At 72.1% G+C, this 115343-nt stretch carries 82 protein-coding genes and 3 tRNA genes (2 of these 85 only partly in view); 41 read left to right on the top strand and 44 right to left on the bottom strand.

Features of this window, described 5'->3' with window-relative positions:
- The 5 genes from ACFWPQ_RS23210 to ACFWPQ_RS23190 form a co-directional block, all read left to right on the top strand.
- Positions 1-525, top strand: the end of a protein-coding gene (locus tag ACFWPQ_RS23210; RefSeq protein WP_384037824.1) for a MerR family transcriptional regulator. It extends 555 nt beyond the left edge of the window; only the last 525 of its 1080 coding nucleotides appear in the window; its start codon lies beyond the left edge, outside the window; it ends in the stop codon at positions 523-525.
- Positions 526-975: 450 nt separating this feature from the next.
- Positions 976-2457, top strand: coding sequence for an acyl-CoA synthetase (locus ACFWPQ_RS23205; protein ID WP_384037821.1), 1482 nt, complete (start codon positions 976-978; stop codon positions 2455-2457).
- On the top strand, positions 2450-3817 hold the full coding sequence (locus ACFWPQ_RS23200) for a carboxyl transferase domain-containing protein (protein ID WP_384037818.1): 1368 nt from the start codon (positions 2450-2452) through the stop codon (positions 3815-3817). Before ACFWPQ_RS23205 ends, ACFWPQ_RS23200 begins: the two co-directional genes overlap by 8 nt.
- Positions 3818-3974: 157 nt before the next feature.
- Complete coding sequence (locus tag ACFWPQ_RS23195) at positions 3975-5012, top strand: rod shape-determining protein (protein WP_361303101.1); 1038 nt, start codon at positions 3975-3977, stop codon at positions 5010-5012.
- A gap of 112 nt (positions 5013-5124) precedes the next feature.
- A complete protein-coding gene (locus tag ACFWPQ_RS23190; RefSeq protein ID WP_384037814.1) occupies positions 5125-5661 on the top strand; it encodes a hypothetical protein in 537 nt (178 codons plus the stop codon).
- A gap of 29 nt (positions 5662-5690) precedes the next feature.
- On the opposite strand, the gene ACFWPQ_RS23185 is transcribed toward ACFWPQ_RS23190, so the two are convergent.
- Positions 5691-6572, bottom strand: coding sequence for a DUF4231 domain-containing protein (locus ACFWPQ_RS23185; protein ID WP_361303095.1), 882 nt, complete (start codon positions 6570-6572; stop codon positions 5691-5693).
- 222 nt (positions 6573-6794) lie between these two features.
- On the opposite strand from ACFWPQ_RS23185, the gene fxsA reads away from it, so the two are divergent.
- From fxsA to fxsT (ACFWPQ_RS23160), 5 genes are all read left to right on the top strand, one after another.
- On the top strand, positions 6795-6959 hold the full coding sequence (fxsA, locus tag ACFWPQ_RS23180) for an FxSxx-COOH cyclophane-containing RiPP peptide (protein WP_361303092.1): 165 nt from the start codon (positions 6795-6797) through the stop codon (positions 6957-6959).
- Positions 6960-7107: 148 nt separating this feature from the next.
- A complete protein-coding gene (gene fxsBH, locus ACFWPQ_RS23175; protein WP_384037809.1) occupies positions 7108-9285 on the top strand; it encodes a radical SAM/SPASM protein FxsBH, inactivated beta-hydroxylase extension form in 2178 nt (725 codons plus the stop codon).
- On the top strand, positions 9282-10145 hold the full coding sequence (locus ACFWPQ_RS23170; protein WP_384037806.1) for an aminoglycoside N(3)-acetyltransferase: 864 nt from the start codon (positions 9282-9284) through the stop codon (positions 10143-10145). The genes fxsBH and ACFWPQ_RS23170 overlap by 4 nt, the downstream gene beginning before the upstream one ends.
- Positions 10146-10258: 113 nt before the next feature.
- Positions 10259-11560 carry a TIR-like protein FxsC gene (locus ACFWPQ_RS23165; RefSeq protein WP_361303083.1) on the top strand — a complete coding sequence of 434 codons (1302 nt, stop codon included), beginning with the start codon at positions 10259-10261 and terminating at the stop codon, positions 11558-11560.
- Positions 11557-15501 (top strand): FxSxx-COOH system tetratricopeptide repeat protein, encoded by a 3945-nt coding sequence (gene fxsT, locus ACFWPQ_RS23160; RefSeq protein WP_384037802.1) that lies wholly within the window; start codon positions 11557-11559, stop codon positions 15499-15501. Before ACFWPQ_RS23165 ends, fxsT (ACFWPQ_RS23160) begins: the two co-directional genes overlap by 4 nt.
- Before the next feature lie 91 nt (positions 15502-15592).
- Here the strand turns inward: fxsT (ACFWPQ_RS23160) and ACFWPQ_RS23155 are convergent, their stop codons facing one another.
- Positions 15593-16471, bottom strand: a complete 879-nt coding sequence (locus tag ACFWPQ_RS23155) for an alpha/beta fold hydrolase (protein WP_384037799.1) — start codon at positions 16469-16471, stop codon at positions 15593-15595.
- Positions 16472-17150: 679 nt separating this feature from the next.
- Here ACFWPQ_RS23155 and ACFWPQ_RS23150 point away from each other — a divergent pair.
- Positions 17151-18314, top strand: a complete 1164-nt coding sequence (locus ACFWPQ_RS23150) for an FG-GAP repeat domain-containing protein (RefSeq protein ID WP_384037796.1) — start codon at positions 17151-17153, stop codon at positions 18312-18314.
- A 4-nt stretch (positions 18315-18318) separates the two neighbouring features.
- On the opposite strand, the gene ACFWPQ_RS23145 is transcribed toward ACFWPQ_RS23150, so the two are convergent.
- The 5 genes from ACFWPQ_RS23145 to ACFWPQ_RS23125 all read right to left on the bottom strand — a co-directional run bounded on the left by ACFWPQ_RS23145 (position 18319) and on the right by ACFWPQ_RS23125 (position 24711).
- Positions 18319-20241 (bottom strand): hypothetical protein, encoded by a 1923-nt coding sequence (locus ACFWPQ_RS23145; RefSeq protein WP_384037793.1) that lies wholly within the window; start codon positions 20239-20241, stop codon positions 18319-18321.
- Between the two features lie 182 nt (positions 20242-20423).
- Positions 20424-22244 (bottom strand): HEXXH motif domain-containing protein, encoded by a 1821-nt coding sequence (locus ACFWPQ_RS23140; RefSeq protein WP_384037790.1) that lies wholly within the window; start codon positions 22242-22244, stop codon positions 20424-20426.
- 22 nt (positions 22245-22266) lie between these two features.
- Positions 22267-22443, bottom strand: a complete 177-nt coding sequence (locus ACFWPQ_RS23135) for a hypothetical protein (protein ID WP_361303059.1) — start codon at positions 22441-22443, stop codon at positions 22267-22269.
- An 82-nt stretch (positions 22444-22525) separates the two neighbouring features.
- Positions 22526-23656, bottom strand: a complete 1131-nt coding sequence (locus ACFWPQ_RS23130) for a caspase family protein (RefSeq protein WP_384037787.1) — start codon at positions 23654-23656, stop codon at positions 22526-22528.
- Positions 23653-24711, bottom strand: a complete 1059-nt coding sequence (locus ACFWPQ_RS23125; protein WP_384037784.1) for a hypothetical protein — start codon at positions 24709-24711, stop codon at positions 23653-23655. The genes ACFWPQ_RS23130 and ACFWPQ_RS23125 overlap by 4 nt, the downstream gene beginning before the upstream one ends.
- Positions 24712-25005: 294 nt before the next feature.
- Between ACFWPQ_RS23125 and ACFWPQ_RS23120 the strand changes: the two genes are divergently transcribed.
- Complete coding sequence (locus ACFWPQ_RS23120; RefSeq protein ID WP_384037780.1) at positions 25006-26364, top strand: cation:proton antiporter; 1359 nt, start codon at positions 25006-25008, stop codon at positions 26362-26364.
- A gap of 138 nt (positions 26365-26502) precedes the next feature.
- Here ACFWPQ_RS23120 and fxsT (ACFWPQ_RS23115) read toward each other — a convergent pair whose 3' ends face one another.
- The 3 genes from fxsT (ACFWPQ_RS23115) to ACFWPQ_RS23105 are packed head-to-tail and all read right to left on the bottom strand — an operon-like array spanning position 26503 to position 33694.
- Positions 26503-31113 (bottom strand): FxSxx-COOH system tetratricopeptide repeat protein, encoded by a 4611-nt coding sequence (gene fxsT / locus ACFWPQ_RS23115; protein ID WP_384037777.1) that lies wholly within the window; start codon positions 31111-31113, stop codon positions 26503-26505.
- Entirely contained in the window at positions 31113-32243 is a 1131-nt protein-coding gene (locus ACFWPQ_RS23110) for a MoxR family ATPase (protein ID WP_384037774.1), read from the bottom strand. Before ACFWPQ_RS23110 ends, fxsT (ACFWPQ_RS23115) begins: the two co-directional genes overlap by 1 nt.
- Positions 32240-33694, bottom strand: coding sequence for a hypothetical protein (locus ACFWPQ_RS23105; RefSeq protein WP_384037963.1), 1455 nt, complete (start codon positions 33692-33694; stop codon positions 32240-32242). Before ACFWPQ_RS23105 ends, ACFWPQ_RS23110 begins: the two co-directional genes overlap by 4 nt.
- A gap of 287 nt (positions 33695-33981) precedes the next feature.
- On the opposite strand from ACFWPQ_RS23105, the gene ACFWPQ_RS23100 reads away from it, so the two are divergent.
- A complete protein-coding gene (locus ACFWPQ_RS23100; protein WP_384037771.1) occupies positions 33982-35706 on the top strand; it encodes a dolichyl-phosphate-mannose--protein mannosyltransferase in 1725 nt (574 codons plus the stop codon).
- Positions 35707-35748: 42 nt separating this feature from the next.
- Here ACFWPQ_RS23100 and ACFWPQ_RS23095 read toward each other — a convergent pair whose 3' ends face one another.
- Both ACFWPQ_RS23095 and ACFWPQ_RS23090 read right to left on the bottom strand, forming a co-directional pair.
- The gene (locus ACFWPQ_RS23095; protein ID WP_384037768.1) at positions 35749-35964 is read right to left on the bottom strand and encodes a hypothetical protein; all 216 of its coding nucleotides are present in this window, start codon (positions 35962-35964) and stop codon (positions 35749-35751) included.
- Between the two features lie 103 nt (positions 35965-36067).
- Positions 36068-37393: an alpha/beta hydrolase gene (locus ACFWPQ_RS23090; protein WP_384037765.1), complete on the bottom strand. Its 1326-nt coding sequence runs from the start codon at positions 37391-37393 to the stop codon at positions 36068-36070.
- Between the two features lie 196 nt (positions 37394-37589).
- Between ACFWPQ_RS23090 and ACFWPQ_RS23085 the strand changes: the two genes are divergently transcribed.
- Both ACFWPQ_RS23085 and ACFWPQ_RS23080 read left to right on the top strand, forming a co-directional pair.
- Positions 37590-40592 carry an AAA family ATPase gene (locus tag ACFWPQ_RS23085; protein ID WP_384037763.1) on the top strand — a complete coding sequence of 1001 codons (3003 nt, stop codon included), beginning with the start codon at positions 37590-37592 and terminating at the stop codon, positions 40590-40592.
- A gap of 136 nt (positions 40593-40728) precedes the next feature.
- A complete protein-coding gene (locus tag ACFWPQ_RS23080; RefSeq protein ID WP_384037760.1) occupies positions 40729-42354 on the top strand; it encodes a protease pro-enzyme activation domain-containing protein in 1626 nt (541 codons plus the stop codon).
- A gap of 90 nt (positions 42355-42444) precedes the next feature.
- Here the strand turns inward: ACFWPQ_RS23080 and ACFWPQ_RS23075 are convergent, their stop codons facing one another.
- Both ACFWPQ_RS23075 and ACFWPQ_RS23070 read right to left on the bottom strand, forming a co-directional pair.
- Positions 42445-43245 carry a hypothetical protein gene (locus ACFWPQ_RS23075; RefSeq protein ID WP_384037757.1) on the bottom strand — a complete coding sequence of 267 codons (801 nt, stop codon included), beginning with the start codon at positions 43243-43245 and terminating at the stop codon, positions 42445-42447.
- A 198-nt stretch (positions 43246-43443) separates the two neighbouring features.
- A complete protein-coding gene (locus ACFWPQ_RS23070; protein ID WP_384037754.1) occupies positions 43444-45348 on the bottom strand; it encodes a hypothetical protein in 1905 nt (634 codons plus the stop codon).
- Between the two features lie 364 nt (positions 45349-45712).
- On the opposite strand from ACFWPQ_RS23070, the gene ACFWPQ_RS23065 reads away from it, so the two are divergent.
- A complete protein-coding gene (locus tag ACFWPQ_RS23065) occupies positions 45713-46168 on the top strand; it encodes a hypothetical protein (protein WP_384037751.1) in 456 nt (151 codons plus the stop codon).
- Positions 46155-48956: a tetratricopeptide repeat protein gene (locus tag ACFWPQ_RS23060; protein ID WP_384037748.1), complete on the top strand. Its 2802-nt coding sequence runs from the start codon at positions 46155-46157 to the stop codon at positions 48954-48956. The genes ACFWPQ_RS23065 and ACFWPQ_RS23060 overlap by 14 nt, the downstream gene beginning before the upstream one ends.
- Before the next feature lie 75 nt (positions 48957-49031).
- Here the strand turns inward: ACFWPQ_RS23060 and ACFWPQ_RS23055 are convergent, their stop codons facing one another.
- Positions 49032-49754 carry a hypothetical protein gene (locus ACFWPQ_RS23055; protein WP_384037745.1) on the bottom strand — a complete coding sequence of 241 codons (723 nt, stop codon included), beginning with the start codon at positions 49752-49754 and terminating at the stop codon, positions 49032-49034.
- Between the two features lie 25 nt (positions 49755-49779).
- Positions 49780-56967, bottom strand: coding sequence for a ricin-type beta-trefoil lectin domain protein (locus tag ACFWPQ_RS23050; protein WP_384037742.1), 7188 nt, complete (start codon positions 56965-56967; stop codon positions 49780-49782).
- 293 nt (positions 56968-57260) lie between these two features.
- On the opposite strand from ACFWPQ_RS23050, the gene ACFWPQ_RS23045 reads away from it, so the two are divergent.
- The 4 genes from ACFWPQ_RS23045 to ACFWPQ_RS23030 all read left to right on the top strand — a co-directional run bounded on the left by ACFWPQ_RS23045 (position 57261) and on the right by ACFWPQ_RS23030 (position 63934).
- Positions 57261-60728 (top strand): DNRLRE domain-containing protein, encoded by a 3468-nt coding sequence (locus tag ACFWPQ_RS23045; RefSeq protein WP_384037739.1) that lies wholly within the window; start codon positions 57261-57263, stop codon positions 60726-60728.
- Positions 60729-61017: 289 nt separating this feature from the next.
- Positions 61018-62706: a GH25 family lysozyme gene (locus ACFWPQ_RS23040; RefSeq protein WP_384037736.1), complete on the top strand. Its 1689-nt coding sequence runs from the start codon at positions 61018-61020 to the stop codon at positions 62704-62706.
- A gap of 25 nt (positions 62707-62731) precedes the next feature.
- The gene (locus ACFWPQ_RS23035) at positions 62732-63157 is read left to right on the top strand and encodes a hypothetical protein (RefSeq protein ID WP_384037733.1); all 426 of its coding nucleotides are present in this window, start codon (positions 62732-62734) and stop codon (positions 63155-63157) included.
- A gap of 27 nt (positions 63158-63184) precedes the next feature.
- Positions 63185-63934 (top strand): D-Ala-D-Ala carboxypeptidase family metallohydrolase, encoded by a 750-nt coding sequence (locus ACFWPQ_RS23030; protein WP_384037730.1) that lies wholly within the window; start codon positions 63185-63187, stop codon positions 63932-63934.
- A gap of 60 nt (positions 63935-63994) precedes the next feature.
- Here ACFWPQ_RS23030 and ACFWPQ_RS23025 read toward each other — a convergent pair whose 3' ends face one another.
- The 3 genes from ACFWPQ_RS23025 to ACFWPQ_RS23015 form a co-directional block, all read right to left on the bottom strand.
- Positions 63995-65140: a helix-turn-helix domain-containing protein gene (locus ACFWPQ_RS23025; protein WP_384037727.1), complete on the bottom strand. Its 1146-nt coding sequence runs from the start codon at positions 65138-65140 to the stop codon at positions 63995-63997.
- 168 nt (positions 65141-65308) lie between these two features.
- Positions 65309-66316 (bottom strand): alpha/beta hydrolase family protein, encoded by a 1008-nt coding sequence (locus ACFWPQ_RS23020; protein WP_384037723.1) that lies wholly within the window; start codon positions 66314-66316, stop codon positions 65309-65311.
- A 160-nt stretch (positions 66317-66476) separates the two neighbouring features.
- Positions 66477-67199: a hypothetical protein gene (locus ACFWPQ_RS23015; protein WP_384037720.1), complete on the bottom strand. Its 723-nt coding sequence runs from the start codon at positions 67197-67199 to the stop codon at positions 66477-66479.
- Between the two features lie 551 nt (positions 67200-67750).
- Here ACFWPQ_RS23015 and ACFWPQ_RS23010 point away from each other — a divergent pair.
- Complete coding sequence (locus tag ACFWPQ_RS23010; RefSeq protein WP_384037717.1) at positions 67751-70708, top strand: BTAD domain-containing putative transcriptional regulator; 2958 nt, start codon at positions 67751-67753, stop codon at positions 70706-70708.
- Here ACFWPQ_RS23010 and ACFWPQ_RS23005 read toward each other — a convergent pair.
- From ACFWPQ_RS23005 to ACFWPQ_RS22995, 3 genes are all read right to left on the bottom strand, one after another.
- A complete protein-coding gene (locus tag ACFWPQ_RS23005) occupies positions 70693-71094 on the bottom strand; it encodes an SH3 domain-containing protein (RefSeq protein WP_384037714.1) in 402 nt (133 codons plus the stop codon). The genes ACFWPQ_RS23010 and ACFWPQ_RS23005 overlap by 16 nt on opposite strands.
- Before the next feature lie 175 nt (positions 71095-71269).
- Positions 71270-71824, bottom strand: a complete 555-nt coding sequence (locus ACFWPQ_RS23000; RefSeq protein WP_384037711.1) for a hypothetical protein — start codon at positions 71822-71824, stop codon at positions 71270-71272.
- A gap of 74 nt (positions 71825-71898) precedes the next feature.
- Entirely contained in the window at positions 71899-72615 is a 717-nt protein-coding gene (locus tag ACFWPQ_RS22995) for a TetR/AcrR family transcriptional regulator (protein WP_384037708.1), read from the bottom strand.
- A 110-nt stretch (positions 72616-72725) separates the two neighbouring features.
- Here ACFWPQ_RS22995 and ACFWPQ_RS22990 point away from each other — a divergent pair, with 110 nt between their 5' ends.
- Positions 72726-74474 (top strand): CocE/NonD family hydrolase, encoded by a 1749-nt coding sequence (locus tag ACFWPQ_RS22990; protein WP_384037705.1) that lies wholly within the window; start codon positions 72726-72728, stop codon positions 74472-74474.
- Positions 74475-74591: 117 nt separating this feature from the next.
- Here the strand turns inward: ACFWPQ_RS22990 and ACFWPQ_RS22985 are convergent, their stop codons facing one another.
- Both ACFWPQ_RS22985 and ACFWPQ_RS22980 read right to left on the bottom strand, forming a co-directional pair.
- Positions 74592-75017: a hypothetical protein gene (locus ACFWPQ_RS22985; RefSeq protein WP_384037702.1), complete on the bottom strand. Its 426-nt coding sequence runs from the start codon at positions 75015-75017 to the stop codon at positions 74592-74594.
- Between the two features lie 20 nt (positions 75018-75037).
- Positions 75038-75478, bottom strand: a complete 441-nt coding sequence (locus tag ACFWPQ_RS22980; RefSeq protein WP_384037699.1) for a LysR family transcriptional regulator — start codon at positions 75476-75478, stop codon at positions 75038-75040.
- 108 nt (positions 75479-75586) lie between these two features.
- Here ACFWPQ_RS22980 and ACFWPQ_RS22975 point away from each other — a divergent pair, with 108 nt between their 5' ends.
- Together ACFWPQ_RS22975 and ACFWPQ_RS22970 are read left to right on the top strand one after the other, a co-directional pair.
- A complete protein-coding gene (locus tag ACFWPQ_RS22975; RefSeq protein ID WP_384037695.1) occupies positions 75587-76795 on the top strand; it encodes a cysteine desulfurase-like protein in 1209 nt (402 codons plus the stop codon).
- A 170-nt stretch (positions 76796-76965) separates the two neighbouring features.
- Positions 76966-77292: a hypothetical protein gene (locus ACFWPQ_RS22970; RefSeq protein WP_384037692.1), complete on the top strand. Its 327-nt coding sequence runs from the start codon at positions 76966-76968 to the stop codon at positions 77290-77292.
- A gap of 42 nt (positions 77293-77334) precedes the next feature.
- Here ACFWPQ_RS22970 and ACFWPQ_RS22965 read toward each other — a convergent pair whose 3' ends face one another.
- The 3 genes from ACFWPQ_RS22965 to ACFWPQ_RS22955 form a co-directional block, all read right to left on the bottom strand.
- Positions 77335-78186 (bottom strand): helix-hairpin-helix domain-containing protein, encoded by an 852-nt coding sequence (locus ACFWPQ_RS22965; RefSeq protein ID WP_384037689.1) that lies wholly within the window; start codon positions 78184-78186, stop codon positions 77335-77337.
- Between the two features lie 2 nt (positions 78187-78188).
- Entirely contained in the window at positions 78189-78617 is a 429-nt protein-coding gene (locus tag ACFWPQ_RS22960) for a hypothetical protein (RefSeq protein WP_384037686.1), read from the bottom strand.
- Positions 78618-78765: 148 nt separating this feature from the next.
- Complete coding sequence (locus tag ACFWPQ_RS22955; protein ID WP_384037683.1) at positions 78766-79998, bottom strand: BTAD domain-containing putative transcriptional regulator; 1233 nt, start codon at positions 79996-79998, stop codon at positions 78766-78768.
- A 144-nt stretch (positions 79999-80142) separates the two neighbouring features.
- Here ACFWPQ_RS22955 and ACFWPQ_RS22950 point away from each other — a divergent pair, with 144 nt between their 5' ends.
- Positions 80143-80685, top strand: a complete 543-nt coding sequence (locus tag ACFWPQ_RS22950) for an NUDIX domain-containing protein (RefSeq protein ID WP_384037680.1) — start codon at positions 80143-80145, stop codon at positions 80683-80685.
- Positions 80686-81199: 514 nt separating this feature from the next.
- Here the strand turns inward: ACFWPQ_RS22950 and ACFWPQ_RS22945 are convergent.
- On the bottom strand, positions 81200-81766 hold the full coding sequence (locus ACFWPQ_RS22945) for a class I SAM-dependent methyltransferase (protein ID WP_384037676.1): 567 nt from the start codon (positions 81764-81766) through the stop codon (positions 81200-81202).
- A 132-nt stretch (positions 81767-81898) separates the two neighbouring features.
- On the opposite strand from ACFWPQ_RS22945, the gene ACFWPQ_RS22940 reads away from it, so the two are divergent.
- Both ACFWPQ_RS22940 and ACFWPQ_RS22935 read left to right on the top strand, forming a co-directional pair.
- On the top strand, positions 81899-83227 hold the full coding sequence (locus ACFWPQ_RS22940; RefSeq protein WP_384037673.1) for a sensor histidine kinase: 1329 nt from the start codon (positions 81899-81901) through the stop codon (positions 83225-83227).
- A complete protein-coding gene (locus ACFWPQ_RS22935; RefSeq protein WP_384037670.1) occupies positions 83224-83904 on the top strand; it encodes a response regulator in 681 nt (226 codons plus the stop codon). Before ACFWPQ_RS22940 ends, ACFWPQ_RS22935 begins: the two co-directional genes overlap by 4 nt.
- A 79-nt stretch (positions 83905-83983) precedes the next feature.
- Here the strand turns inward: ACFWPQ_RS22935 and ACFWPQ_RS22930 are convergent, their stop codons facing one another.
- The gene (locus ACFWPQ_RS22930) at positions 83984-84457 is read right to left on the bottom strand and encodes a hypothetical protein (protein WP_384037666.1); all 474 of its coding nucleotides are present in this window, start codon (positions 84455-84457) and stop codon (positions 83984-83986) included.
- A 679-nt stretch (positions 84458-85136) separates the two neighbouring features.
- A complete protein-coding gene (locus ACFWPQ_RS22925) occupies positions 85137-86087 on the bottom strand; it encodes an NAD(P)-dependent alcohol dehydrogenase (protein WP_384037663.1) in 951 nt (316 codons plus the stop codon).
- Positions 86088-86482: 395 nt separating this feature from the next.
- Here ACFWPQ_RS22925 and ACFWPQ_RS22920 point away from each other — a divergent pair, with 395 nt between their 5' ends.
- The 4 genes from ACFWPQ_RS22920 to ACFWPQ_RS22905 all read left to right on the top strand — a co-directional run bounded on the left by ACFWPQ_RS22920 (position 86483) and on the right by ACFWPQ_RS22905 (position 90863).
- Positions 86483-87376, top strand: coding sequence for an NAD(P)H-binding protein (locus ACFWPQ_RS22920; protein ID WP_384037660.1), 894 nt, complete (start codon positions 86483-86485; stop codon positions 87374-87376).
- 211 nt (positions 87377-87587) lie between these two features.
- Entirely contained in the window at positions 87588-87962 is a 375-nt protein-coding gene (locus tag ACFWPQ_RS22915) for a nuclear transport factor 2 family protein (protein ID WP_384037657.1), read from the top strand.
- A gap of 343 nt (positions 87963-88305) precedes the next feature.
- Entirely contained in the window at positions 88306-88683 is a 378-nt protein-coding gene (locus ACFWPQ_RS22910; RefSeq protein ID WP_384037654.1) for a DUF952 domain-containing protein, read from the top strand.
- A 650-nt stretch (positions 88684-89333) separates the two neighbouring features.
- Positions 89334-90863, top strand: a complete 1530-nt coding sequence (locus ACFWPQ_RS22905) for an MFS transporter (protein ID WP_384037651.1) — start codon at positions 89334-89336, stop codon at positions 90861-90863.
- Positions 90864-91241: 378 nt separating this feature from the next.
- Here ACFWPQ_RS22905 and ACFWPQ_RS22900 read toward each other — a convergent pair whose 3' ends face one another.
- The 10 genes from ACFWPQ_RS22900 to ACFWPQ_RS22855 all read right to left on the bottom strand — a co-directional run bounded on the left by ACFWPQ_RS22900 (position 91242) and on the right by ACFWPQ_RS22855 (position 99995).
- Positions 91242-92021: a DNA/RNA nuclease SfsA gene (locus ACFWPQ_RS22900; protein ID WP_384037648.1), complete on the bottom strand. Its 780-nt coding sequence runs from the start codon at positions 92019-92021 to the stop codon at positions 91242-91244.
- A gap of 83 nt (positions 92022-92104) precedes the next feature.
- Entirely contained in the window at positions 92105-92479 is a 375-nt protein-coding gene (locus ACFWPQ_RS22895) for a nuclear transport factor 2 family protein (RefSeq protein WP_384037645.1), read from the bottom strand.
- Positions 92480-92691: 212 nt separating this feature from the next.
- Positions 92692-93690 (bottom strand): helix-turn-helix transcriptional regulator, encoded by a 999-nt coding sequence (locus ACFWPQ_RS22890; RefSeq protein ID WP_384037642.1) that lies wholly within the window; start codon positions 93688-93690, stop codon positions 92692-92694.
- Positions 93691-93960: 270 nt separating this feature from the next.
- Entirely contained in the window at positions 93961-94272 is a 312-nt protein-coding gene (locus ACFWPQ_RS22885; protein WP_384037639.1) for a hypothetical protein, read from the bottom strand.
- 340 nt (positions 94273-94612) lie between these two features.
- Positions 94613-95362, bottom strand: a complete 750-nt coding sequence (locus ACFWPQ_RS22880; RefSeq protein WP_384037636.1) for an SDR family oxidoreductase — start codon at positions 95360-95362, stop codon at positions 94613-94615.
- A complete protein-coding gene (locus tag ACFWPQ_RS22875) occupies positions 95353-95907 on the bottom strand; it encodes an HdeD family acid-resistance protein (RefSeq protein ID WP_384037632.1) in 555 nt (184 codons plus the stop codon). The genes ACFWPQ_RS22880 and ACFWPQ_RS22875 overlap by 10 nt, the downstream gene beginning before the upstream one ends.
- Positions 95908-95960: 53 nt before the next feature.
- Positions 95961-97292, bottom strand: a complete 1332-nt coding sequence (locus ACFWPQ_RS22870; RefSeq protein ID WP_384037629.1) for a Dyp-type peroxidase — start codon at positions 97290-97292, stop codon at positions 95961-95963.
- Complete coding sequence (locus ACFWPQ_RS22865) at positions 97279-97797, bottom strand: hypothetical protein (protein WP_383543913.1); 519 nt, start codon at positions 97795-97797, stop codon at positions 97279-97281. Before ACFWPQ_RS22865 ends, ACFWPQ_RS22870 begins: the two co-directional genes overlap by 14 nt.
- Before the next feature lie 73 nt (positions 97798-97870).
- The gene (locus tag ACFWPQ_RS22860) at positions 97871-98833 is read right to left on the bottom strand and encodes a catalase (protein ID WP_384037626.1); all 963 of its coding nucleotides are present in this window, start codon (positions 98831-98833) and stop codon (positions 97871-97873) included.
- A gap of 202 nt (positions 98834-99035) precedes the next feature.
- The gene (locus tag ACFWPQ_RS22855; RefSeq protein WP_384037623.1) at positions 99036-99995 is read right to left on the bottom strand and encodes a helix-turn-helix domain-containing protein; all 960 of its coding nucleotides are present in this window, start codon (positions 99993-99995) and stop codon (positions 99036-99038) included.
- A gap of 196 nt (positions 99996-100191) precedes the next feature.
- Here ACFWPQ_RS22855 and ACFWPQ_RS22850 point away from each other — a divergent pair, with 196 nt between their 5' ends.
- The gene (locus ACFWPQ_RS22850; RefSeq protein ID WP_384037620.1) at positions 100192-101169 is read left to right on the top strand and encodes a helix-turn-helix domain-containing protein; all 978 of its coding nucleotides are present in this window, start codon (positions 100192-100194) and stop codon (positions 101167-101169) included.
- Between the two features lie 26 nt (positions 101170-101195).
- A complete protein-coding gene (locus tag ACFWPQ_RS22845; RefSeq protein ID WP_384037617.1) occupies positions 101196-104045 on the top strand; it encodes an AAA family ATPase in 2850 nt (949 codons plus the stop codon).
- A 130-nt stretch (positions 104046-104175) separates the two neighbouring features.
- Here ACFWPQ_RS22845 and ACFWPQ_RS22840 read toward each other — a convergent pair whose 3' ends face one another.
- Positions 104176-104604, bottom strand: a complete 429-nt coding sequence (locus tag ACFWPQ_RS22840) for an ester cyclase (protein WP_384037615.1) — start codon at positions 104602-104604, stop codon at positions 104176-104178.
- Between the two features lie 157 nt (positions 104605-104761).
- Between ACFWPQ_RS22840 and ACFWPQ_RS22835 the strand changes: the two genes are divergently transcribed.
- The 3 genes from ACFWPQ_RS22835 to ACFWPQ_RS22825 all read left to right on the top strand — a co-directional run bounded on the left by ACFWPQ_RS22835 (position 104762) and on the right by ACFWPQ_RS22825 (position 109704).
- Positions 104762-107647 carry an AAA family ATPase gene (locus ACFWPQ_RS22835; protein WP_384037612.1) on the top strand — a complete coding sequence of 962 codons (2886 nt, stop codon included), beginning with the start codon at positions 104762-104764 and terminating at the stop codon, positions 107645-107647.
- 39 nt (positions 107648-107686) lie between these two features.
- Positions 107687-108520: an alpha/beta hydrolase gene (locus tag ACFWPQ_RS22830; RefSeq protein ID WP_384037609.1), complete on the top strand. Its 834-nt coding sequence runs from the start codon at positions 107687-107689 to the stop codon at positions 108518-108520.
- An 86-nt stretch (positions 108521-108606) separates the two neighbouring features.
- Positions 108607-109704, top strand: coding sequence for an AI-2E family transporter (locus ACFWPQ_RS22825; protein ID WP_384037606.1), 1098 nt, complete (start codon positions 108607-108609; stop codon positions 109702-109704).
- Between the two features lie 619 nt (positions 109705-110323).
- Here ACFWPQ_RS22825 and ACFWPQ_RS22820 read toward each other — a convergent pair.
- The 3 genes from ACFWPQ_RS22820 to ACFWPQ_RS22810 form a co-directional block, all read right to left on the bottom strand.
- A tRNA-Ile gene (locus ACFWPQ_RS22820) sits at positions 110324-110397 on the bottom strand.
- 189 nt (positions 110398-110586) lie between these two features.
- Positions 110587-110659 (bottom strand) — tRNA-Asn (locus ACFWPQ_RS22815).
- A gap of 5 nt (positions 110660-110664) precedes the next feature.
- Positions 110665-110737, bottom strand: a tRNA-Asn gene (locus ACFWPQ_RS22810).
- A gap of 144 nt (positions 110738-110881) precedes the next feature.
- Here ACFWPQ_RS22810 and ACFWPQ_RS22805 point away from each other — a divergent pair.
- From ACFWPQ_RS22805 to ACFWPQ_RS22790, 4 genes are all read left to right on the top strand, one after another.
- Positions 110882-111187: a YtxH domain-containing protein gene (locus ACFWPQ_RS22805; RefSeq protein WP_384037603.1), complete on the top strand. Its 306-nt coding sequence runs from the start codon at positions 110882-110884 to the stop codon at positions 111185-111187.
- Between the two features lie 174 nt (positions 111188-111361).
- Positions 111362-112816 carry an FGGY family carbohydrate kinase gene (locus tag ACFWPQ_RS22800; RefSeq protein ID WP_384037600.1) on the top strand — a complete coding sequence of 485 codons (1455 nt, stop codon included), beginning with the start codon at positions 111362-111364 and terminating at the stop codon, positions 112814-112816.
- A 164-nt stretch (positions 112817-112980) separates the two neighbouring features.
- Entirely contained in the window at positions 112981-114714 is a 1734-nt protein-coding gene (locus ACFWPQ_RS22795) for an ABC transporter ATP-binding protein (RefSeq protein WP_384037597.1), read from the top strand.
- On the top strand, positions 114714-115343 hold the beginning of the coding sequence (locus tag ACFWPQ_RS22790; RefSeq protein WP_384037592.1) for an ABC transporter ATP-binding protein. 1299 nt of this gene lie beyond the right edge of the window; only the first 630 of its 1929 coding nucleotides appear in the window; it begins with the start codon at positions 114714-114716; its stop codon lies off the right edge, out of view. The genes ACFWPQ_RS22795 and ACFWPQ_RS22790 overlap by 1 nt, the downstream gene beginning before the upstream one ends.

Here is a 115343-nt window from a genome sequence, read left to right as displayed (position 1 = left end):
GAGGACGCGGTGCGTTCGGCGGACGAGGCGGTGCGGGAGGCGGCGGCGGGAAGCGCGGAGGTCGGCACCACGCTCACCGCGCTGCTGTGGACCGGGTCCCGGCTGGCCCTGGTGCACATCGGGGACTCGCGGGCGTATCTGCTGCGGGACGGGGAGCTGTTCCGGATCACGCACGACCACAGCGTGGTGCAGTCGCTGATCGACGAGGGCCGGCTGACGCCGGAAGAGGCCGAGAGCCATCCGGACCGGATGCTGCTGGCGAAAGCGCTGCCGGGCGGCACCGCCGACACCCCCGACCTGAAGCTCCACGAGGCCCGGGCCGGCGACCGGTACCTGCTGTGCTCGGACGGCCTGACCAGGGCGGTCTCCGAGGAACGGATCCGGGAGCTGCTGAGCGGGGGCGAGCCGGGGAGTGCGGTGCGGGTACTGACCGAGGCGGCCAACGCGGCGGGCGGCACCGACAACGTGAGCGCGGTGGTGGCCGACGTCGTCCCGACCACCCGCCCACCCGTCCAGGTCGGCTGAGAGGCTGGGGAAGAGCGGAAGAGCTGGATCCGATCAGGGCCGAGGACATGACGGGGAGGCGCCGGTCCCGGTCGGCCGCGAGGCCCGGGACGGGACGGGTCGGGTCGGGGCGGGTCGCGACAAAGCCAGAGCGGGCCGGGACAAGGCCCCCGGGCGACAGGAAAGGAGAACACCACCTCCGGGCTCGCCCCACCTCCGGCCCGCGGCCCCCGCTCCGCCCGGCAGAACGTCCGCCGCGACGCTCCACGGCACCGCCCCACGCCCACACCGGTCTCCACGACACCACCCCGGCCTCGCCCCCGCCTCACCCGCCCCCACCACGGCCACACCCGACCCCACCCCTGCGATGTGATCAAGGTCGTGGTGCGGAGCGCGAGTGGGGTGTCCTTGGGGTACCGCGCCTGGTGTAGGAAGGTGCTGTCGAGGTTCCGACCGGTGAGGAGTCGTCGCGTGTCCCTTCTGTTTCCGGCCCTGGTGGACGGTCCGGGCGAGCGCAGCGAGATGGGGGTCCCCCCGGACGGAGTCCGGGGGAAAGTGGCCCTGCGGTTCGGTGCGCGGGCGCTGACGTACGGGCAGCTCGCCGCCGCGGCCGGTGCCGTCGCGGGCCGGGTCGGGGACGCCGACCGGGTCGCGGTGTGGGCGACGCCGGAGCTGGAGACGGCCGTCGCCGTCGTCGGCACGCTGCTCGCCGGCCGGGCGGCCGTACCGCTGAACCCCAAGTCGGGCGAGAAGGAACTCGCGCACATCCTCTCCGACAGCGCGCCGAGCGCCGTCCTGGCCGCACCCGGCGCCCAACTCCCCGCCGCGCTGGCGGGCCTGGAGCGGATCGACGTCGACGCGCAGGGCGTGGGCCCGGTGCCCGAGGACCGCACCGCCGATGCCGACCCGGCCCTCGTCGTCTACACCTCCGGCACCACCGGCCCGCCCAAGGGCGCCGTCATCCCGCGCCGGGCGCTCGCCGCCACCCTGGACGCGCTCGCCGACGCCTGGCAGTGGACCGGGGAGGACGTCCTCGTCCACGGCCTGCCGCTGTTCCATGTGCACGGACTCGTGCTGGGGATCCTCGGGCCGCTGCGCCGCGGCGGCTCCGTCCGCCACCTCGGGCGGTTCGACACCGACGGGGTCACGCGGGAGCTGAACGACGGCGCGACCATGCTCTTCGGTGTGCCGACCATGTACCACCGGATCGCCGAAGCCCTGCCCGCCGACCCCGAGTTGGCGAAGGCGCTCGGCCGGGCCCGGCTGCTGGTCTCCGGCTCGGCCGCGCTGCCGGTCCACGACCACGAGCGGATCGCGGCGGCGACGGGGCGTCGGGTCGTCGAGCGGTACGGCATGACGGAGACCCTGATGAACACCAGCGTCAGGGCCGACGGCGAGGCCCGGGCGGGGACCGTGGGGGTGCCGCTGCCGGGGGTGGAGCTGCGGCTGGTGGAGGAGGACGGGACGGCGATCGCCGCGTTCGACGGGGAGACCGTCGGGGAGATCCAGGTGCGCGGCCCGAACCTGTTCACCGAGTACCTCAACCGGCCCGACGCCACCGCCGCCGCCTTCACCGCCGACGGCTGGTTCCGCACCGGCGACATGGCGGTGCGGGAGCCGGACGGCTATGTGCGGATCGTCGGGCGCAAGGCCACCGACCTGATCAAGAGCGGGGGTTACAAGATCGGGGCCGGTGAGATCGAGAACGCGCTGCTCGAACATCCGGGGGTGCGGGAGGCGGCGGTCACCGGGGAGCCGGACGCGGACCTGGGCGAGCGGATCGTCGCCTGGATCGTCCCGGCCGACCCGCAGGCACCGCCGTCCGCCGAGGAGTTGGCGAACCACGTCGCCGCGCGGCTCGCCCCGCACAAGCGGCCCCGCGTCGTCCACTACCTGGACGCCCTCCCCCGCAACGACATGGGGAAGATCATGAAGCGGGCCCTCGGTGCCTGAGCCGACCCCCGGGCGGCTCTCGGCCCGCCGCGTCCTCGCCCTCGTCACCGACCCCGGAACCTTCGCCGAACTCCCGCACCCGGCACGGCAGTCGCCGCCCGACGGCCCGCTCGGCTGGCAGGGGTACGACGCCTCGCGCGCCCGCGCCGCCGAGCGCACCGGCGAGGAGGAGTCCGTCGTCGTCGGCACCGCGCGGGTCGAGGGCACGGCGGCCGTGCTGATCGCCTTCGAGTTCGGCTTCCTCGGCGGCTCGCTCGGCGAGCACACCGGGGACCGGCTGGAGGCCGCGTACGTCCATGCCCGCGCCCACCGGCTCCCGGTGGTGCCGCTGGTCGCCACCGGCGGCAGCCGGATGCAGGAGGGCATGCTCGCCCTCTCCCAACTCCAGCGCGTGGCACGCCAGTCGGCGCTCACCCGGGAGGCGGGGCTGCCGCAGATCGCGGTCCTGCGCGACCCGACGACCGGCGGCGGCTGGGCCACCCTGGGCGCCGGTGCCGACGTGATCCTGGCGCTGCCCGGCGCCCAGGTGGGCTTCGCCGGCTCCCGGGTCCGCCCGCCGGACGCCGATCCGGCCGCGTACACGGCCGAGGCGCAGTTCGCGGCCGGGGCGGCCGACGCCGTGGTACCGCCGGAGGAGCTGAAGGCATCGCTCGGGCTGTGGCTGCGGCTGCTGACCGCCCCCGCCCCGATACCCGCCGACCCGCCGCTCGCCCTCGGCTCCACCGCGCTGCCGGCCACCGGCTGGGAGGCCGTCCGGCGCGCCCGCGCCCCGCACCGCCCGCGGGCCGAGGCCTACCTGGACGCGTACTTCACCCGCCGGGTCGCCCTCGTCGGCGACCGGTGCGGCGGGGCGGACCCGGACGGGATGCTCTGCGGCTTCGGCGAGCGGGACGGCCGTACGGTCGCCTTCGCCGCGCAGACCGGGACGGCGACCAGGCCCGCCGGCTACCGCACCGCCGCCCGTCTGATACGGCTCGCGGACCGGCTGGGGATCCCGGTGCTGACCCTCGTCGACACCCCGGGCGCCGCGAACGACGCCGCGGCCGAACGGCAGGGCGCCGGGGCCGCGATCGCGGAGCTGTTCGGCGAGGTCGCCGCGGCCCGGACACCGATCACCACCCTCGTCATCGGCGAGGGCGGCTCGGGCGGGGCGCTGGCGCTGGCCGCCCCCGGCAGCACCTGGGCCACCCCGGACAGCTACTTCTCCGTCATCGCACCGGAACTGGCGGCGGCGATCCTGAAGCGCCCCCCGGAGCAGACCGAGACCACCGCCGGCCACCTGCGCATCCGGCCCCAGGACCTGGTGGAGCTGGGGGTGGTCCGGGGCATCGTGGGCCCTTCCCGGGGCGGACCCGCCTGAGGCGGCCCGCTCCCCCGGACCGGCGAAACCCCCATTCAGCCGCACCCCGCCCGGCCCCTCCCCGCAGGCGCGCCGCTCCGATCCCCCGGAGGATGCGAAGCAGGCCGCCGACCGGCGGTGCCAACCCCCACGGCCCGCGCACTCGGGAGGATCTGCCGTGACCGTCAGTCTGGAGCAGTTGCGCCGCTGCCATTTCGCCGTCGATCTGGGGGCCTCCCGCACCCGCGTGTACGTGAAGGGCATCGGTCTGGTCGTGGACCAGCCCTCGGTCGCCGCCGTGAACACCCGGACCGGCGCCCTGATCGCGGTCGGCGAGTTCGCGGAGAAGATGACGGGCCGTACCCCCGACTACATCCGCGTGGTGCGGCCCATCTCCGGCGGGACCATCGTCGACATCGAGATCGCCCAGCGCATGCTGCGCCACCTGCTCGGCGACAAGATCCGGCGCTCGCTGCGGCGCAAGGCCCGGCTGCGGGCGGCGGCCTGCGCCCCGCACGACGCCGACCCGCTGGCCCAGCGGGCGATCATCGAGACGCTGGTGGGGCTGGGCGCGCGGCGGGTGGAGCTGGTCGACACGCTGATCGCGGCGGCGGTGGGGTGCGGGCTGCCGGTGGAGCGGCCCGAGGCCAGCATGATCCTGGTCTGCGGGGCGGCCGCCACGCAGGTCGCGGTGCTGTCGCTGGGGTCGATCGTGTGCGCCGAGCGGCTGCCCGTCGGCGGTGAGGCCGTGGACCGCGCGATCGTGCAGCACCTGCGGCACGAGCACGAGCTGATGCTGCCGAACCAGTCGGTACGGCCCCTGGAGCTGGCGCTGGACGGCAACGGCCTCACCCCGCACGGCCCGGCCTCCACCGAGATCCACGGGCGGGACGTGACCACCGGGCTGGCCCGCAGCGTGCGGGTCGACACCGCCGCCGTACGGGACGCCATCCAGACGCCCCTCATGTCCGTCCTGGACGGGATCGGCAAGGTGCTCCGGGACTGCCCGCCGGACCTGGTCGCCGATCTCGCCGACCGCGGGATCGTGATGGTCGGCGGGTCGGCGCTGCTGCCCGGCTTCGACCAGCTGCTGCGGGAGGCCACCGGGATGCCGGTGCACATCGCGGAGCGGCCGGACGTGTGCGCCGTCCAGGGCATCGGGGCGATGCTGGAGGGCCGGATCGAGCCGCTGGTGCTGGATCCGCTGGCCGCCTGAACACCCGTTCGTTCCCCCGACGCCCGGTCCATGTGAGCCGATGCGCCCCCTGCGCTCCTTGTCACCCCTGGATTAGGCTGGACTCACTGTTGGTGACGGGAGGGGACGTTCCGTGACAACCGATATCACCGAGTACCTCGCCGAGGCGGCAGCGGTCCCCCGCCTCGCCGTCTCCCGTGTCGGAGTGACCGGACACCGTTCGATCCCGGCGTCCGTCCTGCCCTTCGTCCGCTCCGCCCTGCGGCGCCAGTTCAGCCGTACCGACGTGGAGCTGGAGGCCCTCAGCTGCCTCGCGGCCGGCGCCGACCAGCTGTTCGCGGACATCGCCCTGGCCCACGGCGTCCCGGTGACGGCCGTGATCCCCGGCATGGACTACGAGGCCCACCTGGACGACGCGGAGGCCCAGGCCGCCTATCGCAGGATCCTGCGGTCCTGTACGGCCCGCGTCGACCTGCCCCGCCAGCCGACGCACGAGCAGGCGTACTTCGCGGCGGGCCGCTGGGTCGTGGACCACTGCGACCACCTGATCGCCGTCTGGGACGGCCGGCCGGCACGCGGCCCGGGCGGCACCGGCGACGTGGTGGCCTACGCACGGCGCAGGGGGGTGCCGGTGACGGTGCTGTGGCAGACAGGGGTGCGGCGGGACTGACGCCGGGCCGGTGCGCCATGGGGGGGACGTCAGGTGCCGAAGCGCACCAGCCATTCCGTGTGCGCCGGGGACATCAGGCGCTCCGCCTCCTCCACCGCCTCGGCCCAGCCCGCCTCGGTCACCGTCGTGCCCATGGCGATCCGGGCGGTCTCCAGATCCTGTTCGATGAGGGAGTGCGCCTGCGTCAGCGGGCCGTGCCGTCGCACCTCCTGCCAGGCGACACCGGCCGCGGCGGCCGCGCTGAGGAGCCCCGCGAGGTCGGCGCCGCCGAGCAGGCCGACGGTCCGCAGCAGGGCGGCCGCGAGGGCGAACAGGGTCAGTCCCGCGGTGACGGAGGACCAGCGGGCGGCGGCGCGGTGCGCGCGGACGGACCGGTTCTTGTACCAGACGGCCTGCTCCAGGAGCCGGTCGCGCAGGTAGAGGTCCCGGCGGGCCGCGTAGGACTTGGCCCGTTCGGCGCGCATCCGGGGTGTGATCTGCCCTCCGCCCCGTTCCCCGGGGTCGCTGCGGGAGTCCTCCCAGCCGCATTTGCGCAGCTCGCGCAGGCGTTCCTCGACACGCTCCGCGAAGACCGCGTCCGGGTCGGCGACATGGGAGTGGAAGGGCCCGCCGTGCACCATGTACTGCCAGGCCAGCGACTTCAGCAGCTCGGCGGCCGCCCGGTGCGCCTGCCAGTGGGCGCGGGAGCGGCGGCGCGAGGTGCTCAGGCCGAGGGCGATCGTCAGCCCGTACAGCACGGCGGCGAGCAGCGTCATGACGTGCCCCGACGCCTGTTCGGTCAGGACGGCGGCCGTGGTGGCCAGCAGAAGCAGCAGCAGATGCGTCCGCACCGCCCGGAACGAGTCACTCTGATGGCGCAACGCCCACTGGTCGCTCACCCGGAACAGCGGCGGCAGGTCCTGTTCGCCCATCGTGGTGCCCGGTATTGGAGTGATAGCGGCCCCCATGACGCCCCCCGAATTCACCGCGCGCCCCCGAAGGCTTGCGCGCGCCCCCGAACAAACGGCCTAAGAGAACAGTGAGTGGGTAAGGCAGGCTCGCGCACAAGAGGTTCGCCGGGCATTCCTGGTATAGGGTCCGCACCATCGGAACAAGACTGGGTTCCGCGGACCCGAACCGGAGCGACGAACATCATGCCCAACGCGACGCAGTCCCCCACCTCCGCGCCGGCCGTCCGGCACACTCCCCTGGAGGACATCGACCCGGACGCGGCCTCCGCGGCGCGCGCCATGCGTCGCGTGACCGACGTTCCCGACCGCCGCGCGAACCGGTTGGTCACCTTCAACTCGGCCGCCTGAGCGGAGACGACGCCGCGGGAACAGCACCCGGACGTGGGTGCGCCGGCAGCCGTGCGCGCCGTACGTACCCACGTCAATGCGTCAACATCTCTCGCAGTAATACGGTTTAGGACGCCCCGGGGGCGGGAAGTCTGCCAGACTCGCTCCAGTGACGAGCCAGTCGCCCGACAGCCCACCCCTGAGACAGCTGGTCCTCAAGATCCACAGTAGGTGTGATCTGCTCTGTGACCACTGTTACGTGTACCAGCACGCCGACCAGAGCTGGCAGTCACGCCCGACCTTCATCCGCCCGGACACCGTGCGTTCCGTCGCCGCCCGGCTGGCCGAGTACGTCGGCTCCCGAACCCTTGACTCCGTCTCGGTGATCCTGCACGGCGGTGAGCCACTGCTGGTCGGCCCGGCCCGGCTGCGGGACATCTGCGCGGAACTCACCCGCACCCTCTCCCCGCTGACCGCGCTCGATCTGCGCATGCACACCAACGCGGTCACCCTGAACCGGCGGCACCTGGACGTCTGCCGGGAGTTCGGGGTCCGGGTCAGTGTCTCGCTCGACGGCGACCGTGCGGCGAACGACCGGCACCGGCTCGACCGAAGGGGCCGCAGCAGTCACGACCGCGTGGTCCGCGGCATCCGGCTGCTCCAGGAGCCCGAGTACCGCCACCTGTTCAGCGGAGTGCTGTGCACGGTGGACGTCCTGAACGACCCCGTCGCCGTGCACGACGCCCTCACCGAACTGGCCCCGCCCCGGATCGACTACCTGCTTCCGCACTCCACCTGGGACAGCCCGCCGCCCAACCCAGCCCAGGCCGCCACGCCGTACGCCGACTGGCTGCTCGCGGTCTTCGACCGCTGGGAGGAGCAGGGCCGCCCGATGCCGGTGCGGACCTTCGAGTCGGTGCTCAGCACGCTGTACGGCGGGCCGCCCCTGACCGAGGCGCTCGGGCTGGCGCCCAGCGACCTGGCCGTGATCGAGACGGACGGCGCCTTCGAGCAGGCCGACTGGCTCAAGACCGCCTACGCGGGCGCTCCCGAGACGGGGTACGACGTCTTCCGGCACGGCTTCGCGGAGTTCGCCGCGCACCCCGGCGTCCAGGCCCGGCAGACGGGCGTCGACGGGCTCAGCGACACCTGCCGCCGGTGCCCGGTGGTGCGGTCCTGCGGCGGCGGCCTGTACGGGCACCGGTACAGCTCGGGGAACGGCTTCGACAACCCCAGTGTCTTCTGCGCCGATCTGCGCTCCCTGGTCGAGGGCATCGCCGACCGGTCGACCGACCGCTCCTTCTCGCCCGCGGTGCTGGGCTCCGACCAACTCTCCTGGGCCCAGCTGGAGTTGGCCCGGGTGCTGCTGCGCCGGGCGCAGGAGCGACTGGCGGCCGAACCGGACTGGGCCGACGCCTGGCGGCTCCTGCTGGCCCTGGACGCCGACCCCGGCACCGCCGGGCACCTGGACGAGGTGCTGGCACACCCCTATGTGCGCACCGGCCTCCAGCGCTCCCTGCACGGCCCCGTCGACACGGCCCGGTTCATGGCACTGGCCGCCGCGGCGGCCCTGCGGGCAGGGGCGGCGGCCACGCTGTCCTGGGACCAGCCCGACACCTGGCTGCACCTGCCCACCCGGGGCAGCTACCGTCTGGACGCCCCCGGCCGCATCGAGGTCACCGTGGCCCCGGACGCCTTCCGGGTGCGCGGTGAGCACGAGGCCGAGGGGAGCTGGGTACGCCTCGACGAGGTCCCCGTCTCGACGCGCTGGCGTCCCGTCGACCGGCTGCCGGTCCGGGACGGCCCGCTGGTCGACGACGCCGACCCCTACCGCGACTGCTATCCCGTCCCGGCCGCCCCGCCGCTTGAGTGCGGCGAGTTCGCCGAACGGATGGCCCGGGCCTACGAGTTGCTGGCGAAGGACGCACCGGCCCGGCACACCGACCCGGACGCGTTCCGTCCCACCGTCCTCACCCCGCTGGAGGCGGGCAGCGGTCTGGTGCTGGGCACCCACGGGTTCGGGGCGCTGGGCGTGGCGGTGGACGTGACACCGGAGCAGTTCGCCCGGGAACTCCCGCGCATCGGCCGGCGGGCCCGCCTCACCGCCCTGCGCGAGACGGCCGACCTGCACCCGCCGGGCAGCCCCGCGGGCGCCCTGCTGGACCGGGCGGACGAAGAGCTGGGCCGCCGGGCGCACGAGGAGGCGGCACGTGCGCTCACCGCGCTCACCCTGCTTCCGGAGTCCGAACTGACGCCCACCGGTGCGGTGCTGGCGGTCCGCATGTGGTCGCAGTGGGCGGACGTCCACGAGGCACCGGGCCCGCGGAACACCTGCGGGGCACCATGACCGGGGAACACCGGCGGGACACCTTGGCCGAGGGACACCTGCGGGACGCCATGGCCGGGGAACACCTGCGGGACGCCATGGCCGAAGGGCCGCGGTCGGCCGAACTGGACGACGTGCTGCGCTCGTTGGGCATCCGGCGGGGCGGGGTGCTGATGGTGCACGCCTCGCTGAGCGGCACCGACCTCGCCCCGGAGCTGGTCCGGGACGCGTTGCTGAACGCGCTCGGCCCCGAGGGCACCCTGATCGTGCCCACGTTCACGCCCGAGAACTCCGACACCTCCCGGGCCTATCGGGCGGCCGTCGCGGACATGAGCGAGGCGGAGGCCGCCGAGTACCGCAGGACGATGCCGCCGTTCGACCCGGACGCCACCGGATGCCCGACGATGGGGGCGCTCGCCGAGTGCGTGTGGTCGACGCGCGGGGCGGTGCGCAGCCCGCATCCGCAGACCTCCCTCGCCGGACTCGGGCCCCGGGCGGGGAAGTTGCTGCGCCGGCACCCGCTGCGCAGCCACCTGGGCCGGCTCTCCCCGATGGCGGGGCTGTACGCCGCCGACGCCCAGATCCTGCTGCTGCGGGTCGGGTTCGAGGTGTGCAGCGCGTTCCACTACGCCGAGTACCTGATGCGGCCGAGGCCGCCCCGGCGCACGTACCGGTGCGTGGTGGGCACCAAGGGGAACTGGGTCGAGTACCGGGATCTCTCCCTGGACGACAGCGACTTCGGGAAGATCGGCGCGCAGCTGCCGCCCCGCATGCTCGCCGAGGCCGCATGGGCCTCGCGGACGGTCGTGCTCTGTGCCATGCGGGACGTGGTGGGCCACGCCAAGGGGCAGATGTCTGGATATCGCCGGGCTTTGGCCTGAAAACAGTGAACCGGATACGGCATCCGTCGGGCACATTGTTGAGTCCGACGGAGGCACGCGCCGGCGACGGGGGCGCTCCAGCGGCCTGCCGGCGGGCAGGGGGACGTGCGGACATGGGGGAACGGGTGCAGGACTGGGTTCCGGACAACCGGCCCTATTTCTTCCTGTCGTACGCCCACACCCCGCGGTGGGGTCCGGACAGCGGGGACCCCGATCACTGGGTGCGGGTGCTGTTCAACGACCTGTGCAGCCACATCATGGCGCTGACCGACCTGCCCGGGGGTTCACCGGCCGGTTTCATGGACCGGGAGATGCGTTCGGGGGTGGGCTGGCCCGAGAAGCTGAGCGAGAACCTCGCCGCCTGCCGGGTGTTCGTGCCGCTGTTCTCGCCGCGCTACTTCTCCAGCGAGATGTGCGGCCGCGAGTGGTACGCGTTCCACGAGCGGATGCTGAACGCCAGGACCACCGGCACGGCCACCGCCTCGGCCATCGTGCCCGCCCTGTGGACGCACGTCGACATGCATGAACTCCCGGACTCCGTACGGCACATCCACGTCGAGGACGCCTCGTCGGGCGGGCGGTACCTCAACAACGGGATCTACGGTCTGATCAAGCTCAGCCGGCTGCGCGACGAGTACGACGAGACCGTGTTCGGCCTCGCCGAGCGCATCGTGCAGGCGGCCCGCGAGGCCCGGCTGCCGCCCGGCCGCCCCCGGGACTACGAGAGCACCCCGAGCGCCTTCAAACCGCGCGGGACCAGCCCCCGGCACATCCGGCTGACCGTGGCCGCCCCCACCGAGGACTCCGTCCCGGAGCACCGCGACGCCCGCCCGTACGGCGACGACGCGCGGGACTGGAACCCGTACCACACCGAGTCGACGCGCGCACTGTCCACGCACGCCGAGGAGCTGATCCGCTCGCTGGACTACCGGGTGACCGTCGCCGCCTTCGACGACGAGAACCCCGCCGAGGAGCCGCACGGATCCGGGGAGCGGCAGCCCGGCATCCTGCTCGTGGACCAGTGGGCGCTGAGCGACGAGGAACGCCGGAGCAGGCTGAAGACGTTCGACGCGTACGCCCGCCCGTGGGTGAGCGCGATCGTGCCGCGCTGCCGGGCCGATCTGCAGAACCACGGACAGGAGGGGCGGCGGCTCGCCGAGGAGCTGGAGCGGGTGATGCCGACCATCCTGGAGCGGGCCCGGCGCGGCGACACCCGGACCGCCGTCAACGGCGTACCCACGCTCAAGTCCTTCACCAGGGTGCTGCCCGAGGTCGTGGCGTACACGACCCGGCAGTTCCTGAAGAACGCGGAGGTCCGACTGCCGCCGGGCCCGCACATCCCCAGACCCCGTCTGGCGGACCCGTATCCGCCGTCCGACCCGGACGCGGGAGACGACCCCGGAGGAGAGGCATGACGGCCGCAAGGGACGGACGCATCATCACCTTCTACTCGTACAAGGGCGGCACCGGACGGACGATGGCGCTGGCCAACACGGCATGGATCCTCGCCGCCAACGGCAAACGGGTCCTCGCCGTCGACTGGGACCTGGAAGCCCCTGGGCTGGATCGTTTCTTCCATCCGTTCCTGGACCCGAACGTGCTCGCCTCCACCGCGGGCATCTTCAACATCCTCCAGGACTACGCCTGGGCCGCGACGGACGGCATCAGCCGCACCGGGCTCTGGCACCTGGAGTTCGCGGACGTGGAACAGCACGCCGTCTCGCTCTCCCCCGAACGGCAGGGGCTCGCCTTCGAGAAGGGCGGCTCGCTCGACTTCCTCTCCGCGGGCCGCCAGTTCCGCGCCTACTCGGGCACGGCCTCGTCCCTGGAGTGGGACAACTTCTACGACCGCCTCAACGGCGGCATGTTCCTGGAGGCGCTGCGCGACAGCATGAAACGGTCGTACGACTACGTCCTGATCGACTCGCGCACCGGGCTGTCGGACACCGCGGACATCTGCACCCTCCAGATGCCCGACCTCCTCGTGGACTGCTTCACCCTCAGCGACCAGTCCATCGACGGGGCCGCCGAGGTCGCGCACAGCGTCGCCGACGAGCACCGCAAGCGGCGGATCCGGGTGCTGCCCGTGCCGATGCGCGTCGACGACGGCGAGAAGGACAAGGTCGAGGCGGGCCGCGCGGTGGCCCGGCTGAAGTTCGCCGGACTGCCGAAGGGGCCGGGCGGTGAGCTGCTGAGCGCCGACGACGTCACCGCCTACTGGGGCAGCGTCGAAATACCGTACAAGCCGTACTACGCGTACGAGGAGACCCTCGCCGTCGTCGGGGACAAGAAGGGCGACCCCAAGTCGCTGCTGTCCGCCTTCGAACGGCTCACCGCGGCCGTGTCCGACAACCAGGTCGTCGCGCTGCCGCAGATCCCGGAAGCGGTGCGGCTGCGCAGCCGGGACGCGTTCATCCGGCGGCGGCCGCAGGCCACCGGGGCGCGGGTGGCGATCGTGTACGCGGCGGAGAACCGGATGTGGGCCGACTGGATCGAGTCGCTGCTGAAGCGGGCGGGCTGCACCGTCACCCTGCACGACCTGGCCGCCGGACCGCCCGAGCGGACCGCCCCGGGCGCGCGCACCCTGGTGGTGCTGTCCAGGGCGCTGCGCGACTCCCGGCCCGTCGAGAGCGTCCTCGGCCAGGCGGCAGGCGGTGACGGGCAGCCGGGGAGCCTGGTGCCCGTGCAGGTCGAGGAGGTCGGGCTGCCGGAGTCGTACCTGGATCCGGCCGGCCTCGTCGACCTGCACGGACTCGACGAGGCGGGCTGCGAGGGCGCGCTGCTCGGCGCGCTAGAACTGCCCGGGCATCCGCCGAAGGGCGGACCTGCGGCGCCCCGGTTCCCCGGCCATGTACCGGACCACTGGAGCGTGCCGCAGCGCAACAGCACCTTCACCGGCCGGGGTTACATCCTCGAGAAGGTACGGGAGCAGCTGCGCAGCGGCATGACCGCGGTGCTGCCCCAGCACCAGGCGCTGTTCGGGATGGGCGGGGTCGGCAAGACGCAGATCGCCCTGGAGTACGTGCACCGTTTCAGCGCCGACTACGACCTGGTGTGGTGGGTGTCGGCCGAGAACATCGACAACGTGGTGGCCTCGCTCGCCGAGCTCGGTTCCCGCATCGGTGCGCCCGGCGGCGAGGACATGGCGCTGGCCAGCAAGGAAACCGTGCGCATGCTCTCCCGGGGCAATCCCACCAAGCGGTGGATCCTGGTCTTCGACAACGCCGACGATCCGGAGGACCTCGCCGACTACATGCCCGCCACCGGAGGCGGGCACATCCTGGTCACCTCACGGAACCAGGCGTGGTCGGACAAGGGGGAGACGCTGCCGGTCGACGTCTTCCAGCGGCAGGAGAGCGTCGAGCACCTGTCCCGGCGCGCCCCGGGCCTGACCCTGGCGGAGGCCGACCAGGTCGCGGTGGCCGTGGGCGACCTGCCGCTCGCGGTGGAGCAGGCCGGCGCCTGGCTGGCCGCGACCGCGATGCCGACGGCCGAGTACCTGCGCCGCCTCGCCGAGGAGACCACCGCGGTGATGGGCCTCAACCAGCCGGCCGACTACCCCGAGACGGTGGCCGCCACCTGGAACATCTCCATCGAGCGGCTGAAGGAACGTTCGCCCGCCTCGGTACGGCTGCTGCAGCTGTGCGCGTTCCTCGCCCCCGAGCCGATCTCCGCCAAACTGCTCTACGAGAACGACGAGATGCTCAAGGCCCTCCACCGCTTCGACAGCACCCTCAAGGAGAGCCTGCTGATCGGCAAGCTGGTGCGGGAGATCGCCCAGCTCGCGCTCGCCAAGGTCGACCAGATCTCCGGCTCGATCCAGGTGCACCGCCTCGTCCAGGCGGTGATCCGCTCCCGGATGTCGACGGCGGAGCAGCGGCAGGCCCGGCACATCGTGCACCAGATCCTCAGGGAGGCCCGCCCCAAGGGGGACGAGCCCACCGACAACCGGGAGAACTGGCCGCAGTTCGACATCATCTGGCCGCATCTCTCCGCCTCCGACATCCGCAACTGCACCGAGGCGGAACCGCGCCGGCTGCTCATCGACCGCGTCCGCTACCTGTGGAAGCGCGGCGAGTTCCCGCGTGCGCAGCGGCTCGCCGAGGAGCTCCTCGTCCACTGGAAGGAACCCATCGGCGAGGACGACGAGCAGTACCTGTACGTGCGCTGCCAGCTCGCCAACGTACTGCGCTCCCAAGGGCTGTACGTCGAGGCACGGGAGATGGACGACGACGTGCTCGGGCGGCAGCGCCGGCTGCTCGGCAGCCGGCACCCGCACACGTTCATCACCACCTCCAGCCTCTCCAGCGACCTCGCGGCACTGGGCGAGTACACCAAGGCGGTGGAGCTGGCGCGGGAGGCGCACAACGGCTTCAGCGACATCTTCAACGAGGCCCACCCGCGCACCATGAACGCGGCCAACAACCTCGCCCTGGCGCTGCGCATGGTCGGCAGGTACACCGACGCCCGGCAGATCGACGAACTCACCCTCGCCCGCCGCACCCAGGTCCACGGCGTCGATCACATCTACACCCTGTCGTCCGCGGAGAACCTCGGCCGCGACCTGCGCGAGGTCGGCCGGTACACCGAGTCCGTGACCGTGCTGTCCCGGGCGTACGACCAGCACAAGCGCGTGCTCGGCAAGGACTTCCCGGGCACGCTGCGGTGCGCCAAGTCGCTCGCGGTGTCCCTGCGCAGGGCGGGCGAGCTGGAGGACGCCCGGCGGCTGACCTCCGCGACCCTGGACCAGTACCGGGCGCAGTACACGGCCTCCACCCCGGACTTCCTCGCCTGCGAGCTGAACCGCGCGGCGGACCTGTTCGCGGCCGAGGACCGGGAGGGCGCGCGCGACGTCGCCCAGAAGGTGCTCGCCGAGTACGTGAAGAAGCCGGGCGAGGCCCACCCCTACACCCAGGCCGCGATGAACAACCTCGGTGTCTTCCACTGGGGCTGCGGCGACAAGGAGCAGGCCGAGGAGGTGTTCCTGAAGGTGCTGGACCGCATGACCGACGTACTGGGCGCCCATCACCCGCACACCCAGTTCTGCTCCGCCAACTACGCGATCGTGCTCGCCGAGACCGGCCGGCCGGAGGAGGCCTGGGAGCGGGAGCAGCGCAGCGCCGAGGCGCTGCGCGCCGACCTCGGCGCCCAGCATCCCGAAGCCCTCGCCGTCGTCAGCAACAGCGCCCTCACCCTGACCTCCCTCGGCCGCCTGGACGAGGCCCGGGCGGTGCGCGAGGAAGCGGTCAGGAGGCTGAAGGGGCTGCGCCTGCAGCTCGGCGAGAACAACGGCATCACCCGCTTCGCGCTGGAGGAACGCCGGGTCTACCGGGACCTGGAGCCGCTCGCCGTGTGAGCACACGCGGCGGGCGGACACGGCGGGCGAACTCGGCGGGCGAGCGCGGCAGGCGAACTCCGTCGGCCCGGGCGCCGTCAGCCGGGTGCCGTCAGCCCCTCGGCGTACCCGCCAGCAGCCAGTCCAGTACGTCGGGCAGGGCGCGCAGCGACGCGAAGTGCGCCGCCTTCGGCTCCAGCACGGCCTTGGCGCGCGGAATGCGCGCGGCCAGCCAGGAGAAGTGGGAGGCGGGCGAGAACACGTCCTTGGCGCCGTGCCACAGCAGCACCGGTACCCCGATGTGCGCCGGATCGAAGCCCCACGGGCTGGTCAGCGCGAACGCGTCGTCGATCCAGCCGTACGGCGAGGTGCGCAGCGCCTCGTGATAGGTGCGCAGCAGCATCGACCGGATGCTGGTGTCGGAGACGATCAGCCGGTCCTCCTCGGTCAGGTCCGCGCGCAGGTCCTCCAGCATCCGTGCCGGGTTGCTGCGGATGACCGCCGAGCGCGGGATGATCCGGGCCGCGTACCGCTCCGGGTCGGTGAAGGCGGTATGGAACTCCAGGACGTTGAACGGTGCCATCCCGGCGAACCAGTCGAGCCCTTCGGCGTCCCGCGGCGCGAGCCCCACCAGGGCGGCCGCCCGGGTCACCCGGCCCGGCAGCAGCGCCGCGCAGGCGAGGGCGTGCGGTCCGCCGCCGGAACGGCCGGCCACCGCGAAGCGGTCCAGCCCGAGCGCGTCCGCCACGGCCGCCACGTCCTCGACGACGTCCACGACCCGGCGCCCCGGCCGGCGGTCCGAGCCCCCGTACCCCGGCCGGTCGAAGCTGATGAGCCGGGCGCCGTGCTGGTACAGGAACATCGGCCGGGGCCGCGGCCCCACCCGGCTGCCGGGCATGCCGTGCAGCAGGAACACCGGCCGCCCCCGGGGGTCCCCCGACACCTCCACCCGCAGCAGCCGCCCACCCGTCGTCCGCACCAGATCAGGCACCGCCGTGTCCCCCTCCCGCGGCCATGGCCGGGACCACGTTGCCCGACAATTGCCCGCAGGACCAGGGCACGAAACGAACGTGCAGGTCAACCGGCATGAATCCGGGCCGACTCGGGAGCAGGCGGCGGGTGACCCGTGGCCGCCGGTCCGAACCGGTCCGTGTGGCCGCGGGTGCGGGCCGCGGCCGGTGCGTACCGTCCGCGCGCCCGTGCTCCGCGCGGCGATCCGGGTTCCCTAGTACGGCAGGATGCGCCCGGAAGGCGTCCTGCGGTCGATCTCCTGCCCGCGGGGAGCGGGCCGACGAACAACGCGTACGCGGATCCGACCGTCCATGACGCCCTCCTCTTGCCGAGCCCTGACCGGTGCCTGCTGTCCGGTAGGAGGGCTCTGCCCCGCACATGGCTGGTCCAAGCCTGGTGCGGGCCAGCAAAGTTGACGGACGCCTGCTCAGTGGGGGCCGGGCCGTGGCCCGCGCAGCAACAGGATGCCGGTGGGGGTGCCGACGAGGGTGAGGCCGAGGACCACGGCCGGCCGTCCGGGCGTGACGCCGAGGGCGCCGGGCACCCCGACCCGGCGAAACCACGGTCCCGTAACACGTGAATCACAGGAGGTGCCCGTAGGTTCCGGTGCCCATGACAGACACCTTCTCCACGTCTCACGGAAGGACAGCCCTCCGGTCATGAGCAAACACAGGAACCGCCGGGCCGCGCGCATCGTGGCCTTCGGAGCCGCCGGTGCCCTGACGGTCGCCGCGGGCGTCACCGCGGTGGCGTCGGCGAGCCAGCCGGCCACGGCGACCGCGACCACCTGCTCCTTCACCCGGTCCGACACCTCGGCGAGCACCGGGGACAACCCCCGGCACGTGGTGACCGGTGACCTCGACGGCGACGGGAACGCCGACGTGGTCGCCGCGGACAACTCCGCCGACTCGGTGTCCGTGCTGCTCGGCAACGGCGACGGCACGTTCGGCGCGGCCACGGACTACTCCGTGGGCGACGCGCCGTACCAGACCGTCATCGCCGACTTCGACGCCGACGGCAACCCGGACCTCGCCACCGCGGACTTCGACGGCGGCACGGTGAGCGTGCTGCTGGGCACCGGGGACGGCGCCTTCGGGACGGCCACGCAGTACACGGTCGGCTCGGGCGCCCGCGCGCTGGTCGCCGGCGACGTCGACGGGGACGGCGACCTGGACGTCGCGGTGGCCGAGGAGTCCGCCGGGCGCGTCAACCTGCTGCTGGGCGACGGTGAAGGTGCGTTCACCGTCTCCTCGCAGACGGTGACCGTGACCCGGCCGCACGGGCTGGTGCTCAGCGACTTCGACGGCGACGGCAACCTGGACGTCGCCACCGCCAGCGTCGCCACCGCCGGGGGCGTGAGCGTGGCCCTCGGCAACGGCGACGGGACCTTCGGCGACGTCACCGCGTACAGCAGCGTGCAGCGGCTCTACTCGCTCACCGAGGGCGACTTCGACGGGGACGGCACGACCGACCTGGCCGCCGTCAGCAACGGCTCCGACACCCTGGAGATCTACGCCGGGAACGGCGACGGCACCTTCCAGGACCCCGTCGACCACACCACCTCCGCCCTGCCGGTCGCCGTCAACGCGGCCGACGTCAACGGCGACGACATCCCCGACGTCCTGGTGTCCTCCCTCAACGGCAGCTCGGTCGACGTCTACACCGGCACCGCGGGCGGCTCGTTGAGCGAGCTGACCGAGCTGTCGGCGGACGGCGCCTACGAGGCGGCCGCCGCCGACGTGACGTCCGACGGCACCACGGACCTGCTGGTCGCGAGCAGCAGCGACGACGCGGTGGACGTCTTCACCGGCTCGTGCGAGTGACCGGTCAGCCCACGCCGACGGCGATCGCACCGCTGTAGTCCCCGCCCGGCTCGATGGCGGTCGGCTCCCCGTCGACCGTCATCGTGACCGTGCTCCCGGCGGGCGCGGTCACGGAGGAGTCCGCCGAGAGGGTCAGGCGGCTGAGGTACGACGTCCCGGTGACCGTCCACCGCGAGCCGCCGGTGAGCGTGACGAGCACCCCGTTGTTGACGACCGGTTGCGCGGTGTTGGTGACATGGCCGAGCTGCGCGTACTCGGCGGAGGTGATGGTGGCGAGGGCGTGCCGGGACTCGGAGGCCGACAGGACGCCCGTGACGCTCGACGCGTCGAAGGTCAGCACCATGTTCCGGCCGGTGCGCATCGCGTTGTAGAAGTCGCCGGTGAGGGCGATGTCGGTGAAGGCGGCCGAGGTGTCGGTGTCGTGCGCCGCGGAGACGTCCCAGGTGCCGTCCTTCACCGGGTCGTCGGTGGGCTCGGTGTAGACGCCGTCGTTGGACCCGGGGTTGTCGGTCTCCATCACCTGGAGGACGACGCCGTTGCCGGGGTCGAGCGCTGCGCCTTCCGAGCCGTCCACGGTGATGGTGGCCCGCACCGCCTTGTCGAGGAAGGTGGTCGCGGCGGTGGTGACGACGGTCCCGCCGGTGATGTGCAGGGTCCCGGCCCCGTGCCACATCACTCCGAACTCCTTGGAGTCGACGGTGGTGCTGCGCACCGGTAACGCGGCCAGCTCCTCTTCGGTCAGCCCCAGTTCGAGGTCGGTGTTGAGCTGGGCCACGTCCTCACGGGTGCTGTCTCCGTAGTACAGCGTGCTGTTGGAGGCGCCGATGATGGTGGCGTACGTGCCGACGTCGAGGGTGCAGCCGAGGATCCGCTCCGTCACGTCGCCGTCGGCGAAGGAGCCGTAGCCCTCGTCGCCGAGGTTGCTGATGGTGCAGTTGATCGCGGTGGCCCGGGCGTTGCTGACGGAGTCGGTGGAGAAGGCACCCCAGGTCTCGGAGGCGATGGTGGAGTTGATGTACGTGGCCCTGGTGTCGGTGCCGATGAGGGTGGTGGTCCGGACGTTGCCGGAGATGCCGAGCCGCCAGGGCACGACGAGCATGTCGGCACCGCCGGCGGGCACGTAGTCGGAGGGCAGGACGCCGTTCAGGCACTGGATGGACGAGTTCTTGACGACGACATCGGCCCCGCCCTCGGCGACGAGACCGCTGCGCTCCACGCCCTTGTTCGAGACGGTGACCCCGTCGACGACCAGCCGGGTGCCCGACCCGGTCGCGACGATCGCGGCCCCGTCCCCGACGAAGTCGCACCGCCCGTTGCCGGTGAAGCCGATCGTGGTGTCCGTGATCGTGTAGGTGCCGCCCGCGACGTAGAAGCCGTCGAAGGCCTCGCCGGTGGAGGTGACGCGCACGCCCTGCGCCGCCGAGCCGGTCACCGTGCCGCCCACCAGCGCCGGGGTGACGGACCTGGCGGTGACGACACCGTCCGCGTCGGCGTACAGCGCCTGGCGGAGGGGGAAGGTGACGCCGGCGAAGGTGGCCGGGTTCTGCTCGGCGACCGTGAGCACCAGGTCGCCGGTGTACGACCCCGGGGCGATCGTCGTGTCCGTGGCGAGCGTGGCGGTCAGCACGGAGCCGGTCTCCACGCCGTCCACGGTCAGGGTGAGGCCGTAGCCGTCGGGCGCGGCGAGGGTGCCGCCCTCGGCCAGGATCAGGGAGCCGAGGGCGGTCGTCGTCGCGACCACGTACGTCTCCCCGGCCCCCACGCTGAGCGTGTCCCCCGCGTCCCCCGCGTCCCCCGTGTCCGCCGCGTCCGCCGCTTGGGCGGTACCGGTGAGCGCCACCTGCCCGACCCCCGTGGTCGCCAGCGCCACCAGGGCCCGCACCCGGTCCCTCATCGACGGCTCGTACGCACTGCTGCCTGCTGTCATGAACGACTCCTCCGCGGTCACGGACATGCCGGTGGACGGTTCCGGATAGCGGTGCAGTCTGCCCCAACCGCCGTTCTACTGTCGACAGTTGAGCGAGACTCTCAGGAACTGACGCCAAAAACAGGCTCAGTGTCGACACTCCGGGTGCGGTGGGCGCGGTTGTCGACCCGGCTGCCGTGCCCTCAGGCGGCCGGGCCGGCGGCCAGCCAGAGCGCGACGTCGCGCGGGTCGGCGGCCGTGCCGGTCATGCGGAGTTCGCGGTGCACCGCGCGGGGCAGTTCGGGGCGATGCAGCAGCGGGCGGGCGGCGAGGGCGAGGACGAGGCCGGTCCACGCGTCGGCGTCCTCGGGGTCGCCTGCCAGCAGGCGGGCGTAGGCGTCGGCGGCGTCGGGGGCCCCGGCGACCAGGGCGCGGTCGGCGGCGGACGGTACGGGCCAGTCGCCGGCGGACAGCGCGTGCCGGTCGCCGGCGTCCGGCGCGGCGAGGCGCTGCCGGACCAGTCCGAAGCGGGCGTGGGACCAGGGCGCGGCGAGGTCGGGGACGACGGTGGACGGGGCGACCCGCGCGTCCGCCGCGGCACCGGCGGCGAAGGCCCGGGCCAGGGCGCGGACGTCGTCCGGGGCGGGGGCCAGATGCCGGACCCGCCAGCCGGTGCGGTGGTCGGTGGCCACGAACTCGGCGAGGGCGGCGGTGTCCGGCCGGACCCGGCCGTCCGACCCCCAGGCCGGCAGCCGTGCGGCCATGCCGCGCAGGAACCGGCGGCCGTGCGCGGTCAGCCCCGGGTCGGCGCGCAGGGCGTGGATCGCCTCCTGGGTCTGCCGCCGGCGCAGGGCGAACTCGAACTCCGCCAACGGCCGCCCGGCCGGCGGCGCGTGGTCCAGGTACCTGCTCCAGAAGTCGGTGATGCCGAGGAAGGCGTAGGCGCCCTGGAGCAGGCCGCTCAGCGGGCGCGGGTCGTTGCGCCAGGGGGCGTAGTGCCGTTCGGTTCCGCCGTCCCGCTCCAGGGTCAGCAGATGGAGCAGCGCGCCCAGTTTGGTGTGCTGGAACTCGTGGACCAGGGTGACCGCGAAGCTGACCGGATCGGGGGGCAGCGAGGTGAGCAGGCCGCCGAAGGCGTCGCCGGAGGAGGCGCTGAGGATCATCCAGGCCGGCGCCCCCCGCACCTCCGCGATGGTGCGCAGCCCCTCGGCCATGGCGGCGGCCGTGCCCGGGTCGCTGCCCGCCAGCAGGTCCAGGGCGCGGCCGAACCGCTCCCGCCAGCGGGCCAGTTCGTCCTTGCCGAGGCGCTGCGGGGGCAGCGGTTCGCTCAGGTCCCGGTAGGGGTCGATGTCGTCCAGCCAGACGGACACCGCCCGGCCGGCCACGTCGGCCCGCAGGGCGCGCAGCCCCTGCCACCCGGGGGCGTCGCCGTCTGGGGTCCCGGGCGGCTCGGGCGGGCCCACGCCGATGCCGTACGGGTCGACCTGCAGCCGCCCCGCCTCCACCACCACCTCCGCCGTCCCCCACCGCGGCCGGTCCGGGAGGCGGGCCAGCCCGAGGCCCGGGAACATCGCGGTACCGTCCCGCAGCGGCACGGTGGTGCGCAGCGGGAGCCCGGCGCGCAGCGCGGCGACCGCGCACACCGCGTGCAGGTGACCGAGGTCGGTCCACAGCGGTCCGTCGCCCCAGGCCCGGTGCCTGAGCCGGCGCAGGCTGTGCCCCAGCCAGATGCCGATCTGCGGGTGCAGCAGCAACTTCCCGAAGTCCTCCGGGGCGCGCTGCTGAGCCGCCGTCAGGGTGTCCCACGCGGTGTCCACGGGCGGCAGCGGACCGAGCGCGCCGGAGGTCGCGGCGATGGTGTCGAGCAGGGCCCGCAGCAGCAGGAGCCGCCTGCTGTACTCGGTGGTCCACAGGAAACGAACCGCCTCCGGACCGCCCCGGCCCGCCGCCAGATCGTCGAAGTACGCCGAGGGAATCACGTGGTGATCGGCATGGGCGGATGCGGAGCCTCCGTCGGCCTGCACGTGTCTCCTTCCGTAGGGACCGTCAGTCAGCCCGTCCAGGTGCTCCGTCTCCGAAGTTGATCCGCAGCCGTTCGACCTGGCGCAGCAACCGGTCCAGTGCACGCGCGTAGACGTCCGGATGTCGCGACCGAAGCTCGACAAGCGCGGTGTCGCTGAGATCGGGCAGTTCGGATCGCACGAAGTCCGCGGACGTGTTCATGCGCCATCCCCCTGAGTACGTCCTCCCGTTGGTTTCATGATGACGCATGGGCCAGGTACCGGGAAGGCCGTGATCAGGCCGGTCACCCCGCTGATCCGGGCGGCAGCCTGCGGGCTGCCCAGTCCGTCAGCTCGCCCTGGGCCAGCGAGCCCGGGTCGAGCACCCCGAGCGCCGCCACGAGGGCGGCCAGGCCGCCCGGGTGCAGACGGCAGGTGCGCACGATGCTGATGATGTCCGCCCGGGCCGCGCCCAGCCGGGGGATGGCACCGGCCAGGTCGACCGGCAGCATGCCGATGACGAGCTGCCGCTGGTCACGGTCGGCCAGGGCGGGCCAGCCGGCCAGCAGTGCGATCAGCTCCGACAGGGCCGAGTCGGGCACCGGTTCCTCCCGGCGCCGGGTGGCGGGGAAGTCGTAGTGGCGTACGTCGCCGGCCCCGGACCGGTACCAGAGCGAGGTGGGCCGCTGCCCCCCGTCGGTGAACCGTCCGATCACCGTGTTCGCCAGTGCACCCATGTCCGGTGGCCAGTTCTCGTCGTCCGAGGACTCCAGCGCGGCCAGCACCGCCCGGGAGAACGCCCCGGTGCGCCGCACGGGGTCGTTGGCCGCCCGCTGCCCCGGCCCCGAGGCCAGCAGCACGAACTGCTCCCGGCCCGGCAACCGGTCGCCGCGGGACGGGAGTTCCCCGGGCAGCGACCGTGCGAAGCCCAGGTCCTCGACGAAGGTCTGGCAGGAGTCCACCAGCCAGATCTGGCGCCGGAAACCGGGCAGCGCGTCGGTGGTGAGGGTGGTCAGCCAGGCGTCCAGGTCGAGGTTGCGTTTGTCCTCGGCCGTGGCGTCGGCGTAGAAGAGCCTGCGGTGCCCTTGTGGGTCGGTGACGCCGTGGCCGCCCCAGACGACGAACAGCAGATCGCCCTCCAGCGCGGGCAGCCGGCGCGTCAGCACCTCCTGCACGGCCTCCCGCCCGGCGGGACCGGCGGTCACGTCCGTCCCGGGTCCGCCCGTCCCGGGTCCGCCCGTCCCGGGTCCGCCCGTGCCGGGCAGGGCGTCCAGCAGCAGGGAGATGTGGGCCGCGGGCACACCGCGGCCGCGCAACCAGGCGGTGAAGCGGCGGGCGTCGGCGGCCGGGCCCGGCAGGTCCCAGGACGGGCCGACGTCATAGCGTTCCACGCCGACCACGACGGCGTGGGTCCGGTCCGGGCGCGCGGCGGTCACGGCAGCTCCCCGGCCAGGACGCGGTACAGCTCCGGGTTGCTCCAGTAGGCGCTGTGGGAGAGCGGGAAGGGCTGGCGGCTGTCGAGGGCGATGTCCGCGACCCGGCCGGGGAAGACACCGGCGCCGAGGTAGCTGAGCAGGTCCCGCCGGTCGTAGACGTTCAGCCAGCGCGGGACGTGGTCGGGCAGCGGGGCGCCGGGCTCCAGGCTGGGCAGGGCCCCCAGTTCGTACAGGAACGGGGCCTGCGAGCCGACCGTCACCAGCAGTGCGACCTGCGGCAGCGGCCGCAGCACCAGCAGGTCCAGCGCGGCGATGCCGCCGAGGCTGTGGGCGAGCAGGACGACCGGCGGCTCGGCGGCGAGCACCGCCTGCGCGACGGCCTCGCGGACCGGGCCGCCGCGGGCCAGGTAGAGCAGCACGTCCCCGGCGGCCGGATGGGCCGCGTCGGTGAGCGCCGAACGCCGTTTCACCGCCTGCGCGGAGGCCAGGCCGAGGGCCAGCCGCCCGGTCAGCCGCTTGATCCGCCGGGTGACCGGGCCGCGATGGGTGCCGGGCTCGTCCCCGCTGCCAAAGGGCCCGGGAAGCAGGGCGGTGATCCGGGCGACCGCCTCGTCGCGGGCGGTGCCGTCGAGGGTCGCCGCCGGTCCCTGCCGTCCGGCCCGGCGGCGCACCGCCTCGGCCACGAAGGCCCGGGCCAGTTCGGCGGTTCCGGCGCCCTCGGCGGGGGCGCGGAGGAAGCGGCGGCAGTCGTCGGCGGTCAGTACGGCGGCCACGGCGGCGGCGAAGTCGTCCGCGATGCCCGCCGCGTCCAGCAGCGGGCGCAGCCGGTCGTCCGCGGTGAGCGCCGGGGCCGCCGCGGAGAGGGCCTCGCCCGGCGGCCGGGCGCCGGGTGCCAACTCGGTTCTCGCCGTGGTCTCCGCCGTGAGCAGGCGCAGTTCGAGCAGCGGGTCCAGATAGAGAAGTCCCCAGAATTCGACGTCCTCGTCGGCATCCCCCTGCAGCGCATCGGGGGCGCCCGCGTGCGGTACTTCACGCCCGGTCCCGTACCCCGGCACGGAAATACCGTTCGAATGCAGTACCGATCCGGCAGTTCCCCCCCAATAACAGGAAGACATATGGACTTCGGGCCGTAACGGCCGCAATCCTTCCCGTACGACTTCCACGGTCGCGCTGAATCCCGGCTCGCGCACGCCGGTGCCGTGTACGAATAAGACCGTCGTCACGGTCGTCCCCCCGCCCCAGAACGGCATGTTTCAAGCGCACGCAACAATAGGTCAGTTGCCGCCGCACCGGCTACACTGCGTGTGGACAACGCCACAGGGTGCGGCACTTGCCGAAGGGGGATGCCGGTGAGCATCGACTCCACTGTCACTCATGTCGTCGCAGCTCTCGCGCTGGTGATCGCGGCCTCCACGGTCCTGGGAGCGGCCGCCCGCAGGTTACGCCAGCCTTCCGTCATCGGGCAGTTATTCGCCGGCATCGCGCTCGGCCCCAGTCTGCTGGGCCTGCTCCCCGGAGGGGTGTATCAAACCCTCTTCCCGGAGCAGATCAAGCCAGTTCTCACTTCCCTGGCGCAAGTCGCGCTGGTGCTCTTCCTGTTCGCGGTCGGTTATGAACTCGACCTCGGCCAGCTGCGTAATCGCGGCGCGGTGACCGCCGTCTCGCTGAGCGGGTTCGCGATTCCCATGCTGGTCGGAGCCGGCATCGTTCTGCTGTATTCCGGAGGATTCCGCTCCGCGAACGGCGGTCATCCGATCGACGCGACATTCACCCTCTATATGGCGGTCGCCCTGTCCATCACGGCGGTTCCCGTGCTGGCGAGCATCATCCGGGACCAGGGACTGGCCGGCACCCGCCCCGCCACCATCGCGATGGCCGCCGCCGGTGTCATCGACGCGCTGAGCTGGCCGGTGCTGGCCGTCGCCCTGATCGGCGGCGAGGACGGCTCGCTGCGGGCGTGGACCGTCAAGGTGGCGCTGCTGGCGGCGTACGTGCTGGTGATGTTCGTCGTCGTGCGGCCGGCGCTGAAGTGGTGGATGCACCGGCCCGGCGCCCTGATGACCAATCACGTCCCCGTCGCCGCCGCGCTGGCGCTGGCCTCGGCCTGGGCCACCAGCGCGCTCGGACTGCACGTGATCTTCGGTGCGCTGCTGGCCGGGATCATCATGCCCCGCCAGCCCGACGGGGCTCCCGACAGCCAGGTGCTGCGCCCGCTCCAGGAGACCGGCGGCCTGCTGCTGCCGGTGTTCTTCACGATCTCCGGGATGTCGGTCCAGCTCAACGGACTGCACGCCTCCGACCTGGTGCTCCTGCTGGTGATATGCGCCGCCGCGGTGGTGGGCAAGGTGACCGCCGGTGCCCTGGCGGCCCGGGGCGGTGCCCGGCTGCCCTGGCGTGACTCGCTGCTGATCGGGGTGCTGCTCAACACCCGGGGGCTCACCGAACTCATCGTGCTGAACGTGGGGTTGCAGGCCGGAGTGATCGGCCCCCGGCTCTACGCGCTGCTCGTCGTGATGGCGCTCTTCACCACGGCGGCCACCGGGCCGCTGATCCGCCCGCTGTACCGTCCGGCCGGCGCGGCGCCGGCCGGACGCGTCGACCCCGGCTCCAGCTCCAGCTCCAGCTCCAGCTCCAGCTCCAGCGACGAACAGACGCCGGACTCCGGACAGGCCCCCGCCATGGACACCGAGCCGACGCCACAGCCGTAGCGCCGCCGCCCTGGCGCTGCTGTCCCGGCGCTGCTGCCGGGTCGAGCCGCCGGCCGGGGGCTGAGCCCGGCCGACGGGCGGCCTTCGGCCGGAACGGCCCAGGACCGCCCGGGACGGCCCGGGCGGTCCCAGGACCGTCTAGAACGGCACCGGGGCGATGTCGGCCTCGGCCCGCTGGCTGCTGGCGGCGGCGACGGTCGCCGGGTGGCTCTCGCCCAGCGACCGGCGGAACCGGGTCAGGGTGTCGGTGTGCAGCACCGTGGCCTCGTCCACGCGGTCCAGCGCGCGCAGGTCGAGAGCGACGTTGTTGGCGCAGGCCAGGGTGGTCGGGTGGTCCTTGCCGAAGGTGCGGGTGAGGATCTCCAGGGACTCCCGGTCGAGCTCCAGGGCCTCCTCGTGGCGCCCTTCGGCACTGTGCTGGTTGGCCATGCCGAGGGCCGTCGTGACCGTGAGGACGTGCTCGTCGCCCAGCGACTCCCGCAGGCCCCGCAGCGCCGTGCCGACCTCTTCACCGGCCGCGTCGAGATCGCCCAGGTGGCGCAGGGTGATGGCCAGGTTGGTCCGGGCGGACAGGGTGTAGGGATGGACGCTGCCCAGCTTGGCCGTGTAGCGCCCGATCGTCGCTTCGCCCAGTTCCCTGGACCGCGTCAGCTGGCCGTCCTGCCGGAGGTCGACGACCAGGTTGGCCGCGGAGGCGATGGCGTCCGGGTGGTCGGCGCCGTAGCGGTTCTGGAACTTCGACAGCGCCAGTTCGCCGAGCTGCACCGCCCCGTCGTGGTCCCCGGCGCGCCGACGGCACACCGCGAGCACCCGGGCGCAGCTCACGGTCGAGGGGTTGTCCTCGCCGTAGGTCGCGATGTACCGGGCGTAGACGTCCTCCTGGTGGGTGACGGCGCCCGGGTAGTCGCCGGTCTCGCGGATGTCGATGGACAGGTTGCTGAGGGTGTTCAGGGTGTCGAGGTGGTTCTCGCCGAGTGCGAGGGTCCGCAGCCGGGCCGTCTCGGTGTCGTACTCGCGCGCCTCCTGGTACAGGCCCATCAGCCGCAGCCCGACGCCCAGGCTGTGGGCCGCGCGCAGGGTGGCGGGGTCGTCGTCGCCGAAGGCCCGCAGGCAGCGGTCGTAGACGGACCGGTTGATCTCCAGCCCCTGTGCCATCTCGGCCCGCAGCCGCAACCCGCTGGTCAGCTGGATGAGGGCGTCCAGGGTGCCCTCGTCGTCCTCGCCCGCGACCCGGATGTACGTGTCCGCGGTGCGCTGCATCATCGCGGCGGCTTCCTCGTACTCTCCGACCATGCGCAGGAGGTAGGCCAGCCACTTCGCCATTTCCAGCGTCTGCTGGTCCTCGGCGCCGAACTTCGCGGTCCACACGTCCAGCGCCTCGCGGGCCATGGAGACCGCGCCGTCGTGGTCGCCCCAGTAGTAGAGGAACTCCACGACCCCGCGGATCAGGCCGCGCACCCAGGGCGAGTCGCACTCCACGGCCCGCGACACCGCGATGTGCGGCAGCAACTGCTGGTAGCGCGGCCACAGTTCGCGGGAGCTGGGGCTGTTCGGGTTGGCGTCGGCGAGCAGCAGGTGGGCGCCGTGCCGCATGTCCGCCTGCTGCTGCGGGGACATGCGGTTGACCAGGACCGCCTGGACCAGACGGTGCAGCTGGATGGTGTCGTGCCGGTGCTCGATGCGGGCCAGCGCGTAGACGTTGATCTCCCGGATGGCCCGGCCGAGCCGGATCGGGTGGCGCAGGGCCTCGTCGAGCTCGGGGGCGATGGTGCTCCGCGAGTTGTTGAACAGGGAGCGGGAGATCGGCTCGGGAGCGAAGAACGAGCAGACCTGGAGGAGCTGGAGGGCCGCGGGGTTGCGCTGTTCGAGCTGGCGCAGCGAGACGTCCCAGGCGGCGGCCACCGACATCGGGTAGTCCGGCGACGGGACGAGTTCGAGCATCAGCTCGGCGATCTTCTCCCGGATCAGCCCGAGGTACTCGTCCACGGCCATGCCGGTGACGGCCTGCCAGGCCGCGGCCTGCTCGATGGCGAGGGGCAGGTCGCCCAGCTCCTGGGCGAGCAGGTCGGCGTCGGCGTCGCTCAGGTCACGGGCCCGGCGGCGCAGCAGCGCCTTGCTCTCCTCGCGTGTGAAGACGTCCACGGAGAGGGTCCTGGCCACCCGGTCCCACTCCTGGTTCCGGGAGGTGATGAGGATCTTGCCGGTGCCGCCGGTCGGGAAGTAGGGGCGCACCGCCTCGACGTTCTCGGCGTTGTCGAACACCAGGAGCCAACGGTCGTACGGATCGCCCCGGCGCAGGGCCTCGCGCACCGCCGGGACCGCCCGGTTGGCCTCCGCGCCCACGTTCAGGCCCAGCCGGTGGGCGAGTTCGGTGAGCGCGGTCAGGATCATCGTCGGCTGTTCGGAGGGGATCCACCAGATCACGTCGTACTCGGCGGTGTGCCGGTACACGTATTCGATGGCGATCTGGGATTTCCCGACCCCGCCCATGCCGTGCAGGGTGTGCGGCAGCACCGCCGAGGTGTCGCCCGTCAGCAACTGCTCGTGCACCTGCTCGAGAAGGTCCTCCCGGCCGGTGAAATTGGGGTTGTTGGGTGGCACGTTGCCCCAGACCACCGGCACGGAGACGCGCTGCGTGGCCTGCCGCGGCTCCGGTGCGGCCGGCCCCGGGACCGTCCTGCCGGGTGACGGGAGGCCGGCGCCCGGCTGCCCGTCGGCGCTCGGCACGGGAGTCTCCCGCACCGGAGTCCCGCTCGCGGATCCCTCCGCTGCATGCTGGTACTCACTGGCAGTGGTGTCGGTCATGTCCGGGCCGCCCAAGTCTGGATTTACAACATTTTTATTTCGGTTATCGTGGCCCATAAGCCGCGAATTCTCATTCATCGACGCACCCGAAGGGGCCCCCTCCAGAGCCGCGCTGACCCGGCGGGCGCGCAGCAGATAGGGCCCCGACAGGGCGCGCAGCACGGCCAGCTCGACACGCACGAACGGCAGGCTCTCCGCCGTCACTTGTGGAACCGGCTCCTCCTCCGGGGCGAGCAGCGCACCGTGCAGCCCGCGGGCCGCCTCGAACCGGTCGCCGTAGAACTCGGACACCGAACTCACCACCCGGGCCGTGTCCGCGCGCATCGCGCCCGCCAGCAGCGCCTCGCGCGCACCGTCGACGAACTCCAGCGGCACGGGCGCGGCGGCGCTCCGCGCCCCGGCGGGCGGGGGCTGTTCCAGCAGGCCGCTCAGAAAGAGCTCGGCCAGATGGGCCGGCTGTGCCTCGGGCACCAGCCGGCGCTGTACGTCCCGCACCAGGCGGGGCTCCAGGATCGCGGCGGCCAGATGGGTGGCCAGCCGGAAGGCGGTGGGGGTGGCATGGCTGCGGAAGCGCCGGATGCGCTCCTGCACCGAGGGTGCCGGGATGACGACCGGCGGCTCGTCGACGTCCTCCTCGGGCTCGTCGGGGGCGCCCAGCAACAGCACCGGGGCCTCGATCCAGCCGGGCTCCGCACCGGCCACCAGACCGGCCCAGCGGCCCAGCCACCGGGCGTCCAGTTCGAGGACCGGGACCGCCGCGCTCCAGTCGGCGGGCGGCGGGTCGAACGGGTCGCGCCACTCGGCCGGGAAGTCCACGGCCAGTTCGGTGGTGCGGGCCCCCGCGCGGGGGCTGCGCAGCCGCGCCTGCCGGGGCACCAGCGCGGTGCGGTGCCAGTCCCGCTGGGACAGCAGATGCACCACCGCCACCGGACCGGCCGCCGACCACGGCTCCAGCGCCCGCCGGCCGGCCGCGGTCCGCCACAGCGGCCCCAGTCCGTCGGTCAGGACCAGGACGATCCGGCGCCCTGTGCGGTCCACCAGCTCGCCGGGGACACCGAGGACGTCGTGGTCCGGGTAGGGACCGCGCAGCACCGCCTCCGGCCCCCGCGCGGTCTCCCGCAGGCCGAGCCGGTGCACCCGTACGTCCCGGAAGGCGCCCAGCCGCTCCGCCACGGCGGTGAGCTCGGCGACCGTCTGCTCCCAGATGACCATGGTCGCGTGGTCGTCCACCACCAGCACCAGGTCGAAGCGGCGCTCGTCCGCCGACCGGGTGTAGGGCATCCACAGGCCGTCCTCGGCGGCGCGTTCGGCGGTGGTCTCCTCGTCCAGCTCGACCTCGAACGCCGAGGGCACCAGCTGCTTCAGCGGTCGCAGCGCACGGCTGATCCCCGCCGCGTCCCGCAGATCCGGCACCGCCTCGACCGGCTCGACCGGCTCGGCCGCCCCGGTCCGGACCCGCCGGGCAGCCCGCTCCCGCGCGGAACCCGGCCCGGAACCGGCCGGCCCAGGACTCTGCGGCGCGGCGGGCGGCAACGGCAGGAAGAGCACCTCGGCCAGGTCACCGGGCGCGTCCCGCACCTCGTCGCCGCCGGCCCCGTCCGCCGTTCCGTCGCCGTTCCGGGCCGTCGGACGGCCGTCGGCTCCGGCAGCCGCACTGCCGTCCGTGCCGTCCGTGCCTCCTGTACTGCCCGTGCTGCCCGCCGCGCCGCCCCCGCCCCCGCTCCCCGTCGTACCACCGGGGCGGCCCGTCCCGTTCGTCCGGCCGGACGCGGACGGCCACCCCGGAATCTCGGGCAGGCCGGAGAGCTCCGACAGCGCGGTCGGCCGGGGCTGCGGCGGGCGGTCCGACGCCGGCAGCCGGGCCGCCAGCGTCTGGTACGCGTGCAGCCAGAGGCCCTCCGCCACTTCGAAGGCCTCCGGATAGGCACGCGGGTCCTCACCCATCAGGGCGCCCCCGACAACTCACGCCAGAGCGCCTCCAGCAGCTCGCCCCAGGACTCGTCGTCCTCCCGGACCCCGGCCGTCCGCAGAAAAATGGCGTTGAGCAGCTGGTCGGTCGCCAGCCCGCCGTTCTGCCGGCTGCGTTCCACGAACGCCCGGATCATCTCGTCGTGCCGGCCCTCCTGGTCCCGGAAGTGCGCGGCGATCATGGCGGCCAGCTGGTCCTCGCGGGGCGGGGAGACGTCCAGCCGGACGCAGCGGCGCAGGAAGGCCGGCGGGAACTGCCGTTCGCCGTTGCTGGTGATGACGACGAACGGGAAGGCCCGGCACCGGACCCGGCCGTCCGTCACCGTGACCGTGGCGTCCGGGTCGTCGGTGAACACCCGCGCCTCGCTCTCGTGATGGCGGGCGCGGACCAGTTCCGGGATGTCGTACGAGCCGTTCTCCAGCACGTGGAGAAGGTCGCTGGGCAGATCGATGTCGCTCTTGTCCAGCTCGTCGATGAGGAGCACGCGGGGCAGCTCGTACGGGAGCAGGGCGGTGCCCAGCGGGCCGAGCCGGACGAAGTCCCCGATCCGTGCCCCGGTGCCGCCCTCCGGCGAAGCCGACGGGGTACCGTCCGCCGCCTCCGGGGTGCCGTCGCCGGACGGCGCGGCCTGGGCGGCCGGGCCCCGACCGAGGGACGCCTGGGCGCGGCCGATGGCGTCGTACTCGTACAGTCCGGCGCGCAGGGTGCTGCGCGAGGTGATGCCCCAGTGCAGCACCCGGCCCAGGCCCAGTTCACGCGCGACCAGATAGGCCAGCGTGGACTTCCCGATGCCGGGCCGGCCGGTCACCAGCAGCGGCCTGCGCAGTAGCAGCGCCGTGTTGATCATGTCGATGTCGTGCGGGTCCTGCCGGGAGGTGGTGCGGCCCATGCTGCCGAGCCGGCGGTCGGTCTCGGCGCTCTCGGCCGGTACGGGCGGCAGCACCGGGCCGCCGTCGAAGGCCCGCCAGCCGGGCGGCGGGGGCAGCACGTCGGCGAGGCGGATGTCGGGCAGCGGCTGCCCGGTGCCGCGGTAGATCCACCAACTGCGGCTGACGGGACCGCCGTTGCGGCTGCCGTTGTGGGCCGGGGGCTGGGCGCCGCTCATGAGGTCCCCTCGTCGTCGTGTCCGCCGCGCACGCTTCCGGGATCCGATGCCGGGTAGTCGGACCAGTCGACCAGCCGGTTCGGGTTGTCGAGGAGCACCGCGAGGTGACGTCCTGAGTGCGCGTCGCGCTGCGCCGCGGCGGCGGTGGCCGCCTCGATCCGCAACTGCCGGACGCGTTCGGGCAGTTCGGCGGCCGTTCCGCGCAGCAGCTTGTCGACCCGTTTCCTGAAGTCGCCCGGGGGCGCGGGCCGGCGGTCCCAGACGGCCAGCGGCACACCGGCCCGCAGCGCGGCCTCGAGCGTGGCCTGGCGGCCCTCGGGTCCGGCCAGCGGAGGCGCGTTGAGCGCGACCGACACCAGCCGCTCGTCGGCGGCGAGGGTGCTGTTCCAGCGCACGGGGTCGTGGCCGCGCTCGCCCGTCGTGTCCCAGTGGCAGAGGATGCGGGGGCCGGCCGTCATCTGCTGCCAGCGGTTGCGCCAGCGCCGGTGGTACCGCCGGGCCCGCATCCGCTCCAGGCTGCGCAGCGCCACCGGGAAGTCCAGGCACAGCGCGGTGGCGGAGTCCGAGTGCGAGGCCATCGGCAGCCATTCCACCGGGTCGTTGAGCAGCTGGAGCGGCAGCACGAACTCGAGTACCGGCCTGCCGGGGCGCTCGCCCCAGTCCTCCTCGACGCTCTCGACCAACTCCTCGACCGCGGCCTCGACCTGCCCCAGGGCCACGATCCGGTCCTCTCCTCGCTCCGGCCGCCACGAGCCCGGACGCCGCTGCCGCCAGTGGGACAGCAGGTACTCGTCCGGGCTCATCCCGTGCTTGCTGAGCTGGACAACGAGACAGGCGGGAGCCGGTTCCGCCACCCCACGAGTGATCTGCGAGCGGAGGGTGTGAAGAGGACTCAGCAGGTCAAGTCGGGTGCCCTGATCGTCGTTCCAGCCGCGCAGGCCGTCGACGACCTGCCGGTCGGCGCCGGACGCGGCGCCCGCGGCGATCGCGTGCTCCACCAGGACCAGCACGGGAAGCAGGCCGTCGGGGCGGGCGTTGGCGTCGGCCAGGAAGTCGAAGGCCTCCTGGAGGGTGGCGACCGGGCGGGCCGGGAGCGGCAGGTCACCGGCCGCCGCGTACAGCAGACCCTGCGGGTCGGGATGCGGTAGGCGGCTCAACAGCGCGCGGGCTCTGCGGACTTCGGCTTCCGGCAGGACCGCCAGGACCGGCGATGCGGAGACGAGCTCGACGATCCTCAGTACGGGGATCGAGCCGGGGTCGTACTCCTGGAGGGTGTCCGCGAGTACGGAGAGTCCGGAGGGCTTCCGCCAACAGGCTTGGAAGATCTCCAGTATGTCGTGCCGCTTCCGGCTGTGTCGCCGGACGTTGGCCAACTCGGGTAACCGGCCCGCCAGCATGTCGATCAAGAGATCGCGCCCTCCCGGTGCGTCGAGTCCCGACACCGCGCACATCTGCTCTACCAGCTCATGCTCGAATCCCGCCGCATGGCCGCCGTTTCTCCCACTCAACAAACTTCCCCCCGTCACGGCTCCGGCGTCCCCCAACTCCCTCCCGTTGCAGGGCAGTCCGGGTGCCGCAGCCCTACGTCCAGGGTATGGCCCAGGCCTTACGGGTGGCCACCCCGGAACGGGAATCACAGGCATCCGGCCGGAGGGTCGCACAGGCGTGGGCCGGGCGGTCGCACAGGCGTGGGGCTCCCGCTTCACGGCGGGGTGCGGGCACCGCCTAAGGTCGTCCGGTGACGAACAGCAGCGCGACGCGTTCCCACGACCTCGACGGCATACGTCCGGCGCCGGTGTCCCCCCGGTGGCCGGACCGGCTGCGCCGGTTCGGTTACGCCGGGGCCCCGCCCGGCGGCGTCCGGGAACGCCTGGTCCCGCCCTTCCCCGAGCCCGCCACCCGCCTCTGGCGGCTCCTGGGCCTCGGCCCGGCCCGGGCGGAGCGCCTCGCGAGGGCGGCGGAGTGGCTGGGCCCGCTGCTGGTCACCGTCCTGGCCGGCGTCCTCCGCTTCTGGCGCCTCGGCCGGCCGCGCGACCTCATCTTCGACGAGACGTACTACGCCAAGGACGCCTGGGCGCTGCTGCATCTCGGGTACGAGGGCACCTGGCCGGACCGTACGGTCGCCGATCCGGAGATCCTGGCGCATCCCCAGAAGATCCCGCTCTCCGACACCGGTGCCTTCGTGGCGCACCCGCCGACGGGCAAGTGGGTGATCTCCGCCGGCGAGTGGCTGTTCGGCCTCGACCCCGTCGGCTGGCGCTTCATGACGGCGGTCCTCGGCACCCTGTCGGTGTTCATGCTGTGCCGCATCGGCCGCCGCCTGTTCCGCTCGACGTTCCTGGGCTGCCTGGCCGGGGCCCTGATGGCGATCGACGGCCTGCACCTGGTGATGAGCCGCACGGCCCTGCTCGACCTCGTCGTCATGTTCTTCGTGCTGGCCGCGTTCGGCTGCCTGCTGATCGACCGGGACCGGGCCCGGGCGCGGCTCGCGGCGGCCCTGCCGGCCGACGCGGAGGGCCGGGTGCGCCCGGACGCCGACACCGCCGCCCGGACCGGGACGGGCCGGCGGCCCTGGCGCCTCGCGGCCGGCGTCCTCCTCGGCCTGGCCGCCTCGACCAAGTGGAACGGCCTGTACGTCCTGGTCTTCTTCGTGGTCCTGACGCTGCTGTGGGACGTCGGCGCCCGCCGCGTCGCCGGGGCCCGCCACCCGTACCGGGCGGTGCTGCGCCGAGACCTCGCCGGGTCGGTCCTCGCCCTCGTCCCGACCGCCGTGGTCACCTACCTGCTGACCTGGACCGGCTGGTTCCTGTCCGACGACGGCTGGGGGCGGCACTGGGCGGACGGCCGCGGCGGCACCTGGTCGTGGATACCGGCCCCGCTGCGCAGCCTCTGGCACTACGAGTACCTCGTCTACCAGTTCAACGTGAACCTGCACACGCCGCACAAGTACCAGTCGAACCCGTGGAGCTGGCTGGTCCTCGGCCGTCCGGTGCTGTTCGCCTACGACTCCCCCGAGCCCGGCCAGGACGGCTGCTCCACGGCGTCCGCCTGCACCCGCACGGTGCTCGCCCTGGGCACCCCGATGCTGTGGTGGTCGGCCTGCCTCGCCCTCGGCTACCTGCTCTACCGGTGGGCCCTGCGCCGCGACTGGCGGGCCGGCGCGATCCTCTGCGCGGTGGCGGCCGGTTACCTGCCCTGGTTCCTCTACCAGGACCGTACGGTCTTCTCCTTCTACGCCGTGGTCTTCGTGCCGTACCTGTGCCTGGCCGTCGCGATGATGCTGGGTGCCGTGCTGGGCCCGCCGGGCGCGGACCGCCGGCGCCGCACCCGGGGTGCGGTGGCCGCGGGGGTGCTGGTGCTCCTCATCGCCTGGAACTTCGTCTACTTCTATCCGATCTACACCGGGCAGACGATTCCCTACAGCGGCTGGCAGGCCAGGATGTGGCTGGACACCTGGATCTGAGGCTCACCCGCCGCCGGGGCTCAGCACGGTAAGGCGCCCGGCTCAGCGCAGTGCGGCGGCCTCGCCCGTGCGGACGGTACGCAGGACGCGGTCGACGGTCTCCCGCTGCTCGCCCACGGGTGCCGTGCAGCCGATGACGTCGCGCACGGCCCGGTCGCCGAGCGTCCGGGAGATCGCCCCGGCGCCGAGGTACTGCGAGGCCATGCAGCCGCCGGCCGTGGCGATGTTCCCCTCGCTGCGGAACGGCGCGTCCAGCACGGTGACACTCCCCCGGTCCGGCGGTGGACGTCCCCTCTACGCTCCCTGCGCGTCTACGGTCCCTGCGTGCCCACGGTCCCTGCGCGGTGCGGCGGCCGGTGTCTCAGCGGTGTGCCGTGGCCGTGGGGCTGGGCGCCGGACCCTCCGCGCGTACCGAGCCGTGGCCGTGACCGGGGCGGGCGTGCGGGCCGGTGCTGGGCCTGCCCGCCGCCTCGCTCGTCGTCTTCCTGGCGTGGTGCCGGGGCACGACGTCCTGCGGGAAGGTCAGCTGGTCGTTCATCCACTTCAGGGCGGCCGGCATCTCCCGCACCCAGGTGGGGAAGTTGTGGCTGCCGTTCTCGGGGAGGATGGAGACGACCCGCATGGGCGCCCGGACGGCCTTGATGAAGGCCTGGGTCTCGGCGTAGCCCTTCTCGCCGTGCTTGCTGTTGGCGACCAGCACCGAGACCTGGGGCACCGGCAGGTGCTTCAGCCGCCACATCAGGTCGTGGCCGTCGATCCGGGCCTGGCGGCCGGGGCCGCTGCCGAAGAGGTTGCCGGTGGTGGGGTCGTCCTTGACCCGGTAGTCGGGCGACAGGGCGGCGGCCGTGGTGTAGACGCCGGGGTCGCGCATGGTCAGCTGGAGGGCGCAGCTGCCGCCCGAGGAGTACCCCATGACGCCCCAGGAGTTGGCGTCGTGGCCGGCCCGGTAGACGGACTTGATCGCCTCCGGGAGGTCCTTGGCCAGGAACGTCTCGGTCTGCGGTCCACCGGGGACGTCGACGCACTCGGTGTCGCGCGGCGGAGCGATGGTGGGCCGGATCATCACCATGATCGTCGGCTGCATCTGCCCCTTGCGCTGCAGTTCGCCCGCGGTCTGCGAGACCCGCAGGTGCTGGGCGAGGTTGTAGATGCTGCCCGGGTAGCCACTGAGCGCGACGATCACCGGGAAGCGCATGCGGTGGTACGCCTTCTGGAAGTACTGCGGCGGGAGGTAGACGAAGGCCGGGTCGACCACGCCGGTGCGGCGGCCGATGATCTTCACCGACTCCACCCGGCCGACAGTCGCCGCCGGTCCGCTCGGCAGCCCGCTGACCCTGCTCAACTGCTGGTCCCCGGCGGGCTGCACGAGCGACGCCCCGTGGACGCTGCTTATGCCGTTCACCGAACCGCCGCCGTTCCCGCCGGCCGCCTGGGTCACGCCGACCGGAGCGGTGTCGACGTTGCCGAGCAGCTCGTTCCAGGAGCCGAAGAACTGGTACGACGAGTTCACCGCGCACGCGAACGCCGCGACGATCGTCACCTGCGTCACCGCGACGGCCCCGAGCCGCCCCAGCACCTGCCACAGCCCCGGCCTGGCGAACCGCGGCCACAGCCAGACCAGCAGGGCCACACACAGGGCGGCCAGCGCCGCGAGCGCGTATACGGTCGTTCGACTGGTCAAACCCATGTCACTCAGTCCCTGGTTTCCCTGCCCGTGCATCGTTGCTTCCGCACAGGAGGAGGGCCGAAGAGCCTTCCGCGTTCCGTAACGAGGGATTCAGGAAGAAGACATGACCTGTTACGCCATGTCGGACAGGGCGCCGGCCGCCGTGGGGTGACGGACGTCATTGACACACCGGATCACCGAAGGTTGTCATGAACACATGCAACTGACCGGGCGCCGTACGCTGCTCGACGCCGCCCGGGTCCAGGCGGCGACGCGCCCCGGACTGCTCCTCCACGGTCCCGCCGGCATCGGCAAGTCCACGCTCGTGGCGGCCCTCACGGCGGACCGGGCCGCCGGCACCGTACTGCACTGCTCGCCCGCCGAGGAGGACGCCCGGCTGCCCTTCGCGGGTCTCGTCGACCTGTTCGCACGGATCCCGGAGAGCCGCCTGGAGGCCCTGGCGCCGCAGCCCCGGGCGGCACTGCGGACCGCCCTGCTGCGCGGCGGCGGACCGGCGGACGACCGTGGCCTGCTCGCCGTACGCGTCGCCGTCCTCGACGCGCTGCGCGTCCTGGCCGCCGACGGCCCCGTCCTGCTGGTCGTCGACGGCCTGCAGTGGCTCGACGGACCGACCGCCGAGGCCCTCGCCTTCGCCATGCGCAGGCTCGACGACCCCGGCCTACGGATGCTCGCCGCCGAGCGGGTGGCGGACGGCGGCCAGCCCGAGCGGCTGCACTGCTGCCCGCCGGGCACCGTCGAACTCCCGGTGCCACCCCTGACGGACGGCGAGACGGCCCGCCTGGTCCGCGCCGACCTCGGCGCCGACCTGCCCCCGGCCGTGCTCCGGGCGACCCAGCAGATCGCCGCCGGAAACCCTTACTACGCACGGGAGTTGGGCCGCGCCGCGCTGCGTGCCCCGGTGCCGGCCGGGTTCGGCGCGCTGCCGCCGGTGCCCCCGGGACTGCGCACCCTCCTGCTGGAGCAGGCCCGTTCGCTGCCGGAGCCGGTGCGGCACGCCCTCCTCGTGGCGAGCGCCGCCGACCGGCCGAGCCTCACCCTGCTGCGCGCCGCCGGGCTCCCGGACCCGGCCGCGGCCCTCGCGGAGACGGAACGGCTCGGCATCGCGGCCGCCGACGCCGACGGGGTCGTACGCTTCCGGCATCCCGTGCTCCGGGCCGCCGTGCACGCCGACGCCTCCGAGCACGGCCGGCGGCAGGCGCACGCCCTGCTGGCCCGCGCGGTGACCGAACCCGTGGAGCGGGCCCGTCATCTTGCCCTCTCCCACCCGTACGAGGACGAGTCCACGGCCCGCACCCTGATGACGGCGGCCGGGGCCGCGCGCCGCGACGGCGCCCCCGGCACCGCCTTCGAACTGGCCGTCCTCGCCGCCCGCCGCACCCCGGCCGGCCACCCCGCGGACCGTGCCGAACGGCTGCTGGCCGCCGCCGAGTACGCCTGCGACGCCGGACGCACCGAGGAGGCGGGCGAGGCCGCCGGGGCCGTGCTCGCCCGGTCCGGCTCGGCGGCGCAGCGGGTGCGGGCCCGCCTGGTCCTGCTGCGCGGCGCCGGGCAGGCGCTGGAGGGCACCGAGGACCTGATCGCGGACGGCCTGCGGGACGCCGCCGGCGATCCGCGCTCCGAGGCCCGGCTGCACCACTGGGCCGCCGTACGGGGCCTGCTGTGCGGAGAGTTGACGGAGGCGGCCGAACACGCCCGGCGGGCCGCACGGCAGGCGGGCGCGGCCGGCGACACCGGGACCAGGATCGACGCGCTCGCCACCCTCGCCCGGGTGCGCTCCCTGGCCGGGGACCCGGTCGCCGCCGACACCGCGCTGACGGAGGCGCTGACCCTGCTCCGCTGCAGTCCGGAAACGGCAACGCCCCACAGGGGCGCGGGGCCCTGTCCGATATGTGGCTACCGCCACGCGGGCGCGACCAGCCACGACGGCGCCGCAGCCGACACACTGCACCTCGCGCCCCTCCCAGCGGAGCGCCCCGGCGGCCCGGAGAGCCGGCGGCTCATCCGCATGCGGGCGATCCTCGCCCTGGACTCCGACCGGGTGACCGAGGCCCGCGACCAGGTCGTCCCGCTGCTCGCGGCGACCGGCGAGCCGGCCGGCGCCGAGGACACCGTCGCGACCCTGGTGGCACTGACCCGCATCCAGGTGCGCGCCGGGCACTGCCGGGAGGCGCTGCGCACCGCGGCCCGCTGCGCGCGGGCCCTGCCCCAGGCGGCTCCGGCCCTGTACGCGGCGGCACTCGCCGCGACCGCGGGCGCCACCGCCGACGAGGCCCGGCGGCTGGCCGCGCAGGCGGTCCGTGCCTCGGAGGCGGACGGCGACCGGCTGTTCCTGCTGCGCGCGCTCGCGGTGCTCGGGCAGGCCGAACTCCTCGGCGGCGATCCGCGCGGGGCGGCCGCCGCCGTCGAGGCACTGCAACGCGTCCGGGAACTCGGCGAGGCCATGTGCGCCGCCGACCCGCCGCTGCTGCACTGGTACGGCGACCTGGCCGAGGCCCTGGTCGCGCTGGGCGAGACGGACGCGGCCGGGGCGGTGCTCCGCGACGCCCGGGCGCGCGTGCCGCACGGCGCGCCCGGCAGCGTCCTGGCGGCGCTGGAACGGGCGGAGGGGCTGTGCGAGGCGGGCCTCGGCCGGGCACGGGAAGGGGCGGTACGGCTGCGCACCGCCGTCGAGCGGCTGCGCCGGCTGCCGCTCCCCGTCGAGCTGGTACGCGCGCTGATCGCACTCGGCGCGGTCGAGCGCCGCGCCCGCCGCCGGAACGCCGCCCGGCAGGCGCTCGCCGAGGCCCTGGAGACGGCGACCCGGATCGGCGCGGCCCCGCTCGCGGCCCGGGCCAGGGACGAACTGGCCCGGCTGGCGGCCGGGGAGCGGGGCGGCGAGACGGGTGCGGGCGGACCCGAACTCACGCCCACGGAGGCGCGGATCGCCGAACTGGTCGGCGGCGGGGCCACCAACAGGGAGGTCGCCGCGGAGCTGTTCATCAGCGTCAAGACGGTGGAGGGGGCACTGTCCCGGGTCTACCGCAAGTTCGGCGTCCGCTCGCGCACCGCGCTGGCGCACGCGATGGCCGTCGCCGTCATCGCCGCCGGGGCGGCGGTGGACACCGGGGACGACGACCGGCCCGGGCCGGTGGCACAGACCGTGGCAGTGAGCCAGGCGGCACGGGCCCGTCTGCCCCGCCCGCTCGACACACGCCGTTGACGTGACATCCGCAGTTAACACGTAACGCAAGGGTTCCCCCGCTTACGGGGGTGGGGCCGGAGTTCCTACGGTGATCACGTTCCGGTTCCGGGACGCAACTCCCCACCCCCCACTCTCCATTCCTCGGAGGACCCCAGTGAAGTCACGCCTCAAGCTGCTCGGCCTGGTCGCCGCGCCGGCCCTGGTCACGGCGGTCGTCCCCGCCGCCTTCGCGGCCGACGCCCCGCACACCGCCCGGGCCGCCGTCTCCGGAGACGTCCTGCCCGGCCTGAAGCACGACGCGGCCCGCACCGGCGAGGTGGCGGCCGGCAAGCGGATATCCGTGGCGATCAGCCTGACTCCCCGGGGCGGTACGGCACTCGACACCTTCGTGGCGAAGGTCAGCGACCCGCACTCGGCCTCCTACGGCCACTACCTGACCAAGAGCCAGTTCGCGGCCCGCTTCGGCCGGACCGACGCCGAGGTCGAGCAGCTGAAGGACTACCTGCGTTCGCAGGGCGTCACCGTCGGCAAGGTGCACTCCGGGAACCTGCTGGTCGACGCCAGCGGCACCGCCGCCCAGCTCCAGAAGGCCTTCGGCACCCGGCTGTCGACCTGGAAGGACGCCGCGACCGGCCGCTCCTTCTACGCCAACGACAGCGCGCCGACGCTGCCGTCCTCCCTCGCCTCCCTCGTCAGCGACGTGGCGGGCCTCAACAACCGCGTCCAGCTGCACCACCAGGCGACCCCGCACACCGTCTCCCCGCACGACGGCCCCGGCGGCGGCTACACCCCGGCCCAGCTCAAGGGCGGCTACAACGTCTCCAGCACGTACACCGGCAGCGGCCAGAAGATCGCGCTGATCGAGTTCGACGGCTTCCAGCAGTCCAACATCACCAAGTACGACACCAACTACAGCCTGGGCTCGCCCACCCCGACCGTGTCCAAGGTCGACGGCGGCTCCGGCTCGCTCGGCGACGGCCAGGTCGAGGTCGAGCTGGACATCGAGGTCCTGCACGCGATCGCCCCGAAGGCGAACGTGACGGTCTTCGAGGGCCCCAACTCGGACGCCGGTGAGGTCGACACGTACCAGGCCATCGTCGACAGCGGCATCCCGACCACCTCGATCAGCTGGGGCGCCGCCGAGTCGGCCCGCACCACCTCCAACATCAACGCCGTGGACGCCGTCTTCAAGACGGGCGCCGCCGAGGGCCTCGGCTTCTACGCGGCCTCCGGCGACGACGGCTCCGACGACGCGGGCGACGGCGGCACCTCGGTGGACTACCCGGCCAGCGACCCGTACGTGACGGGCGTCGGCGGCACCAAGCTGACCGTCACCTCGGCCAACGCCTTCAGCAAGGAGGTGGCCTGGTCCGGCGGCGGTGGCGGCAAGTCCTCCGTCTTCAAGATCCCGAGCTGGCAGACGGCCGTCCAGAAGAGCGCGGGCGGCGGCTACCGCCAGGTCCCGGACGTCTCGGCGCACGCCAACCCGAGCCCCGGTGTCTCCATCTACTCGCAGGGCTCCTGGTCCTCGGTCGGCGGCACCAGCGCGGCGGCCCCCGAGTGGGCGGCGTTCGCGGCCCTCTACAACCAGCAGGCGGCGGCGAAGGGCAAGGCCAACCTCGGCTTCGCCAACCCGGCCCTGTACGCGGCGAGCGGCACCGGCTTCCACGACATCACCAGCGGCAGCAACGGCGCCTACTCCGCGGCCACCGGCTGGGACTTCACCACCGGCTGGGGCTCGTACAACTCCTCGACCCTGGCGACGAAGCTCCTCGGCTGACCCCGCCCCCTCTGCACCACCCGCCCCCGCACGTACCGGGATCCGTCCCGGTGCGCGCGGGGGCGGTCTCGTTCTCACCTGACGTCGCTCTCACCTGACGTCGACGAAGTCCCCGGCCGCCGTGGCCGGGCCGGTGGTGGCGGTGCCGGCGAAGACGTAGCGGAAGTAGCCGTCGGCCTTGGCCTTGGTGGTGGTCCGCAGCGCGCCGCTGCTGCCGCTGGTGACGGTCTTCAGGGTGGTGTAGGTGCTGCTGCCCTTCTTGCGGAACTGCAGCTTGACCGCCTGCCCCTGGTAGCCGGTGTAGCTGCCGCTCGACCAGTTCGCGCGCGTGAGCCTGCCGGTGACCGTGATGGTCCTCCCCTTCTTCACCGGCTCCGGCGAGGCGTTGACCGTGACCTTGCCCAGCCGCTTGACCGAGGCCGTGCCCGCGACGTCGATCTCCGTCCAGTCGTCGGTGCGGTCCTGCGCCCCGGCGAGCACGTTCCACCTGCCGGCGAGGCCGTTGTGGTCGAGGTCCCGGGCGGCGTCGACGGCGATGCTCACCTGGCAGTCGGCGGTGGTGGGGTCGGCGATGGCCGGCACCTCGCACGTACCCGCCGGGTACGCCCCCAGGGTGCCGTCCTCGTCGTCGGTGTTCGGGCCGTGCCACAGGTAGGCCCAGGACGCGACGACGCCGTCCGGGTCGGTCGCCGTCCAGGTGATGGTGACGGTCTTCTTGGTGGTGAGGCCGAGGACGATGTCCTTGCCGCCGTTGACGACGACGTTCGAGAACACCGTGTCGCTGGCGGCGGACCGGTCCGCCGCCTGGGCGGCTGTCGGAAGCACCGACGCGGACAGGGCGGCAAGGCCGGTGGCAAGGGACACGGCGGCGACGGCCGGGCGGATGCGCATGGAATCCCCTTTCGGGATCGGCGGCTCGCCGCCTCCGTACGGCGAGTCCTGATGCTGCGTCACACCGCCTAGACATGCGGGGGACCGTCACGGTTGCCCCGTTGTTCCGATCGTGTTCACCGGAACCGGGGCCGGGTCGGGGCCGGGTCGGGGCCGGGGCCGGGGCCGGGGCCGGGTCTCCCGGCGCTCCGCCCCGGATCAGGACCTGCGCAGCACCCGGTTGGCTCCCGCCACCACCGTGGTCACCAGCACCCAGCCCACGCTGACCAGGACGACCACCGCCCACTGCATGGCGCCGTGGGAGCTGTACGAGCGCTCCTGCCCGAAGTCGACCACCGGAAGCAGCAGGTCGAGGGTGTACACGGCAGGCTGGAAGTCCGGCGGCGTGCCGTCGCCGTAGGGCAGCGGCGGCCAGGTCGCGAAGAGCGCGGTGCCGGCGGTGAAGCAGACCGCGAGCAGCAGCACCGCGCGCAGCGGCCGGTAGCCGTAGCCGACGGTGAGATCCTGCAGGAGGCTCCAGATCCGGGCGGGCCAGGCCAGGGTGGCGCGCCTGCGGCGCTGTTTGGCGAGCAGGACGAGGCGGGCGTCGGCGTCTCGGCCGTGGCGCCGGTAGTTGGCGGCCAGCTGCTCGTAGGGCTGCGGTGCGAAGCCGGCCGGGTCGCGGTCGAGCCAGGTCAGCCGCTGCCGGCCGGACAGCGCGGGCTGGGCGCTGTCGTAGGCGAGGCCTTCCAGGACCAGTGCGCCGGGCCAGCCGGCCGGGTCGTCGCGCAGCACACCCACCCGGGTGTGGCTGAGGTCGACGATGCCGCGCGGTGCCTCGCGGGGCTTCAGCGACAGGTCGGCGGCCGCGGACCGCCGGCAGATCAGGGCGCGCTCCCCCGCCGGGACGTCCAGCAGGGCGTTCTCGAAGCAGAGCTTGGCCCGTACGGTGATGCTGCTGAGGGAGATCCGGCCGTGCGCGGTCAGCCCCTCGCAGCAGTTGAACTCCGCCCCCACCTCTATGCCGTTGGCCCGCAGCGCGGCCGCCCCGGCACTGCCCGTGAGCTCGGCTCCCTCGAACAGGGCCGAGCCGCCGACCCGGGCGTCGCAGAGGTCGACCGTGCCCTGCGAGACGAAGCCGGACCGGCAGTCGAGGTCGCCGCCGACATGCAGGCGGTGGGCCCTGAGCGCGGTGCCGTCCGGATGGTGCAGCCGGGCCCGCCGCAGCACGACACTGCCCCGCACCGAGGTGTCCCGCATGTCGACGCTCCCCCGCACGGTGAGCCCCGAGCCGGCCTGTATGTCGCCGCCGACCGAGGCGCAGAGCAGCTGCAGGGCGGGGTCGCCGCCGGGTGCGTCCGGGTCGCCGGGTGCGTCCGGGCCGGTCAGGGTGGCGTCCTCCAGGTGCAGCGAACCGCCTATCGAGGCGCCGTAGAGGTTGATCCCCCCGTCGCTGGAGAACCCCCGGTCGAGGTACAGACCGCCGCCCACGGTCAGTTCGGGTGCCTGGAGGCAGGCCCGCTCCCCCTGGAGGCGGGCACCGCGGAAACCGAGCGTGTCCTGCACGCGGGAGCTCATGAGCCGGATCGGCCCGGTGCACACCAGTCCGGTCGCCGAGAGGTGTTCCTCGACGGCGAGCGACTGCGCGTCGACGGCCGCCGTGCCGTCGGGCGCGTGCACCGTCGAGCGGTCGAGCAGCAGATGCGTACCGACGGTCAGGGAGCGGAGGTTCAGGGTGCCGTCCAGGGTGCACCCCACGATCTCGCACTCCTGGCCCACCCGCGCCCCGACCGCGCTCAGCCCCGGCAGGGCGCAGTCCTTCAGCTGGAGCACACCGAACTGCCCGCCGTCGAAGCACGGCACCTCGTCGAAGCGGCAGGAGTCGAGACGTATCGCGCCCTGGACGGCCGCCTCGGCCAGATCGAGCGTGCCGGTGATCCGGGCGCCGCGCAGCCGGAGCCGGGCCAGCCGCCCCCGCACGGGGCGCGGCGCGGCGACGAGCAGCCACCGCAGCGCCTCGGCCCGCACCTCCGGCACGTCCACGCACCACTCACCGTGCCGGTACGCCTCCCACAGCCGGCGCTCGTGCACCTCCCAGCCGTCCGGCGGGCCGTCGTCCGACACCCTGTGATCCCCCTTCACACACGTTCCCGCAAGCGGCGGCGAAGCAGGACGTTGCTACCCGACGGATACGGAGATCACGCCTGTGAACCACCCTGACAGTGCGGGCTCTTGGGACTGCCGGGGCCGTGGCCGTCGTGGTCGTCCGCGGGTCCGTGGGGGCTGGTCGCGCAGTTCCCCGCGCCCCTTCCGGGGCGCCGATGTGCCGCGGCCCTCCCCCGGCTCCCGCCACCCGCCACCCGCCACCCGCACCCACCGGGCGAGTTACCCCAAGACGGCGGCTCTGTCCGTGCTTTCCGTGTTTTGACCCCGGAGGTTCGTTGGTCGCTATACCTCTGGCTGTACGCGTCGAGGCAAGGGGGGACGCATGCAACGCGGAGGGCGTTGGGTCGTCGCGGTGTGCGCGGGGGCCGGTTCGTTCGTGGTCTGTCTGTGGGCGGCGCGGGCCGCGTCGTTCGGTTTCCTGCCCCGTGCGGAGGCCGACCGGTGGGTGGTGGCCACGGCGTTCGCGACGACGGTGGCCGCGCTGGTCGGGACGGCGGCCGGCTGGTGGGCGGGGCACGAGGGATCCCCGCAAGCCGCGGACGGGGCAGGGGCGGTTCGGCGGCCGGCGGTGTGGCAGAGCGCCACGGCGTCGGACGACGCCCGGGTCACGCAGGTCGCGGGCGGCCGGCACCCCGGACCCGGCGCCCCCGCGGAACGCCCCGGCAGGCTGGCCCAGCGCGCCAGGGCAGCGGGCCGGTCCCGGATCACCCAGGTCGGCGGGAGCGACGGGAACGACGGGAACGACGGTACGGCGGGTCCCGGGCATGGCGACCGGTAGGAGCAGGGCCGGGCGGGCACAGGCCGCCACGGCATCCGGGCACGGCCATGTCATCCAGATCACCGGCACCGGCAACCACGTCTGCGCGTCGGGCGCCGCGGACCCGGCACCGGTGCTGCAGCTCCCGGCGGGCCCGGTGCACCTGGCCGGCCGGGAGCAGGAGGCCGAGGCCGTACTCGCGCTGCTCGCCCCCGCGTCCCGGAGCCGGCCCGATGCCGTCGTCTCGTTGCTCTCCGGGCTCCCCGGCATCGGCAAGACCGCCCTGGCCCTGCATGTCGCCCACCGGGCGGTGGCCCGGGGCTGGTTTCCCGGCGGCGCGGTCTTCCTGCACCTGCGGGGCTACGACCCGGCCGGGCCGGTCGGCGCGGACGAGGCGGTCGGCGCGCTGGCACGGGCGCTGCGCGTGGACGACGCGCGGACGCCGGACGAGCAGACGGGGCTCTGCCAGGCCGCGCTGAACCGGCTCGCGGACGAGGGCCGGGCGGTCCTGCTGATCGCCGACGACGCGGCCGACGCGGCGCAGATCGAACGCCTCGTCCCGGCCCACTCCGCACACCGGCTGCTGGTGACCTCCCGTCACCTGCTCACCAGCCCCTCCTTCCAGCCCCGGCTGATCGGCCTGGACGAGCTGACACCGCAGGGCGCCGCCGACCTGGTCGCCGAGGCCCTGCGGCATGCCCGACCCGAAGATCCGCGCCCGCTGCGGGAGTCCGGCGCGCTCGCCGAGCTCGCCGGGCTCTGCGGACACCATCCGCTGGCCCTGCAGATCGCCGCATGCCTGCTCACCACCGACGCGGGCCGGTCCGTCGCCGCGCTCGCCGCCGACCTCGCCGACGCCCGGACCCGCCTGGACGTGCTGTGCTTCGAGGACGGCGGGCACACGACGGCGGTCCAGGCTGCGTTCCATCTCTCGTACCGGCGGTTGCCGACGCACCACCGGCAGCTGTTCCGGCAACTCGCCCTCAGTCCGGGCCCGGACATCGACACGGACGCCGCGGCAGCACTCGCGGGACGGCCCTGGGCCCGGACCCGGGACTCGCTGGCCGCGCTCGCCCGGGCCGGGCTGCTGGCGGAGCAGCCGGAACTCTCGGGGCGCTGGCGGATGCACGACCTGCTCCGTGTCTACGCGGCCGCGCTGGTGGAGAGGGACAGCGCGAAGTGGCGGGACGCCGCCTTGACGCGGTTGCTGGCGCACTGCGGGCGGCTCGCGCGCGCGGCGGACGCGCACCGACACGCCCACGACGACGAACCGTTGCCGGGCGACTTCCCGGACCGGGCGCGCGCCGTGCAATGGCTGGAGGCGGAACGGGCGAACCTGGTGGCACTCATCGTCCGGGCCGCGGCCACCGGACATGCGCGTGCGGTGCTGGAACTGGAGGCGCACACACGTCTGTTCCTGCTGGAGCGGAGCCGGTACGCCGCCGACGCCGTGACCACCGCGCAGCTGGCCGTCGTCTGCGCCCGCGCGATCCGCCACACCTGCTGCGAGGCCACTGCCCTGGGGCACCTCAGCCAGGCCCTCGTCGACTGCGGACGGCTCCCGGAGGCCGTGGAGGCCGCCACCGGGAGCCTGGACGTCGCCCGGGCACGCGGCGACCGGGAGCGGCAGATCACGGCACTGCAGCACCTCGGCAGCGCGCTCCGCCGGGCCGAGCGGTTCGAGGAGGCCACCGAGGCCCACACCGAGAGCCTGGCCCTCTGCGAGGAACTCGGTGACCGGGGCCGGATCGGCAAGGCGCTGGTGGGCCTTGCCGACACGCTGTGCGACCGCCACGCGTACGAGGAGGCCGCCGGACTGCTCACCGAGGCCGTGGCGCACTTCGCCGCGGCCGGCGACTGGCATGCCGAGGGCCTCAACCTCATTCATCTCGGGGACACGCTGTTCGCGATGAAGAGGACCGACGACGCCGTCGACGCGCACCGCCACGCCCTCGCCGTCTACAAAGAGCGCGGCGACGAACACCACCAGGCCATCGCCATGCAGCACCTGTGGGCGGTGAGCGAGATGAGCGCGGAGGAGGCGGTGGACAACTACGAGAAGGTCGTGGCCATCTGCGACAAGGTGTGCGACCGCCCGCTGGAGGCCATGGCCCTGAAGGCCCTGGCCGGCAGGCTCCGGCGGCTCGACCGGTACGACGAGGCCGTCACGGCCCTCCGCAGGGCGGCGGCCATCCACGAGGAGTGCGACGAGGAGAGCCAGCTGATCCGTGTGCTGCGCGACCTGGGCGACGCCCTGTGCGCGGCCGGCCGTCCCGCCGAGGCCGTCGAGGTGCACGAACGGGAGATCGCGCTGTTCCGGAACCGCGGTGACCGGCACGAGGAGGCCGAGGCGCTGGAACGCCTCGCCACGGCGCTGCGGCGCGACCGACGGCGATCGCAGGCGATGGAAGCCTCCGCGGCGGCGATCGGCACCTACCGCGAACTGGAGGACACCTGGTGCGAGCGGAGAGCACTGGGCGACCTGGGCCTGCCGGTCCGGGACACGCCACGGGCCGACCAGGTCATGGCCGGGTACCACTGGGTCCTGGCCAGCCTGCCGGAGGACGAGGCGCCCGGCCGGGAGAGCAGGATCCTGTTCGCCCTCGCCGTCGCGCACCGGCGGGCGAGACGCGTCACCGGCATGTTCTGGTCGTTGACGAGCCTGGTGAGGATCGCGCGCCGGGGCGACCGGACTGCGGAGCAGTTCGCCGCGGATTCCGAACACCTGTCGAAGGCCTTCCTCAGCCTCGTCCGCCCCGGCACGGCCCTCGCCGCCCTGCGCAACCGACAGCGCCGGCCGGCCGGCTGAGCCTCGCACGCAGCCTGCCGGGCATGACGGGTCGGGCCGGAGCCGGGTGCGCCCGTTGGGGAGCGGGAGCGGGCCTCATCCGTGGTACAGCACGCGCACGGCGTACGCGTCGCCCGGAAGGGCGTCGAGGTACTCGGTGAAGTAGTGGCGCCGCTCGGCGTTCGCCACGTCCAGCCAGCGTCCGTCCAGGGTCAGCAGGGCGTTCGAGGGCAGGACCTGGTCGGCTTGTTCCCGCACGTATTCTTCGAGGTCACCGGTGAGGCGGGCGGCAGGGTCGCCGCCGATGAGGTCCCGGAGTTCGGGGTTGTTCCTGAGCGCCACGACAGCCGGCTGGGTGCGGTAGTCCTCCAGGGCCTGTGCCTGCGGGTAGTTCTCGGGGTCGGCGAAGTGCCTCGCCCAGAAGTGGCTCGACGGCATGGTCGGCGGGTAAGCCGCGGAGAAGTCCTGCCACGCCTCGAAGGCCCGCCGTGCGCGGGCGGCCGCCCGCGCGCGTGGCGTGTCGAGATCCAACAGCACGCGCGGCCCGCCGTCGCACAGTGAAGGCGAAACATCGCGGGGCTCTCCGGACAGGGTCTCGGCACCCCGGATGAGACGCGGATCGTCCTCACGCCCCGGGACGACCAGGAACTCGCGGCCCCGGCCGTCGATCTGCCAGTAGTCCCACCAGGTCTCGACATCCGGACCGCCGACTCCGGGATCACGGTTGTAGTCGAACGGCGCCATCGCCGCGCCGATCGCCTGGACGACGTCCCCCGGGTCGCACGGGGGGAGGCACACCGTCACTCGCTCTTTCGCCATAGCTCTTTCCTCGGTCTCTTCACACTCATGCCATCGGCGGCGGGTCACAGGAGACGAGCCAGCCGTCACAGCCCCGCTGCCACGAGCGCGTCGCGTCCCAGATCATGTACAGATCACCGACGACGCCGAGACCGCCCATGAGCTTACCCACTCTGCTTCCCCCGCCCGACCTGGGCTCGGACGGCGCATCGGGCACACTGGGAGCCTTCTCGGTGACCTCGCCGGGGTTGATCCGGATGGTCCCTCCGTCGGTCTTGCGGATCAGCGGCTGCACGCGTTGCGTGTCGAAAGCGCCGTCCGGCCAGATCACGCGCACGTGCTTGTTGCCGACGAACTTGTCCCGGATCGCCTCCGCCTCGGCCTGACTCTTGGCGACGTAGACGACGTTCTGGGTCTGGCCCTTGGCCTGGGCATCCATCTTCCGCGCCACGGTCTTGGCCGTGTTGTCCGGGTCGAACTGCTTGTTGTTGCTCTCGTTGGCGTCCCAGGAGTCGACCTTGACGATCTTCCCGTTCTTCCAGGTGACCTTGATGAAGTCACAGGTGGTGCCGACTGCCACATGGTCACCGTTGGCGTTGTGCCACAACGCCTTCTGCTTGATGACACCCTCGTTCTCGTCCTGCCACAGGTACTGGGAGCCGCTGCCGTTGTGGGAACCGTCGGAGTACTTGCCGGCGTACTGCAGATCCTCGTTCATGTAGTCGAACGCGACCTGCTCCGAGTGGTTGGCGGACCTCACGCCCAGCGTGTGCGGGACGCCCCGCTCGTCGTAGATGACGTCGCGCCCCTTGACCGTGCCCTTGGTGAGAGCACGGTCCGAGTCGACATCCTCATGCGGCTTCGCCGAGATGATCCGCCCGCCCCGGCATTCCGCCGTACCCTCCCAGCACTCGATGGGCTGCAGGCCGTCCGGGTCGCTCTTGGTGACCGGGTTGTTGTCGGCGTAGGCGTAGCCGTTGATCTGCAGCGGGTCGGACGGGTCGATGACCGGGTCGGCGGAGAGGAAGCGGCCGGTGGACTGGTCGTACTCGCGGGCGCCGAGGTGGGTCAGGCCGGTGGCCGTGTCGTCGATTCCGGTCCGCAGGTAGGAGCGCCGGTTGGGCCAGCTGGACGGCTGGCTGCCGCGCGTCTCGCCGAAGGGCTTGGAGAAGCGGCGGGTGACGGGCTGTCCACCGGCTTCGTCCACCGTGGTGGTGGCGGTGCCGAGCTGGTCGGTGAGCAGGATGCTCAGCCGGTGACCGGTCGTGCTGCCGTACTTGGTGGAGCGGACCACGGTGGGCGCCCCGGAGTGGGAGTAACCGCGCGACGCCGCGACGATGTTGCCCTTGATGTCCGCGCTCACCTCGGTCTCACCGAGGTAGAGCACGCTGCCCGCGGCGGTGTGCTCCAGCAGACGGTTGCCCGCGGCGTCGTACACGTACGTCGTGCGGTCGGCCGGCGTCCACTGCTGGGCCGCGCTGCCGTTGCAGGTGTAGAGCTGCAGATCGGTGCCGTCCGCGTCGTTGGAGCTCGGTACGTCGACGCACTTGCCGGACGCGGGGTTGTAGAGGCTCTTGTCGGAGGTGCGGACGGTGAACTTCTGCGCGCTGCCGCCGTCGCAGGTGGCCAGCACGATCTTGGTGCCGTTCGCGGTGCCGGGGGCGCTCGCGCACTTGCCGAGGATCCGCAGGGTGTCGCCGGTCGTCCGCCACTGCTGGGCGCGGGAGTTGTTGCACCGGTAGAGCTGGACGGGGTTGCCGTCGGTGGTCAGAGCGCTCGCGTCGTCCAGGCACTTGCCCGACAGGCCGACGACCGCTCCGGCGCCGTCGCCGAAGCCCTTGACCTCGGTGACCTTGTCCTCGGCGTTCCAGACGAGGTTCTGCGTGCCGCCCGGCAGCGTCCTGGTCTCGGCGTTGCCGACCGCCGTGTACGTGTAGCCCGACGCGGTGCCCGTGGCCGGTGTGACCTTGGTCAGGGTGTGCGGCTGCGCGAGCGTGCCGCCGGTTCCCTGGGTGCCGTAGCCGTAGACGCTCTTGACGTCCTTCGTGGTGTCGGCGGGGTCGTGCTCGGTGAGGCTCGCCCGGTTGCCGATCGCGTCGAAGGTGAAGGACTGCCAGTAGGCGGTGGTGTCGCCGGACACCGTGCCGGTGGCGGGTGCGGCGGCGGTCAGCGAGGCCGCCATGTCGCTGTCTGGTGCGGTGGCGTCCGTGGCGGAGTCCGGTGCCTCGGCGATGGGGCCGGCCGAGGACTGGCCGTCCTGCCGGTAGCCCCAGGCGGTGCCGTTCACGGACTTGCAGCCGGTGCCCGCGGTGCCCACGGCCACCGAGGAGGTCCAGGCCTGGACCATCTCGCCGAGGTAGTCGTAGGTGAAGCACTGGGTGTCCCAGGTGCTCGTCGACCCGGTGGTCTGCTTGCGGGCGCTGGAGGTGACGTTGCCCGCCCGGTCGTAGGAGTAGTAGGAGTCCGAGATCCGGTGGGAGCTGTCGGTCTCCCGGTCCCACACGGTGCGCTGGACGCGGCCGGTGTGCTCGTCGATGAAGTTCGTCGTCCACACCCGGTAGGGCTGCGCGCCGCTGACCGTGCGCAACGGCTCTCCGTAGGGCGAGTAGGTGACGTCGGAGGTGTACCAGGTCAGGCCGGAGGTGGACTGGGGCAGGCCGTCGCTGTCGTAGCGGGTGACGACCTTTTCCTTGGCCAGGCCGCCGACGGCCGGCAGGGTGACGCTGAGCGGCTTGCCGGTGGGCGTGTAGGTGTAGTCGTACCGGTAGGTGCCCGCGAGGCCGGTGGTGTCGGCCTGCGCGGGGACGACGATCTCGCGTCCGGTCGGCCGGTACTCGCTGTCGTAGCCGGTGACCGAGTCGACGTAGTCGCCGGTGGCGTCGTGCCGGATGGAGGAGGCGGGCTTGCCGGCCGCTCCGGGCAGGTCGTAGGTGAACTCCTTGACCGGCGTCGCGGTGGGCGAGCCCTCCCGCACGTAGGTGACGCGGCCGATGGCGTCGTAGTCGGTGTAGGTCGTCTTCTGGTTCGCGTCGGACGCCTTGGTCTGCCGGTCGAGGTCGTCGTACTCGAAGGACGAGGTGCCGAGGTCCGGGTCGGTGGAGGTGCTGAGCCTTCCGCGCGCGTCGTAGGTGTAGGTCCAGAGGTTGCCCTGGTGGTCCTTGACGGAGGTGCGGTTGCCCCGGGCGTCGTACCCGTACCAGGTGCTGCGCCAGTCGCTGAGGTCCTTGTTGGTGAAGTGCTGGACGCGGGTGGCCCGGCCGAGGGCGTCGGTGGTCGTCTTCGTCGCCGGGGTGGCGCCGCCGGCCGGCTTGGCGAGCGTCCAGTTGTCGCCGTAGCTGGTGGAGTCGTAGTAGACGGCCGTGCCGCTGTGCAGCGCGGTCGTCTTCACCGGGCGCTCCAGGCCGTCGTACGTGGTCCGGGTCATGCTCGGCACCAGGCTGAGGCTCCTGGGCTTGAACTGCGCGGTCTCGGGTTCGCCCTTGGCGAGGTAGTCGCCGGTCTGGTCGCGGACCAGGCCGTGGTCGTCGTAGCGGGTGTCGACGATGACGCGGCCGGGGCCGTGCGCCTCGCTCTGGACCTGGAACTGGCGGCCCAGGCCGTCGTAGAGGGTGACCTGCTTGCTGTAGGTGCCGTCGTCCTTGATCGTCTGCACGATGACCGCGGTGGGCTTGGTCGCGCTGGAGGTGACGGCGGCCATCTGGTAACCGATGATCACGTCCGGGGACTGGCCGCCCGAGGAGCGGGACGCCGACCAGCCCTTGGTCAGCCGGCCGAGGGCGTCGTACTCGCTGCGGGAGACGTGCCCGTTGGTGTCGGTGACCGTCAGGGCCAGGCCGCGGCCCGGGTCGTAGGTGGTGGTGCTGGTGTGCCCCTTCGGGTTGATCGTCTTGATCGCGGTGACCGGTCCGCCGATGTCGGCGGGCGTGTACTGGGTCTCCGTGACGCCCTTGAGCGGGTCGGTGATCTTGCGCGGTCTGCCGAGCGGGTCGTAGCTGCGGCCGGTCACCACCGAGTATCCGACGCCGGTGCCGTCGGGGTTGGCGGTGCTGGTGGGCAGGCCCTTGGTGGGGGTCGCGCCCCAGGCGCCGTTGTCGTAGCTGGTGCGGGTGGCGTTCATGAGCTGGGTCGCCGGGTCGGCGGTCGCCCAGCCGTCGCAGGAGGTCGCCGTCTGACGCACCTGCTTGGGCAGGCCGATGAGGTTGGCGTCCTCGTTGCTGACGTAGTCGGTGCGGGAGCAGGTGTAGTCGCTGAGCTTCTCGCCGCTGCCGTCGGGTTTGACGACGGCGGTCTGCACCTGCCACGGCAGCCCGTGGTCGGTCTCGAACTCGGTCTCGGTGCGCACCGCCTGCCAGCTGGAGTCGACCGTCTGGATCGCGTCGGTGCGCCGGACGCCGACCTGCTGGGCGAGGAGCGGGTCGAGTCCGCCGTCCCGGGTGCGCGAGGCCGTCTGGTGCGACCAGGGGTAGTTCAGGGTGCGCTTGAGGAGCCGGCCGCCGGTGCCGTCGTAGGTGAGGGTCTCGGCTGCCATACCGGCGTACTGCGGCGCGTCGTCTGCGGCCAGTGTGACGGTGCCGGTGGAGTCCTTCACCGCGCCGCCGGTGCCGCGGAAGTAGCGGGTGACACCGTACGACTGGGTCTGCGGGACGCCCACGGTGGCGCCACCATTCTTCGCGCCGCGGATCGTGGCCACCTTCTGGTAGCCGCGCCAGACACTGTAGGTGCGCAGGCTCGGCTTGGTGAGCTCGTCGTCGTCCTGGCTCCAGGCCGCGTCGCTGTAGGCGTACTTGGTGGTGACGCGGTCCGAGACACCGGAGATCTTGTCGATCTCGGTGACCGAGTCGACGACGTACTTGTTGAACCAGGCGAGCGGGGGCGTGGTCTGTTCCGCGTCCGGCGACCAGCGCACGGGGTAGCAGGTGCCGTGGTTGGCGGCGGGGTCCACGGACGGCTCGGTGCGGCAGCCGCCGCGGTAGACGACCTCGACGTCACCGCCGTTCTCGGTGGACACCGTGCCGATGCGGGGCCGGGTGAACCCGGGCCGCGGGTCGCCCTTGTAACGGGGGACCAGGTTCGGCAGCTGCTGGTCCTTGAGGTAGCCACCGAGCGGGTCGTCCTCGCTGACGACGTACGGCCCGAAGCTGACACCGGACGCGGTCAGCAGGGTGCCGGTGGTGTCGCCGGGTGCGTAGCCGGTGCGGGTGACGGAGTCCAGCCACAGCCCGGGCGAGGTGTTGTACCAGTCGCGCGGGAAGGAATGGTGGAGCGTGTAGGTGTCGACGCGCGCCAGGCCGCTGCCGCCGGGGCGGGCGGCGTAGGTGGTCACGCTGCCCAGCCGCATCCGGATCCAGAACGACGGGAAGGCCGGGCACAGTTTGGAGTCGGACTTGCAGTTGAGGTTGCCGGGGCTGTCCCACCAGGGGCGGTAGGAGGCGGGGTTCTTGGTGTCGTCGAACTTGTCGGCGGCGCAGGAGCCGTCGGTCTCCACGCAGCGCTGTACGGCGTCGAAGACGATTTTCGCGGCGGGGCTGGTGAGGTTGTCGGGACGCATCCCGTACTCGATGGTGTCCGGGTAGCCGCCGCGGACGTACTTCTCGGGCGTCGTGAACTTCTTGTTGACGGCGTAGTAGTTGGTCGACTTGTGCCAGGTGACGACCATGGTGTTGCCGTGCACGTCGACGACCTTGTCCAGGCCCCAGCTCCACGCCTGCTGCTGCTTGGTGCCGTCGCTCGCGGTGCAGCGGGAGTCGGCGAAGGCGTCCTTGTGGCAGGGCTCGCCCGGGTGGTTGCCGAAGACGGGGACGGTGAAGACGGAGTCGGTGTCGGCGTGGCCGCCGCCGACCTTGTTCAGGCCGTAGTAGTACTGCGTGCCGTCGGTGGTGGTGACGACCCAGTACTCGCCGTTGTCGTCGCCGTTGTCGCCGCCGGTCCTCAGCTGGACCCGGGTGCCGTCGTCCTTCTCCAGCCGGTAGCTGTCGGTCTCGCCGACCCGCACCAGCTGGGTGGTCGTGCCGCCGAGCGACAGCACGGCGTTGTACGACACCCAGCACAGGTCGGACGTCTTGTACTTCTTGTCCTTGTTGTTGGGCGCACCGGCGGCGGTGTCCTCGCGGTCGTCCTTGCAGGTGCGGTAGCGGCGCTCGATGTGCCCGGGGTCGTAGTTCCAGCCCTCGCCGATCCAGGACGACTGGGGTGAGGAGGTGGCCGTTCTGCCGTCCACCGTCTGCGAGTTGTAGTCGAAGGAGATCTCCGGCCGGGGCCCGGCGGGCGCCGGCGGCACCTGGAGCGGGTAGGACCAGGTGAAGGCGCCGGAGGAACTGCCCGAGGCCCACTTGCCGTCGGTGGTCAGCGGCGTGGCCTTGAAGGTGCCGGCCGGGCCGGACCCGGAGTCGACGGCTCCGACGACGGCGCTGTCACCGCTCGCCGCGGCCGGCTGTGCGTAGGAGGCCTGCACGACGCCGGAGACGGAGGGGGCGGAACCGCTCGCGGCGGCCTGGCCGACCGTGCCGTCGGCCGCGGTGTCGACGGTGGCCGTCACGGTCTTGGCGTGCGGGTCGTTGACGGTGTCCAGCTCGGTGTACTGGCGGCACGCCTCGATGTCCGGGGTGGTCAGGTAGCACTCGGGGAACTGGACGAACTGCAGCCGGGAGGCCCAGTCGGCACCGTAGAGGTTCTCGTACTTCTGGTAGCTCAGCTGGACCGAGACCGGCACCGAGCCCGTCGTCGGCGCGGTCACCTTGACGAGGGTGCCGTCCACGCCCTGGGCCTCGGGGGCGGCGTGGTCGAAGACCCCGACCTGCCAGGTGCCGCTGGGGGCGGGCGCGTCGGGGGCCTGGCCCAGCTTGACCGGGAGGGGGCCGGCGGGCACGTAGTCGGTCTGCGTGGCGGTGGCGGAGCCCCCGGTGCGCAGGGCGGTCTGGGTGGTGCCGGTGCCGAAGCTGACCGGGGCGGTGCCGGCCGGGGCCGGGGTGGTGGTGCCGGACGGCGCCTCGGTCTGGTCGGTGGGCTGGTCCGTGCGGATGCTGTCGAGGCCGGGGTCCCGGGTGGTACCGGCGACAGCCTCGTCGTCGGCGAGCTTCACCAGGTCGACGTCCTCGCGCGGGGCGTCGGCGGTGGTGGGGTCCGGCGGCGAGGCGAACGCCTGGGTGGGCAGCAGGGCGAGCGCCACTGCCGCGGCCACCGGCGCGAGCACGGCGGAACGGCGTCTGCGCCGGTGCGCGGACAGGAAGAAGGGCACGGCGAAAATCCCCCGGTCGACCCGAAACAAGGTGGAGTGGCGCCTGGGTTGACCGCAGGTGAAGCCACTTCAAGATCGGCCAGATTCTGTGTCCATGCCATGAAGAAATCCAGAGTTCCCTGTGATCATGTGGCAATGATCACGTCATGTAACAGTCAAAGGAGCGTCAATCGGGATGCTCCGACGTCCCGAGAGCTCTCCCACGCCCATCGGTTCAGGACACAGGCGTGACGGGCGCCTTCCCGTAGGTCATGATCTGCAGCCGTTGTCCGAGGGGGAAGGAAGACTCGCTCATGACCAGCAAGTGGCGGCGCCTGCGCGCCCGCCGGGCCGCGGCCGCGGCCGTCGTGGCCCTGGCCACGGTCGGCGGCCTGACGTACGCCGGGCTGACCGGCACCGGCGGGGACCGGCACCACGGCGGCGGCCACCCGGCCCGCGCGGCCGCACCGGTCGCCGAGGCCGAGGCCGCCTCGCGTGCGGCGAGGTCCGGCAAGCCGGTCGAGGTGACGGCGCTGCGCACGGCGTACGAGACCACCTGGGCGCGGCCCGACGGGCTGCTGCAGCGGCGCGTGCACGCCACGCCGGTCCGTGCCAAGGTCCGCGGTCGCTGGCAGCCGATCGACACCACCCTGGTCCGCACCGGAGACGGTTGGTCGCCCCGCGCCACCAACGTCGGTCTCACGTTCTCGGCGGGCTCCCGCACCGCCTCCGCGCGTGCCGACCGCGGGGCCGGGGCGCGCAGAGTCTCGCTGCTCACCGCGACCGCCGGCACCGGTACCGCCCTGGTGACGCTCACCACCGGGGCGCACACCGTCCAGCTGACCTGGCCGGGGACCATCCCCACGCCGGTGATCGACGGCTCGCGCGCGCTGTACCCGGAGATCATCCCGGGCGCCGACCTGGTGCTGACGGCGGACGACGGGGGCTTCGCCCAGCTGCTGGTGGTCAAGACCCGGCAGGCGGCGGCCGATCCACGGGTGGCGCAGCTGACCTACGGGCTGACCTCCCCCGACCTGACCTTCAGTCTCGACCCCACCACCGGCATCGTCAGCGGCCGGGACGCCGACGGCGAGGAGGCGGCGGTCTCGCCGACGCCGCTGATGTGGGACAGCTCCGGAACTCCCGCTCTGACCGACGGCCAGGCGGGCACGAGCGCGTCACCGACCGCCGCGGAGAGCCTGTCCGGCGACGCCAGTGCCGCTCCGGACGACTCGGAGTCACCCACCGCCTCGCCCGAGCCCAGCGACTCCGTCGACGACAGCGACGACGGAGACGTCGACGACGAGGTGCTGCCCGACGCCACCGACGAGGCTCCCGACGCCTCCGCCGGGGAGAGCGAGAGCGCCGCGCCGTCCGTGCCCGCCGAGTCCTCGCCCGAGCCGACCCACACGGGGGCGGCCACCACCCTGGACCTGCCCTCGCTGGCCGGCCCGCAGCCCGACTCCCGTGGCACGCTGGTGACGGCCGACCTCGACGGCTCCACCTGGTCCCTGACGCCGGACCAGGACTTCCTGACCGACCCCGGCACGGTCTACCCGGTCTTCATCGACCCGTCGGTCAGCAAGCACACCAACGACTGGACCACCGCCTACAGCCGCCATCCCAACGCGAACTTCTACAACGGGCGCAACTTCAACAAGGGCACGCACGAGGCGCGCGTGGGCTTCGAGTCGGACACCTGGGGGACCTCGCGGTCGTTCTTCAGCATCGACTGGAACCCGGACCTCAAGGGCGCCACCGTCATCACCGCCAAACTGCACGCGCTGGAGACCTACTCGTGGTCGTGCAGCGCCCGCACCATGAACGTGTATCTGACCGGGGCGATCAGCAACAAGACGACCTGGCGCAACGCACCGAAGATGACGGCGGGCAACAAGCTCGCGAGCAAGAGCTTCGCGCACGGCTACCGGTCCTCGAGCTGCCCCGACGACTACGAGGCGTTCGACGTCAGGGCGGCCGCCCAGAAGGCGATCGCGCACGGCTGGTCCACCCTCACCATCGGCTTGCGGGCCGGTGACGAGGACTCGGCGTACTCGTGGAAGAAGTTCCAGGCGGACGGCGGCAACGACCCGTACGTCGAGCTGGTCTACAACCGCCCGCCGGCCGCCCCTTCGCACCTGGACCTCGACCCGGACCTGTCCTGCGACACCACCTCTCCCTACGTCAACGTCGGCGCCGATTCGATCACCTTCTGGGCGAACAGCAGCGACAAGGACGCCAACCTGGCCTCCCTGCAGTTCGAACTGTGGCCGACCGGCGGCAGCGGGAACCTGCTGGGCGGCAAGGCCAAGGTCACGGTCGGCAGCCAGACCGACTCGGCCCGTGTGCACACCGACCCGTTCTCCACCAGCGGCCTGAAGAACGGCGTCAAGTACTCCTGGCGGGTCAAGGCGGTGGACAAGCGCGGGGCGACCTCCGCCTACGCGCCGTCGAAGACGCCGTGCCGGTTCGTCTTCGACAGCTCCCGGCCCACGCCGCCCGTGGTCACCTCCACGACGTTCCCCGACGCCGACGCGAAGGACGACGGCTTCGGCAACGCGGACGAGGACTCCACCTGGTCCACCGTCAAGTTCGGCACGGCGGGCTCGTTCACCTTCAAGGCCTCGCAGACCGACGTGGTCAAGTACGAGTACGGCTTCAACTCCGCCTCGTACACCGGTTCCGTGTCACGGACGAACGGCGCTGCCACCTCCACCCTGAGCACCTACTCCGGCGCGAAGCCTCCGCTGGCCGGGCCGAACGTGCTCTACGTACGGGCCGTGGACGACGCCGGGAACGTGTCGGACCCGCGGAAGTACTTCTTCTACGTCACCCCTCGCGACACGGCCGACGCGCCGGGAGACTTCACCGGCGACGGCTTCCCCGACCTCATGGTCGTGGACGCCAACGGCAACCTGCGCATGTACCCGGACAAGGGCACCGTGGACGGCTCCAAGGGCACCGGCGCCCTCGGCTACTCCATGTCCGGCGCCTACCAGGAGAACAGCGACAAGGACCCGAACGGTGACGACCTGCCGCTGTACTCCCGTCCGTCCTCCGGCTACTGGAAGAACACCCTCATCGCCCACCTCGGCGACGTCTACGGCGGCGACGGCCTGCAGGATCTGATCGCGGTGCGCGCGGGCAAGCTGTGGGTGTACCCGGGCGACGGCTACGGTGCCGTCGACATCGGCAGGCGGCAGGCGATCCTGCTGCCGGCCGGTGCTCCGGATCCCTCGACGATCACCCAGATCGTCTCGGCCGGCGATGCCACGGGCGACGGCAAGCCCGACTTCTTCCTCACGGTGGGCGACGCGTTGTGGGCGCTGATCGGGTACAACGGCGCCACCGTGGACGAGGCCCGGCGACTGTCCGCGTCGGCCTGGACCGACCGTGACCTCGTCACCGCGCAGGACGTCTCCGGCGACGGCGTCACCGACTTCGTCTACCGTTCGGACGCCAGCGGACGGCTGCTGTTGCGCAAGGGCATCAAGGACACCGCGACCGGCGGGGTCGACACCGGTTCGCTCGCCTCGGCGGCCGCCTCCTCCGGCGGCGTGGACACCGAGTACGGCGCCTCCGGCTGGGGCAGCTCCAGCATCCGGTTCCTCTTCGGCACCCCGGACGCCAACGGGGACGACATCCCCGACATCTGGACCCTCAGAGTGGACGGCACCGTGCGCTTCTACTCGGGCAGCCGCACGGCACTCAGCGGCTCCGGTACGGAGATCGTCGGCAACGGCGACGGCATCGGCTGGAAGAACAAGCTGGCGATCGGCTGACGCGTCGCCAGGCCCCGCATACGACGCCGACGCGCACGGAGCCCCCGTGCGCGTCGGCGTCCTGCGCGCAACTCGGCGGTGTACGCCTCGTACCCCTCCGCGCCCCCTCCCTGCCGGCCGCCGCGGCCCGTGTCCCACCCCCGTCCCAGCGGCGCCCCGTCCCCGCAGGTCAGCGGCGCCCGACCATCCCGGTGTCCCGATCCGGGCCGGCGGAGCCGGACTTGGGGTCGGCCGCTGCCAGCATGTCCCCCGCCGGGAGCTCCCGGTCACTCACAGAGGGGGAACACAGATGGGACGGAGGACGCTTCTGCGGGGTCTGACCCTCGCCGTGGCAGCGGTCCTGCCCCTGTACGGGCCCACGGCGGTGCACGCGGCGCAGGCCGCGGCCACCGCCGTCGCGGTCTGCGGGCACACCAGTGAACAGCCCACGCTGCAGCGGGGATCGACAGGGGACCCGACGGTCGAGGCGCAGTGCGAACTCGATCTCGCGACGAAGCCGAGCCGGTACACGCCGATCGCGGCGGACGGCTCGTTCGGACCCGCGACGGAGACGCGGGTCAAGGAGTTCCAGGCGTGTGCCGGGCTGAGCGTGGACGGTGTGCTCGGCCCGCAGACCTGGGCGGCGCTCAACACCTGGGCCGCCCAGCCGCACACCTGCGCCACCCAGGGCACGTCGGCCACGGCGCAGGCGACCGTGTGCGGCCACACCGACACCCGACCGACCCTGCGCAAGGGCGCGAACAGCGTCGAGGTCAAAGAAGTGCAGTGCCGGCTCAACCTGGCCATGGAGCCGCTCCACTACCCGCCGCTGACGATCGACGGCGACTTCGGGGGCGGCACCGAGTCCCGGGTCGTCGAACTCCAGCACTGCGCGGGCCTCAGCGCCGACGGCGTCGTGGGCCCCAACACCTGGGCGAAGCTGGTGGACTGGTCCGCCCGTAACACGTACTGCACGCCACCGCGCCCCGCCGGCTACCCGATCGACGGCCTGGACACGGCCAAGTACCAGCACCCGAACGGCGCGCCGATCGACTGGAAGGCCGTGAAGGCCTCGGGTGTCGAGTTCGCGACGGTCAAGGCCACCCGCGGCCTGAACGTCACCGACGAGTACCTCGCCACCGACCTGCCGGCGGCCCGGGCGGCCGGCCTGGCCGTCGCGCCCTACCACTTCTACACGGGGACCGCGGCCGACACGGGCGCCGCGCAGGCCGACCGGTTCATCGCCGCGGTGAAGGCGACCGGCTACACCGGGCAGCGCGCCGGCGACCTGCCGCCGGTGTTCGACCTGGAGCGTATGGACGACGGCACCGGACGCTGCCCCACCTACGGCACGGTGGCCGACGCCAAGGCCTGGCTCGACAAGGTGGAGGCGGCCTTCGGCCGCGTCCCGATCATCTACACCCAGAAGTCCTTCCTGGACGACTGCCTGGGTTCGACCACCGCCTTCTCCCGGTATCCGCTGCAACTCGCCGACTACCGGCAGTCGATCACCCAGCCCCCGCTGCCGGCCGGCTCGACGACCTGGGCGATGTGGCAGTACACCGACGCCGCGCTGTTCCCGGGCATCAAGGCCCCGGCGACCGCGGACGTGTTCAACGGCACCCAGGCCGACCTGGACCGGCTGGCCAACCGCAGCACCAGTCTCACCGCCGCGGCGCCCGCCTCCGTGCCGGCCGCCGCGGCCGCGACGAGCTGCTACGGCGGGGCCGTCACGGTGCACTACGGGGAGGTGCGCGACTTCGGCCCGTACCTGACCACGAGCCGCTGCAACGACATCAACATGCGCGTCGTCGGCGGCGACGCGGAGTACGTCGTCGCCTGCGTGAAGTTCGAGAAGACCGGCGTCTGCAACCGCTGGACCAAGGTCGGCTGGAGCTGGACGACCATCGCCACCGACGTCCTGGACGGGACCAGGTTCACCGTGCCCAACGGCGTGGACCTGGAAGGCAGTTCCGCCACCATCCAGATCGCCTTCTGACCCCCTCGCCCGAACGGAGACCACCATGACCAGAAGCAGAGCGCTCGCCTCGGTTCTGTGCACCGCGGCCGCGCTGCTGGGCGTGGGCGTCGCGCCCGCCGCCGCGCAGACGTCGACCGCCTCGGCCGCCGCCACCAGCTGCTACGGCGGCGCGAAGACCCTGACGTACCACTACCAGGCGGCCGCCAAGGAGTACGGCACCTACACCACGTCGTCGCGGTGCAACGACATCAACCTGCGGCTCATCACGGACGAGCCCGGGGTGTACCTGGACGCCTGCGTGGTGTTCGTCGACCACACCAGCAAGTGCAACAACGGCGACGCGTACACCACGCACGGTACCGAGTGGGGAACCGTCGCCACCGACGTCCTGGACGGCACCCACTTCGTCGTGCGCGTGCACGCCTACGACATCGACGCGCAGAACGTGACGTTCCAGATCGCCTACTGACCTCCTGAAAAGCTCGAAAGGACGACCATGACCTCCTCCTCCCGTCCCCTGGACCGCCGCTCCATGCTGCGTGGCACGCTGGCCGCCGGCGCCGGCATAGCCTTCGGCCAGCTGCTGTTCTCGGGCACCGCACAGGCCTATTCCTGGTCGCGCACCCTGGAACAGGGCGCCACCGGCGCCGACGTGACCGAACTGCAGATCCGGATCGCGGGCTGGGCCGCGGACAGCGCAAGCCACAGCCGGGTGAGCATCGACGGGGACTTCGGCTCCGGTACGGCGGCGGCCGTACGCCGGTTCCAGGCCGCGTACGGCCTCACCGCCGACGCCAGTGTCGGCCCCAACACCCAGGCGAAGCTGAACGCGCTGGAGCAGTCGGACGGCTCCACGCTCCACTTCAACTGGACCGAGTTCTACAACCAGACGGACGGCACCTTCAACGGCGGCAAGCTGAGCGCGTCGCAGGTGAAGGAGAACGTCCGGCGCTGCATGTACAAGCTGGAGGCGCTGCGCAAGAAGCTGGGCGACAAGCCGATCACGGTCAACTCCGGCTTCCGCAGCATCGCGCACAACGCCGAGATCGGCGGGGCCAGCGACAGCATGCACCTGTACGGCACCGCGGCCGACCTCGACGTGCCCGGGGTGGCCACCAAGACCGTCTACCAGAAGGCCGAGACCTGCGGGTTCTCCGGGCTGGAGACGTACACCGTCGACCACCAGCACGTCGACAGCAGGGCCGACCTCGGCCGTGACTGGTGGTGGGAGAACGGCACGGTCTGATGCCGCTGACGGGGAGCGGAGCTCCGGGTACCGCCGCTTCGGTACCCGGAGCTCCGGGCTTCATTTCTTCGGGGTGCTCTTCGGCGTGCTCTTCGGTGTGCTCTCCAGCGCCGCCTCGCAGGAGGGCCAGTCGTGGAAGTCGTGCCGGACGCTCCACAGCCGGTGGGCCGCCCTGATGTTCCAGTCCGGGTCGAACGCCCGCAGCGGTGTGCCGCCGAGGTCCTGCAGCCGGGCGTCGGAGATCTGGAACACGCCCCAGTTGCGGCTGCCGTTGGTGTTCGGGAGCACGTACAGCGGGTCGAGGAACGACGCGCAGCGGGCGACGGCGACGGCGGTGCCGGGATCCTCGACGAACACCTCACGGATCCGGTTCGCCACCCGGGCCGGCGCCCAGGTCGTCATGCTCACCTTGTGCTCGTAGAGCGCCTTCTTGGTGGCGTCGTCGACCACGTTGGTGGCCGGCAGACCCGCCAGCACCTGGAACGCGGTCACTCTGCGCAGGGTCTCCGGCCCGAAGTCGCCGTCGACGGCGAGCTTGCCCTTCGCCCGCGCCAGCAGGGTCTGGACCTCGCGCACGCAGGCGTCGTGCTGCCCCATGCTCACGGTCCTGCACGCCGTGGAGTCCAGCAGTCTGCCGCCGGCCGCCGGCGCGGCATCGTCGGAGCTGCTGCCGGGCAGCCAGACGAAGCCGGCCACCAGCACGACCGCGACCACGGCGGCCAGGACCGCGAAACGGGGGGACGGCTTTTCGGGCACCCGGAACCGCTGCGGCCTCCTGGTCTCCGGCGGGGTGACGCCATCCGGTACGGCACCCGCCGGCACGAGCCCGGCAGGTTCGCCCGCCTCCGACGCCGACTCCGACTCCGGCGCCGACTGAGACTTCGGCTCAGACTTCGGCTCGGGCTCCGGCTCCGCCTCCGGCTTCGGGCTCGCTTCGGCGGCCGCGGCCGGCGCATCCCGGTCGGTGTCCGCCAGTGCCCACAGCCGGTGGAGTTCGCGAAGCTCCTCCGCACTGGCGCCGCACACCTTGGCGAAGGCATGCACCACCCGGTAGTCGGCCGGGACGCTGAGACCGGAGCAGTAGCGATGCAGACTGGAACCGCTGACGCCCGCTTCCTTGCCGAGGCGGTCGTACCCCCGGCCGCTGCGGTCCTTCAGCATCCGAAGGCGGGCGGCGAACTTCTCGGTATGCGGAGAGGCAACCACGCGTCCCCCGTTGCTCAAGCCTCTACTGACGGGTAGAAGCTACACCGCGGGAATGGACCGCGTACGCCCTTCCATTGCCATGATGTGACCGACAATGACCTTTCTCACAACGATATTTGACAATGCGTCAACTACGTCAGCCAATCCCGCCACCTCTCCCCGCATGGCCTACTTGCACTCGACTCGTCCGGCCGGGGCGGTCCCGGTCGTCAGCGCCTCGCACGCCGCCTGCCAGGCGTGGCGGTCGGGCAGGAACTGGCTGCGCAGGTAGGCCGCGGCGAGGTGGCCGAGGGCGGCGACGCGCGCAGGGTTCTCGTCGGTGGTCTCGTCGGCGTCGTATCCGGAGATGCCGCCGAGCAGGTGCTCGGCGCCGAACAGGGTGAGCAGGGTCTTGGGGGTGGGGGCGAGGCGGTAGGGGTCGGCATGCCAGTCGGGGCCGATGTCGGTGAAGTGCCGGGAGTCGTCCTTGTCGCCGACGACGACCAGGGTGGGCGTGGTCATCGTGGAGAAGTCGGTGGCGTGGAAGAACGGCACCATGTCGGCCATCGGTCCGTTGAGGATGTCGCCGCCTCTGCCGGGTGCGGCGAGCAGCACGCCCGCCTTGATCCGGGGCTCGCTCAGGTCCACGTCCGTCCCGGTGTCGGGGTCGGTGGTCCGGGCGCCCAGCAGCAGGCTCGCGGTGTGTCCACCGAGGGAGTGCCCGGCGACCGCGATCCGGTCGTGGTCGAGGCGCCCGGCGAGCCCCGGCACGGCGTTCTCGATCTCGTCGAGCCGGTCCAGGACATGGCTCATGTCCTCGACGCGCGAGCGCCAGAAGAAGGGGCCTCCGGGGGTACCGGCGAGTCGTCGGCTCAGGGTCCGGGAGCTGAGGTGGGTGGGCTGTACGACGGTGAATCCGGCTGCCGCCCAGAGGTTGACGAGGGGCGCGTAGCCGTTCAGCGAGGAGAGGTTGTTGGAGCCGCCGTGGCCGTGCGAGAACAGGACGACGGGCAGGTCGGTCCCGGTCGCGGGCACGGAGACCCGGACCTGGAGCTCCACGGGCCGTCCGGGCACGGACAGCGTCACCGGGCTGTACGACAGCACGGGAGCGGGCGGGCCGAAGATGTCGGCGATGTCGGTGGCGTCGGCGGCATCAGTGATGTCGGCGATGTCGGTGACGTCGGTGGATGCACTCATGGTGAGCGGTTCCCTTCTGCGTCCCGTGCGTCGGCGACCGGGCGCGCCCGGCCACGACCGAACGAAACGGAACACTGTCCCGATTACTATCCGGAACAGCGTCCCGTTTTGTCAAGCGGCGCCGAACCGAAGCGAAGAAGCCTCATCACGGACGCGGACCTCATCCGTGGTAGAGCACGCGCACGGCGTACGCGTCGCCCGGAAGGGCGTCGAGGTACTCGGTGAAGTGGTGGCGCCGCTCGGCGTTCGCGACGTCCAGCCAGCGTCCGTCCAGGGTCAGCAGGGCGTTCGAGGGCAAGGCGGCGTCCACGGCATGGCGTACCAGGGCGTCAAGGCCGTCGCTCAGGCGGGCGATGGGGTCGCCGCCCACGACGTCCTCCAGTTCCGGGTTGTCCAGGAACGCCGCGATGACCGGCTGCGCGCGGTAGTCCTCCACGGCCTGTATCTGTGAATAGTTCTCGGGGTCGGCGAGGTGCCGGGCCCGGAAGGCACCGAAGGCGCGGCCGGGCGGGTAGGCCTTGGCGAAGTCCTGCCACGCTTCGAAGGCCTGGCGGGCCTCGGCGGCCACCCGCACCCGCGGCGTTTCGAGGTCCAGCAGTGCTCGCGGGCCGCCGTCGCACAGTCCCGGCGGAACGTTGCGCGGCTCTCCGGACAGGGTCTCGGCACCCCGGACAAGGCGCGGGTCGTCCTCGTGTCCCGGGACGACCAGGAACTCGCAGCCCCCGCCGTCGATCTGCCAGTAGTCCCACCAGGTCTCGACGTCCGGACCGCCGACTCCGACATCACGGTTGTAGTCGAACGGCGCCATCGCCGCGCCGATGGCCCGGACGACGTCCCCCGGGTCGCACGGCGGGACGCACACCGTCACTCGCTCTTTCGCCACAGCCGTTTCCTCGGTCTCTCGTCACGCTCATGCCGGCGGGCGAACCTGTCCGGGCTCGCCACCGGCGCACCCGCCCCCGCTCGGGCCCCGCTCGGGCCCCGGAAGAACAGAACACGCCACCCGGCCCCGCTCCGAAACGGACCGCCCGGTGTCCGGCCGTTCGGGCCGCGTCCTCCGGGCCCTTCCGACGGTTCCCCGCATCTTGATCGAACGGATCCCCGCACCTGGATCAAGACGTGGAACGAAGACCGCAGACGAGATCCTCGACGAAGTCGCCGCCTGCCGCCGCCGATTTTCCGGTGCGGCCGGCGTCGGTCCGACGGCCGTGGCCCTGCCCGGCGCCGGAGAGCGCCCGCCCGACACCGGAGAGGACCTGGCCGGCGCCGGAGAGGACCTGGCTGGCCGGAGCCTTGTCGGTCTCTCTTGCGCGCGCGTAGCGTCTGGTGGGCCTGGTGCCTGGGAGGTGTCGACAGGGCGACGCCGGTGAAAGGGCTGACCGGCCAGGCGAGAGTGCGGACGGTGTGCGCGTCCGATCGCCGGGGGTTGTCGTGGTGACGTTCAGACTTCTCGGGCCCGTCGAGTTGGTGGGCCGCGGCCCCGTCGACGTGGGTCCTCCGCAGCGGCGGAGCGTGCTGGCGGCGCTCGCGGTGGACGCCGGCCGGGCCGTGCCGCTCGACACCCTGATGAGACGGGTGTGGGGTGAGGATCCGCCGGAGGGTGCGCGGCAGGCGCTGTACGCACATGTGGCCCGCATCCGCCGGGTGTTGGCAGCCACCGGAGCCGCTCGCACGCCGGGCCTGCTTCGGCGGGGCGGTGGGTACGTGCTGGACACCGACGCGGAAGAGGTGGACCTCCACCGGTTCCACCGTCTGGTCGCCGATGCCCGCAGAGCCGGCCGGGGTGGCGCCGGGCAGGTGACGATGCTCCGTGAGGCTCTGGACCTGTGGCGCGGGGAGCCGCTCACGGGACTGTCCGGGGAGTGGGTGTCGCGGATGCGCGACACCTGGCAGCGGCAGCGGCTGGACGCGGTCACGGCGTGGGCCGACGCGGAGACGGCGGTGGGCAACCACGCGGTGGTGATCGGCCGGGTGCCCGAGCTGATCGGCGAAAACCCGCTCGTGGAGCCGCTGGTGGCCGTGCTGATGCGGGCGCTGTACGAGGCGGGACGCGGTTCCGAGGCCCTGGAGTGCTTCGCCGAGGCCCGCAAGCGGCTGGCCGAGGAGCTGGGCGCCGATCCGGGGACCGAGCTCCGGCGGCTCCACCAGGCGATCCTGCAGGGGGCGTCGAAGCCGGCCGAGGCCGCGGAACCGCCGCCTCGGGCACGGCGGCGGTCCACGCCGGCCCTGGCACGTCTGCCCCTGGACGTACGGGGTTTCACCGGCCGGGAGGAGGAGCTGGCCCAGCTCGACAGCATCCTCGCGGAGGGCATCGGCGCCCCTGCGGTGGCGGTGGTCTCGACCCTCTCCGGAACCGCGGGCGTCGGGAAGACGGCTGTGGCCGTCCACTGGGCGCACCGGGTGGCCGACTGGTTCGAGGACGGCCAGATCTACCTGAACCTCCGTGGTTTCGAGCCTTCGCGGCCACCCGTGACCCCGGCGGAAGCACTGCCCCGGCTGCTGGAGGCATTGGGCGTGCTGCCCCAGCACATGCCGGTGAGCCTGGACGCACAGACCGCCCTGTACCGCGGCATGCTGGCGGGACGGCGGATGCTGGTGATGCTCGACAACGCCCGCGACGCCGAACAGGTGCGGGCGTTCCTGCCCGGCAGTGCAGGATGCTTCACCCTGGTGACCAGCCGGAACCGGCTCTCCGGCCTGATCGCCCTGGAAGGCGCCCGGAGCCTTGCCCTGGACGTGCTGCCCGCCGCGGAGTGCCGGCGACTGCTCGCGCGCCGGCTGGGGGCCGAGCGCGTGCTGTCCGAACCACTGGCGGTGGACGAGATCGTGAGCCGCTGCGCGCGGCTGCCGCTGGCCCTGGTGATCGTGGCGGCGCGCGCGGCGATCGAGCCGCGGCTCGGCCTGGCCCGGCTCGCCGCCGAACTCCGGGACGCCCAGCACTCCCCCGACGGGCTGGACAGCTTCGGCGACGAGGACGCGCGGGCGGACATCCGGGCCGTGTTCTCCTGGTCGTACGGCGCCCTGAGCCCGCAGGCCGCCCGGATGTTCCGGCTGCTCGGCGTGCACCCCGGCCCGGACATCAGCGTGGCCGCCGCCGCGAGCCTGGCCGGGCTCCCCGTCGAGCACGCCGGCCGGCTGCTGACGGTGCTGGCCGACAGCCACCTGGTCACGGAGTACTCGCGCGGCAGATACGTACTCCACGACCTGCTGCGGATGTACGCGGCCGAACTCGCCGGCACCGCACACACCGCCGGCGCATCCGCCGCCGACGCACCCGCCGACGACAACGCACCCGCCGCCGACAAGACGCGAGCGGCCGACGAGACGCGAGCGGCCGAGGACCGAGTGTTCGGCCACTACCTGCACTCCGCCCACGCCGCCGACCGCATGCTGGATCCGCACCGCGACCCGATCGCGCTGCCGCCCGTGGTCCCCGGCGTCTCCCCCGAGCACGCCGCGGACCACGGAGCAGCCCTTTCCTGGTTCACCGCCGAGCACCCCGTGCTCCTCGCGGTGGTGCACCGGTGGGGCACCACCACGCGGGCACCGGGTGCCCCGATCTGGCAGCTGACCCGCGCCCTGACCACGTTCCTGCAGCGGCGCGGCCACTGGTCCGACTGGGCCACCGCCCAGGAGGCCGCGCTGGCCGCCGCCCTGCGCTCGGCCGACGCGGCCGGGGAGGCCGACGCCCACAGCGGCCTCGGCCGTGCCCGCACCCGCCTGACGCGGCTGGACGACGCGCTCACCCACCTCACCCGCGCCCTGGATCTGCACAAGGCCCTCGGCGACCGTACCGAGCTGGCCCACACCCACCTCGACCTGGCCCGCCTGCACGCCCGGCGGGACGCCTACCCCGAAGCGCTGGCCTGTGCCGAGGAGGCCCTTGCCCAGTACACCTCCCTGGGCCATCGGACCGGGCAGGCCCGGGCCTTGAACTCGGTCGGCTGGTACCACGCACAGCTCGGCGACCACCGCCAGTGCCTCGTGTTCTGCGGGCAGGCGCTGGAGCTCTTCACCGAACTCGGCGTCCGCGACGGGCAGGCGGACACCTGGGACAGCCTCGGCTACGCCCACCAGCACCTCGGCGACCACCGCCGGGCCGCGGACTGCTACGGCAACGCCGTCGCGCTGTTCCACGATCTCGGAGACCGCTACTTCGAGGCCGACGTGCTGGCCCACCTCAGCGAGAGCCACCTGGCGGCCGGTGAGACCCCGGCGGCACGGCGGGCCGCCCGGCGCGCGGCGGACATCCTCGACGAGCTGGGCGTCCCGGACTCGGACGGCGTCCGCGCCCGACTGCACCGCCTCGGCCTGCCGGCCGGCCCCGGAGGACAGGCAGACGCACCGAGCGACGGCCGGGGCCGGAGTGCTCCGGGTCAGAAGCCGCAGTAGTACCTGGAGCCCCTGACCCCGCCCGCGTCCTTCGGCAGCAGGGAGTCGCTCACCCACCCGTACGTGCCGTCGGTTTCGTTCTTGAGGTACGTCCAGGAAGCCCCGGAGGTGTTGTAGGTGAAGCAGTAGTAGTTCAGCGCGTTCTGGTTGTCCGCGTAGCCGGTGATACCGCACGAGGTGCTGGATCCTGAGCGCATGTTCGCGGCGACGCCCGCCGTCTGCCTCACGTAGGCGCTCCCGTCGAGGTTGGAGCCGACCACACCGCAGGCCGCGTTCGCGGACGCGGGCGCGGCCAGTCCGACCACGGCCGCCGGAACGGCGAGTGCGGCCACTGCGGCGGATACGAGACCGTGCCTCGCCAGCCTGGAGCTGAAGTTCGTGTTCACTTTTCCTCCCCTGTGCGCGGATGTGCGATGACGTGCGCCGTCGGCACCTTCCGCGCCGGTGGCCGGCGTGGTCGCCTCGGTGCACATGACGACGATGGGCAGGAGGCCTTGCCGGAACCTTGCCGTTACCTTGCCGCCCTGCCGCCCTGCCGCCCTGCCGGCCGCGGAATCCGGGCTAGACGGTCACATGGGCGTAGACCAGGGGCGCGGAGGCGTCGGTCTCGTCGACGGTGACAAGGCCCGTGCCGACCGTGTCGCCCGGTTCGGGGATGTCCGCGTAGAGGCCGGCGATGTGGTGCCCCTTGGCCTCGGTCTTCCAGGGCAGCCCGACGGAGTCGATGTCGTCCTGGTCCAGGACGGCGTCACCGGCCGCCAGGTCCCCGGTGGTTTTGCCCAGGGACGTGACGAACTCCTTGAGGCCCGCCGGGGTGGTACGGAAACGCAGATAGATGTCCTGGCCGCTCTCCGCGCTGCCGTCGCCCGGGACCACCAGGTAGGAGGCGTCCCGGGCACCGGCCGGCACGGCGATCCGGAAGGTCTTCTGGAGCGCGTCGCCGGGGATCCCGTGTCTCTCCGGCGAGGCCTTCGGCAGCGCGTTGTCCTTGAACCCGAAGAACCCGAGTGGTGCCGCGAGGACCGCCCCGGCGACCAGCAAGAACACACAGCACGTCAGCACCACAAGCGCGACGGGCAGTCGCCGTTCGCGCTCCGGGCGCGTCATGTCCGGCATCGGGGCTTCTTTCGCGTGTCGGAGGTGCCTCGGGCGTTGAAGTCACGGGCGAGGCCGGTGGTGTGCACCCCGGATCAGCCGGAGTCGAGGCCGTCGACCAGGCGGCCGAGGAAGCGGTCGAACGTGGCTTCGGGGGTGAGGGGGCGCCCGGGCGAGGCGAGGGCTGCGGCCAGCTCTGGATGGTGGCCGTCCGATGCGACAGCGGCCAGATAGCGGGCCTCGGCTGCGGCCCGGTCGGACGACTGTGCGGCTGCGGCCTGCGTGATCTCGTAGGTGACGTGCCCTGCTACGAACGCGGTGAGCTGGGCGAAGACCTCCAGGTTCGCCGCGCCGTCCAGTCCGGTGGGCCGCAGGGCGGCAAGTGCTCGTTCCAGGAAGGCCAGTGTGTTGGGGCCGGGTGTCCGGCGGGTGGACAGGGCGCCGGGCAGCCAGGGGTGTCGCAGCATCAGGGCACGCTGGAGACGGGCAATGGTTTTGAGGTCGGCACGCCAGTCGCCGGTGGGCGCGTCCGTCGTCGGCAGTTCGCCGCTGACGTGGTCGACCATCAGCTCCAGCAGGGTCTCCTTGTCGGGGGCGTAGCTGTAGAGCGACATGACACCGGCTCCGACCTGTGCGGCGACCCGCCGCATGGTGACCGCCTCAAGCCCTTCGGCATCCGCCAGGGCGACGGCCGCCACCGTGATCGCCTCGCGGCTGAAGGCGGGCCTGCGCCCCCTGCGGGGTCCTGTGGACCCCAGCCAGAGCTGTTGGGGGTCGACGCCCCTGGCGCCGGACGCTCCGTCACGGGTCACGATCTTCGCAGTCCCCTTCTCCTTTGCTGCGGCCCTTGCTGCGGCCCTTGCGAGGGTCATCCAAGCATCCACTATTCTCGTACGCCGTACGAGAATAGTGGAGGGGAATGATGGCATCGCCCACGCACCACGCCACGTCGAACCCGGCCTGGACACCGCCTTCCGGGAAGCCGCCGTGGTCCTCGCGGCTGATGAGAGCGATCTGGCGCGATCTCCCGGCCAAGCGGCACGAAGCCGGTCGGGAATCCGGGCTGGTGGCGCCGGCCGCCGACGGCAGTCCGTTGATCACGGATCACTACTTTCCTCGCGCGGAGGGCGACTTCCCCACCCTTGTCGTGCGCTCGCCGTACGGCCGGGGCCTGCCGTGGTCGCCCATGTACGGCATGCTCTTCGCCGAGCAGGGTTTCCACGTCGTCCTGCAGAGCTGCCGCGGCACCGGCGGGTCCGGCGGTCGCTTCGATCTGTGGCGCAACGAGGCCGCCGACGGTCAGGCCACGGTGTCCTGGCTGAGAGAGCAGCCCTGGTTCAACGGCACACTGGGCACGGTCGGCCCCAGCTATCTGGGTTATGTGCAGTGGGCGCTCGCTCTGGACCCGCCGCCCGAGCTGAAGGCGATGGTGGTGCAGGTGGGTCTGCACGATCCCTACGCCCTGTTCCACACAGACGGTGCGCTTCACCTGGAGAACGCCCTGCTCGTCGGCGTCGGCATGACGTACCAGCACCGGGGGACGGCATCGTTCGTGAGGGCGATGCTGCGTCTGCGGCGCCGGCTGCGCGGAATCATCGCCGCGCGGCCCCTGCGCGGGGCGCACATGTCCGCCCTTGGGCGCGAAGTGCCCTGGCTGGACGACGTGATGACACACCCGGATGCCGACGACCCGTACTGGGACGGCGCGTCCCCGGGAAGGGCGGCAGAGCGGCTGAGCGTGCCCACCGGTCTGATCACCGGGTGGCACGATGCGCTGGCCGACCAGACCTTCGAACAGTACGGCCGGCTGCGTCGGGCCGGCTGCGAGACCGCCCTGCTCGTCGGCCCCTGGACACACACCTCCGCGCTTCAACGGGGCTGGCCCGAGGTGTTCGCCGAGAGTCTCGCCTGGCTGCGTGCGCATCTGTGTGCGGACTCTTCCGGCCTGCGCCCCACCGCAGTGCGTGTCCACGTCGGCGGCGAAGACGCGTGGCGGGACCTCGACGACTGGCCGCCGTCCCCGGCCGCCACACCATGGTTCCCCGCCCCGGGCGGGTACCTCACCCAGCAGCCCGCCACGGACTCCGCACCGCTGACGTCCTTCCGCTACGACCCGGCGGCTCCCACCCCGTCACTGGGCGGCCCGCTGCTCTCCCCTGCTGCCGGACCTCGTGACAACAGCGCGCTGGAGGCCCGCGAGGACGTTCTGACGTTCACCGGTCCGCCGCTGACCGAGCCCGTGGACATCCTCGGCCCGGTCTCCGCCCGGCTGAGCATCTCCACGGACACCGGACACGCCGACGTCTTCACCCGCCTGTGCGACGTGGACGCACAAGGCCGTTCCACCAACGTCTGCGACGGGCTCGCTCGGCTGAGGACGGTTGGGCAGGCACCTTCGCAGGTCACCGTACCGATGAGCGCCACCGCCTACCGCTTCGCCGCCGGTCACCGTATTCGCTGGCAGATCAGCGGAGGCGCCCATCCGCGCTATGCCCGGAATCCCGGTACCGGGGAACCGCCGCTCGATGCCGAGGAACTCACGCCGGTGCGCATCACCCTCCACGCGGACTCGGCACTGATGCTTCCTCGGAGCGTCAAGGCCGCACAACCCTTCGGCGTTCAGCAGCCCGACGCATGGACAGCGGCCCCGGCCCGGCCCAGGACGCCGTAGTCACGCTCACCGGCGGACACATGGCTGGGTCGAAACGCCGGTTCGTCTGCCGCCGGTGGGTACGGGGTCTTGCCGATCAACCCCGGCCCTTGCCGTGGCCGGGGTCGGCGGCGGCTCTCAGCCCTGGACGAGCTTGGCAACGCCTTCACCTGCCTGATCGGCCGCGCTGTAGAGATCACGGATCTTCTCCAGGAAACGGGCGAGGATCTCCGGGTAGCCGGCCGGGACATCACCGTGGCGAAACGTCCTCGCGATCTCGTCGGCGTGGTCGGCGACGGACCGTTCGGCATCGACGGCGGCCAGGAAACGGGCTGCGACCGCCACCTCGTCCGGCGGGAGGTAGAAGCAGGCGGTGCCGAGGTCGTCGTCGCCGAGGAGGTCGCCCATGGTGAGGGGAAGCCCGCTGATCTCCTCAGGCCCCTGAGCCAGCAGGACCTGCTCCAGGACCTCCCACTCCCGGCCGAGAAAGCACTCACTCTCCACACCGCTGCGTTCACCCGAGAATCCGGATACGACATGCCGGAACCCGCTCTCCGCGTCCACGGCGGAAATCCTTCGAAGCGTCATGTCCACAGCCGACTACTCCGATCCACAGATCTGGTCACCGGAGTTTGAGAACCCCCTGCCGACCACACTCTCCACCGCGCCGGCCAGGAGCGTGACCAGTTCGTCGACGGCCGGAGGACGGGGGCCGGGTCCGCTGACGGCGAGGATCTCCCGGTGGAGCGGCGTGCCCCCGGGCGGCGGCGTCCCGGCTCCGCCCCCGTGACGTCGAAGAGCGTCTCGGTCGCCTGGGCGAGGGCGCGGCCGGCCGCCGTGAGGACCAGCCGGCTGCCGGGGCGGCGGACGATCAGTTCGACGGCCATGTCACGTTCCAGCGCGGCGATGTGCTGGGACACCGCCGACGGCACATAGCCGAGTTCGGCCGCGGCCTCGGTCATCGACCCCCGGCGCAGCACGGCCAGGAAGGTGGCCAGGAGCTTCAGATCCGGCTGGGACTTCACGGTTCATGAACTCTCGCTTCGGAATCCATCGCTTTACGTGTCGCAAGGTCGACGTCAGAGTAAAGGCACCCCGACGCCCGGCGCTCCGCCCGACAGAAAGCCGAGACCATGGCTCTCGATCTCACCGCCCTGCGGGCCCACTTCCCCTCCCTCGCCACCGGCCTCGCCTACTTCGACGGTCCGGGCGGAACGCAGACCCCCCGCCCCGTCGCCGACGCCATCGCCGCGACGCTGACCGGCCCGCTGTCCAACCGGGGAACCGTCAGCCCGTCCGAGCTCAACGCCGAACGCGCGGTCGCGGACTTCCGCACCGCCTACGCCGACCTGCTCCGCATGCCCGCGAACGGCGTCGTCCACGGCCGCAGCGCCACCCAGCTCACCTACGACTTCTCACGCCACCTGGCCAAGACCTGGAAGGCCGGCGATGAGATCATCCTCAGCCGCCTGGACCACGACGCCAACGTCCGCCCCTGGATCCAGGCGGCCGAGCGCGCCGGAGTGACCGTCCGCTGGATCGAGATCGACGCCGACACCACGCAGCTGGACCTCGACTCGTACGAGCGGGCCCTCTCCCCACGGACCCGGCTGGTCGCGGTCACGGCCGCCTCCAACGTGCTGGGCACCAAGCCACCCGTCCGCGCCATCGCCGACCGGGCCCACGCGGCCGGCGCCCTGGTGTACACCGACGGCGTCCACTACGCCGCGCACCACCTCGTGGACGTACCCGCCCTCGGGGTCGACCTGTTCGTCTGCTCGCCGTACAAGTTCCTCGGACCGCACTGCGGAGTGCTCGCGGCAGCCCCCGAACTCCTCGAAACCCTGCGCCCGGACAAGCTCCTGCCCTCCCCGGACACCGTCCCCGAACGCTTCGAGTTCGGCACGCTCCCCTACGAGATCCTTGCCGGCGCCACCGCGGCCGTCGACTTCCTCGCCACGATGGATCCCGGTACGTCCGCCACACAGACGTCACGCAGGGAGCGTCTGACGCGGTCCCTGACCTCCCTGCACGAGCACGAGCAGTCGCTGCGGACGAGGCTCCAGGAGGGCCTCGACGCCCTGGGTGACGCCGTCACCCTGCACTCGAAGGCTCCCGACCGCACCCCTACCCTCCTGATGACCTTCGCAGGCCGCGACGCCCGCGAGGCCCAGACACACCTGGCCGCGCGCAACGTGGTGGCACCCGCGGGATCGTTCTACGCGCACGAGCCCTTCACCGCGCTGAAGCTCGAAGACCCCGCCCTGCGAGCGGGCCTGGCCCCCTACAACACCACCGACGACGTGGACCGGTTCCTCGACGGCCTGGCCGCCTTCCTCTGACCCGCGAGGCGGCGACGCCATCGGCCCGACCCCGGCGATCCGCGGAAAGTTGATTGGCGATCAGCGTGCAATGGGCATGAACCGGATAAGGGCGTACGGCCGCTCCACCTCGCGGCCGATCCGGTTCCCGATCCCACTTTCCCTGTTCCGTGCCGGTACGGAGAGATGCCATGAGCACGACCCATGAAATGCAGCTGGTCAACACGTTGGCATCGGGCGCCGAGGAGTGGTTCTGCCCGAGTTGCCGGCGCCGGATACTGATGCAGTGGCCGCCCCGCTACGAACTGGTGGTGCTGGAGCGCGGCGACGAGAGCGTCACCCATACGGGAGGGAAGGGCGGCCTGTCGATCGTACGGACCGACGTGTCCACCGCGCCGACCGTCCCGCAGCCGTCGGCCATGCCCTCCGGGCCGAGGCCGGAGGACAGCCGCTGGCTGCGGGAGATCGGCATCGCCTGGGACGACGAGGCGGGCCCGGACTCGGGCTCCGCCGCGTGAGGCGTGGCCCGGTGCCCGTCACCGTCACCGTCACCGTCACCGTCACAGGCTGAGCACGAGCCCGCTCACCGTGGCCGCCAGCGCGCTCGGGTGGAGCCCACCGGGTTCGCGGAGGCTGACCGCGACGCCCAGGCTGTGGGTGCCGGGCGGCAGGCCGGGCAACGGCAGCCGGATGACGGGGTGTCCGGCGGCCACCACGCCCCGGCCTTCGGCCAGCATCCGCCGTCCGGCGCCGGTCAGGGTCTCGGTGACGGCCGCGTAGTACGCGAAACGCTGCTCCGGGTCGCCCGACGGCGGCAGTTCGAGCGTGACGTCCAAGGCGAACGGCGCCCCAGCCTGTACGGTGCCGCCGTCCCCGATCGACAGCCGGGGCTCGGCCAGCATGACGGTCGGCGTCGGCGGCACGGGGCGAGCCTCGGACTCGCCGGCTGCCGCCGGCGCCACCGCTGTCTCCGACTCCCGCTCTGGCTCCGGCTCCGGCTCCGGCTCCGGCTCCGGCTGTGCGTCGACCTCCGGTGGGACCGGTCGGCCCAGGACGCAGGCCAGCAGTGCCTGGGCGTCCCACTCGGGCCAGTGCCGGGTCTCCCCGGTGCGTAGTCTGCGGATCTCCGTCGCGCGGACCCGGCCCTGGTCGAGCCGGACCCGCAGGACGAAGGTCACTGACTCCTCCTCGTCGGCCGGCTCCGGCCCGGGTTCCGCCGCAGCGAGTTCCGCCGCGTTCTTGCGCCATCGCTCGACCCGGTTCACGGACATGCCGTGCAGGTCGTGCACGGCGGCCAGCACCTCGTCCGTGGACGCGGCGGACAGCTCGGCGCAGGTACGTATTCCGGCGGCGGCCAGTCTGCGCGCGGTGGACGCACCGACGCCGTCGATGCGGGTCAGCTCCTCGGTCACGGCTACTTGATGACCTCGATCACCGGCAGCGTGGTGAACGCTCCGATGCTGTTGACCCCGGGGAACTGGACCAGGGCCGAGACCTGGTAGAGCCCGGGCGCCAACGTGCCCACCGGCAGAGTCACTTCGGTGGCGGTGCCGCTGTGCACCACCTGCGTGGGCGGCGACGTCGGGCCCGTGATCAACGGGCGGTCGACGGACCGCGTGACGTCGCTGGTGCCCGAGAGCGAGGCGAAGGCGTAGGTCACCCGGTACTGCACCGTGCCCATCAGTCCCAGCAGGGACCCACGAGCCTCGAAGGTCACGCTGACCGTGATCGGCAGGGAAGCGGTGAGGATCAGGCTGGACGGAATGGAATCGTTGTCCTTCACCCGGATGTTCCTGGCGTCGACTCCGAAGCCGGGATTGTTGAGTTCGGGTTGTCCGGTCATGCTGGTCTCCCCCTGAGACGTGAGCGGTCGGCTCGGCGGCGGGGTGCCACCGGCCATGGCACCGGTTATTCCGGACGCCGCTTAACCGCCTCGCCCGGCACCGCTTAATCGCGCGGCCCGGCGAGTTAAGCCACGCGTTAAGCGGCGCTCACACCGGAAGGTCGGCGCGGAGCCGGTCGTACAGTGCCGCCGTCTCGCGCTGTGGCGGTATGCCGAGTTCGGCCCGCAGGGCCTTGGCGCAGGAGCGGAACTGGAGGATGGCCAGGTGGGGTTGGCCGATCCGGCTCAGGCAGCGCATCAGGCGGCGGTGGGCGCTCTCCCGGCACGGGTCCAGTTCGACCAGCCGGCGGCAGAGCTCGGCGCAGGGGACGTAGCGTCCGGTGGTGAAGTGCAGTTCGCTGAGCCTGGCGAGGGCGTCGAGGTGGGCCAGGCGCAGCCGCTCCCGGTAGAGGGCGCTCCACTCCTCGTACGGGGATTCGGCGAGGAACTCGCCCCGGTAGAGGGCGAGCGCCTGTTCGTAGTCCGTCACCGCGACGGTCTTGTCGCCGCGGTCCTCCGCGTCGCGGGCGGTGTGCAGCCGCAGCTCGAACTCGTCGCAGTCCAGCCACAGGCCGAGGCCCGGGCAGAGCCGGTAGGTGCCGCAGCGGAAGACGACCACGGGGTCGCCGGTGGCGGTGCGCAGGGTCTGGCGCAGCTGGTGCAGTGCGACACCGAGGCTGTTGCGGGCGGCCTCGGGGGCGGAGTCCGGCCAGAAGGCGTCCATCAGGGCCTCCCGGTGCGGCCAGGGGTCGCGGTGGGTGGCCAGGAAGGCGAGCAGTGAGCGGGTGCGGTGGCCGTTCCAGCCCTCCGCGGGGACGCCGTGGACGCTGACGCTGAGCGAGCCGAGCAGGGCGATCGCCAACTGTGGCGCGAGGTGCGGCGCGAGATGCGGCGCGAGATGCGGCGCGAGGTCCGCGGCAGGCCCGGTCGCCGGGTCGGGAGACCGTTGCGGTTCCGGAGCGCGCCAGGTGTTGCGCAGCCGCCCCCAGAGCCGGGGGCCGGGGTCGGCCTGGGCCGTGTCGTCCGATGGGCGCGGTGGGGGCCGGTCCGCGTCCGACGACCCGGCCTGCCGGAACCAGTCGGCGGCGGCCTCGCGGTCCCCGGCCAGCAGGGCCAGGCGTCCCTGGCGTAGTTGGGCGGCCCGCAGGTGGGTCGTCAGCCCTGCGGAGGCGGCCAGCATCGCCGCGGTACGGGCATGGGCGGCGGCGGTCGCCAGGTCGCCGGTGTCGGCGGCGGCGTCGCTCGCCCCCAGTAACTCACGGCAGAGCCGGTCGTTCGGGACTCCGGGCAGTGGTGGTTGCAGCGGCGGCTGCGGCGCGGATGAGTTGCTGTGACCAGGCATGACGTCTCCCCCTGCGGTTCTGCCTGGCGTCCACTCAAGGGCGGTGGTTTGTGCGTGTCAATCAGCATTTCGGTGTAGCGGCCGACGGCGTCCGCGGGCCGTCGGGACCGATTCCGCACCGCGGCCGGACGACCCTCCCCTAGCATGCCGAGCGAGCCCATCTACGAAGGGAGACCCGTGGCGGACCGGCGCACCGGCGACAGACCACCGGCCCTGCGGCCCGCGGTGGAATCGATGACCCTCCTGGCGGCCGCCGTCATCGTCCACGACAAGGAGAACGACCGGGTCGTCCTCCTGCAGCGCGGCCCGGGCGCCAAGTACGGGAACGGTCTGTGGGACCTTCCGGCCGGCAAGAGCGACCCCGGCGAGCCCGTCACCGAGACGGCCGTGCGTGAACTACGGGAGGAGACCGGGCTGGTCGTCGATCCGGAGTCGCTGCGCGTAGCCCACCTCATCCACGGCGCCTGGGGTGCCGAGGCACCGGGCGGCTTCCTCACCGTCGTCTTCGCCACCCACGAGTGGACCGGCGAGCCGGTCAACGCCGAACCGGCCAAGCATGTACAGGTCCGCTGGACCGGCACCGACGCCATCCCGGAGACCATCGTGCCCACGACGGGCATCGCCCTCGGCCACTATCTGCGCGGCGGCACCCACCTGTCGATCGCCGGCTTCGGCGACGCCGGCTAGGCCTTGCCCCCCGCGCGAGGGAACAACAGAGCCGCAGCTCAGAAGGTTTCTCTCGCGCAGCGAGTGGTGGCGCGGGGGGACTCGAACCCACGGCCGACGGATCATGAGTCCTTGGGCGATCTTGGCGGTCCTTGCCGATCAACGCTCATCCTTGTCGTTTTCTCAGGTCGGACATGCTGATCCGGGTCAGTTCTGTGTGGTGCTTGTCGACGTGCTCCTGTCCTTGTGACCCCTCAATGCCGACGAGATGATGCCTTTACCCCTTGTCCCGGGTGGAGCATCATCCCTGACGAGTTCGTCCACCGAAGTGCGCATGGACCTGGTGTTCTGCTGCCACCAGCAGGACGCCGAACGGCAGTTCGCGGCCACGCGGACCCGGCCGATCGACGAATCCCTCGTCGACCACATCTCCTCCACCGGCGGCGGCCACTTCTGCGCCCTGCCGAGAGATACGGGCGACGGCGCGCCCTGGTCTTCCCGGTCGTGTTCCTCGCTCTCGCCGGTCTGCCCGCGGTCACGGCCTCCGGGTGGCCCGGTGCACGAAAGCGGGCGGCAGGTTCGCCCACACCGTCCTCGAGCGTTCCAACTGATCGAAACGGCGGGCCAGTTCGGCGGTGAGTTGACGGGCGGGCGGGGTCCAGGCCGCGTGCAGGTAGGCGAAGGTGGTGAACCGGCCGCCGGGCGCGAGGACTTCGGTCACGGCATCCAGGATGTACCCGCGCTGGTTCTGCGGCATGACGGTCCACGGCAGCCCGGAGACCACCGCGTCGACCGGTTCGCCGACCGTGGCGGCCAGATCGGCCGCCGACCCCTGCACCACGGTCAGGCGGGTGTCGCGCCGGGTGGCCGTCAGCCGGGCGGCGAGCACCGGGTTGAGCTCGACGGCGACGAGCCGTGCGTCGGAGGCCAGCCGGGCGAGGATCGCGTCGGTGAACACCCCGGTCCCCGGGCCCAGCTCGGCAACGGTCCGGGCTTGCTCCAGGCCGACACCCTCGGTCATCGCGTACGCCAGTCGTCGTGAACTGGCCGCCACGGCACCGGTCATGAGGGGCCGTCTGAGGAACTCGGTGGTGATCGACATGGCGGCCATGGTGGAAACGCCCCGGGTGGCCGCACGTCGTATCCCCGGCCGGTGTCCGTACGACTGCGGGAGGACCCCGTGACGCCCGCCAGGACGATGCCGGGGAGCGGGCCCCGGCCGTAGCGTGAGGCGGTGCGACGGCTGATTGAGACCCTGCCCCGCCTGCGGCGCGGACATCCGTGGCTGACGGACCTGCTGCTGGTCGTGCTGGTTGCCGTGCCCCCGGTGATCCGCCCCCAGCCGGGCTGGCGGCCCGTCTGGGTACAGACGGGCGTGTACGCCGCCCTGGTACTGCCCCTGTTGTGGCGCCGCCGTCGGCCGGTGCTGGTCGCGGCCCTGGTGACGGCCGGGTTCTGGGTGCAGTTTCTCGGGCAGGTGTGGGGACAGGAACCGGGACGCGGCGCCGTCGCCCTGGCCGCGGTCCTGGCCACCCTCACGGTACGCGGCCTGCGCCGGGCTGCCGCGGGGACGGTGATCTGTGCCGTCGGCTGCGTGGTGCTGTGGATCCCCGCCTGGCAGCGGGACTACGGGGGCCCGGGTGCCCGCGGTGCCTGGCTCACCCCGCTCGCCGTGGGGCTCCTGCTGGCCGGGGCCTGGGTGTTCGGCGAGTACGTCCGGGCCCGGCGCGCCTATATCGCCGAGTTCGAGCGACGGGTCGCGCTCGCCGAGTCGGAGCGCATCGCCCTGGCCCGGGTCGCCGTGGCCGAGGAGCGGGCGCGCATCGCCCGCGAGATCCACGACGTCCTCGCACACGGCGTGAGCGTGATGGTGCTGAACGCCGAGGGCGGCAGGCTGATGCGGCACACCGACCCCACGGTCGTCGACCGCACCCTCGGTGTGATCAGTGCGACCGGCCGCGAGGCCCTGGACGAACTGCGCCGGCTGCTGGAGGTGCTGCGCACCCCCGACGCGGACGCCTCAGCCGGCGGCCCCGGACCCGGACTCGGACTCGGACTCGGTCCCAGCCCCGGACTCGGACCCGATAACGGTGAGGCCCGCGAGTCCCTCTCGGCGGATCTGCGGCGGCTGGTCGGGCGCCTCAACACGAACGGCACGCGCGCCCGGCTGGACCTTCGCGGAGAGCCGGGCGGCCTTCCGGCGGATCTCACCGTGCAGACGTACCGCATCGTGCAGGAGGCGCTCACCAACGTCGTCAAGCACGCGCCGCCGAACGCCACGATCCACGTTCGGGTCGACACCGGTACTACCGAGGAGGGGCCCGGACGGCTGGTCCGCGTCCGGGTGGAGAACTCGGCCGGAGCGGGAGCCGGAGCCGGAGCGGGAACCGTCCCGGAGCACCCCGCCCCGCTGCTCTCCAGCGGGCACGGACTCACCGGCATGCGCGAACGCACCGCCCTGTACGGCGGGAGCGTCGACGCCGGACCCACACTCGACGGGGGCTACCGGGTTGCCGCCACCCTGCGCCCCACCGAGCCCGAGCCCACCACGGCGACCCCATGACCGGCCAGGGCCCGTCATCGTCCCGGGTGCTGATCTGCGACGACCAGGAACTGATCCGGATGGGACTGCGCATGGTCATCGACAGCCAGCCCGACCTCACCGTGGTCGGCGAGGCCACCGACGGCGACGCGGCGATCACGGGCGTGGCCGCCCTGGAGCCGGACCTCGTCCTGATGGACGTACGCATGCCCGGTCTGGACGGGCTCGCCGCGACCGAACACCTCTGCGCGCAGCCGCATGGACCCCGGATCCTCGTCGTCACCACCTTCGACCTCGACGAGTACGCCTACGCCGCCCTGCGTGCCGGCGCGAACGGCTTCCTCGTCAAGGACGCCCCCGCCGAGGAGATCCTGGTGACCGTCCGTGCGGTGCTGCGGGGCGAGGTCATGGTGGCGCCCTCACTCACCCGGCGCCTGGTCGAACGCTTCGTCCTGCAATCCCCCACGTCCGCGCCCGCCCAGCGCAGCCGCCTGGCCGCGCTCACCGAGCGGGAACGGGAAGTCCTCGCCCTGGTCGCCCGGGGACTGGCCAACGGCGAGATCGCCGACCGCCTCTTCGTCGGGGAGACGACCGTGAAGACCCACCTCGGCCGGATCCTGACCAAACTCGGCCTCCGCGACCGTATCCACGCAGTGATCTTCGCCTACGAGAGCGGGCTCGTGCGGGCCGGGGACTGACTGCCCGGCAGACCGCCCGCGGCGAACTTCGGTGGTGGTACCGAACCGTCCGTGCGCTGTCGGCTTCCGCCGGGCGCCCCTACTTCGCGTCTGGGGCCAGCAGCCGCCGGATGCGCTCGTACTCGGCCGCCATCTCCGGTGTGGCGAGGAAGTCGTCGAGATCCGCGGACACCTCCTGGTCGATGTCCTCGATGGAACGGATGGCGAGTTCGTAGACCTCGCCGCGCCGGTTCTGCTCCAGGTAGCTCTGCCAGTGCGCCAACGCGCTGATGACGGTGAGGACTCCGAGGTCCAGACCGTCGTCGACCAGGATGCCGTCATAGATCGTCGCAAGCTCGTCGTGCAACTCGGCGGCGCTGATCGTCAGGACGTTCGCGCACGCGGTGGTCAGTGCCGCCCGGGCCTCATCCGTGAGTTCGTCCTCGGCCGCACCGCGCAGCAGCTCCGGCCGCACCAGACGGGTGACCGTCTCCTCTCCGAAGGCACGAACACTGCCCTCGGTGGCTCCGACGATCAGCCGGAGAATCTCCGCCTCAAGTTCGCTGTAATCCACGCCCGCAGCTTAGGCGCGGTGGGACCGAGATCCGCGCCGAAGGAGTAACGGGATGAGCCCGAGGCCCTGATGCCCTCGGATTCACCTGCGCCGACGACCGGCAGGGTCGCGGCAGGCTCGCGTTCGGCGACGTGCCGGGCGACAGGGCGGCGGTCATCGGGGCGAGGGCCGCGGGGGCGGCGTCCGCGTCGGTGCCCCAGTCGGTCCAGTCCACGGTGCCTTGGCGGGTGCCGTCGAGTGCGTGGGAGGGGACGGTGCGGTATCCGGGAGTGCCGCCGCCGCTGGTGTCGGTGGTCATCTCGCTTGAACCCCGTCAGAGGCCGCTGCACCTGCGCACCGCGCTTCGGGGGTGGTTCTGGTTCGGCATGGCCGGTTGGCCGGGGGGCGCTCGATCCGCTCCGCGCCATCGCACAACAGACCGGGTACGCCACGGAGTTCTCGTTCGTCAAAGCCTTCGGGCGCGAGTACGCAACATCGCCCGGCCGGTACCGAAGAGCCCACACCGGCGACAGCCGCCCGTGAAGGCCGGTTCACCCGCTTCAGACAGCTCGGCGGCCGAAGCAAGCGCCCAGAGTGCAGCGACGTGCAGGCCGCCGTGGCCATGGATCTGCCTCACCTCCGACAGATAGGCCGCCGAACTGGCGTACCTGGCGGGAGATGAGGCGCGAAGAAAACTTGCTCAGGGTCGTGGGTCCACGACGACGAGTCCCTTGCCGGGGATCTTGCGGCCCTTCTCCAGGCTTGTGATCAGGTCGATGGCGGAGTCGAACGGAACGGTCTCACCGATCGACATCCGCAGGTGGCCGCCAACGGCCGCCCGGGCTGCGTCGGTGAGGATCTGCGTGGTCGGCTTACAGAAGAAGATCTTGTGGCGCCGGATCAGGGCGGCGTGGAGGAACTTGGCCGGGGTGGCGTTGATGTCCAGGAAGACACCGTCCTTCTTCAGCATGCGCATCGCGGTCCCCACCGGGAGGGATCCAGAGGTGTCGAAGACCACGTCGAATGCGCCGTGCAGGTCGTCGTGCTGCTCCAGGTCGGTGCGCGCGTAGTCGAAGACCGGCTCGACAGCGAGGTCGTGGGCGCGTTCCACGGACGCCGCGCCGGTGCTGCCGGCGACGCGTGCACCGAGCATCCGGGCCACCTGCACGACGGCCTCGCCGACTCCGCCCGTGGCGCCGGCGACGAACACGCGCTGCCCCGAGCGCAGCCGGGCCCGTTCGACCAGCCCGTTCCAGGCCATCACCCCGCCGGTCGGCAGCGCCGCAGCCTGCTCGAAGGACAGTTCGGCGGGCTTGACGGCCAGGTAGGACTCCAGCGTGACGACGGCCTCGGCGAACGCTCCGCTCTCCTTCAGCCGCGCGATGCCGAAAACCTCGTCGCCGGGCTTGAACCGGGTGACGTCCGGGCCCACGGCGCTGACGACGCCGGAGAAGTCCGAGCCCATCGCGCGCGGGAAGGAGCGGCCGGTCATCATCTTCAACTCGCCTTGCCGCAGCTTCCAGTCGATCGGGTTCACCGACGTGGCCCTGACCGTGACGGCCACCTGCCCGTTTGCCGGGGCGGCAATCCGGAACTCCTCCAGCCGCATCGTCTCGGGGCCGCCGTAGGTGTGGTACTGAATCCTGCGCATGTGTGTCTCCTGGGGGATGCTCGACTGCCGAGCGGGGTCACGCGAGCAGGCCGAACCAGGCTCCACCGCTGCGCCGCACCTAGGGGAGGGCATCGGAGGATCGGGGCGCGGGCGCCGCTGCGTTTCGTTGCCCAGCCAACGTATTCAGCCATACATGACATATTCCGTCATATATCTGCGTACATGTTTCGGCCGGGGAGATACCTGCCCGAAAGCAGGCGATCGTCCGCTTCCCGTGTCCCATACATGACGCAATGTGCCATGTATGGGCGGGAATGATGAGCGCACCAGGCCCAATCACGTACCGCCCTGTCTCTGAGGGCACAGTCCTGCTCACCGCGGCCGGGCACCTGGCCTGCGAGTCCCTTGCCGCTACCCACGAGGAGTCCCCGAGAATGATCACCGTCACTGCTGCGACCGGCCGACTCGGCCGCCTCGTCGTCGCGGAACTGCTCCAACGCGGTGTGCCCTCAGATCAGATCACGGCGGCCGTGCGCTCTCCGCAGAAGGCCGCCGACCTCACTGAGCTGGGTGTGCAGGTCCGCCAGGCGGACTACACCCGACCGCACACCCTCGCGGCCGCCTTCACGGGAGCGGACCGGCTGCTGCTGATACCGTCCGCCGAGTACGGTCAGCGATTCCCGCAGATGAAGAACGCGGTCGACGCGGCGATCGCCGCACACATCCCCCTCATCGCCTACGCAGGCTTCGTCAACACCCCCACCAGCACCCTCCGTCTGGCCGACGAGCACAAGCAGGCCGAGACGTACATCCTCCGGTCCGGTATCCCGTTCGCCTTCCTGCGCAACGGCGGCTACACCGAGCTCTACACGGGCGAGCTCGGTGACCTGGCTCCGGCCCTGGACTCAGGGGTGACGTACGGCTGCGGGGCGGACGGCCAGGTCTCGGGAGCCACTCGAGCCGACCTCGCCGCCGCAGCGGCAGTGGTCCTGACCGGCCAAGGGCATCCCGGAAATGCCTACGGGCCGGAAGGCAACGGCCGCGTCTACGAACTCGGGGGCACCCCCTTCACCCTCGCGGACGTCGCCGCCGAGGTCTCCCGGCAGTCCGGCAGACCACTGGTCTACCAAGACCTGCCCGCCGACCGGTACGCCCAGGCCCTTACCGCTCAGGGCGTGCCGCAGGCGTTCGCCGACCTGCTGGCCGACACCAGCCTCGCCATCGCACACGGCGACTGGTACACGCCCAGCACCGACCTCGAACAGCTCATCGGACGGCCCGCCACCCCGCTGGCAGACGTCGTAGCCGCCCAGCTCAGGGCCTTGTGACCTGAACACTCCCGCGCTGGAGGACCCTGCGGAATCGCCAAAAGACTTCTGGAATACATGACGCCTCATGTCATGTATCCCCCGCCAGGATGAGACAGGAACCTCCGGGAGGCCGACCAACCGATCCAGCTCGGATCTCCCGGTGAGCGACCTCGCATTACGCCATATGTGACACGCATAACGATGAAGAATCCCGAAAGGAATACCCCCCATGACCGCCACCATCGGAACCGCTCAGAAGATCGCTGACGAGTTCGTCCGCGCCTGGCTCGCCGGCGACGTCGAGAAGGCGCTGGCCTTCCTCGCCGACGACATCGTGTGCGAGGCCCCCAACGGCCGCTTCGAGGGGCTGGACCGCTACCGCCAGTTCCTGGAGCCCTTCGCGAGCGGCATCATCAGCGCCACGGTCATCGACGTACTGGGCAACGACACCCACGCCACCACCGTCTACACCACCGACGTGCCCTTCGCGAAGGACTTCCGCGGCGTCGACCACATCACCGTCAAGGACGACAAGATCAACCACATCATCAGCGTCTTCGACCTCTCCCCGATGATCCAGGCCGGCGGCAACCCCCAGCACTGACCAGCCCGCAAGCCGGACCCGCCGCGCACCCGAGCCCACGAACAAAGACACCTTGACGGAGACCGCCACACCTCGCGGAACAAGGGGGTGAAAGATCTGCCTCTCTCACCCCCGACCCAGGAAGCCATTAGACATCACCCCTTTCTTTTCATCAGCGCCAAGGATCTCTCGTACGTCCGCGATTACCGGAGGAGTGAATCCGCCAGGATGAGCTTGCTACGACACCGCCCCTATTGATGCGTGTCGACGGTGACCGAGTGGCCTGCCAAAGGCAGCTGTATTCAACCGCGGGGTTTCGCGGTCCGAGGCCCCGCGCCCCCATTTGGAGGAGGCCACAGCCAACATGTCCAGCCGTGCCACGATCCAGCATGTGGTCTCACTCGATGGCTGGAACGCCCACCCCGACAGCCCGTACGCGCCCGGGTCGCTCTCGGAGGACGGGTTCGTCCACTGCTCACCCGACGTGGAGACCACGATCGCCATCGTCAACGCCTTCTACCTGGACGCGCCAAGACCGTTGCTGACGCTCGTTCTCGACGTGGACCGGCTCACCGCGACATGCGAGTGGGAGCCAGCGGTTCCGGTCCCGCCGCCAGGGGTCCCCGAGAGCACCCTGTTCCCTCATGTGTTTGGCCCTCTCAACCGGGACGCGGTCGAACTCGTGCTGGAGGTGGACTGGGATGATCAGGGGCGGGCGACAGGACTGAAGGAAAGAGACTGAACGCCTTCGCAGTCCACGCCGTTCGTTGTCCGTCGGTAGGGGATGCTTTGTGCGGCACGGCAGTTGTGGACGTCGTATGCGCCGTGTTTCGGCAGGCGACTTGAAGCAAGCGGTAGCCGTACGCATGCGGCCACCAGGCCGTCCAGGACCAACACGGCGAACGCCTGGATCGCGGGGACAACCACCGGGCGTCCGTGGGCACCGTACTGCGGTCAGTGCCGACTGGCGGTCAGCCCGGGCCGTTGCGCATCGCACTGGTCTCGTCGTAGCCGGGGGAGCCGGGTCTCAGGACGGGCCTGCGGAGCCGGCCAGGATGCCGGAGCGAATCTCACCGGAGAATTCATGGCATCACATCGGTGCAGGGACGGATTTTACGAACCGTATCCGATGAGCAATCAAATGTAGAACGCAGCTTTATTTGCAAACTCCGCGAGACTGTGGGCAAGTCGCTATTCGAAGCGGCGTTGCCCACATCATGCACAAGAATGCAAGCGCGAGAATTACCACACCCGCCCGCATCGTTTTCCAGGTCCCGCCTGTATTGCATGCGGTGCTACTCTCATGTCTTCCCATTCCCACGGATTAGCGGGCCATCTTCCCCATCCGACGCTCTCGGGAATGCAATCACTCACCACTCGTGGAGTTCTTCCATGTCTTCCGACAGTTCGACTGTCACCGCCACGGCTGACGCGGGCACGCCTACCGGCTCGCCCGGCGGACGCCATCTGGGCTTCGCCCTGGTCGTGATCGCCGCCGCGCAACTGATGCTGATCCTCGACGCCACGATCACGAACATCGCCCTGCCCAGCATCCAGACCGACCTCGGCGTGTCCGACGCCAACCTCGCCTGGGTCGTCAACGCCTACGCGCTGACCTTCGGCGGACTGCTGCTGCTCGGCGGCCGGGCCGGCGACCTGTACGGCCGGCGCCGCGTCTTCCGGGTCGGCATCGCTGTCTTCACCCTGGCCTCGCTGCTCGGCGGCCTCGCCCCGAACGAGGGCCTGCTCATCCTGGCCCGCGTCCTGCAGGGCGTCGGTGCGGCACTCGCCGCGCCCAGCGCGCTGGCCCTGATCACCACGACGTTCCCGGCCGGCCACCAGCGCAACAGAGCGATGGGCGTCTACGCAGCGATGGGCGGCCTGGGCGCCACGGTCGGTCTGCTGCTCGGCGGCATCCTGACCGACGCCCTGGACTGGCGCTGGGTGTTCTTCGTCAACATCCCCATAGGCGTCGCCATCCTGACCGGCACCCGCATGCTCGTCGAAGCCGGGCGCCACCCCGGCCACCTGGACATCCCCGGCACGGCGACCGGCACCGGCGGCCTGCTCGCACTGGTCTACGGCATCACCCGCGGCGGCGAGCAGGGCTGGACCGACAGCCTCACCCTCGTGTCCTTCTCTTCTGCCGCCGTACTCCTGCTGGTCTTCCTGATCGTCCAACAGCGAGCCGTACACCCGACGATGCCGCTGCACCTGTTCAGCAACCGCACGCGATCCGGCAGTTACGCCACCATGCTGTTCGTCGGCGCCGGAATGATCGCCTTCTTCTACTTCCTCACCCTCTACATGCAGCTCATCCTCGGCTACAGCGCCATCAAGACCGGCTTCGCCTACCTGCCCTTCAGCATCGGCATGGCCACCGCCGCCGGCGTCAGCTCCAAGCTCGTCACTCACGTCGCCCCGCGCGTGGTCGCCGCTCCGGGCCTGTTGGTGGCCGCCGCGGGCATGTTCTGGTTCACCACGCTCGCCCCGGACTCCTCCTACCCGGCCCACCTCATGCCCGCGATGTTCGTCACCGCCCTCGGCCTGGGCATGAGCTTCGTGCCCATGACCCTCGGCGCGGTCCACTCCGTCGCACACCAGGAAACGGGCATCGCCTCCGCGCTCCTCAACACCGCCCAGCAGATCGGCGGCGCCCTCGGCCTGGCGGTCCTGTCGACCCTCTCCACCAACGCCGCCGACGACCGGCTCCCCAACGCCGCGGCCACCCTCTACCAGGGTCTCGCCACCAGGAACCAGATCCTGATCGCAAAGGCCGGCGACGCCCTCACCCATGGCTACACCATGGCCTTCGCCGCTACCGCGGTCATGTTCCTCGCCGCCCTGGCTGTCACCACCACCGCCATCGACATGAAGAAGCAGCAGCACGCCGAGGGGACAACCGTCGTCCACATGAGCTGATCCCATCCCCGCACGCCGGACGGAGCCGGTCGCCCCTCTCGGTCGACCGGCCCCGTTTGTCTGTTCGGGCCGATCCGGGTGTGGTTGGCAGCGTCCGATGGTGGAGGGGTCGACCGGCGGCCGGTGGAACCCCCGGACGGACTTCGAGGAGAGCATCCTCACCCACCACCCGATCAAGTTCAGCAACGCATCTGGAGAGTGAAGAACGGGCTCGGGAAGGTCGGCACTGCTCATGGGCGCGTCTCCTGGGCACGGGGCACGCTCCGTCCAGCGGACAAGGACGGGTGTCAGCGGTCAACGCTCTCGCTCCGCAGTTGGGCCAACGGACGTGTCCGGGGCAGGGGCGTGGGACACGCGGCAGCGAGCCGATGAAGGCTGTCAACCGAGGAATTGCGGAGTCAGCTCATGCTGGCGGCTCACGCGCACGCCGGAGTGGTCGAGTTCGAAGTTGATCTGCCAGATCTCGACGCCGCGGTTCACGGCCTGGGCGACCTTGGCTTCGACGTCGGCGTGGTGGCTGCTCTGCTGCACTCGGAAGCCGGGGTTGTCATAGAGGAAGCAGATCAGGAGGATCGCACGCTCGTGGGCTTCGAGGCTGCGGCCCAGCTCACCGATGTGCTTCACGAGCCGGTCAGTCGCAGCCAGCGGTGGGCGAGGCCGGGTGCGGATGTGTTCGCCGAGGGTCACCTGGAGGTTGTCCAGGGGGGTCTTCACCTCGACGTACGTGTCGTTGTTGACGAGGAAGTCGAGGCGTGAAGCACCGAGGCGGACCTCGCGCCGTACGGATTCCGCGGTGACGATCCGTGGCAGAAGCCCGCTGCGGAGCGCCTGTTCGACGTAGCGGTTGGCCGCGGTCTGGTTGATGCCGATCCAGGCGGGGCGCGGGGTGCCGGGCGGATCGACGCTGAGGGCCTCGACCGTGTAGGAGGTTTTGCGGGTGCTGCTGTGGCTGCGCGACAGCAGGCAGGGCAGGCCGTCCACGACGAGGTTGCCGATGCGGCCAGTGGTCGGGCAGTGGCAGGCGACTGACTTTCCCTCGATGTCGACGTCGATGATGAATCGGTTGGGGCGCCGGATGACGGCGGCCGGGGTCAGAGGCTCGGGGAAGTAGATCTTGTCCTCTCGTGCCTCGCCGAGTGCTGCGGCAGTATCCGCCATGTCGCCTTCGTTGGTGTGTGGGGGCAGAGGGTGTGACGGGCCCGCCGCCGGTTGAAGGGCGGCGGGTCCGGCTTGCGGGCTGGTCAGTGCTGGGGGTTGCCGCCGGCCTGGATCATCGGGGAGAGGTCGAAGACGCTGATGATGTGGTTGATCTTGTCGTCCTTGACGGTGATGTAGTCGACGCCGCGGAAGTCCTTCGCGAAGGGCACGTCGGTGGTGTAGACGGTGGTGGCGTGGGTGTCGTTGCCCAGTACGTCGATGACCGTGGCGCTGATGATGCCGCTCGCGAAGGGCTCCAGGAACTGGCGGTAGCGGTCCAGCCCCTCGAAGCGGCCGTTGGGGGCCTCGCACACGATGTCGTCGGCGAGGAAGGCCAGCGCCTTCTCGACGTCGCCGGCGAGCCAGGCGCGGACGAACTCGTCAGCGATCTTCTGAGCGGTTCCGATGGTGGCGGTCATGGGGGGTATTCCTTCCGGGATTCTTTCCCCCTGCGTACGACAAACTCGCATGGGCGCGAGTGGGCCGCACGTCAGAGGCACCGGCCCACAGGAGCGGGGCCGTAAGGTCGTGCCTCATCATGGCCAGAGATACATGACAAGAAGCGTCATGTATCTTTTCCGCTTTCCGGGCGCTTTGTTTCCGTGCTCCCGCGGTCGTCGCACCCTCGTCGTCAGTCGCCCGTGGCGTCGCTGTACAGGGCGAGGGTCTGCCGGGCGTTGCGGACCAAGGCATCACGCAGTTCGGCCGGCTCCACCACCTCGACAGCGGGGCCGAACGCCAGCAGCTGCTCGGCCGACCGCAGCGCAGGGAAGCGCAAGACCAGCTCCACCCGCTCTCCCGCGCTCCCCGCCTCTGCCTCGGCCTGCGCCAAGTCCGGCGCGGGACCGGTCAGCTCGGCTTCGTGATAGCGCAGGAACCGGGCCAGCACCGACCGCTGCACCTTCACGACCACACGCACCGGGGCTGGGATCGCGTCGACGCGCTGCCGCAGCGCGTCCCATACCGCCGCCAACTCCACCCCGTCGCGACGGCGCACCGACTCCTCCAGGAGCGACGCCGACAGCATCCGATCGAGGCGGAACATCATCGGCTGCCCCCTGTGGTCCGCCACCAGGTACCAGGCTCCCGCCTTGCTCACAAGCCCGTACGGATCCAGCGTGTACGAGCGCACCTGGGCGTCACGGCCGTGCCGGTAGCGCAGCCGCAGCCGACGGTCGTTGAACACCGCCGCCTGCAGCACACCGAGATCGACCGCCGAAGGCCGCGGGCTGCTGCGCCAGCGCACTGGGTCGATCATGATCCGCTTGCTTGCCAGATCGGCGTCCCCGCGAAACGGCGCCGGCAGCGCCACCATCACCTTCCGCAACGCCGAACCGATGGCCTGCCCCAACCCCAGATCGGCATGGGCCTGCTCGGTGACCAGAACGAACAGGGCACGGGCCTCGTCGGCGGTCAGTCCGGTGACATCGGTCCGATAACCCGGCAGCAAGGCGATGCCCCCCTTGCTGCCACGCTCCGTGTACACGGGCACCCCTGCGGCCGACAACGCCTCGACATCCCGGAAGATCGTGCGCACCGACACTTCCAGGCGCGACGCCAGCTCGCTGGCGGACATCTGCCCATGGGTCTGCAGCAACAGCAGGATGGAGAGCAACCGATCCGACTTCATATCTCAAGCATCGTATAGATACATGACAATCAACGTCATATACGCCCCGCCGGCGACCGGCGTATCGGGGCTCATGCTGTGCCCTGCGATGCCAGGCGCCACTGTGGCGCCGATTCGGAAGACGGACAGTCGCCGAGCGGCCCCCAGAAGAGCCCTGTCGGACAGCCATCGTGGCTGGCCGTGTGGGCAACGAGAACCACATTCCTCAGGAACGGCCCAGGGACGGGCCACCCTCGTAGGGAACTCCGGCCGGGGCCGCCAGCCCGGAGATCAGCAGTTCCACAGTCCGTAGTAGAACTCGACATCATGGTCGATGACCGCCAGGTAGGGGCAGCGGGAACGTCTTGGGTGCCGCTCGGCCACGGCCCGGAAGGCGACGGCGTGGGCCCGGATGCGGTCCTGCCGCGTGCCAACACTCAGGTCCGGGAAGTCGATCCGGGCGAGGATCGCTTCGGCGACGCCGTCGAGCAGGGCTTCCTTGTTCGGCACGTGGTCGTGGAGCGACATGTTCTCGATGTCGAGCCCGGTGGCCGGTCTCCGCAGGGAGAACGCGTCGGGCCCGGCCCGCTCGATCATCGTCACCGCCGCAGCGATCACCTTCTCCCGCGTCAGACCGAGCCGTCGGCCACGCCCTGCACCTCGTGCCGCCATCCCCACGCTCGTCCGCTCGCGACCTACCGCGACCACCACCGCCTCGCCCGAGTCCTTGTGGCCCCTCAATGGCCCCTGAGGGTCTTCGAGGCGGGCGCTGGCCGGAGCAACCGCCGCGTCCACCCAGTTCAGCCGAAAAGACAGAACCTTCGCGCAGCGGATGCCCTTACCGGCGAGATGATGCTCCCCTCCTGTCCAGGGTGGAGCACCATCCCTGACGAGTTCGTCTGCCGGGCATTTCCTCTCCGGCGCACGGCAGGCCGTGCCGTCCTCAGCGCGCGTCCCGGGTCGCCGCTGTTCGTCGTACGCGCAACTCGGCGATGTACGCCTCGTAGTCCGCGGCCTTCTGCTGGAAGCGGCCCGGTGTGGTCGGGTGGGTGTAGATCATGAACCGCTCGTCCCGGATGGCCTGGAGGACGGTCTCCGCCACCTCCTCGACGGTGATCGCGTTGCTCAGCAGGTACGGCGCCGCGTCGAGGATCGGGGTCCTGACCGCCTCGGGGCAGATCACCGAGGTGCGGATGCCCTGGTCGGCGTAGGTGAACGCGAGCCATTCGGCGAACCCCACCGCCGCGTGCTTGGAGGCCGCGTAACCGGGGCTGGTGAGTTCGGTGAGCAGTCCGGAGGCCGAGGCCGTGTTGAGGAGATAGCCCTCGCCCCGCTCCAGCATGTGCGGCAGGGCGTGCCGGGCCGCCCAGACATGGCTCATCACGTTGACGGCGAACACCTTGTCCCAGACCCCCTGGGGGGTCATCGGGTCCATCTCGTGGCCGATCCCGGCGTTGGAGCAGAACAGGTCGATACGGCCCTCGTGGGCGAGGACGTCGGCGACGAGTCGTTCGATGTCGGCTTCCCTGCTGACGTCGGCCTGGACGTATCGGAGTCCGGTCCCGGCCGGGGTCTGCGCCGCGAGATCGGAGACGACCACCCGCGCCCCCTCGGCCGCGAACCGGGTCGCGAGGCCCTGACCGATGCCACTGGCGCCGCCGGTCACGACGATGGTCTTCCCGTTCACGTCCACTGCGGGCTTCTTTCGTCCTGGTTCCGGTCGGGCTGTGCACGGGGTGCGGTGTGCGCGGCCGTCACCAGGGCGGAGACGCCGTAGACGATCGTGTAGAAGCCGAAGAGGGTGGCGAGGGTGAGAACGCCGACGTCGGGACGGACGGCGAGGACGACACCGAAGGCCAGGGTGGCCAGGCCGCTCAGGATCCACATCGCGCGGTTGCCTGCGGGCGCGCCGCGCCGGAAGGCGAACCCGACCTCGAACAGACCGGCGACGACCGCCCAGATCGCGATCCACACGGCGAGCGCCAGGGCGGTGATGCCGGGCCACACGAGCGCGGTCACTCCGGCGGCGAGCGAGATGAACGCCAGCAGGAGACGGCCGACGACGGGGCCGGCGCGGTCACCGCGGAACGCGACGGCGGCGTCGTTCCCGGCGCTCATGAAACAGTTCACGGCGAACAGGATCACCAGGGCGCCGATGGTGATGGCCGGCCAGACGACCGCGGTCAGGCCGAGGACGACGGCCACGACGCCTCTCCAGGCGTAGGGGGATGACCACACGTTTCTTCTCCTCGTGGGATTCATGACTGGACTGGCGGATGAAGCGACGGATCTCACCAGCGGCCGTCGGCCAGGTACTGCAGGCCGTTGACGCCGGGCAGGAAGACGTGTTCGCCGCCCTTGGTCACGACGAAGGCAGGCAAGCCACGCAGTCGGCGCCGCACCGGCTTCGCCGCGTAGCTGAAGTCGGCGTCGGTGACGTGGTTGCCCGCGAGCGGGTCCTGGTCGGCGCCGGCCGAGATGAAGTCGCCGTCGTTGACCCACTGGGACTGGACGAACTCGAACTGCCGGGCCGGATCGGCGTTGGCGAAGGCCAGGACCACGCCCCGGTCGACGCCGTCGTCCTCCAGGACGCCCTCGGGGAGCATCGGCCCGTAGGCGGCCCCCCGGCGCAGGAGCTGGTGGAGGCGGACGTCGACGATGGTGTCCTTGAGCGCGTCCCGTGGGTTGACCCGGCGGATGTGGGAGGCGATCGGGGTCCGCAGGCCGCGCGGGTCGTCGTCGTAGTAGGCGAAGTCGTTGAGCCGCTCGGGGTCGACGGGCACGTCCTTGTCGGGCGACAGGGCCAGCGGGCAGCCGCTGCGCCAGCGGCCGGCCATCTTCGCGGCGAGCAGTTCGGCGCCGTACTCGTCCTCGGACCGCGCCGTCAGGAAGCGGCGGAACTCCGCGACCTTCTGGTGGAGTTTGCGAATGGACAGATACGTGCCGTTGCGCCACAGCGCCTCGGGGCCGGGGCCGGTGGCGGTCCGGCCCAGTTCGTTGACGTAGCCGAGGACGAACTCCCCCGGTTTCGCGAGGCTCTGGCCGCGCCTCGGGGTGCCGCCCTGACCCTCGATGTACGGGCGGCTGATGCCGTCGGCGTAACCGAAGTGCTCGCGCAGGTTGTCCGGGGTGCGGATGTCGAGGCGGCTCACCCGGCGCACGGAGGGCAGGTCCTCCTGGGCGCCGTGGCCGATGGCCAGTTTCTCGGCGAACGCGGTCTCGTCCGGGGCCATGAGCAGCACCCCTATGTCGAAGGAGCCGTGCTCGGGCATGTCCCAGTTGGCCGGGTCGCTCTCGCCGATGTCGCCCAGGAACTCCTTGCGGGTGCGCATCGGCTCGCGCAGCTCGCGGGGGAAGCCTTCGAGGATCTCGCGCGGCAGCCCGATGCGGGCCAGACCCGGGTGGGTGAGGACGACGTTGAGCCAGGCGTCCTGGGCCGGGTGCTCCCAGCCGGCGGCCGTGGTCACGTGGGGCAGCAGCCGGCGCAGCATGGCACGGCCCTCTGCGGCGTCGCCGACCTCGTACAGCAGGTAGGAGCCGAAGTAGGGCAGCGGCCGTTCGCGGAGGATGGTGCCCTGGATCCGGTCCAGATCCAGGGCACCGACGGCGTCAGTTGGCCGCATCGAGAACCTCGGAGAGGGCGTCGTTGAGACGCTTCATGCGCTTCACGTCGTGGACGCTGCTGTCCGAGGTGGCGTGGAAGTACAGGTCCGCCGAGTAGGAGCGGGAGATCACCAGCTCCGGGGTGCCCGGGTCGTCGTAGCCGTTGTAGCCCTCGACGATCTCGCCGAAGATCTCGTCCAGCCAGGGCTGGGCGCGGCCGATGTCGGCGAGGTAGGGCTTGAAGTCGCCGTCGTAGACGAGGGTGATGAGCATCCGGGTGTCGTTGTCGAAGAGCAGGATGCGGAAGTTGTCGACCGTGCCGACCTTGGTCTCCCAGTAGCCGGCCTGGGCCTGGATGCTCGCCACCCGCTCGCGGAAGATCTTGCCCCCGTTCGGGGTCAGCGGCGTGATGATCGTGAGCTCGCCCTTCTTGCCGATGCGGCGGCCCGGTCCGTCGGGCTGGTCGCTGATGGGCTGGGCGTGCGCGTAACGCTCGTCCGTGGTGGCGGTGGTGGTGTCGGTCATGGCGTGCTTCTCCTCGAAGGCTGTTCTCAGTCGTGATACGTGGAGGGTCCGGGTCACTTTTTTCATGGGCGTGTCACTCGTGGTGCCTGGCGAACGGGCAGGTGTGCCAGCCGCCGGTCCGGTAGGCGGCGGAGACCTCGTAGACCCCGCGACGGGCCTGGAGGATGGGGTCGTCGTTGAGCTCGATGCCATCGGTGACCTTGGTCGGGTCGTGGTTCATCACGGGGTCGCCGAGTTCTTCGGGTGTGACGGGAGCGGTGATCTGCAGGGTGCCGACGGTGACCCGCTCCCGGTCCTCGGGCCACAGGGCGGTCGGGTCGTCGAGGGGGTCGCCGTCCTGGCCGATCTCCAGGACCAGGTCGAAGCCGACCGGGCCGGTCGCCAGGCGCTCGTCGAACTCGTCCAGGAGGACCTCGCGGGACATCGCCGCCAGCTCCTCGACGGGCCGGCCCTCGACCCCGGCCCGCGGGATCCAGTGGCACCGGACGTTGGTGAGGACGTCGTCCTCGTTGAGGTAGCGGAAGACGTGCACGGCGTGGAACTCGCTGTGCGCGAAGCTGGTCGGGGCCAGCGAGGCGGCACGCATCCGCAGGACGTTCGCGACCTCGGGGTGCTTCGCCAGGAAGGGCCGCAGGGCAGCCTTGTCGAGCGGGCCGCCGGGCTCCGGAGGCGCCGCCAGTGCGATGGCTTCGAGGAGGTCCTCGGGGCTGCGGGCCGGGAACAGGAGCTGGCTGAGCATCACCAGGTTGGTGGTGCGGCCGTTGGGCAGGTAGAAGCGGGTGGCCATGCCGACGGTGGCGCCGAACGGCGCGTCCGGGCGGCCGCCGCCCTTGGAGAAGCGCACCGAGGCCGGGATCAGGTCGCCCTGGAGGTGGGCGGCGCGGGTGTAGTGACGGGCGGCCGGCAGGGCGCGGAAGGCGCCGCGGTAGATCCGGCCGTCGGCGTGCAGGGCACGGTATCCGGGATGGAAGCCGAAGACTTCGTGGGCTCCGTCGACCAGGGCTTCCGCGTGGTCGTACTGGCTGAGTTGCGCCATGGGCACCTTCCGATGTCGCTGGGAACGCCCTCATCGTGGGCCGCGACGGCCGCCGTCCGGATGCGTCAAATGACGATGAGCTGCGACGGCTCCGCCGCGGGCACGGCATCGTCGGATGACCGAGGCGGGCGGGGCGCGGATCGGGGAGGATGGGATGCGCCGGAGAGTGCCCCGCGCGGCGGACGGGGGGGGCGGACACCCGTCAGGGCGTGTGCGGCCGGTCCCGGTACTCGCGCGGGGTCATGCCGTACGCCTCCTTGAAGGACCGGCCGAACCGGGAGGCGTCGGTGAAGCCCCAGCGGTGGGCCACGGCGGCGATGGTGTCGCGACGGGCCCCCGGCGCGGCCAGTTCCCGGCGGGCCCCTTCGAGGCGCTGCCGGCGGATCCACTCGCCTGGGCTGACGCCCTCGCGGGCGAGTACGGCGTAGAGGTGGCGCAGGGAGATGTGGTGGGCCTTCGCCACCGCGCCCGGTGTGAGGTCACGGTCGGTCAGATGGCGGCGCAGGTACTCCAGGATGCGTGGGCCGAGGGTCTCCTCGCGGGCCGCGCGGGCCGCCACCTCCAGGTCACAGGCGTCGGCGATCACGGCCCGGACCATCTCCAGGGTGGTCGCGGCCAGGTGCTCCGCCGCCGGGCCGGTGTGCAGGTCGGGGGCGGCCGCCAGCCGGGAGAGGTAGGAGGCGCCGAGTGCCGCGACCGAGTCGCCGCCGCCGAGCACGCGCGCGGTGACATCGCCGAGCACGGCCTCCGGCAGGCCCAGTTCGGCCACCGGTATCCGGAAGAAGTGCGTGTCCACCCCGCCGTCGAAGAGCAGGGTGTACGGGCGCCGGGTGTCGTAGAAGCCGAGGGTGCCGGGCCGGATGGTGGCCGCCCTGCCGTCCTGGACGACGCTGCTGGTCCCGGCGTGCTGGAGGCTGAGAAAGAGGCAGGGCTCCCAGTCGGCCATGGCCAGCCGCAGGGACCGCTCGACGGTCGCCGGGCTGGCCCGGACGGTGCTGAGCTGGACGCGTCCGATGCCGGTGATCGACACCTCGCAGTACACGTCCTCGGGCCGCTCGGGCAGCGCGATGTGCACCGGTACGACGCGGTCCCGGATCGTCTGCCGTATCGCCTCGGCCCGGTCGTCGACGGTGTACGTCGAGGTGCTCCAATGCGACTTCATGCCTGGCCGGGAGCGTAACCGACCGGGGTGACGGGCAGAAAGGCCCGTGCGCGCGGGCGGGGAGCCGGTGTGCACGGCACGCAGACGGCCGTGCACGCAACACCGGTTTCCGTGCCGCGCCGGGCGCCTATTCTCGGGGCGGGCCGCGCCTGCCGTGGCCGACGTCGACCGTTCGAGCAGCCCAGAGGAACCGATCATGACGGCCGTGACCTTCGACGTACGGGATCTGGCCCCGATGGATCGGGCCGAGGCGCTCCGTGCCGCCGTCGGCCCCTCGGTCCTGTGGGTCGACGTCGACCACCACCCCGCCATCGGCGCCATCGCCGCGCGGGGCCTGATCCGCCGGGTCGGCGGGCTCACCCAGTTCTCCGCCCGGACCACTCCCCTGACGATCCGGCGCACCGCCCGGCAGACCCGGGACGGCTCCGAGGCGCGGCTGATCCTGGCCGTGCAGCGGTCGGGCACCGCCACGGTCGCACAGTACGGCCGTCAGGCGGTCGTCCGCCCCGGCGACCTGGTCCTCGTGGACAGCTCGCGGCCCTTCACCGCCGTCAACGCGAACGGAACCCACCACCACTACTTCTGCGTGCCGCGTGCCCGTCTCGCCCTGCCCGACCGGCTGCTCGGGCAGATCACGGCGACCCGGCTCGGGCCGGCCAACCCCGTGGCCGCCCTGGCGGCGGCCCATCTCTCGCGACTGGCCGACTCACGCGCGCTGCCGGAGAGTCCCGCCGCGCAGCGGCTGGACCGGTCGACCGTCGAACTGGTCCGGGCGGTGATCACCACCCAGCTGGGTGCGGCGGATCTGGCCCGCGGTCCGCTGGACGACACGCTGGCGCTGCGGATCATGGAGCACGTACGGTTCCATGCCGACGATCCCGCGCTGAGCGCGGCGCGGATCGCTGGGGAGTTCGGCATCTCCGTCCGGCACCTGTATGCCGTCCTCGCCCGCTCGGGCATCGAGCTGGGCGAGTGGATCCGCGCCCGCCGGCTGGAGGCGTGCCGCGCCGACCTGGCCGACCCGCACAAGCTCCGGCATACAGTCGCCTCCGTGGCCCGCGGTCGCGGCTTCGCCGACGCCAGTCACTTCGGGCGGCTGTTCAAGGAGGCCTACGGCATCTCGCCGGGCGAATGGCGCGCGCGGCACCACCCGGGCGACGGCACCCGGACCTGAGCAGCCGGACAGGCGGAAGGAGTGCCATGTCTCACGACACGTGCCACGACATGTCTCACGAGCTGTCCCCGGCCGGCACCCGGTTCCTCGGCCGTACCGCCGAACTGGCCGCGGTGCGGGATGTCGTCGCGCGGGCGGACGGCGGCGACGGCGGGGTGCTGACGGTGCGCGGTGAGCCCGGCGTCGGCAAGACGTCGCTGTTGCGGACCGCGGTGGCCTTGGCCGGCTCCGCCCGGGTGAGCCACATCGCGGCGATCGAGTCCGAGTCGGACCTGCAGTACGCGGGACTGCAGCTGCTGCTGTCGCCGTTCATGGCCGGTCTGCCCGCCCTGCCCGAGCCGCAGCGTCGGGCGCTCGGCACCGCGTTCGGCCTGGAGTCCGGTCCCGCGCCGCAGCGTTTCCTGGTCGGCCTCGCCACGCTGGGCCTGCTGGATGAGGCGGCGGCCGGGCAGACCGTCGTCTGCGTCGTGGACGACGCCCAGTGGCTGGACAGGGAGTCCGCGGACACCCTGGCCTTCGTGGCCCGCCGCGCCGGAGCCGGCCGTATCGCCCTGCTGTTCGGCATCCGTGACCCCGACGGCGACGGCGGCCCGGTCTTCGCCGGGCTGCCGGAGCTCCGCCTGGAGGGGCTCCCGGCGGACATCGCCAGAGACCTGATCAGCGGTGCGCACATCGACGACCGGGTCGCCGAGCGGCTGGTCTCGGGCACCCGCGGCAATCCGCTGGCCCTGCTGGAACTGGCCCGGGAACTGTCGGCCGAGCAGCTGGCGGGCGCGGCGGCGCTCCCGGACCCACTGCCGGTGGGGCGCCGTCTCGAAGAGGTCTTCCGGCGCAGGGTGGCAGCGGTCCCGGCCGCCACCAGGACCCTGTTGCTGGTGGCCGCCGCCGAGACCTCCGGGAACGCCCACCTCGTATGGCGGGCCGCGGGCCGGATGGGTGCCGGGCGGGCGGCGGCCGTGGTGGCCGAGGAGCGGGGGCTCCTGGTGCTCGGGCAGGGGGTCGGGTTCCGGCATCCGCTGCTGCGCTCGGCGGTGTACCACGGTGCGTCGGCCGAGGAACGCCGGCTGGCCCACGAGGCGCTGGCCGCCGAGGAGGGCGACCCGGACCGCCGGATCTGGCACCGGGCGCTGGCCGCGGTCCACCCCGACGAGGACCTCGCCCATGACCTGGAACAGTCGGCGCGGCGGGCGGTGGACCGCGGTGGCTACGCCGCCTCGGCGCGGCTGCTGGGCCGGGCCGTGGAACTGACCACGGACGAGGCGCGCCGGCCCGGCAGACTGCTGGCGGCGGCGCGCGCGACCCTGGAGACCGGCAACCCGGTCGCCGCCGAGGCCATGCTCCGGCAGGTCGCTCCGCTGCCTCGGGCCGGGTCCGGACGGGCGGAGCGGCTACGGCTGCTCGCCGCGATCCGGTTCGCCCAGGGGCAGGTACGGGAGACGGTCCCACTGCTGCTGGAGGCGGCGGAACTGCTGCTCCCGGGCGACGAACGGGCGGCCCGCGACACGCTGTTCCAGGCGCTGGAGGCGGCCACCTGGACCGGCAAGGCCGACATGACGACGGTGGCACGGGCCGTACGCGCGCTGACATCCGCCGCCCCGGACTCCGCCTCTGCGGACTCCGCCTCTCCGACCGACCTGATCAGCGCGGCGCTGACCGCCCGACTGCTCGACGGTCCCGAGGCCGCCTACCCTCTCTACCGGCGTTGCGTGCGGAGCCTGCTCGGCAGCGAGGATCTGCGCGGTTTCAACCTGGGCAGTGTGCTCGCCGGCGAGATGTGGGACCTGGAGGGCCTGCTGGCGCTCACCTCACGCTGGGTCGAACTGGCCCGGGCCCGGGACGCGCACGGCGCCCTGTCGCTGGCGCTGCTGCTGCGGGCCATACCCGAGCTGTGGCGCGGCAACTTCACGGCGGCGGCGGAGTTCGGCCGGGCCGCGGCCGACCTGTCCGATCTGACGACACGGCAGCAGGGGCGTACGGGCGGCGGTGCCGAGTTGCTGTACTGCGTGACCGGGCCCGAGCGGGCCGCGAGGGAGGCGGCCGGGGCCCATATCCGAGAGGCGACGGCCGCGGGCCGGGAGCATTACGGCGCCCTCGTCCCGCACCTGGCCCTGTGCCAGCTGGAGGTGGCGCTGGGCGACTACCCGGCCGCGCTGACCCATGGACGGCGGGTGTTCGCCGCCGACACCCCCGGGCCGACCAGCGCGAACGTCCTACCGGAACTGGTCGAGGCCGCCCAGCGGTCCGGGGACCCGGAGACCGCGCAGGCCGCGCTGACCCGACTGCACACCGTCGCGACCGCCAGCGGCACCCCCATGGCCCTGGGCCTGCTGGCCCGCTCGCGCGCGCTGGTCGCGGACGACGACGAGGCCGAGAAGCTGTACCTGGAGGCGATCGCGCACCTGGAGGCGTCCGCGGCCCGGCCGCAGACTGCCCGCGCGCACCTCGTCTACGGCGAGTGGCTGCGCCGGCGGCGCCGGCGGCGGGAGGCGCGGGACAGTCTGCGGACCGCTCTCGCCCTGTTCGAGGCCATGGGCGCCGAGTTCTACATCCGGCGCGCCCGGACCGAACTGGCCGCCACGGGCGCGCGGTTGCGGCACCGTCCGGTGGAATCCGCCGTCCATCTCACTCCGCAGGAGGCGCGGATCGCCCGGCTGGCCGCCGCGGGCGCCCCGAACCGGGACATCGCGGCGCAGTTGTTCCTCAGCCCCAGCACCGTCGAGTACCACCTGCGCAAGACCTTCCGGAAGCTGGGCGTGACGGCCCGAGGACAACTGCGGGACGCGCTGGCGGCACTCGTAGACAGGGGTGCCGGGGGTGACGGGGGTGCCGGGGGTGATCCGGGCGACGCGGCCGGGTCCGGGGCCCGGGGGCCGTAGGACGGGCGGACTACGGGTCTCAAGGATTCGGCGGGCCCGGCCCGGGACCTACGGTGACGGCACATGCCTCTTCCGGCTTGCTCCGGCTTCCCCGACGAAGGGATCACCATGCGCGGTACGGGCCCGCCGTTCACGACCCGACACCCAGGGCCCGCCGCAGGGACTCCTGGTCGATGAACTCGTACTGCTCGACGATCGCCCCGGCCTGCCAGCGGCAGACCGTGGTGAACGCGACGTCGAAGGTCCGGCCGGTCGCCGCCGCCTCGGTCCCGTCGGGGAGCCGTACCGGCCGCGTCACGCGCCCGCGCAGCCGGGCGACGGTGCAGGTCTGGTCACCGTGTCCGAACGCGGCCACGTAGGGCTGGGTGACCACGTGGTTCTCCGGGAAGAGGGTGCAGAACTCGCGTGCCCGGACGACGTGTTCGGCCCGTCCGTGCGGGTCTTCGTCACCGGCCGCCCAGGCCGTCAGGTCCGGGGCGAGGAGCGCTTCGTACGCATCCCAGTCGCGTTCGTTCCACGCGTCGTCGATGGCCCGCATCCGGGTCAGGTTGGAGATCATCTCGGCGCCCTGCCGCCTTTCGTAGCCGCTCCGGTGCACCGGGACCGGCGCACCGGGAGCCATTCCAGGGCCCGGCGACCGCGTCGGGCCATACGTCACCTGACGGTCTGTCCGCCGTCGCCTTCCCGGCGGCCACTGAGCATGGTGAGGAGCCTGCATGTCCATCGAGCAGTCGTCCGGGCCCGGGCCCGTCGGCGGGGATGCCGTCGGGCTACTGGGGCGATCGGCGGACCTGGAGTTCTTCGCGGAGCTGCGTCGGCGGCTGGCGGACGGGGGCGCGGGGACGGCTGTCCTGCTGGAGGGCCCGGCCGGCGTGGGGAAGACCGCGCTGCTGGAGGCCGCCGCGGGCGGCGCACGGGCCTCGGGGTTCCGGGTGCTGCGTTTCGCCGGCGTGGAGTCCGAGGTCACGCTGGCCTACTCCGGCCTGCACCAGCTGCTCTTCGGCATGCGTGACGGCTTCGACCGGCTGCCGCCGGGGCAGCGCGCGGTACTGGAGGGGATCCTCGGCAGCTCGGTGGCCCAGGCACCGCCGGAGCGTTTCGCGGCCTCCGTCGCCGTAGTCGAAGCCCTGCGGCGCACGGCGGAGGACGATCCGGTCCTCGTCGTGATCGACGACGTCCAATGGCTCGACCGGGCGAGCGGCGACGTCCTGGAGTTCGTGGCGCGCCGACTGTCCGGGCTTCCGGTGGACCTGCTGGTTGCGGGCCGGGCGGGCCATGCGCACGCGCTCGATCGGCACGGACTGCTGCGCCGGCGAGTCGAGACACTGGACGAGCGGTCCGCCGCTGCCCTGCTGCGGGCGGCCCACCCCGGGCTGGCCCCGCACGCCTCCGAACGGCTGCTCCAAGAGGCCGCGGGCAATCCCTTGGCGCTGCTGGAGCTGCCGGCCCTGCTGACCCGGGAGCAGTTCACCGGTGCCGCCCCGCTGCCGCTGTCCCTGCCCGTGGACGACCGGCTGGAGGCGCTCTTCGCTCCGCGGCTCCGTGAACTACCCGCGGCCACCTTGGAGTTGCTGCTGGTCGCCGCGCTGGAGGGGACCGGCGGACTACGCACGATCTGGGCGGCGTATCCGGGCGGGATGGAAGAGGCCGACGCCGCGCTCCTGGCCGCCGAGGAGGCAGGCCTGGTGCGGGTGGACGCACGGGCCGGCCGACTGGTCTTCCGGCATCCGCTGGTCCGCTCGGCCGTCGTACGCACCTGCCGGCCCGGTCGACGGCGGGCGGCGCACCGCGCTCTGGCCGAAGCACTGGAGCGGGACCCGGAACGCCGGATCGGGCACCTGGTCGCCGCCTCCTTGGGGCCCGAGGAGCACCTCGCGGCCGATCTGGAGCAGGCGGGGCACGCGGCGCTGGGGCGCGGCAGCGCCACCCTCGCGGTGACCGCGCTGCGCCGGGCCGCGGAGCTCAGCCCGGAGCCGGCCGAGCGCAGCCGACGGCTGGCGCACGCGGCGTACGCCGCAGCCCAGTCCGGCGCCCTCGACGTCACCGCGGTCCTCGTCGATGACGGGTACTGGGAGCGGGCCTCGCCCCAGGACACCGCGCGCGCCACCCTGGCCAGGGTGTACGCGCTACTGGAGACGGATGGGGACGCGACGGCCGCGCACCGGCTGCTGACCGGTGTGATCGACGGACTGCTCGCCGCCGGGACGGACGGCGCCGAGACCGGTGGTGCCGAGCCGCAGCCGTCGCCCGCTGCGGTCCGCGAGGTCGTCGGCGAACTGCAGTTCCTGCTCACGCTGGTGGCGTTCTACGCCCAGCGGACCGACCTGTGGCCGGAGGTGCTGGAACGCTGCCAGGACGCCCCCGACCAGGTGCGGCTCTACTGCCTGGCCTTCGACGCCCCGCAGGAGCGGGCGCCGGAGGTCCGGCGGCGGATCCGGCGGGCGTTCGCCGCCCTCCCGCCCGACGCGGGCCCCCGGCCGGTCACCCAGCTCTCCATGCTCAGCGTCTACTTCGACGAGGCCTCCGAGTACCGCGAGCACTGGATGCGGGTCGCCCGGCGCTCCCGGGAGGGCGGCACCTTCGTGCAGTGGTCCTACGGCACCATCCTCCTCGGTCACGAGGCCTTCTTCGCCGGCCGTTTCACCGAGGCCGAGGCGCTGGCCCGGGAGGGCCTGGCGATGGCGGAGGAGCTGGGGCACCGCCTCGCGGGGTTCCGGCTTGCCTCCCAGCTCGCCCTGGTGGCGGCCGTCCGGGGCGACGCCGAGACCGTCGGCACGCTCACCCGCACCATCCTCGCCTGGAGCGAACCGCGCCGGCTGGGCCTGCTCCAGGTATCGGCCCGGCAGGCCCGCGCGCTGCTCGCCCTGGGGCAGGGGGACTACGAGACGGCGTACCGCGACTGCGCGCTGGTCAGCCCGCCCGGAACCCTCCCCCCGCTCAACCCGCGCGCGATCTGGTCGGTGTACGACCTGGTGGAGGCGGCCGTGTACACGGGCAGGACCGCCGAGGCACGCGTCCACGTCGCGATGGCGCGGAGCGCGTGTCTCGGTGAACTCTCGCCTCGGCTTGCGCTGTTGACACACGCGGCGGCGGCCCTCGCCGGTCCGGTGGAGACGGCCGAGGCCGGATTCCGGCGGGCGCTGGCGGTCGCCGACGTCCACGCCCCCTTCGACCGGGCCCGGGTCCAGCTCGCCTTCGGCCGTTGGCTGCGCGCCCACGGCCGCGACCCGGAGGCCGCCCGCGAGCACCTGACGGCCGCACTGCACACGCTGGAGGAGCTGGGCGCCGCGCCCTGGGCCTCCGCGGCCGGTACGGAGCTCGCCGCCCTGACGCCGCCGGCGGAGCCGGAACCACTCGGCGAGGAAGGCCTGTTGACCCCCCAGGAACTCCAGATCGCCGACCTGGCGGCCACCGGACTCAGCAACAAGGAGATAGGCGCCCGGCTGTACATCTCCCCGCGCACGGTCAGCACCCACCTGTACAACATCTTCCCGAAGCTGGGCATCCGCTCCCGCGCGGCGCTGCGCGACGCCCTCGGAGCCCAGGTCCGGGCGGAGTGCGGCGGAGAATACGTCGAATACGTCGACAGACCCGTCATCTGACGGTCGCGACCCGCGTCCCGCGCTTCCTAGCCTGCCGCCATGTCCGCACACGATGAACAGCAGATCCAGGCCGCCAACGACTCCGGCAGGACACCCGTGGTATTCGTCCACGGGCTGTGGCTGCTGCCCAGCAGCTGGGACCGCTGGGTGGAGTACTTCGACCAGGCGGGTTACGCCGCCGTCTCGCTCTCCTGGCCCGACGACCCGGAGACCGTGGCGGAGGCCAACAGCCACCCCGAGGTGTTCGCCGGCAAGACCGTCGGGCAGGTCGCCGACCATCTGGCGGCCCTGATCGGCCGCCTCGACCGCAAGCCCGCCGTCGTCGGCCACTCCTTCGGCGGCCTGCTCACCCAGATACTCGCCGGCCGCGGCCTGTCCGCCGCCTCGGTCGCCATCGACCCGGCCCCCTTCCGCGGCGTCCTGCCCCTGCCCGTGTCCGCGCTCCGCTCGTCCGCGCCGGTACTGAGCAACCCGGCCAACCGGCACCGGGCGGTCCCGCTCACCTTCGAGCAGTTCCGCTACGCCTTCGCCAACGCGGTCAGCGAGGAAGAGGCCAAGGAGCTCTTCGAGACGTTCGCCGTCCCGGCGCCCGGCGCCCCGATCTTCCAGGCCGCCACCGCCAACCTCAACCCCTGGACGGAGGCGAAGGTCGACACCGAGAACCCCGACCGCGGCCCGCTGCTGATCATCTCCGGCGAGAAGGACCACACCGTTCCGTGGGCCATCGCCAACGCGTCCTACAAGCAGCAGCTGCACAACCCCGGCGTCACCGAGATCACCGAGATCCCGAACCGGGGCCACGCCCTCACCATCGACAGCGGCTGGCAGGAAGTCGCGGAAACGGCCCTGACGTTCGTCCACCGCTTCGCCTGACGGGATCCCGCCCGCCGCTCTCGCCCCGAAGGGTGTGAGCGGCGGCTCGACCCCACGGCCTCCAGAGACAGGAACGCCACACCACCGTGTCCAAGTCCAACGCCCCGGCCCCGACGCCGATGCCGGCCTGGCTGCCCAGAGCGATCGCCGTCGCTCTCGTCCTCACGGCGGTGTTCGAGATGACGGTCTGGGCCGCCCGGCAGCTCGTCGGCCTCGGAGTGCTGCTGCTGGTCTCCTTCTTCCTGTCGATGGTGATGGAGCCGGCTGTGTCGCGCCTCCAGGCCCGCGGCATGGGCCGGGCCGCCGCGACCCTGCTCGTGTTCGCGGTGACCGTGGCCTCGCTCGCCGGTTTCGCCACCGCCGTGCTCACCCTGCTGATCGACCAGACGGCCGAGGTCTCGCACCGACTGCCGGCACTGCTCGCCACCTTTGTCGAACGGATCAACGACACCTTCGGCACGAGCCTCACCACCGACCGCCTGACCGACGACACGGGAACCGTCGAGACGTACGCCCGGCAGGCCGCCGACCACCTCTGGGGGCTGTCCACCACCGTCGTCGGCGGGGTCTTCGACCTGCTCACCGTCGGGCTCTTCGCGTACTACTTCACCGCCGACGGCCCCCGCCTGCGCCGCTCAGCCCTGTCGCTGCTCCCTCCGCAACGGCAGCCGGCCGCGCACCGTGCCTGGACCGTCGCCTTGGCCAAGACCGGCGGCTACATGTACTCAAGGGCCCTGCTCGCCCTGTTCTCCACGCTCGCCCACACGGTGGCCTTCATGGTCCTCGGCATCCCGTACCCGGTGGCGCTGGGTATATGGGTGGGCGTCATCTCGCAGTTCGTGCCCACAGTCGGAACGTACGTGGCCGCGGCCCTGCCGACGCTGGTGGCGCTGACGGTCGAGCCCATGGACGCCCTGTGGGTGATCGTCTTCGCGACGGCGTACCAGCAGGTGGAGAACTACGCCCTGCAGCCGCGTATCACCGCCCGCACGGTCGACGTCCATCCCGCCGTGGCCTTCGGCTCCGTACTCGCCGGAGCGGCCCTGCTCGGCGCAGTCGGTGCCATCATCGCCATCCCCACCACCGCGACCCTCCAGGCCCTGGCGGCGGCGTACCTGCCCCGCTACAAGGTCGCCCCCGCCCTGGATTCGACGGGCAACCCGCCCGAGGACCGCCCGATGTGACGGGGCGCCGACGCCGTTCAGCGGCGGCGGGGAAGACGCCGGTCCCCTGTGCCCGCTCGCGCGGCGACTCGCGTTGCCACCAGGAGCCGGGGGGGGCGCCCTGGCTCTGCTCGTTCGTCGCCGCGCCGGCATCGGGCCGCATCTCGTGGTGCCGGATCCTGGACACTCCGCGGCTGGGGCTGGGGCTGGGGCTGGCCGACGATGTTGCCGAGGTCCCCGTGGCCCAGGTCCGCCGGGTGTCGAGGACCTTGCCGAAATGGGCCGTTGGCGCGCGACCCGGCACTCGACCGGCCGCGCCGTGGAAGGCAGCCCACGCCGCGCAGTCACCAGATGTGACAACGAATCGGCCCGTCCACACCGTCAGCCTGGGCACAACTGCGCCCCCGGCCCCTGTACGGCCCTGTACGGCCCCTGGGCCTTGGCATCGGCCCTCGGGCCAGTCGCCGGGACAGCGAGCGACAACCTCGATCACTCACTCCACCGCAGGTCAGAGAGGTTCGGACTCCCCCGAGCGCCACCGGACCCCAAACCCCCGCGCAGCGGATTCAGTCCGTTCAGGCAAAGCTGACGAACCAGCACTCAAAAATGAGCGTTTTCGCAGGTCAGGGACCTGCACAGGTGGGGCGGGTGGGACTCGAACCCACGGCCGACGGATTATGAGTCCGCTGCTCTAACCGGCTGAGCTACCGCCCCATAGCGGCGTGTCGCGTACATGTGTGCGCGCCGTCTGCCGCAGCATAGCCGCTCATACGATCTCCTGCCTCGGCTGGTCGGCGAACTGCGACGTTCATGACCTTGAGGACATCCGTGCAGGCCCGGCGGTTCCCGCGGGCACGGGACGGACATGAAAAAGGACCCCATCAGGGGCCCTCGTTCAGCATGCTCCCCCGACTGGACTCGAACCAGTAACCTGCCGGTTAACAGCCGGCTGCTCTGCCAATTGAGCTACGGAGGACCGAGCTCCCCCGACTGGACTCGAACCAGTAACCTGCCGGTTAACAGCCGGCTGCTCTGCCAATTGAGCTACGGAGGAATGCCTCGTTGCATCGAACGTACCCACCTGGGTATTCGCCAGGGGGCGGGCGCTCGCTGCGACACATACATTAGCGCAAGCAGGGGGGTGCTCCGCCAATCGGTACTCCCCACGAGAATCCCCCACGAGGGAAGGGTGGCCGTCATGCGCTACAAGCTCACGTTCGTCGTCGGGCTCGCTCTGGGTTACGTGCTCGGTACCAGGGCCGGACGGGAGCGATACGAGCAGCTGAAGAAGTCGGCCCGGCAGGTCGCCCAGAACCCGGCCGTCCGCAACACCGCCGAGACCGCCGCCCAGCAGGGCCGCGTCTACGCCGGCAAGGCCTTCCACACGGTCAGCGTGAAGGTCGGCGACCACATGCCCGACTCGGTGGCGGCCCGGGTCCGCTCCCTGCGCGACCGCAACACCAACGGCGTAGCCGAGGACGACTGGGGCACGAGCAACACGTAGGCCCACTTTTCGACGCGCCCGGCTACAACCCCCTAGGGGCGCGGGCCGTGTCCGATATGCGGCTCCGCCGCGTGGGCGCGAACGGCCCCCACGCACCCGCACCCGACAGCCGGCCCTCACCCCAACGGCGCCCGTCGGCCGAACCACGGCGGAGCGTGCGGCAGAATTTCGGGCATGGGGATAGTCGCCGGGTTGGACAGCTCACCCGATTTCACTCGCATCGTGGTCTGCGACGCGGACACCGGTGCGGTGCTCCGCCAGGGATACGCACCGCACCCGGTCGACACGCCGGACGGCGCGGCGCGCCCCAGTGACGTCGACCCGCAGGCCTGGCTGCTCTCCCTCGGCGAGGCCGCCGGGGGCGGGCTCCTGGAGGGCGTGCAGGCGATCGGCGTGTCCGCGCAGCAGAACGCGCTGGTCCCGCTGGACGCGCAGGGCAACACCGTCCGTCCGGCGATGGTCGGCGGCGACAAGCGCGCCCAGGTCGCGGCCGCCGATCTCATCGACGCGCTGGGCGGCCGGGAGGCCTGGGCGCAGGCGGTCGGGTGCGTGCCGCAGGCCGCGCAGCCCGTCACCAAGCTGCGCTGGCTGGCGAAGACCGAGCCGGAGAACGCCCGGCGGACCGCCGTACTGCTGCAGGCCCACGACTGGCTGGTGTGGCAGCTGCTCGGGCGGCCGGTGCGCAGGACGACCGACCGGGGCGGGGCGTCCGGGACCGGGTACTGGTCGGCCGCCACCGGCGGCTACCGGCCCGACCTCGTCGAACTCGCCCTGGGGCACCAGACGATGCTGCCCGAGGTGATCGGGCCCTCCGACGCGGCCGGCACCACCCCGGAGGGGCTGCTGATCTCCGCGGGGACCGGCGAGACCATGGCCGCCGCCTTCGGCCTCGGGCTCGGGTTCGGGGACGCCGTGGTGTCGCTGGGCGCCTCGGGGTCGGTCATGGCCGTGCACACGGAGGCGCTCGCCGACACCTCCGGGATGATCACCTCGCTCGCCGACGCCACCGGCATGCACCTGCCGGTCGTCACCACGCTCAACGCGGTACGGGCCCTGCGCGGCACCGCCGAGCTGCTCGGGCTGTCCGACCTGGAGAGCCTCTCCGACCTGGCGATGAAGTCGACGCCGGGCTCGCACGGGCTGGTCATGCTGCCGTACCTGGAGGGCGAGCGGACGCCGAACCTGCCGCACACCGCCGGGACGCTGGCCGGGCTGCGCCGGGAGTCGATGAGGGCCGAGCATCTCGCGCGGGCCTCCTTCGAGGGCATGCTGTGCGGACTCGCCGACGCGCTGGACGTGCTGCGCAACCGGGGTGTCGAGGTGCGGCGGATCTTCCTGCTGGGGCAGGCCGCCGAGCTGCCGGCCGTACAGGCGGCGGCGCCGATGCTGTTCGGCGCGCAGGTCGTCGTACCGCAGCCCGCGGACTACGCGGCGATCGGGGCGGCCCGGCAGGCGGCCTGGGCGCTCGGGGTCTCGCAGGGGACCCTGGACCCGCGTACGCCGCCCGTGTGGCAGGGCGCGGCGGCGCAGGTCCTGGAGCCCGGTGACGAGCTGGCCGTCGGGCAGGCGGTCCGGCAGCAGTACGTCTCGGTGCGGGAGCAGACCCATCCAGGGGCGTTCCGGTCGTAAACACCACGAAGCGCACGCCTGTGTGCGCCCGCGTACGTCCGCTGTCGGGTTAATCGGTTGAGGTAACGCGGGTGGAGTGTCGGACGATAGGGGCCTAGGGCAAGCGACCCGCCTTTTTCCGGGCCAGCGACCCCGCCCCCACCGCCGACTCCGAGAGACGTAGCGTGCTCATACGACTTCTGCGGACCTATCTCAGGCCCTACAGGAAACCCATCTCCATCCTGGTGCTGCTGCAGTTCCTGCAGACCTGCGCCACCCTCTACCTGCCCACGCTCAACGCACACATCATCGACAACGGCGTCGTGAAGGGCGACACGGACTACATCCTGTCCTTCGGCGCCCTGATGATCGGCATCTCGCTCGCACAGGTCGTGTGCAACATCGGTGCGGTGTACTACGGCGCCCGGACCGCGTCGGCGCTCGGCCGGGACGTGCGGGCCGCGGTCTTCGACCGGGTGCAGTCCTTCTCGTCACGTGAGGTGGGTCACTTCGGGGCGCCCTCGCTCATCACCCGTACGACGAACGACGTACAGCAGGTCCAGATGCTGGTCCTGATGGCGTTCACGCTGATGGCGTCGGCGCCCATCATGTGTGTCGGCGGCATCGTGCTCGCCCTCGGCCTGGACGTTCCGCTGTCCGGGGTACTGGTCGCGGTGGTCCCCGTCCTCGGCATCTCCGTGGCGCTGATCGTGCGCCGGCTGCGGCCGCTGTTCCGGGCCATGCAGGTGCGGCTCGACACGGTGAACCGGGTGCTGCGCGAGCAGATCACCGGCAACCGGGTGATCCGCGCGTTCGTGCGCGACGAGTACGAGCAGGGCCGGTTCGGGAAGGCCAACAAGGACCTGACCGACATGCAGCTGGCCACCGGCAACATGCTCGCGCTGATGTTCCCGATCGTCATGACGACCGTGAACGTGTCCTCGATCGCCGTGGTGTGGTTCGGTGCCCACCGGATCGACAGCGGCCAGATGGCGATCGGTGACCTGACCGCCTTCCTCGCCTACCTCATGCAGATCGTGATGTCCGTGATGATGGCCACCTTCATGTTCATGATGGTGCCGCGCGCGGAGGTCTGCGCCGAGCGCATCGAGGAGGTCCTGGACACCGAGTCCAGCGTCGTCCCGCCGCTCGCGCCGGTCACCGAGCTGCGCCGGCACGGCCATCTGGAGATCCGGGCCGCGGGCTTCTGCTACCCGGGTGCCGAGGAGCCGGTGCTCAAGGCCGTCGACCTGGTGGCCCGGCCCGGCGAGGTGACCGCCGTGATCGGCTCCACCGGCAGCGGCAAGTCCACCCTGCTCGGCCTGGTGGCGCGCCTCTTCGACGCCACCGACGGCCAGGTCCTGGTGGACGGGGAGGACGTCTCCGGCCTCGAACCGAAGCTGCTCGCGAAGACCGTCGGCCTGGTCCCGCAGAAGCCGTACCTGTTCGCGGGGACGGTGGCGACCAACCTGCGGTACGGCAATCCGGACGCCACCGACGAGGAGCTGTGGCAGGCGCTGGAGGTGGCGCAGGCCAAGGGCTTCGTCTCCGACCTGGAGGGCGGGCTGAACGCGCCCATCGCCCAGGGCGGTACGAACGTGTCCGGCGGCCAGCGGCAGCGGCTCGCCATCGCCCGCACGCTCGTGCAGCGCCCGGAGATCTACCTCTTCGACGACTCCTTCTCCGCCCTCGACTACGCGACCGACGCCGCCCTGCGCGCCGCGCTCGCCCAGGAGACGGCCGAGGCGACCGTCGTCATCGTCGCCCAGCGGGTGGCGACCATCAGAGACGCCGACCGGATCGTCGTCCTCGACGAGGGACGTGTCGTCGGCACCGGCCGCCACCACGAACTGATGGACGGCAACGAGACCTACCGGGAGATCGTGCTCTCCCAGCTGACGGAAGCGGAGGCTGCCTGATGGCCGGGCCCATGGGACGCATGATGGCCGGGGGCGGCCCCGACCAGCGCTCGATGGACTTCAAGAACTCGGGCAAACGGCTCCTCGCCCGGTTCAAACCCGAACAGTTCACGATCTACCTGCTGCTGTTCTGCGTGGTCGTGAGCGTCACCCTCAACGTGATCGGCCCCAAGATCCTCGGCAAGGCCACCGACCTGGTCTTCGCCGGTGTCATCGGCAAGCAGATGCCGGCCGGCACCACCAAGGAGCAGGTGCTCCAGGGCATGCACGAGCGCGGTCAGGACACCGTCGCCGACATGCTCAGGAGCACCGACTTCACCCCGGGCAAGGGCATCGACTTCGGCCAGGTCGGCGACGTCCTGCTCTTCGCGCTCTGCACGTACCTCGTCGCCGGCCTGCTGATGGCGGTGGCGACCCGGATGGTCAACCGGGCCGTCAACCGCACGATGTACCGGATGCGCGAGGACGTCCAGTCGAAGCTGTCCCGGCTCCCGCTCTCCTACTTCGACAAGCGGCAGCGCGGCGAGGTGCTCTCCCGCGCCACCAACGACATCGACAACATCGGCCAGACGCTCCAGCAGTCGATGGGCCAGCTCATCAACTCGCTGCTCACCATCGTCGGCGTGCTC

It is taken from the genome of Streptomyces sp. NPDC058464, assembly GCF_042721035.1.
Lineage (GTDB): Bacteria > Actinomycetota > Actinomycetes > Streptomycetales > Streptomycetaceae > Streptomyces.
Note: the sequence above shows the minus strand (reverse complement) of the source record. Positions and strands in the feature narration are given on the sequence as shown.

What these genes read in the sequence shown, in the direction of transcription:
- ACFWPQ_RS23185 (WP_361303095.1), bottom strand. Translation starts at nt 6,572, where the DNA reads ATGGGCGAACAGGACCTGCCGCCGCTGTTCCGGGTGAGCGACCAGTGG.
- fxsA (WP_361303092.1), top strand. Translation starts at nt 6,795, where the DNA reads ATGCCCAACGCGACGCAGTCCCCCACCTCCGCGCCGGCCGTCCGGCAC.
- ACFWPQ_RS23170 (WP_384037806.1), top strand. Translation starts at nt 9,282, where the DNA reads ATGACCGGGGAACACCGGCGGGACACCTTGGCCGAGGGACACCTGCGG.
- ACFWPQ_RS23165 (WP_361303083.1), top strand. Translation starts at nt 10,259, where the DNA reads ATGGGGGAACGGGTGCAGGACTGGGTTCCGGACAACCGGCCCTATTTC.
- fxsT (WP_384037802.1), top strand. Translation starts at nt 11,557, where the DNA reads ATGACGGCCGCAAGGGACGGACGCATCATCACCTTCTACTCGTACAAG.
- ACFWPQ_RS23150 (WP_384037796.1), top strand. Translation starts at nt 17,151, where the DNA reads ATGAGCAAACACAGGAACCGCCGGGCCGCGCGCATCGTGGCCTTCGGA.
- ACFWPQ_RS23145 (WP_384037793.1), bottom strand. Translation starts at nt 20,241, where the DNA reads ATGACAGCAGGCAGCAGTGCGTACGAGCCGTCGATGAGGGACCGGGTG.
- ACFWPQ_RS23135 (WP_361303059.1), bottom strand. Translation starts at nt 22,443, where the DNA reads ATGAACACGTCCGCGGACTTCGTGCGATCCGAACTGCCCGATCTCAGC.
- fxsT (WP_384037777.1), bottom strand. Translation starts at nt 31,113, where the DNA reads ATGGGTGAGGACCCGCGTGCCTATCCGGAGGCCTTCGAAGTGGCGGAG.
- ACFWPQ_RS23110 (WP_384037774.1), bottom strand. Translation starts at nt 32,243, where the DNA reads ATGAGCGGCGCCCAGCCCCCGGCCCACAACGGCAGCCGCAACGGCGGT.
- ACFWPQ_RS23105 (WP_384037963.1), bottom strand. Translation starts at nt 33,694, where the DNA reads ATGTGCGCGGTGTCGGGACTCGACGCACCGGGAGGGCGCGATCTCTTG.
- ACFWPQ_RS23090 (WP_384037765.1), bottom strand. Translation starts at nt 37,393, where the DNA reads ATGGGTTTGACCAGTCGAACGACCGTATACGCGCTCGCGGCGCTGGCC.
- ACFWPQ_RS23085 (WP_384037763.1), top strand. Translation starts at nt 37,590, where the DNA reads ATGCAACTGACCGGGCGCCGTACGCTGCTCGACGCCGCCCGGGTCCAG.
- ACFWPQ_RS23075 (WP_384037757.1), bottom strand. Translation starts at nt 43,245, where the DNA reads ATGCGCATCCGCCCGGCCGTCGCCGCCGTGTCCCTTGCCACCGGCCTT.
- ACFWPQ_RS23065 (WP_384037751.1), top strand. Translation starts at nt 45,713, where the DNA reads ATGCAACGCGGAGGGCGTTGGGTCGTCGCGGTGTGCGCGGGGGCCGGT.
- ACFWPQ_RS23060 (WP_384037748.1), top strand. Translation starts at nt 46,155, where the DNA reads ATGGCGACCGGTAGGAGCAGGGCCGGGCGGGCACAGGCCGCCACGGCA.
- ACFWPQ_RS23055 (WP_384037745.1), bottom strand. Translation starts at nt 49,754, where the DNA reads ATGGCGAAAGAGCGAGTGACGGTGTGCCTCCCCCCGTGCGACCCGGGG.
- ACFWPQ_RS23045 (WP_384037739.1), top strand. Translation starts at nt 57,261, where the DNA reads ATGACCAGCAAGTGGCGGCGCCTGCGCGCCCGCCGGGCCGCGGCCGCG.
- ACFWPQ_RS23040 (WP_384037736.1), top strand. Translation starts at nt 61,018, where the DNA reads ATGGGACGGAGGACGCTTCTGCGGGGTCTGACCCTCGCCGTGGCAGCG.
- ACFWPQ_RS23035 (WP_384037733.1), top strand. Translation starts at nt 62,732, where the DNA reads ATGACCAGAAGCAGAGCGCTCGCCTCGGTTCTGTGCACCGCGGCCGCG.
- ACFWPQ_RS23030 (WP_384037730.1), top strand. Translation starts at nt 63,185, where the DNA reads ATGACCTCCTCCTCCCGTCCCCTGGACCGCCGCTCCATGCTGCGTGGC.
- ACFWPQ_RS23020 (WP_384037723.1), bottom strand. Translation starts at nt 66,316, where the DNA reads ATGAGTGCATCCACCGACGTCACCGACATCGCCGACATCACTGATGCC.
- ACFWPQ_RS23000 (WP_384037711.1), bottom strand. Translation starts at nt 71,824, where the DNA reads ATGCCGGACATGACGCGCCCGGAGCGCGAACGGCGACTGCCCGTCGCG.
- ACFWPQ_RS22990 (WP_384037705.1), top strand. Translation starts at nt 72,726, where the DNA reads ATGGCATCGCCCACGCACCACGCCACGTCGAACCCGGCCTGGACACCG.
- ACFWPQ_RS22975 (WP_384037695.1), top strand. Translation starts at nt 75,587, where the DNA reads ATGGCTCTCGATCTCACCGCCCTGCGGGCCCACTTCCCCTCCCTCGCC.
- ACFWPQ_RS22970 (WP_384037692.1), top strand. Translation starts at nt 76,966, where the DNA reads ATGAGCACGACCCATGAAATGCAGCTGGTCAACACGTTGGCATCGGGC.
- ACFWPQ_RS22960 (WP_384037686.1), bottom strand. Translation starts at nt 78,617, where the DNA reads ATGACCGGACAACCCGAACTCAACAATCCCGGCTTCGGAGTCGACGCC.
- ACFWPQ_RS22955 (WP_384037683.1), bottom strand. Translation starts at nt 79,998, where the DNA reads ATGCCTGGTCACAGCAACTCATCCGCGCCGCAGCCGCCGCTGCAACCA.
- ACFWPQ_RS22950 (WP_384037680.1), top strand. Translation starts at nt 80,143, where the DNA reads ATGCCGAGCGAGCCCATCTACGAAGGGAGACCCGTGGCGGACCGGCGC.
- ACFWPQ_RS22945 (WP_384037676.1), bottom strand. Translation starts at nt 81,766, where the DNA reads ATGTCGATCACCACCGAGTTCCTCAGACGGCCCCTCATGACCGGTGCC.
- ACFWPQ_RS22935 (WP_384037670.1), top strand. Translation starts at nt 83,224, where the DNA reads ATGACCGGCCAGGGCCCGTCATCGTCCCGGGTGCTGATCTGCGACGAC.
- ACFWPQ_RS22925 (WP_384037663.1), bottom strand. Translation starts at nt 86,087, where the DNA reads ATGCGCAGGATTCAGTACCACACCTACGGCGGCCCCGAGACGATGCGG.
- ACFWPQ_RS22920 (WP_384037660.1), top strand. Translation starts at nt 86,483, where the DNA reads ATGATCACCGTCACTGCTGCGACCGGCCGACTCGGCCGCCTCGTCGTC.
- ACFWPQ_RS22915 (WP_384037657.1), top strand. Translation starts at nt 87,588, where the DNA reads ATGACCGCCACCATCGGAACCGCTCAGAAGATCGCTGACGAGTTCGTC.
- ACFWPQ_RS22910 (WP_384037654.1), top strand. Translation starts at nt 88,306, where the DNA reads ATGTCCAGCCGTGCCACGATCCAGCATGTGGTCTCACTCGATGGCTGG.
- ACFWPQ_RS22905 (WP_384037651.1), top strand. Translation starts at nt 89,334, where the DNA reads ATGTCTTCCGACAGTTCGACTGTCACCGCCACGGCTGACGCGGGCACG.
- ACFWPQ_RS22900 (WP_384037648.1), bottom strand. Translation starts at nt 92,021, where the DNA reads ATGGCGGATACTGCCGCAGCACTCGGCGAGGCACGAGAGGACAAGATC.
- ACFWPQ_RS22895 (WP_384037645.1), bottom strand. Translation starts at nt 92,479, where the DNA reads ATGACCGCCACCATCGGAACCGCTCAGAAGATCGCTGACGAGTTCGTC.
- ACFWPQ_RS22890 (WP_384037642.1), bottom strand. Translation starts at nt 93,690, where the DNA reads ATGAAGTCGGATCGGTTGCTCTCCATCCTGCTGTTGCTGCAGACCCAT.
- ACFWPQ_RS22870 (WP_384037629.1), bottom strand. Translation starts at nt 97,292, where the DNA reads ATGCGGCCAACTGACGCCGTCGGTGCCCTGGATCTGGACCGGATCCAG.
- ACFWPQ_RS22865 (WP_383543913.1), bottom strand. Translation starts at nt 97,797, where the DNA reads ATGACCGACACCACCACCGCCACCACGGACGAGCGTTACGCGCACGCC.
- ACFWPQ_RS22860 (WP_384037626.1), bottom strand. Translation starts at nt 98,833, where the DNA reads ATGGCGCAACTCAGCCAGTACGACCACGCGGAAGCCCTGGTCGACGGA.
- ACFWPQ_RS22855 (WP_384037623.1), bottom strand. Translation starts at nt 99,995, where the DNA reads ATGAAGTCGCATTGGAGCACCTCGACGTACACCGTCGACGACCGGGCC.
- ACFWPQ_RS22850 (WP_384037620.1), top strand. Translation starts at nt 100,192, where the DNA reads ATGACGGCCGTGACCTTCGACGTACGGGATCTGGCCCCGATGGATCGG.
- ACFWPQ_RS22845 (WP_384037617.1), top strand. Translation starts at nt 101,196, where the DNA reads ATGTCTCACGACACGTGCCACGACATGTCTCACGAGCTGTCCCCGGCC.
- ACFWPQ_RS22840 (WP_384037615.1), bottom strand. Translation starts at nt 104,604, where the DNA reads ATGATCTCCAACCTGACCCGGATGCGGGCCATCGACGACGCGTGGAAC.
- ACFWPQ_RS22835 (WP_384037612.1), top strand. Translation starts at nt 104,762, where the DNA reads ATGTCCATCGAGCAGTCGTCCGGGCCCGGGCCCGTCGGCGGGGATGCC.
- ACFWPQ_RS22830 (WP_384037609.1), top strand. Translation starts at nt 107,687, where the DNA reads ATGTCCGCACACGATGAACAGCAGATCCAGGCCGCCAACGACTCCGGC.
- ACFWPQ_RS22805 (WP_384037603.1), top strand. Translation starts at nt 110,882, where the DNA reads ATGCGCTACAAGCTCACGTTCGTCGTCGGGCTCGCTCTGGGTTACGTG.
- ACFWPQ_RS22800 (WP_384037600.1), top strand. Translation starts at nt 111,362, where the DNA reads ATGGGGATAGTCGCCGGGTTGGACAGCTCACCCGATTTCACTCGCATC.